This is a genomic window from Hyphococcus formosus, assembly GCF_046736345.1.
Taxonomy (GTDB): domain Bacteria; phylum Pseudomonadota; class Alphaproteobacteria; order Caulobacterales; family Parvularculaceae; genus Hyphococcus; species Hyphococcus formosus.
Genome location: NZ_CP157210.1, coordinates 1 through 115,343 on the forward strand (window position 1 = coordinate 1; position 115,343 = coordinate 115,343).

100 protein-coding genes and 2 tRNA genes (1 of these 102 running past the window's edge) are annotated in these 115,343 nt (G+C 52.0%); 60 read left to right on the forward strand and 42 right to left on the reverse strand.

Annotated elements, in window-relative coordinates; translation table 11 throughout:
* Positions 1-281: 281 nt before the first annotated feature.
* Positions 282-1,250: a complex I NDUFA9 subunit family protein gene (locus tag ABFZ83_RS00005; RefSeq protein ID WP_411817382.1), complete on the forward strand. Its 969-nt coding sequence runs from the start codon at positions 282-284 to the stop codon at positions 1,248-1,250.
* Here the strand turns inward: ABFZ83_RS00005 and galE are convergent.
* The 4 genes from galE to glmS all read right to left on the reverse strand — a co-directional run bounded on the left by galE (position 1,247) and on the right by glmS (position 6,410).
* Positions 1,247-2,281: a UDP-glucose 4-epimerase GalE gene (gene galE, locus ABFZ83_RS00010; protein WP_411817383.1), complete on the reverse strand. Its 1,035-nt coding sequence runs from the start codon at positions 2,279-2,281 to the stop codon at positions 1,247-1,249. The genes ABFZ83_RS00005 and galE overlap by 4 nt on opposite strands.
* 7 nt (positions 2,282-2,288) lie before the next feature.
* Positions 2,289-3,335 carry a mannose-1-phosphate guanylyltransferase/mannose-6-phosphate isomerase gene (locus ABFZ83_RS00015; RefSeq protein WP_411817384.1) on the reverse strand — a complete coding sequence of 349 codons (1,047 nt, stop codon included), beginning with the start codon at positions 3,333-3,335 and terminating at the stop codon, positions 2,289-2,291.
* On the reverse strand, positions 3,332-4,483 hold the full coding sequence (locus tag ABFZ83_RS00020) for an AGE family epimerase/isomerase (RefSeq protein WP_411817385.1): 1,152 nt from the start codon (positions 4,481-4,483) through the stop codon (positions 3,332-3,334). The genes ABFZ83_RS00015 and ABFZ83_RS00020 overlap by 4 nt, the downstream gene beginning before the upstream one ends.
* A gap of 100 nt (positions 4,484-4,583) precedes the next feature.
* Positions 4,584-6,410: a glutamine--fructose-6-phosphate transaminase (isomerizing) gene (glmS, locus tag ABFZ83_RS00025; RefSeq protein ID WP_411817386.1), complete on the reverse strand. Its 1,827-nt coding sequence runs from the start codon at positions 6,408-6,410 to the stop codon at positions 4,584-4,586.
* Between the two features lie 235 nt (positions 6,411-6,645).
* On the opposite strand from glmS, the gene ABFZ83_RS00030 reads away from it, so the two are divergent.
* The 3 genes from ABFZ83_RS00030 to ABFZ83_RS00040 are packed head-to-tail and all read left to right on the forward strand — an operon-like array spanning position 6,646 to position 9,666.
* Entirely contained in the window at positions 6,646-7,170 is a 525-nt protein-coding gene (locus ABFZ83_RS00030) for an ATP-dependent zinc protease (RefSeq protein WP_411817387.1), read from the forward strand.
* The gene (locus tag ABFZ83_RS00035; RefSeq protein ID WP_411817388.1) at positions 7,160-8,707 is read left to right on the forward strand and encodes a UUP1 family membrane protein; all 1,548 of its coding nucleotides are present in this window, start codon (positions 7,160-7,162) and stop codon (positions 8,705-8,707) included. The genes ABFZ83_RS00030 and ABFZ83_RS00035 overlap by 11 nt, the downstream gene beginning before the upstream one ends.
* Entirely contained in the window at positions 8,707-9,666 is a 960-nt protein-coding gene (locus ABFZ83_RS00040) for an alpha-L-glutamate ligase-like protein (RefSeq protein ID WP_411817389.1), read from the forward strand. Before ABFZ83_RS00035 ends, ABFZ83_RS00040 begins: the two co-directional genes overlap by 1 nt.
* Here the strand turns inward: ABFZ83_RS00040 and ABFZ83_RS00045 are convergent.
* Both ABFZ83_RS00045 and ABFZ83_RS00050 read right to left on the reverse strand, forming a co-directional pair.
* Entirely contained in the window at positions 9,663-11,273 is a 1,611-nt protein-coding gene (locus ABFZ83_RS00045) for a GMC family oxidoreductase (protein ID WP_411817390.1), read from the reverse strand. The genes ABFZ83_RS00040 and ABFZ83_RS00045 overlap by 4 nt on opposite strands.
* 15 nt (positions 11,274-11,288) lie before the next feature.
* Complete coding sequence (locus ABFZ83_RS00050; protein WP_411817391.1) at positions 11,289-12,737, reverse strand: coniferyl aldehyde dehydrogenase; 1,449 nt, start codon at positions 12,735-12,737, stop codon at positions 11,289-11,291.
* A gap of 261 nt (positions 12,738-12,998) precedes the next feature.
* Between ABFZ83_RS00050 and ABFZ83_RS00055 the strand changes: the two genes are divergently transcribed.
* Positions 12,999-14,273, forward strand: a complete 1,275-nt coding sequence (locus tag ABFZ83_RS00055) for an O-acetylhomoserine aminocarboxypropyltransferase/cysteine synthase family protein (protein ID WP_411817392.1) — start codon at positions 12,999-13,001, stop codon at positions 14,271-14,273.
* A 41-nt stretch (positions 14,274-14,314) separates the two neighbouring features.
* On the opposite strand, the gene ABFZ83_RS00060 is transcribed toward ABFZ83_RS00055, so the two are convergent.
* Positions 14,315-15,406 (reverse strand): phosphatidylglycerol lysyltransferase domain-containing protein, encoded by a 1,092-nt coding sequence (locus ABFZ83_RS00060; RefSeq protein WP_411817393.1) that lies wholly within the window; start codon positions 15,404-15,406, stop codon positions 14,315-14,317.
* A 188-nt stretch (positions 15,407-15,594) separates the two neighbouring features.
* Positions 15,595-15,670, reverse strand: a tRNA-Ala gene (locus ABFZ83_RS00065).
* A 91-nt stretch (positions 15,671-15,761) separates the two neighbouring features.
* On the opposite strand from ABFZ83_RS00065, the gene ABFZ83_RS00070 reads away from it, so the two are divergent.
* From ABFZ83_RS00070 to purH, 9 genes are all read left to right on the forward strand, one after another.
* Positions 15,762-16,157, forward strand: a complete 396-nt coding sequence (locus tag ABFZ83_RS00070; protein ID WP_411817394.1) for a hypothetical protein — start codon at positions 15,762-15,764, stop codon at positions 16,155-16,157.
* A 63-nt stretch (positions 16,158-16,220) separates the two neighbouring features.
* Complete coding sequence (locus ABFZ83_RS00075) at positions 16,221-16,517, forward strand: YggT family protein (protein WP_411817395.1); 297 nt, start codon at positions 16,221-16,223, stop codon at positions 16,515-16,517.
* Between the two features lie 57 nt (positions 16,518-16,574).
* A complete protein-coding gene (locus ABFZ83_RS00080) occupies positions 16,575-16,862 on the forward strand; it encodes a DUF167 domain-containing protein (RefSeq protein WP_411818848.1) in 288 nt (95 codons plus the stop codon).
* The gene (folD, locus tag ABFZ83_RS00085) at positions 16,843-17,724 is read left to right on the forward strand and encodes a bifunctional methylenetetrahydrofolate dehydrogenase/methenyltetrahydrofolate cyclohydrolase FolD (protein ID WP_411817396.1); all 882 of its coding nucleotides are present in this window, start codon (positions 16,843-16,845) and stop codon (positions 17,722-17,724) included. Before ABFZ83_RS00080 ends, folD begins: the two co-directional genes overlap by 20 nt.
* Before the next feature lie 83 nt (positions 17,725-17,807).
* Complete coding sequence (locus ABFZ83_RS00090) at positions 17,808-18,380, forward strand: hypothetical protein (RefSeq protein ID WP_411817397.1); 573 nt, start codon at positions 17,808-17,810, stop codon at positions 18,378-18,380.
* A gap of 270 nt (positions 18,381-18,650) precedes the next feature.
* Positions 18,651-19,313 (forward strand): ribulose-phosphate 3-epimerase, encoded by a 663-nt coding sequence (gene rpe, locus ABFZ83_RS00095; RefSeq protein ID WP_411817398.1) that lies wholly within the window; start codon positions 18,651-18,653, stop codon positions 19,311-19,313.
* A gap of 4 nt (positions 19,314-19,317) precedes the next feature.
* Positions 19,318-20,967: a heparinase II/III family protein gene (locus ABFZ83_RS00100; RefSeq protein ID WP_411817399.1), complete on the forward strand. Its 1,650-nt coding sequence runs from the start codon at positions 19,318-19,320 to the stop codon at positions 20,965-20,967.
* Between the two features lie 75 nt (positions 20,968-21,042).
* Positions 21,043-22,242 (forward strand): UDP-N-acetylglucosamine 4,6-dehydratase family protein, encoded by a 1,200-nt coding sequence (locus tag ABFZ83_RS00105; RefSeq protein ID WP_411817400.1) that lies wholly within the window; start codon positions 21,043-21,045, stop codon positions 22,240-22,242.
* A 73-nt stretch (positions 22,243-22,315) separates the two neighbouring features.
* Positions 22,316-23,902: a bifunctional phosphoribosylaminoimidazolecarboxamide formyltransferase/IMP cyclohydrolase gene (gene purH / locus ABFZ83_RS00110; protein ID WP_411817401.1), complete on the forward strand. Its 1,587-nt coding sequence runs from the start codon at positions 22,316-22,318 to the stop codon at positions 23,900-23,902.
* A gap of 38 nt (positions 23,903-23,940) precedes the next feature.
* On the opposite strand, the gene ABFZ83_RS00115 is transcribed toward purH, so the two are convergent.
* The 6 genes from ABFZ83_RS00115 to ahcY all read right to left on the reverse strand — a co-directional run bounded on the left by ABFZ83_RS00115 (position 23,941) and on the right by ahcY (position 35,713).
* Positions 23,941-28,836, reverse strand: coding sequence for an NAD-glutamate dehydrogenase (locus tag ABFZ83_RS00115; RefSeq protein ID WP_411817402.1), 4,896 nt, complete (start codon positions 28,834-28,836; stop codon positions 23,941-23,943).
* A 136-nt stretch (positions 28,837-28,972) separates the two neighbouring features.
* Positions 28,973-29,767, reverse strand: a complete 795-nt coding sequence (locus ABFZ83_RS00120; RefSeq protein WP_411817403.1) for a hypothetical protein — start codon at positions 29,765-29,767, stop codon at positions 28,973-28,975.
* 125 nt (positions 29,768-29,892) lie between these two features.
* Positions 29,893-30,537 (reverse strand): tetratricopeptide repeat protein, encoded by a 645-nt coding sequence (locus ABFZ83_RS00125; protein ID WP_411817404.1) that lies wholly within the window; start codon positions 30,535-30,537, stop codon positions 29,893-29,895.
* Positions 30,538-30,610: 73 nt separating this feature from the next.
* Positions 30,611-33,322, reverse strand: coding sequence for a PAS-domain containing protein (locus ABFZ83_RS00130; protein WP_411817405.1), 2,712 nt, complete (start codon positions 33,320-33,322; stop codon positions 30,611-30,613).
* 185 nt (positions 33,323-33,507) lie between these two features.
* Entirely contained in the window at positions 33,508-34,080 is a 573-nt protein-coding gene (locus ABFZ83_RS00135; RefSeq protein WP_411817406.1) for a TonB family protein, read from the reverse strand.
* 226 nt (positions 34,081-34,306) lie between these two features.
* Positions 34,307-35,713 (reverse strand): adenosylhomocysteinase, encoded by a 1,407-nt coding sequence (ahcY, locus tag ABFZ83_RS00140; protein ID WP_411817407.1) that lies wholly within the window; start codon positions 35,711-35,713, stop codon positions 34,307-34,309.
* Between the two features lie 200 nt (positions 35,714-35,913).
* Here ahcY and ABFZ83_RS00145 point away from each other — a divergent pair, with 200 nt between their 5' ends.
* A complete protein-coding gene (locus ABFZ83_RS00145) occupies positions 35,914-36,351 on the forward strand; it encodes a DUF6491 family protein (protein ID WP_411817408.1) in 438 nt (145 codons plus the stop codon).
* Here ABFZ83_RS00145 and ABFZ83_RS00150 read toward each other — a convergent pair.
* Positions 36,348-37,235: an SDR family oxidoreductase gene (locus ABFZ83_RS00150; RefSeq protein WP_411817409.1), complete on the reverse strand. Its 888-nt coding sequence runs from the start codon at positions 37,233-37,235 to the stop codon at positions 36,348-36,350. The genes ABFZ83_RS00145 and ABFZ83_RS00150 overlap by 4 nt on opposite strands.
* Before the next feature lie 59 nt (positions 37,236-37,294).
* Here ABFZ83_RS00150 and ABFZ83_RS00155 point away from each other — a divergent pair, with 59 nt between their 5' ends.
* Both ABFZ83_RS00155 and thpR read left to right on the forward strand, forming a co-directional pair.
* Positions 37,295-37,816 carry a redoxin domain-containing protein gene (locus ABFZ83_RS00155; protein WP_411817410.1) on the forward strand — a complete coding sequence of 174 codons (522 nt, stop codon included), beginning with the start codon at positions 37,295-37,297 and terminating at the stop codon, positions 37,814-37,816.
* Positions 37,817-37,847: 31 nt separating this feature from the next.
* Positions 37,848-38,390: an RNA 2',3'-cyclic phosphodiesterase gene (thpR, locus tag ABFZ83_RS00160; protein WP_411817411.1), complete on the forward strand. Its 543-nt coding sequence runs from the start codon at positions 37,848-37,850 to the stop codon at positions 38,388-38,390.
* Here the strand turns inward: thpR and ABFZ83_RS00165 are convergent.
* On the reverse strand, positions 38,366-38,833 hold the full coding sequence (locus ABFZ83_RS00165) for a low molecular weight protein-tyrosine-phosphatase (protein ID WP_411817412.1): 468 nt from the start codon (positions 38,831-38,833) through the stop codon (positions 38,366-38,368). The genes thpR and ABFZ83_RS00165 overlap by 25 nt on opposite strands.
* A gap of 120 nt (positions 38,834-38,953) precedes the next feature.
* On the opposite strand from ABFZ83_RS00165, the gene ABFZ83_RS00170 reads away from it, so the two are divergent.
* Positions 38,954-39,667 carry an NAD-dependent deacylase gene (locus ABFZ83_RS00170; protein ID WP_411818849.1) on the forward strand — a complete coding sequence of 238 codons (714 nt, stop codon included), beginning with the start codon at positions 38,954-38,956 and terminating at the stop codon, positions 39,665-39,667.
* A 101-nt stretch (positions 39,668-39,768) separates the two neighbouring features.
* Complete coding sequence (locus ABFZ83_RS00175; RefSeq protein WP_411817413.1) at positions 39,769-42,942, forward strand: amidohydrolase family protein; 3,174 nt, start codon at positions 39,769-39,771, stop codon at positions 42,940-42,942.
* A gap of 32 nt (positions 42,943-42,974) precedes the next feature.
* Here the strand turns inward: ABFZ83_RS00175 and secA are convergent, their stop codons facing one another.
* Positions 42,975-45,833 carry a preprotein translocase subunit SecA gene (gene secA / locus ABFZ83_RS00180; protein WP_411817414.1) on the reverse strand — a complete coding sequence of 953 codons (2,859 nt, stop codon included), beginning with the start codon at positions 45,831-45,833 and terminating at the stop codon, positions 42,975-42,977.
* A 169-nt stretch (positions 45,834-46,002) separates the two neighbouring features.
* Between secA and ABFZ83_RS00185 the strand changes: the two genes are divergently transcribed.
* From ABFZ83_RS00185 to ABFZ83_RS00195, 3 genes are all read left to right on the forward strand, one after another.
* Positions 46,003-47,259 carry a peptidylprolyl isomerase gene (locus tag ABFZ83_RS00185; RefSeq protein WP_411817415.1) on the forward strand — a complete coding sequence of 419 codons (1,257 nt, stop codon included), beginning with the start codon at positions 46,003-46,005 and terminating at the stop codon, positions 47,257-47,259.
* A gap of 94 nt (positions 47,260-47,353) precedes the next feature.
* Positions 47,354-47,755 (forward strand): (deoxy)nucleoside triphosphate pyrophosphohydrolase, encoded by a 402-nt coding sequence (locus ABFZ83_RS00190; RefSeq protein WP_411817416.1) that lies wholly within the window; start codon positions 47,354-47,356, stop codon positions 47,753-47,755.
* 11 nt (positions 47,756-47,766) lie between these two features.
* Positions 47,767-47,970: a Flp family type IVb pilin gene (locus ABFZ83_RS00195; RefSeq protein ID WP_411817417.1), complete on the forward strand. Its 204-nt coding sequence runs from the start codon at positions 47,767-47,769 to the stop codon at positions 47,968-47,970.
* Between the two features lie 12 nt (positions 47,971-47,982).
* On the opposite strand, the gene ABFZ83_RS00200 is transcribed toward ABFZ83_RS00195, so the two are convergent.
* Positions 47,983-48,831: a class I SAM-dependent methyltransferase gene (locus ABFZ83_RS00200; protein WP_411817418.1), complete on the reverse strand. Its 849-nt coding sequence runs from the start codon at positions 48,829-48,831 to the stop codon at positions 47,983-47,985.
* 94 nt (positions 48,832-48,925) lie between these two features.
* Between ABFZ83_RS00200 and ABFZ83_RS00205 the strand changes: the two genes are divergently transcribed.
* From ABFZ83_RS00205 to ABFZ83_RS00225, 5 genes are read left to right on the forward strand one after another with little or no spacing between them, the layout of a single operon-like run.
* Positions 48,926-49,654 carry a ComF family protein gene (locus ABFZ83_RS00205; protein ID WP_411817419.1) on the forward strand — a complete coding sequence of 243 codons (729 nt, stop codon included), beginning with the start codon at positions 48,926-48,928 and terminating at the stop codon, positions 49,652-49,654.
* A 32-nt stretch (positions 49,655-49,686) separates the two neighbouring features.
* Positions 49,687-49,944 (forward strand): glutaredoxin 3, encoded by a 258-nt coding sequence (gene grxC / locus ABFZ83_RS00210; RefSeq protein WP_411817420.1) that lies wholly within the window; start codon positions 49,687-49,689, stop codon positions 49,942-49,944.
* Position 49,945: 1 nt separating this feature from the next.
* Positions 49,946-50,782: a carbon-nitrogen hydrolase family protein gene (locus ABFZ83_RS00215; RefSeq protein ID WP_411817421.1), complete on the forward strand. Its 837-nt coding sequence runs from the start codon at positions 49,946-49,948 to the stop codon at positions 50,780-50,782.
* A complete protein-coding gene (locus ABFZ83_RS00220; RefSeq protein WP_411817422.1) occupies positions 50,779-51,264 on the forward strand; it encodes a DUF1178 family protein in 486 nt (161 codons plus the stop codon). The genes ABFZ83_RS00215 and ABFZ83_RS00220 overlap by 4 nt, the downstream gene beginning before the upstream one ends.
* A 53-nt stretch (positions 51,265-51,317) precedes the next feature.
* The gene (locus tag ABFZ83_RS00225) at positions 51,318-53,060 is read left to right on the forward strand and encodes a patatin-like phospholipase family protein (RefSeq protein WP_411817423.1); all 1,743 of its coding nucleotides are present in this window, start codon (positions 51,318-51,320) and stop codon (positions 53,058-53,060) included.
* On the opposite strand, the gene ubiG is transcribed toward ABFZ83_RS00225, so the two are convergent.
* Positions 53,061-53,843: a bifunctional 2-polyprenyl-6-hydroxyphenol methylase/3-demethylubiquinol 3-O-methyltransferase UbiG gene (gene ubiG / locus ABFZ83_RS00230; RefSeq protein ID WP_411817424.1), complete on the reverse strand. Its 783-nt coding sequence runs from the start codon at positions 53,841-53,843 to the stop codon at positions 53,061-53,063. It lies immediately after the preceding gene.
* Between the two features lie 111 nt (positions 53,844-53,954).
* Here ubiG and ABFZ83_RS00235 point away from each other — a divergent pair, with 111 nt between their 5' ends.
* The 8 genes from ABFZ83_RS00235 to ABFZ83_RS00270 all read left to right on the forward strand — a co-directional run bounded on the left by ABFZ83_RS00235 (position 53,955) and on the right by ABFZ83_RS00270 (position 63,543).
* A complete protein-coding gene (locus ABFZ83_RS00235) occupies positions 53,955-55,220 on the forward strand; it encodes an aspartate kinase (protein ID WP_411817425.1) in 1,266 nt (421 codons plus the stop codon).
* Between the two features lie 9 nt (positions 55,221-55,229).
* Positions 55,230-57,521, forward strand: coding sequence for a phosphoenolpyruvate--protein phosphotransferase (ptsP, locus tag ABFZ83_RS00240; RefSeq protein ID WP_411817426.1), 2,292 nt, complete (start codon positions 55,230-55,232; stop codon positions 57,519-57,521).
* 48 nt (positions 57,522-57,569) lie between these two features.
* Entirely contained in the window at positions 57,570-58,448 is an 879-nt protein-coding gene (locus tag ABFZ83_RS00245) for a TonB family protein (RefSeq protein ID WP_411817427.1), read from the forward strand.
* Between the two features lie 145 nt (positions 58,449-58,593).
* A complete protein-coding gene (ispG, locus tag ABFZ83_RS00250; protein WP_411817428.1) occupies positions 58,594-59,724 on the forward strand; it encodes a flavodoxin-dependent (E)-4-hydroxy-3-methylbut-2-enyl-diphosphate synthase in 1,131 nt (376 codons plus the stop codon).
* A gap of 88 nt (positions 59,725-59,812) precedes the next feature.
* On the forward strand, positions 59,813-60,886 hold the full coding sequence (prfA, locus tag ABFZ83_RS00255; protein ID WP_411817429.1) for a peptide chain release factor 1: 1,074 nt from the start codon (positions 59,813-59,815) through the stop codon (positions 60,884-60,886).
* Positions 60,879-61,775, forward strand: a complete 897-nt coding sequence (prmC, locus tag ABFZ83_RS00260) for a peptide chain release factor N(5)-glutamine methyltransferase (RefSeq protein ID WP_411817430.1) — start codon at positions 60,879-60,881, stop codon at positions 61,773-61,775. The genes prfA and prmC overlap by 8 nt, the downstream gene beginning before the upstream one ends.
* A 262-nt stretch (positions 61,776-62,037) precedes the next feature.
* Positions 62,038-62,655 (forward strand): DUF4167 domain-containing protein, encoded by a 618-nt coding sequence (locus tag ABFZ83_RS00265; RefSeq protein WP_411817431.1) that lies wholly within the window; start codon positions 62,038-62,040, stop codon positions 62,653-62,655.
* Positions 62,656-62,751: 96 nt separating this feature from the next.
* The gene (locus ABFZ83_RS00270; protein WP_411817432.1) at positions 62,752-63,543 is read left to right on the forward strand and encodes an SDR family oxidoreductase; all 792 of its coding nucleotides are present in this window, start codon (positions 62,752-62,754) and stop codon (positions 63,541-63,543) included.
* A gap of 3 nt (positions 63,544-63,546) precedes the next feature.
* Here ABFZ83_RS00270 and ABFZ83_RS00275 read toward each other — a convergent pair whose 3' ends face one another.
* The 3 genes from ABFZ83_RS00275 to ABFZ83_RS00285 form a co-directional block, all read right to left on the reverse strand.
* Complete coding sequence (locus ABFZ83_RS00275) at positions 63,547-65,364, reverse strand: aminopeptidase P family protein (RefSeq protein WP_411817433.1); 1,818 nt, start codon at positions 65,362-65,364, stop codon at positions 63,547-63,549.
* Positions 65,365-65,477: 113 nt separating this feature from the next.
* Positions 65,478-66,371, reverse strand: a complete 894-nt coding sequence (locus ABFZ83_RS00280; protein ID WP_411817434.1) for a 50S ribosomal protein L11 methyltransferase — start codon at positions 66,369-66,371, stop codon at positions 65,478-65,480.
* Positions 66,368-68,707, reverse strand: coding sequence for a DUF3553 domain-containing protein (locus ABFZ83_RS00285; RefSeq protein ID WP_411817435.1), 2,340 nt, complete (start codon positions 68,705-68,707; stop codon positions 66,368-66,370). Before ABFZ83_RS00285 ends, ABFZ83_RS00280 begins: the two co-directional genes overlap by 4 nt.
* Positions 68,708-68,838: 131 nt before the next feature.
* Here ABFZ83_RS00285 and ABFZ83_RS00290 point away from each other — a divergent pair, with 131 nt between their 5' ends.
* Together ABFZ83_RS00290 and ABFZ83_RS00295 are read left to right on the forward strand one after the other, a co-directional pair.
* Positions 68,839-69,174, forward strand: coding sequence for a YegP family protein (locus tag ABFZ83_RS00290; RefSeq protein ID WP_411817436.1), 336 nt, complete (start codon positions 68,839-68,841; stop codon positions 69,172-69,174).
* A 76-nt stretch (positions 69,175-69,250) separates the two neighbouring features.
* Positions 69,251-69,799 carry a GNAT family N-acetyltransferase gene (locus ABFZ83_RS00295; protein ID WP_411817437.1) on the forward strand — a complete coding sequence of 183 codons (549 nt, stop codon included), beginning with the start codon at positions 69,251-69,253 and terminating at the stop codon, positions 69,797-69,799.
* On the opposite strand, the gene ABFZ83_RS00300 is transcribed toward ABFZ83_RS00295, so the two are convergent.
* Positions 69,794-70,588, reverse strand: coding sequence for a hypothetical protein (locus ABFZ83_RS00300; protein ID WP_411817438.1), 795 nt, complete (start codon positions 70,586-70,588; stop codon positions 69,794-69,796). The genes ABFZ83_RS00295 and ABFZ83_RS00300 overlap by 6 nt on opposite strands.
* Positions 70,589-70,804: 216 nt before the next feature.
* On the opposite strand from ABFZ83_RS00300, the gene ABFZ83_RS00305 reads away from it, so the two are divergent.
* On the forward strand, positions 70,805-72,433 hold the full coding sequence (locus ABFZ83_RS00305) for a M28 family peptidase (RefSeq protein WP_411817439.1): 1,629 nt from the start codon (positions 70,805-70,807) through the stop codon (positions 72,431-72,433).
* 48 nt (positions 72,434-72,481) lie between these two features.
* Here ABFZ83_RS00305 and ABFZ83_RS00310 read toward each other — a convergent pair whose 3' ends face one another.
* Positions 72,482-73,195, reverse strand: coding sequence for an SIMPL domain-containing protein (locus ABFZ83_RS00310; protein WP_411817440.1), 714 nt, complete (start codon positions 73,193-73,195; stop codon positions 72,482-72,484).
* A 175-nt stretch (positions 73,196-73,370) separates the two neighbouring features.
* Here ABFZ83_RS00310 and ABFZ83_RS00315 point away from each other — a divergent pair.
* Positions 73,371-73,447: transfer RNA gene (locus tag ABFZ83_RS00315), tRNA-Ile, on the forward strand.
* Positions 73,448-73,930: 483 nt separating this feature from the next.
* Positions 73,931-76,828 (forward strand): TonB-dependent receptor, encoded by a 2,898-nt coding sequence (locus ABFZ83_RS00320; RefSeq protein ID WP_411818850.1) that lies wholly within the window; start codon positions 73,931-73,933, stop codon positions 76,826-76,828.
* 175 nt (positions 76,829-77,003) lie between these two features.
* Here ABFZ83_RS00320 and ABFZ83_RS00325 read toward each other — a convergent pair whose 3' ends face one another.
* From ABFZ83_RS00325 to ABFZ83_RS00340, 4 genes are all read right to left on the reverse strand, one after another.
* Positions 77,004-77,579 carry a pyridoxamine 5'-phosphate oxidase family protein gene (locus ABFZ83_RS00325; RefSeq protein ID WP_411817441.1) on the reverse strand — a complete coding sequence of 192 codons (576 nt, stop codon included), beginning with the start codon at positions 77,577-77,579 and terminating at the stop codon, positions 77,004-77,006.
* A gap of 77 nt (positions 77,580-77,656) precedes the next feature.
* Positions 77,657-78,067, reverse strand: a complete 411-nt coding sequence (locus ABFZ83_RS00330) for a nuclear transport factor 2 family protein (protein WP_411817442.1) — start codon at positions 78,065-78,067, stop codon at positions 77,657-77,659.
* Positions 78,068-78,136: 69 nt separating this feature from the next.
* Positions 78,137-78,931 carry a cysteine hydrolase gene (locus ABFZ83_RS00335; RefSeq protein ID WP_411817443.1) on the reverse strand — a complete coding sequence of 265 codons (795 nt, stop codon included), beginning with the start codon at positions 78,929-78,931 and terminating at the stop codon, positions 78,137-78,139.
* Positions 78,924-79,178 (reverse strand): hypothetical protein, encoded by a 255-nt coding sequence (locus tag ABFZ83_RS00340; protein WP_411817444.1) that lies wholly within the window; start codon positions 79,176-79,178, stop codon positions 78,924-78,926. Before ABFZ83_RS00340 ends, ABFZ83_RS00335 begins: the two co-directional genes overlap by 8 nt.
* A gap of 248 nt (positions 79,179-79,426) precedes the next feature.
* On the opposite strand from ABFZ83_RS00340, the gene ABFZ83_RS00345 reads away from it, so the two are divergent.
* Positions 79,427-79,990: a TetR/AcrR family transcriptional regulator gene (locus ABFZ83_RS00345; RefSeq protein ID WP_411817445.1), complete on the forward strand. Its 564-nt coding sequence runs from the start codon at positions 79,427-79,429 to the stop codon at positions 79,988-79,990.
* A 96-nt stretch (positions 79,991-80,086) separates the two neighbouring features.
* Here ABFZ83_RS00345 and nfsB read toward each other — a convergent pair whose 3' ends face one another.
* The 3 genes from nfsB to ABFZ83_RS00360 all read right to left on the reverse strand — a co-directional run bounded on the left by nfsB (position 80,087) and on the right by ABFZ83_RS00360 (position 81,983).
* Entirely contained in the window at positions 80,087-80,755 is a 669-nt protein-coding gene (gene nfsB, locus ABFZ83_RS00350; protein WP_411817446.1) for an oxygen-insensitive NAD(P)H nitroreductase, read from the reverse strand.
* Between the two features lie 311 nt (positions 80,756-81,066).
* On the reverse strand, positions 81,067-81,702 hold the full coding sequence (locus ABFZ83_RS00355) for a substrate binding domain-containing protein (RefSeq protein WP_411817447.1): 636 nt from the start codon (positions 81,700-81,702) through the stop codon (positions 81,067-81,069).
* Positions 81,693-81,983 (reverse strand): LysR family transcriptional regulator, encoded by a 291-nt coding sequence (locus ABFZ83_RS00360; RefSeq protein WP_411817448.1) that lies wholly within the window; start codon positions 81,981-81,983, stop codon positions 81,693-81,695. Before ABFZ83_RS00360 ends, ABFZ83_RS00355 begins: the two co-directional genes overlap by 10 nt.
* 244 nt (positions 81,984-82,227) lie before the next feature.
* Here ABFZ83_RS00360 and ABFZ83_RS00365 point away from each other — a divergent pair, with 244 nt between their 5' ends.
* The 12 genes from ABFZ83_RS00365 to ABFZ83_RS00420 all read left to right on the forward strand — a co-directional run bounded on the left by ABFZ83_RS00365 (position 82,228) and on the right by ABFZ83_RS00420 (position 98,929).
* Positions 82,228-82,980, forward strand: coding sequence for a FadR/GntR family transcriptional regulator (locus ABFZ83_RS00365; protein WP_411817449.1), 753 nt, complete (start codon positions 82,228-82,230; stop codon positions 82,978-82,980).
* 189 nt (positions 82,981-83,169) lie between these two features.
* A complete protein-coding gene (locus ABFZ83_RS00370; protein ID WP_411817450.1) occupies positions 83,170-85,413 on the forward strand; it encodes a chondroitinase-B domain-containing protein in 2,244 nt (747 codons plus the stop codon).
* The gene (locus tag ABFZ83_RS00375) at positions 85,413-87,602 is read left to right on the forward strand and encodes a heparinase II/III family protein (RefSeq protein ID WP_411817451.1); all 2,190 of its coding nucleotides are present in this window, start codon (positions 85,413-85,415) and stop codon (positions 87,600-87,602) included. The genes ABFZ83_RS00370 and ABFZ83_RS00375 overlap by 1 nt, the downstream gene beginning before the upstream one ends.
* Before the next feature lie 2 nt (positions 87,603-87,604).
* A complete protein-coding gene (locus tag ABFZ83_RS00380) occupies positions 87,605-87,994 on the forward strand; it encodes a cupin domain-containing protein (protein ID WP_411817452.1) in 390 nt (129 codons plus the stop codon).
* Positions 87,991-89,274: an MFS transporter gene (locus ABFZ83_RS00385; protein WP_411817453.1), complete on the forward strand. Its 1,284-nt coding sequence runs from the start codon at positions 87,991-87,993 to the stop codon at positions 89,272-89,274. Before ABFZ83_RS00380 ends, ABFZ83_RS00385 begins: the two co-directional genes overlap by 4 nt.
* 22 nt (positions 89,275-89,296) lie before the next feature.
* The gene (locus ABFZ83_RS00390) at positions 89,297-90,178 is read left to right on the forward strand and encodes an NAD(P)-dependent oxidoreductase (protein WP_411817454.1); all 882 of its coding nucleotides are present in this window, start codon (positions 89,297-89,299) and stop codon (positions 90,176-90,178) included.
* Positions 90,179-90,248: 70 nt separating this feature from the next.
* Positions 90,249-91,229 carry a sugar kinase gene (locus tag ABFZ83_RS00395; RefSeq protein WP_411817455.1) on the forward strand — a complete coding sequence of 327 codons (981 nt, stop codon included), beginning with the start codon at positions 90,249-90,251 and terminating at the stop codon, positions 91,227-91,229.
* Positions 91,219-91,842 (forward strand): bifunctional 4-hydroxy-2-oxoglutarate aldolase/2-dehydro-3-deoxy-phosphogluconate aldolase, encoded by a 624-nt coding sequence (gene eda / locus ABFZ83_RS00400; RefSeq protein ID WP_411817456.1) that lies wholly within the window; start codon positions 91,219-91,221, stop codon positions 91,840-91,842. Before ABFZ83_RS00395 ends, eda begins: the two co-directional genes overlap by 11 nt.
* 384 nt (positions 91,843-92,226) lie before the next feature.
* A complete protein-coding gene (locus tag ABFZ83_RS00405) occupies positions 92,227-94,746 on the forward strand; it encodes a TonB-dependent receptor (protein WP_411817457.1) in 2,520 nt (839 codons plus the stop codon).
* A 129-nt stretch (positions 94,747-94,875) separates the two neighbouring features.
* A complete protein-coding gene (locus tag ABFZ83_RS00410; protein WP_411817458.1) occupies positions 94,876-96,816 on the forward strand; it encodes a sulfotransferase in 1,941 nt (646 codons plus the stop codon).
* Between the two features lie 32 nt (positions 96,817-96,848).
* On the forward strand, positions 96,849-98,414 hold the full coding sequence (locus ABFZ83_RS00415; protein WP_411818851.1) for a BCCT family transporter: 1,566 nt from the start codon (positions 96,849-96,851) through the stop codon (positions 98,412-98,414).
* Positions 98,415-98,440: 26 nt separating this feature from the next.
* Positions 98,441-98,929: a MarR family winged helix-turn-helix transcriptional regulator gene (locus tag ABFZ83_RS00420; RefSeq protein ID WP_411817459.1), complete on the forward strand. Its 489-nt coding sequence runs from the start codon at positions 98,441-98,443 to the stop codon at positions 98,927-98,929.
* 8 nt (positions 98,930-98,937) lie between these two features.
* Here ABFZ83_RS00420 and ureG read toward each other — a convergent pair whose 3' ends face one another.
* From ureG to ABFZ83_RS00460, 8 genes are read right to left on the reverse strand one after another with little or no spacing between them, the layout of a single operon-like run.
* The gene (gene ureG / locus ABFZ83_RS00425; protein ID WP_411818852.1) at positions 98,938-99,558 is read right to left on the reverse strand and encodes an urease accessory protein UreG; all 621 of its coding nucleotides are present in this window, start codon (positions 99,556-99,558) and stop codon (positions 98,938-98,940) included.
* The gene (locus ABFZ83_RS00430) at positions 99,552-100,214 is read right to left on the reverse strand and encodes an urease accessory protein UreF (protein ID WP_411817460.1); all 663 of its coding nucleotides are present in this window, start codon (positions 100,212-100,214) and stop codon (positions 99,552-99,554) included. Before ABFZ83_RS00430 ends, ureG begins: the two co-directional genes overlap by 7 nt.
* Positions 100,211-100,651 (reverse strand): urease accessory protein UreE, encoded by a 441-nt coding sequence (locus tag ABFZ83_RS00435; protein WP_411817461.1) that lies wholly within the window; start codon positions 100,649-100,651, stop codon positions 100,211-100,213. Before ABFZ83_RS00435 ends, ABFZ83_RS00430 begins: the two co-directional genes overlap by 4 nt.
* Position 100,652: 1 nt before the next feature.
* A complete protein-coding gene (ureC, locus tag ABFZ83_RS00440; RefSeq protein ID WP_411817462.1) occupies positions 100,653-102,362 on the reverse strand; it encodes an urease subunit alpha in 1,710 nt (569 codons plus the stop codon).
* 1 nt (position 102,363) lies between these two features.
* Positions 102,364-102,669 carry an urease subunit beta gene (locus tag ABFZ83_RS00445; RefSeq protein WP_411817463.1) on the reverse strand — a complete coding sequence of 102 codons (306 nt, stop codon included), beginning with the start codon at positions 102,667-102,669 and terminating at the stop codon, positions 102,364-102,366.
* On the reverse strand, positions 102,666-102,836 hold the full coding sequence (locus ABFZ83_RS00450; protein ID WP_411817464.1) for a hypothetical protein: 171 nt from the start codon (positions 102,834-102,836) through the stop codon (positions 102,666-102,668). Before ABFZ83_RS00450 ends, ABFZ83_RS00445 begins: the two co-directional genes overlap by 4 nt.
* 17 nt (positions 102,837-102,853) lie before the next feature.
* Complete coding sequence (locus ABFZ83_RS00455) at positions 102,854-103,156, reverse strand: urease subunit gamma (protein WP_411817465.1); 303 nt, start codon at positions 103,154-103,156, stop codon at positions 102,854-102,856.
* A gap of 12 nt (positions 103,157-103,168) precedes the next feature.
* Positions 103,169-104,005 (reverse strand): urease accessory protein UreD, encoded by an 837-nt coding sequence (locus ABFZ83_RS00460; RefSeq protein ID WP_411817466.1) that lies wholly within the window; start codon positions 104,003-104,005, stop codon positions 103,169-103,171.
* Between the two features lie 441 nt (positions 104,006-104,446).
* On the opposite strand from ABFZ83_RS00460, the gene ABFZ83_RS00465 reads away from it, so the two are divergent.
* From ABFZ83_RS00465 to ABFZ83_RS00490, 6 genes are all read left to right on the forward strand, one after another.
* The gene (locus tag ABFZ83_RS00465) at positions 104,447-104,875 is read left to right on the forward strand and encodes a nuclear transport factor 2 family protein (protein WP_411817467.1); all 429 of its coding nucleotides are present in this window, start codon (positions 104,447-104,449) and stop codon (positions 104,873-104,875) included.
* An 11-nt stretch (positions 104,876-104,886) separates the two neighbouring features.
* Positions 104,887-106,698 carry an AMP-binding protein gene (locus tag ABFZ83_RS00470; RefSeq protein ID WP_411817468.1) on the forward strand — a complete coding sequence of 604 codons (1,812 nt, stop codon included), beginning with the start codon at positions 104,887-104,889 and terminating at the stop codon, positions 106,696-106,698.
* Between the two features lie 5 nt (positions 106,699-106,703).
* On the forward strand, positions 106,704-107,243 hold the full coding sequence (locus ABFZ83_RS00475; RefSeq protein ID WP_411817469.1) for a nuclear transport factor 2 family protein: 540 nt from the start codon (positions 106,704-106,706) through the stop codon (positions 107,241-107,243).
* Between the two features lie 4 nt (positions 107,244-107,247).
* A complete protein-coding gene (locus ABFZ83_RS00480; protein ID WP_411817470.1) occupies positions 107,248-108,006 on the forward strand; it encodes an SDR family oxidoreductase in 759 nt (252 codons plus the stop codon).
* A 9-nt stretch (positions 108,007-108,015) separates the two neighbouring features.
* Complete coding sequence (locus ABFZ83_RS00485) at positions 108,016-108,813, forward strand: DUF1295 domain-containing protein (protein ID WP_411817471.1); 798 nt, start codon at positions 108,016-108,018, stop codon at positions 108,811-108,813.
* Between the two features lie 72 nt (positions 108,814-108,885).
* The gene (locus ABFZ83_RS00490) at positions 108,886-110,592 is read left to right on the forward strand and encodes a class I adenylate-forming enzyme family protein (RefSeq protein ID WP_411817472.1); all 1,707 of its coding nucleotides are present in this window, start codon (positions 108,886-108,888) and stop codon (positions 110,590-110,592) included.
* A gap of 26 nt (positions 110,593-110,618) precedes the next feature.
* Here ABFZ83_RS00490 and ABFZ83_RS00495 read toward each other — a convergent pair whose 3' ends face one another.
* Entirely contained in the window at positions 110,619-112,091 is a 1,473-nt protein-coding gene (locus tag ABFZ83_RS00495; protein ID WP_411817473.1) for a carotenoid oxygenase family protein, read from the reverse strand.
* A gap of 219 nt (positions 112,092-112,310) precedes the next feature.
* A complete protein-coding gene (locus ABFZ83_RS00500; RefSeq protein ID WP_411817474.1) occupies positions 112,311-114,548 on the reverse strand; it encodes a TonB-dependent receptor in 2,238 nt (745 codons plus the stop codon).
* A 234-nt stretch (positions 114,549-114,782) separates the two neighbouring features.
* Between ABFZ83_RS00500 and ABFZ83_RS00505 the strand changes: the two genes are divergently transcribed.
* Positions 114,783-115,208: a nuclear transport factor 2 family protein gene (locus ABFZ83_RS00505; RefSeq protein WP_411817475.1), complete on the forward strand. Its 426-nt coding sequence runs from the start codon at positions 114,783-114,785 to the stop codon at positions 115,206-115,208.
* A gap of 16 nt (positions 115,209-115,224) precedes the next feature.
* On the opposite strand, the gene ABFZ83_RS00510 is transcribed toward ABFZ83_RS00505, so the two are convergent.
* A protein-coding gene (locus ABFZ83_RS00510; protein ID WP_411817476.1) for an acetyl-CoA C-acyltransferase crosses the window boundary here: on the reverse strand, positions 115,225-115,343 show its 3' portion. Its footprint extends 1,087 nt past the window's final position; only the last 119 of its 1,206 coding nucleotides appear in the window; its start codon lies beyond the right edge, outside the window; its stop codon occupies positions 115,225-115,227.

A 115,343-nucleotide genomic window follows, 5' to 3' on the forward strand; every position in this document is an offset into this window, starting at 1 on the left:
GAAGCTGGCGCGTCTACCAATTCCGCCACCTGGGCAGGTGAAGGACGGCTGATGTAGAATTGCGCGCTGGCGATGTCAATTGACGAAAATGGCTCAATCGCGTGGGTAAGCTGTGGAAAACACGCCAAAATATGGAATTGGCGCGGATTTCAGCAAAAATCCCTGAAATCCAGCAAATCGCGTCATTTGGGGTAATTGTCCCGGCCCGAAAATTCGGATAGGTCCAGTCGAAAATTTATGTCGTCCGTGCGAAATTAGGCGGACTTGACGGAGGCTTAGGCGTGACAGGCAAATTGGCGGTCGTTTTTGGTGGATCAGGCTTTCTTGGCCGGAATGTTGTGCGCGAGTTGGCGCGGCGTGGCTGGCGGGTGCGTGTCGCTGTTCGCCGCCCGCATCTGGCGCAATTCCTTCGCCCGATGGGTGCTGTCGGTCAAATTCAATTGAAGCAATGCAATGTCCGCCATAAGGGCTCTGTGGCTGAGGCCCTGCGGGGCGCGGATGCTGTCGTTAATCTCGTTGGTTTGTTGTACCAATCCGGTAAGCAGCGTTTCGATAGTGTTCAGGCTGCGGGGGCTGCGAATATTGCGCAACTCACTGCCGACGCCGGCATCGAGAATTTAGTGCAAGTCTCTGCCATTGGCGCGGATGCTCAGAGCGAGAGCTTGTTTGCCAAGAGCAAGGCGGATGCCGAGCAGGCGGTGCTGGCATCGGTTCCAACCGCGACAATAATCCGTCCATCAATCATTTTTGGTGTCGAGGATGAGTTCTTCAATCGATTTGCGACGATGGCGTCATACACGCCTGCGCTACCGCTAATTGGGGGCGGCAAAACCAAGTTCCAACCGGTTTATGTTGATGATGTCGCCGATGCGATTTGTGAAGCCTTGGTTCGCAAGGACGCTGCGGGACGCATCTATGAGGTTGGTGGACCGCGCACCTATACTTTCCGCGAACTGATGGAGCTCATGATCTCGGAGACGATGCAAAAGCGGTTTTTGGTGCCTGTGCCGTTTCCGATTGCGTCGCTTATGGGCTTGTTTGGCGAAATCGCCGGGGCATTGCCTTTTGTTGAACCGCCTTTAACCCGTGATCAGGTCGAGCTGTTGAAACAGGATAATGTTGTCAGTGCGGAAGCGGGCGTTGGCACGCTAGCAGACCTCGGGATTGAACCACAAACGGTCGAGTCCATCCTGCCGTCCTATATGGTGCGGTATCGTCGGTATGGGCAGTTTGCGGAAAAAGCAGCCTAAGATTTATAGCCGTTCGGGTTTTGGCTTTGCCAGCGCCAATGGTCGGCGCACATCTCGTCTATGGTTTTTTCGGCACGCCAGTCGAGCAGATTTTCAGCGCGAGAGGCGTCTGCGTAGATCTCTGCGATGTCGCCATCCCGACGGGGGGTTATTTCATATGGAATTTCCCGGTTAGACGCGCGTTTAAACGCAGCAACAGCTTCTAACACCGAATAGCCTCGGCCCGCACCGAGATTGATGTCAGTTGCACCAGTTGAACTTTCCTGCGCGAGGAAATCGAGCGCGGCCGCATGGCCTTTGGCAAGGTCGCAGACATGGATGTAATCGCGCACACCGGAACCATCGCGCGTTGGGTAATCATCTCCGAATACGGATAATTTCTCGCGTTTGCCGACAGCGACTTGCGCCATGAATGGAAAGAGATTGTTGGGAATGCCGTTTGGGTCTTCGCCAATTCGGCCGGAGGGGTGTGCGCCAACCGGATTGAAGTACCGCAAATTGACGACCCGCCATTCGGGGTCACCCTTCGTGAGGTCCTTCAACATCTCTTCAATAAAGTATTTAGTACGCCCATAGGGATTGGTCGGCGCGGCATTGCCCGCCTCATTGACTGGATTCGGGTTACCCTCGCCGTAAACGGTAGCGGACGATGAGAAGACGATCGTTTTTGCATTTGCGGCTTCGAGCGCTTCAATCATTGTCAGTGCAGAGCCGATATTCACGCGATAATAGCGCGCCGGTTCAGCAACGGACTCACCAACTGCCTTGAGCCCCGCGAGGTGAATCGCGCCGTCTGGTTTAAATGATGTAACAGCTTTTATGATGTCGTCTTTATGTGCAGGGTCGGCAAGATCCCGGTGCAGGAGGGTTAGGTCGTTGTCCGAAAGTTCGCGAATTCGTTCTACGGCTTCTGGATGTGCGTTTGAAAAATCATCAATAATAAGGACCTGGTCGCCTCTCGACATGAGTTCGACACAGACATGGCTTCCGATATATCCCGCGCCTCCGGCGACGACGACTCTTTGGCTCATATGAAACTCACAACAGGTCTTCGCGGCCGCGCCGCTTTAATTCGTCTACGATTTTTCGCACATCTTGGGCCGAGTCCTTTCGCGCAACCAAGACGGCATCACCCGTAGCAACGATAATCAAATCTTCGACGCCAACAGCGCTGATCATCGGGCCATCGGATCGAATGGTCAAATTTTGGCAATCGGCAACCACGTGGTCACCGTCTTCGCTATTTGCTTCGCTCCAGCTACCGATGTCGCTCCAACCAATATCGACAGGCGCGATGATGGCTGCTTTGTCGGTTTTCTCCATAATCGCATAATCGACGGAATCGCTAGGGCATTGCGAAAAGATAGTATTGTCTAGAATTTTCGCGGTGCCGATTGTTCCGCATTTTTCGAGCGATTGTTTAGCGGCCTTTGATATTTCACCGGCGTGATGATCAAGTTCCGTCAGCATCGCATCTGCATGGAACAAAAACAAACCCGCATTCCAGTAAAAGCCGCCCTTGGCGATATAGGTTTCTGCGGTTTTTCGGTCGGGTTTTTCTTTGAATGCCGCAACCTCAAACACATTCTTGCAATAATCATCCCCAGACTGAATATATCCATAACCCGTGTGAGGATGTGTCGGTTTGATCCCGAAGGTTACGATACGTCCGTTCGACGCGGCAATGGCCCCATCTTTTATTGCTGAATGGAAGGAGGCAGTGTCTTCAATGTGGTGATCAGCAGGTGCCAAGAGTGCAAGCGCATCGGGATTTTCCGACGCAGTCCACGCCGCGGCGACAGCAGCAACAGCCGCCGTGTTTCTGGGGCAGGGCTCTAGGATAATATCGGCCGCTTTGACGCCGATCTGGGCTAATTGCTTTTCGACCAATGCTGCGTGATCTTTGCCCGCAATGATGAGGGGTGAAGAAAAAAGATCAGCGTCACCAGACAGGCGAAGGACAGTATCCTGAAAAAGAGAATGATCTGAAACCAGATTCAAAAACTGTTTGGGATGGCTACGACGCGAAAGCGGCCAAAGCCGCGTTCCCGATCCACCGGACATAATCACAGGTTGAATCTTCACGGCGTCGTCCCCTTTGTTCGGTAGTCATCAACGGCTATAACAGCTTCGATTATATGGTATAAAATGCTCGCCGGTACATCTTTAGAAATTGGTTTTCCTGCAGCATCGAATTCGTCGTTCCACAGGCCGGTTTTATCAACATCAAAATAGGTATCGAAAAAGCCGTCGATGATTTTTGCAGCACGATCTTCTGCCTTCTCATCACCGTTTCCGCCCATAATCAGCGATGCACGCAGAAACTCGGTTTGCGGCCATAGGCGCTTGGCGCTGTGTTCGTCCGGCGCATCTATTTTTGATTTGTTATCGACGAATTGGAAAAAGTTTGAATCGCACCCAATTTCTATTGCCGCTTCATAAAGCGCGGTGCTTAATTCTGTGTTGTTTGTGCCGCGGCATTTATCATATGCAGACAATAAAGACACCCATTCCAGCATATGTCCCGGCTCGATAATTTCGGCGGCCTCGACTAGTCGCCACTCATTATCAAAGAATTCTCTGATGACATGGTGATCATTGTCATAAAACCGTGTACGGAACAGGTTGTAGACTTTATCCGCATATTCCAAATATCGTTCGTCATGCGTCGCGTTGAACAAAGCCGTGAAAGCTTCGAATAAATGCATGTGCGGATTTTGCCGCCGCGGAAGCTCAAATTGACAGCTTTCTAACCAACCGCCATCCGCACTACCTAATTCTGCGTCCATGAAGTTTATGGTGTTGTCCGCAAGTTCCTTTGCTTGAGCGTCCTTCGTGGCCTGGTATCGCGACGCACAGGCGAGCAGCAAAAATGCCTGATCATATAGATCGCGGTGGTCATCAATGATGGTGCCGTCATCAGCGATTAGGTGGAGGCATCCGCGCTTCGCCATATCGGGGCAGGCTTTATCGACAAAATAGGAAAAACCTTTGGCGGCGAGATCCTCAGCGCCATCACCCCAATTCCGTAGAGCGGCTTGGGTAAAGCTGTGTATTTGCCTTGCTTGTGTGCGGACCCGGCGTGGTCGGTTCGTGATCGGGCTTCCGTCGAAATTGAGTGCTTCGTAAAATCCGCCATCATGGTCATTATAGCCGTTTTGTATCCAAAGCGGCAGGACATCGGTGCAGAACCAAGTCAGGAGTCTTTGCGTTGATTGTTCAAGCGACTTCATTCTGGCCTGCATTTTTCTAACGGCAAACTTTATCGAAACGGTATGACAGGGTTCTAATCGCTTAGCATCATAAAGACAAAGTTACGGTTTCATTATTGTCTTATTCGACCGTCACCGATTTTGCGAGGTTTCGCGGCTGATCGACATCAGTTCCCTTTGTGGATGCGGTAAAATAGGCGAGCAACTGAATCGGAACCGCATAGACGATGGGCGATAGCAATGGGTGGCTTTTAGGCGTTTCGATAGTTGCCCATGTTTTCTCACCGGCCCGGGCAATCCCGTCCTTGCAGGAGATTAGAAGCGCCTTGCCGTCTCGGGCCATGACTTCCTGCATATTCGAGACGGTTTTCTCGAAATGCGCATCGACTGGCGCGATGACAGCGATAGGCAGGTTTTCATCGATCAACGCAATCGGCCCATGCTTCAATTCACCTGAGGCGTAGCCCTCCGCGTGGAGATAGGAGATCTCTTTTAATTTCAACGCACCTTCCAAAGCCATCGGATAGGAGACACCGCGACCAATGTAGAAAATGCCCGTAGCTTTTGCGATATCGCGCGCGATCGTTTCAATCTTGTCGCTTTGCTTGAGCGCCTCTGCGACGAGACGGGGAATCTCCAAAAGGCCGGAGACCAGTTCGGATTCTTCCTCGGCCGAGAGTGTTCCGCGCTGACGCCCAGCGGCGATGGCGATACAAGCAAGGGCAGCGAGCTGGCAGGTGAATGCCTTGGTTGAGGCGACGCCAATTTCCGGTCCTGCAGCCATCGGGAAAACGATGTCGGACTCTCTGGCGATAGAGGATTCGGGAACGTTGACGACGGACGCGATTTGTTGCCCGTTTTTGCGTGCCTCGCGTAAGGCAGAAAGGGTGTCGGCGGTTTCGCCAGATTGCGTAATGAATAAAGCCCCGCCATCCTTAGTCCACGGAACATCCCGATAACGAAGTTCAGAGGCGACATCGATTTCAATTGGCAGACGCGCCCAACGTTCAAACCAATATTTTGCCACTAATCCCGCATAATAGGCGGTACCGCATGCGGAAATCGTCAACCGGTCGAGTTTGGCGAAATCGAACGCGCCATTCGGCAAGTTGATGGTCTTTGATGTGCCGTCGATATAGCGCGAAATTGTATGGGCGATGACTTCCGGCTGCTCGTGAATTTCTTTGGCCATGAAATGACGGTGGCCATCTTTATCGACCAGACCTTGCGAGGCAGAAGAAACCGTTTCAGGTCTTGAAACCGGATTTCCCGCTTCGTCGAATATCTTTAATTTTTCGCGCTTGATAACGGCCCAGTCACCCTCTTCGAGATAGATGATGCGGTTCGTGAAAGGCGCAAGGGAGTAGGCGTCAGAGCCGAGATACATCTCGCCATCGCCGCGACCGATCGCAAGCGGGCTGCCTTTTCGGCCGCAGATCATTAGGTCATCTTCGCCGGAAAATATCGCCGCAAAGGCAAATGCGCCCCGCATTCGTTCGATTGCCTTGCGGAAGGCTTCGACCGGGGTGCAATTCTCCGTCTCCAAATAATGCGTGATTAGCTGTGGGCAGACCTCGGCGTCGGTGACGGATTCAAAAACGACGCCCTTGGCTTCCAGCTCTTGCCGCAACTCGGCATAGTTTTCGATGATGCCATTATGTACGACCGCCACACGGTGGGTCGCATGCGGGTGCGCATTCGTTTCATTGGGCGCACCGTGCGTGGCCCAACGGGTATGGCCAATGCCGCCGGTGCCTTTGAGCGGAGAATCGGACAATGCAGTTTCAAGATTGGTGAGCTTGCCCGGCGCGCGACGGCGATCAAGCGTGCCGTCGGATATGGTCGCTATTCCGGCCGAATCATAGCCGCGATATTCCAGCCGTTTTAGACCGGTTAGAATTTGCGGGGCTGCTTCGGAAGAGCCGAGAACACCAATAATACCGCACATAAATCCTTTTTCTCCTGTCCAATCGCCCTTGCAAACATCGTTAGCGGACCGGATGGTCCATTTTAAAGCAAAAATCTGGCCGAATTGCGCGATTATTTTCCGATATTTTCCCGTCTGTCCGTTTGTTAAGGCTGGTTTCGCCTATAGTACAGTCAGAGGTTGTTTACTTTACAACCCGCTTTGATATTGGATCGCCCGCTGAGCCGATGAATGCTAACCTGAGGAGTAGGTTTAAATGCTTAATAGCCGTTCAATTATCGGGACAATTGCTGCGATTTTGGCATGTTGCTCCCCGGCAATCGCCGAGGAAGAGGCCCGTGGTGAACCGGTAGTTCTGGGTTACATCGAAAATGTTGCTGTTGGTAATCTTGGCCTTGCCATGAAAGGCAAGCTGGATTCGGGCGCGGATACGAGCTCGGTTCACGCCTATAACGTCAAAGTCTATAAGCGCGGCGAGCGGGATAACTGGGTCCGGTTTCGTTTGGTGGGCAAGGATGGTCGCGCCATTCGCTACGACCAGAATGTAATTCGGTTCGCCAACATCAAGACGAAAACAGGTGGGGTCATCAGGCGGCCCGTAATTCACTTGCCGCTATGCGTTGGCGGGCGATGGGGCCGGGCCGAAATCAATCTCGCTGATCGCGGCGAATTCGAATATGAGATTCTTATCGGCAGGGAGTTTTTGGCCAATCGTGTTTTGATCGACTCCAGTCGGACATTCATGGCGGAGCAGGAGTGCGAAAGACCGAATGAAGACTAGTCTTCGCCATGCGTCCCTATTGGCCATCGCGCTTATCGCAATTGGCTTGGGGATCTTTTTTATAAAGGCGATTGCCCTTTCTTATCCGTTGGTACCCGGCGCACGCGCAACGCTTTGGGACTTCGAGATCTACATCGAATTTGAAGGACAAAACCAACCGGCCCGAATTGAGAGTTATATTCCGGCCTCGGACGTTGAACGAACGTTTCCGCAAGAAGAATTCTACAATGGTTCATTTGGCCTGAGCCTCACAGGTGAGGCGGCGACGCGAAACAGAAAAGCCGTCTGGACCTATCGCTATCCCGCCAATCGCAAGGTTTTGCGCTATGCGGCGCAGACCTTGGGGGAAACGCAATCAACACCATTGCCGGTCTGGTTTCGCGAGTCGCCAACAAGCGCGCTGCCCTATGAGGCCGATAGCGTTAAACGTCAGGCGTTCATTGTCTGGTCCGGAAATTTACGCCAGCGCTCCGCCGATGATCGGTCATTTGCAGATCTTGCGATCAAAGAAACATTCGATAATCGCGCCAATAGCGAACAATATGCGGATGAGATTGAAGCCCTATTGGATAACAATGGGGGAACGCTGGGCCGATTGCAACTTGCTCGGCAGCTATTGCAATCTCAGGGCATTCCGGCGCGCATAGCGGGCGGTGTCTATCTTGCCGAAGCGCGTCGCCGGGTCGAGACCCATCGGTGGCTGGAATATCATATCGATGGAGAAGATTTTCGATATTTCCCCGATGGAAATCCCGACCGCTTTTTCACAATTTGGTATGGCGATAATCCGCTTGTGGCGGCACGCGGCGTCGAGAATTTAGATGTTCAAATCGCCTTGCGGTCACGTGATGCAGAAGCGAGTTCCATCGCGAGAAATGCACCGGGCCGGTTAGGCGAAATGGGCCGGGCGATCGGTTTCAATAGCCTGCCTTTAACAACACAACTCGTGTACGAAGTATTGCTGACGATCCCCGTCGGGATCACAATTCTCGTATTTCTGCGGCAATTTATTGGCTTTAAAACGCTGGGCACCTTCATGCCGGTGTTGATCGGGATCGCCTTTCGCGAGACGGCCCTTTTAAACGGGATATTGCTATTCACGCTTTTAATTGTGTTGGGGCTTAGCTTGCGGTTTTATCTGGAGCGATTGCATTTACTCCTTGTGCCCAGATTGGCGGTGGTCCTGATCTTCATTGTCATGGCCATGGCCGGCATCACCCTTTTGATGACCGGTGCCAATCAGGCAATTGGCCTTTCGATTTCGCTATTCCCAATGGTCATTTTGACAATGACGATCGAACGTATGTCGATTGTTTGGGAAGAGAGTTCCGCAGGGGAGGCGATCAAACAGGGGATGGGAAGCTTGGCGGTGGCGTCGATCACCTATCTCGCCATGAGCAATGATCAGGTCGAATATCTAATGTATCAATTCCCGGAATTGCTGCTGGTTCTTATGGGGCTATGCGTGATGATGGGACGTTATACCGGCCTGCGTCTGTCTGAGCTTTGGCGTTTCCGCGCGCTTGTAGGTTCCTGATGTACAACACCTATCGCGCACTCAGGAAAAATGGGGTCATCGGAATAAATGAACGAAATGTCCGATATGTGAGTGCGCTCAACCCGCGGAAATATTTCTACAAGGTTGACGATAAGGAAGTGACAAAAACCCTCGCGGCGGCGGCAGGAATACCGACGCCCGAGCTTTACGGTGTGATTAAAGATGCCCGGGATATGAAACGCCTCCCGGAAATTATGGATCACCCCGATGGATTTGTGATCAAGCCTGCGCAAGGGTCGCAAGGCAAAGGTATTTTCGTTGTTGAGGGGCCGTTAAAGGGCGGATGGCGATTATCGTCGGGGCGCCGCGTTGATCTTGATGATATCAAATTCCAAATCAACAACATGTTGTCGGGGATGTATTCACTCGGCGGACAGCCAGACAAAGCGCTAATCGAATATCGTGTGAAGTTTGACGATATTTTCGGCAAGGTCTCCTATAAGGGCGTTCCTGATATAAGGCTTATTGTTCTTAAAGGAATTCCGATCTTTTCAATGGTTCGCTTGCCAACCGCCGAATCCGACGGCAAGGCAAATCTGCATAAAGGCGGCGTCGGTGTTGGCGTCAATATTGCGACGGGTCTTACGGCGCGGGCGATGCAGTTTGACAGGTTGATTGATATTCATCCGGATACGGCACACCCGCTTGAGGATATTCAGGCCCCCTATTGGGAGGATATTCTCTTGATGGCTGCCAAGTCTTATGATGTCACGGGGCTCGGCTATATCGGTGTCGATGTGGTTCTTGATCGCGAGAAAGGGCCGCTATTATTGGAGTTGAATGCACGGCCCGGCATCTCAATTCAGATCGCAAATCGCCGCGGTATGCGTGAAGTCCTTGAACGTGCGATGTCATTGTCAGCAACGAACCGAACGGCCAAGGAGCGCGTAAAGATCGCGAAAGAGCTCGCGATCGAACTAAACCCTATCGGCGCTTAATTGCCCTTTTTTATATGGTCAGCGGCTTTTTCCGCGATCATGATTGTCGGCGCATTTGTGTTTCCTGAAACAAGAAGCGGCATGACTGACGCATCGACGACCCGCAATCCATCGATCCCGCGCACCTTAAGGTCGGGATCTACGACCGACTCCGCGTCGCTACCCATGCGGCATGTGCCGACCGGATGATAAATTGTGTCGGCCCGCGCCCGGATGTCGGCTTCCAGCGCTGCATCATCGGCAGGTTCATCAAGATAAAGCCGTTTGCCGCGAATTTCTTTGAGCGACGGAGCGTCGAAAATACGCTCAACGATTCGAGCACCTTTTTTAAGACGAATGAGATCATCTTCGTCGCTCAAAAAATTCGGATCAATCGCGGGTGCGTCAACCGGGTCCGGTGAGTTTAGCCGAACGGTGCCGCGTGATTTGGGCCGTAAAACGCAAACATGGCCGGATATCCCGCCGCCAAAATGTTTTTTACGTCCGTGATTGTCGACCAATGCGGGAAGAAAATGAATCTGAACATCGGTTTCTGGTTCTGACGGATCGGTTTTTAGAAAACCGCCGCATTCCGCGAGGTTACTGGTAAACAACCCGCTTCTGCTATTTCTGTAGGCGGATAAAGCCGGCAATGCTTTCATGGCCATGCTGAGCGACATACCCACGGAATGGGGTGTTTTTGCCTTATAAAGGCCGGTCCAATCCAGATGGTCTTGAAGATTCTCTCCGACATTTTTTTGATCGAGAACAACATTGATACCGTTCTCCTTTAGATGGTCGCCGGGACCAATTCCGGAAAGCATCATAATCTGCGGCGATTGGAATGCGCCCGCAGCAAGGATGACTTCGCGATTAGCAAGAACCGACCGCTTTTTCTTACCTTGTGCAAAGGCAACGCCTTTTGCTTTTCTATTGTCGAGCAATATTTTTTCTGCATGAGCGTCAGTAATGACCGTTACATTTTTCCGGTCGCGCGCTGGGTGCAGATAAGCGACCGCCGCAGAGCAACGCTGTCCATCACGTTGGGTGACTTGGTAGTACCCCATGCCTTCTTGGGTCAGTCCGTTAAAATCATCATTGACCGGTAGTTGCAATTCGCGCGAGGCCTCAAGGAAAACATCTGATAGAGGGTTTTTAAACCGAAGATCCGATACCGACAGTGGACCTTGATTATTGTGATGGGGGCTCTTTCCGCGTTCATTATTTTCCGCCTTTAAAAAATAAGGCAGAACGTCATCCCAGGACCAACCCGTTGCGCCATTGTCGGCCCATCTATTGTAGTCTTCTTTTGATCCGCGAATGTAGATCATCGCATTGATCGAGCTTGAACCGCCCAGCGTGCGGCCACGAGGCTGTAGCCCGTTGCGCCCGTTCAAATGGCGCTGGGGCGTTGTTTCGAAATGCCAGTTTAACGGTGTTTTCTCACCGAAAAACGCAAACCCAATAGGCGTATGGATAAATGGGTGTTTGTCTGGTCCGCCCGCTTCGAGGATGCAAACACGAACGTTTGGATCTTCGCTTAGTCTTGCTGCAAGGGTACAACCGGCTGATCCGGCACCGATGATGACATAATCAAACGTGCCGATATTTTCTATTTCTTCGCTCAATTTTTTCACCCGTGCTTAGAGAATTTTCCGAACGAAAGAGAGAATTTTGTCAGTTTTCTCAGTGTAGGGCGGATGTAGAAGCGACGCATTGGCAAACTTGCTTTGATAGAAAACCGGCTTCATATGCGAGAAGGTTTCGAATCCTGCCGCACCATGATAGGCACCGATGCCGCTTTTCCCGACGCCGCCAAAAGGCAGATTCTCTTGCGCTACATGCCATAGCGTGTCGTTTACTGTAACTCCACCTGAGACCGTTTTTTGAAGCACGCGGTCGCGGGCCTCATTATCGTCGCCATACCAATAAAGCGCCAATGGCCTGTCTCTTTCATTGACGAAGTCGAGCGCTTCGTTTTCATCGGTGATCGAAATAATGGGGAGAACCGGACCGAAAATTTCTTCCTGCATCACAGCCGAATCTTTTGGCGGATCAATAACCATTGTCAGCGGTAATTTACGTTGCGGGTTCAGTGCATTCGAAGAACCGACCTCAACGACCTCCGCTCCATTCTTTTTCGCATCTTCAACCAATGAAATCAGGCGGTCAAAATGCCGGTCAGAAATGATCGATGTGTAATCCTGGGTGGTGTCAATTTCCGGGAACATCGTCCGCGCCGAATCCGAAATCGCTGAAACGATTTTGTCCCGCTGATCACGTGGCGTCAGCACATAATCCGGCGCGACGCAGGTTTGTCCTGCATTCATCATTTTGCCATGTGCGATTGATCTTGCCGCTTTTTCGATATCCGCGCTTTTGTCAATAATGGCCGGGGATTTTCCGCCGAGCTCCAATGTCACCGGCGTGAGATTTTTCGCGGCCGCTTGCGCGACGCGAATGCCGACGGGCGTCGATCCCGTAAACAGCAAATGATCAAAGGGTGTTTCTGTAAATGCCTGTCCGGTCTCAACGCCGCCAGTCACGACCGCGCACACCGTTTCGTCGAATTCAGACGAAACTGCGTTTTTTAAGGCTTCGCTTAAATGCGGCGTCAATTCGCTTGGTTTGATCAGCACACGGTTGCCCGCAGCAAGCGCCGCAGCCGTTGGTGCTAAGGCTAGCTGTAGCGGGTAGTTCCAAGGTGAGATTATGCCGACAACGCCAAGCGGTTGTGGCTCAATGCGGCTTCTTGCGGGAAGCATGTGCAGCGGCGTCGATACTTTGCGCGGTCGCATCCATTTTTTTAGATGACCTTTTGCGTGTTTGACACCAGAAACGGTTACAACGATTTCCGCGATGATCGTTTCGTGCCGCGCGCGATTACCAAAATCTTTGCTGATCGCATCAATGAAGTTTTCTTCGTTCGCTTCCGTTAGCCGAATAAGCCGGTCGAGATTTGCGATGCGTTCTTCATAGCTGGGATAGGGCGCAGTTTTATATGCATTCTTTTGCAGCGCGAAAAGGCGTTCCAACTCGCGTTCGCCGTCGGTCTGATTAGGATTTTCTACATGAGCGGTATCAGCTGGCATGGGTCGCTCCTCTCAACGGAAGTCCGAATGGTTATTGAGACTCTAGAACAAGCAGATCACCTGTCTACATTGTTCAACATATAGAGCGACCGGAGTTTAGCACATTTTCTGCGCTGCGTTCTGTTACGGGACACTAGAAACGGTTCCGTTTAGACGTTTCGGTCAAAGTCGCCGCGTAACGCAAAGCATGCGTTGATATTCCAAGGCCAAAACCCTAGACGCAGGAACGAAGTTCAAAGACGCCATGCAAAGGAGTGCCGAATGAAAGACGCAACACTGGGAATTCACGCGGGGTATGAAACCGATCCCACAACCAAATCTGTTGCGGTGCCGATTTACCAGACGGTAGCCTATGAGTTTGACAGCGCACAGCATGGTGCCGATTTGTTCGACCTCGCCGTGCCGGGCAATATCTATACGCGCATCATGAACCCCACAAATGATGTGCTGGAGCAACGGGTCGCAGCGCTAGAGGGCGGTATCGCCGGTTTGGCCCTGAGTGCCGGTAGCGCAGCAATTCATTATTCGATTTTGACCATCGCCGAAGCTGGCGCGAATATCGTTACCGTGCCGCTGCTCTATGGCGGAACATATACGATGTTCAAGCATATGCTCCCAAGTCTGGGGATCGATTGTCGCTTTGCCGAGAACGACAGCGCGAGCGCAATTGAAGCATTGATCGACGAGAATACCCGCGCGGTATTTTGCGAAAGCATCGGCAATCCCGCAGGGAATATCGTCGATATCGAGGCTTTGGCCGCGGTTGCGCATAAACACGGCGTTCCATTGATTGTCGATAATACGGTCGCAACACCTTGTCTGATCAAACCAATTGAACATGGTGCGGATATCGTTGTGCATTCGCTTACCAAATATATTGGCGGTCATGGTAATTCGCTGGGCGGTATGATTGTCGATAGCGGTAAGTTCGATTGGACCGCTGATAAAAAACGCTTTGCCATGTTGAATGAGCCAGAGCCGGCCTATCATGGTGTCGTTTACACCGAAGCAATGGGCCCCGCTGCCTTTATCGGTCGTGCACGGACGGTACCGCTTCGCAATGCCGGTTCCGCATTGTCGCCCATGAATGCCTTCCTGATTTTGCAAGGACTTGAGACTTTGGCATTGCGGATGGAACGCCATACGGAAAATGCGCAGGCTGTGGCAGAATATCTTGAAAACGATAGCCGCGTCGATTGGGTCAAATATGCGGGTCTTAAAAGCTCACCTTTTTACGATCTTGCCCAGAAATATACGGGTGGCAAACCGTCTGCGCTGTTGTCGTTTGGGGTGAAGGGCGGCTTTGACGCGGGCGTTAAATTCTACGACGCGCTCAAGATTTTTAAACGCCTCGTGAATATCGGTGATGCGAAATCACTTGCGGCGCATCCGGCCTCGACAACCCATCGTCAGCTCTCGGAAGAAGAGTTGAAAGGTGCGGGCGTGACACCGGAAATGATCCGTCTTTGCATCGGTATCGAACATATCGACGATATTATCGAAGACTTGGATCAGGCGCTCAGCGCGGCGGTGTAGTGACACAACGCTAAAGGGCGGCGTTCCGACCGAGCGCCGCCTTAAACGCGCAAGATTTTCCGAATACCGCCGCCAGTTAACGACGCAACGGCAATCGCCGAGGCGGCGATGCGCCAACGATTATAGGCACAGATAAACGCGGGTTCCCATATGGGGTCAAACTTGTTTTTAAACGCCCGTAACCCTTCAAACCCGTAAAACCGGCCCCCGCGGGCATAAATATAGGCTCCAAGCCGTGCGACAGTGGAGGGGTGTTCTTGCTCCTTCAATCCTGCGAGTGGGGCTAGTCCGAGGTCGAATTCACGAAACCCTTGTGCCTGTGCCCATAAAGCAATTTCGGTGAAGAGGTAATCCATGCCGCCGCCCGGGTCTTCATCGCGAAACCGCATAAGGTCTAAGGTGACAAGGTTGCGGTGGGTCCAGATATTTGCAAATGCGACCGGCAATTCGCCTCTATAGGCAATGGCCAAATGAAACCGGCGAAGATAAGCAGGATCAAATCGGCCAAGTGAAAATTGCTTCTCGATACCGCCACGCATTCCTAACCACGCATCTGAAACCGGTTTTAATTGATTAATGATACCCTCATTTGTTTCTCTGGGGATGACATTGAATGTGCAACCGGCTTTTACCGCTTGATTGCGCGCATTGCGCAAGTCTTTTTTTCCTTTTCCTGAAATGGAAAACTGGGTCAAATCGATAATAGCCCGTTCACCGACTTTCTCGCTAACAAAGCCATGTCGATTTAAGCGATCAGCACCCAATCTATCTACCGCATAGAAGGATGACCACGCACGCCCATGTCTCGACATCGAGATAAACTTTGCCTCTAACTCTTCAGCTTCGTCTATTCGCCCGACCGGGCTACCAAGTGCAATCCACGCGCGCCCCCTTACGCCAAACATCAGAAAGCTCTCGCCGCTATCGCTGAAAATAAAGCGTTTATCGCCCGTAAATGCTAAAAACGCGTCTTCATGAACGGTTTCTGCATTTTCTAATATTTCTTCAACCAGCGCCATTTGTCGCGCGTCGCTCGCTGGCGGAAGACTGGCTTCCCGGCGTCGCCGGAATTTCAGGCGCAAACCGGATTCTTTAAAAATTCTGCCTGAGGATGTTGGTGATTTTTTTCTCATTTTACCAAAGGTCACCTGCGCGATGTAGGCCTGTTGTAAGAAGGTAACGGGAAATATGCATGCGGACAATATAGGGGGCGCGGGAACCATCAGGTCAATCGGGCGTCATTATTGTGAGGCGATGTCACTAGATTTAAGGCTCGTAATCGAACGCAAGTGTGCGGATAAAATCGCCTGTGACATTAATATGGTGGAGCTGAGGGGAATCGAACCCCTGACCTCGTCATTGCGAACGACGCGCTCTCCCATCTGAGCTACAGCCCCGCACACCCAATTAGTTGGGTATTGGCCGGGCTGTGTTCAATCCTGTGGGATTGAGGTAATCTTGGTTCAGCAGATAAGGGGGACCCGATCTATGCTGACCATTCTCGCCGCAATTTTGCTATCTTCGTCCAAATCGGAAGTGCCGCCCGATCGTTGGTCATGCCAAAATGAAATCGAGGTCTGGTGTGCGGTGGATGGATGCGCCGCAAAATCACAAGACGAAACAACGCCAATGTCTATTTCAGCGGGGCGTGACGGGGCGTTTTCGGTATGCGCTTATACCGGATGCTGGGAAGGGCAAGCCAATGTCCATGACCTGAATGGCCGGTTGTTGTGGGCGGCGGACGGCGCAGAGTTTTCGACCAATCCGGGCGGTTTCAACGCTGATGTATCTTTGTTGATTATTGAAAAGGATGGGGTTGGATTTGTACGGGTCGGCGGGATTGCAAGCCCGCTCCTGTGTACACGGCGCAGCCCCGGTCAATAACTTGCAACAAGGGGCAACTGCCCTTAAGTGCTGAGGGCGTCCAGATAGGAGCCTCGCGCACTCATGATTCCATTGCCGTTTTTCTCGCTGATCGATGCCGTCTTGTCGCTCTATTCCGTGGTGGTTTTCATCATGGTTGTGATGTCGTGGCTCCTCAGCTTCAATGTGATTAATCGGCATAATCAGGTCGTGGATGCCATTTGGCGAACGGTTCTTGCGTTGACCGAACCGGTTATGCGCCCGATCCGAAATACACTGCCGTCATTTGGCGGTATCGATATTTCGCCGATCGTCCTTTTGTTGGGTATCTTCTTCCTTCGCGAGATGAACCAATGGATTGCGCAACGAATTGCCATCTAGCGGATTAGCGCGCTGTCCGGCTTTTATTCAAAACTTGATCAACGCGTTCGGCTGTTCATACGGGCAAGCCCCGGCGCAAAGGCAAACGCGGTCACCGGAATCTGGCGAGGGGCGGGGGGTGAGATGCGCCTGTCCGTTCGTGTCACGGCCCCGCCGGATAAAGGCAAGGCCAATGCGGCCATCGTAAAATTATTGGCCAAATCGCTCGGTATTCCTAAATCGGATCTAAGGGTTGCGGCAGGCGAGACTTCGCGTCAAAAGACCGTGGAAATTTCACGCAGTGATGACGCACTGATTACGGCGCTCGAAAAACTGGCCGGAGACCTTGATGACGACCATAATTGACGGAAAAGCAATCGCAGCCGACCTACGGGAAAAAGTCGCGCAGGCGGTTTCCGCCCTTAAATCAACGCATGATATTCAACCGGCATTGGCTGTTGTTTTAGTGGGGGAGGACCCTGCCAGTCAGGTCTATGTCCGAAACAAAGGGATTGCCACCGAAAAGGCCGGCATGAAATCGATTGAACATCGATTAGCGGCGGATGCCAGCGAAGATGACGTGGTTAACCTGGTGCGTAAGCTCAATGCGGAAGAGGGTGTTGATGGAATTTTGGTCCAGCTGCCGTTGCCCAGCCATATTTCTTCATCACGCGTGATAAATGAGATTGACCCGGACAAGGATGTGGACGGCCTTACGGAAGTGAATGCCGGCCGGTTGATATTGGGGAAAGATGGTCTTGTTCCGTGTACGCCCCAAGGATCGGTTATTATGGCAAAAACCGTTAGGCCTGATCTGACGGGCCTTAATGCGGTTGTCGTTGGTCGGTCGATTTTGGTGGGTAAGCCGCTGTCGATGTTATTGCTAGCGGAAAATTGCACCGTCACCATGGCCCATTCTCGTACGGCCGATCTCGCAGCCGTATGCCGCGAGGCTGATATTCTCTGCGCTGCGGTGGGTATTCCGCGCCTCATCAAAGGCGATTGGGTCAAAAAAGGCGCTATTGTTATCGATGTCGGTATCAACCGCGTCGAAGAAGGTGGCAAATCACGCCTTGTGGGCGATGTTGATTTTGATTCAGCGAAAGAAAATGCCTCTGCGATTACCCCGGTGCCGGGCGGTGTCGGGCCGATGACCATTGCATGCCTTTTGCGGAATACGGTCGTCGCTGCCGCACGACGCCGTGGTGTCGGCGAAATCGACCTCTAAGTCCAAAAGCGCAATTATTGCGCAAATATTGAATTTCGGCGCGAAAATCCCATCTTTGTTACTGGGTTTTAAGGAGCGCTGGAATGAAGCGTATTTTTGCAAGTAAGTCTGCATTGCTTGGTGCCGCATCGATGATTGCGGCCACGGCAGCGATTATGCCTGCGCATGCAGATGATTACGGGCCTATCCCGCCAAGTACGGTAATGATCGATGAGGCTCCAGTGAGTGCCGTATCGGCGACTGAGCCTGACACTGTCGCGGCGAAACCCGTGGGCGCAAAAAAATGGGCACTCATAGTGGCGGCTGCCGGTGCTCTCGCTGGTCTTGTGAAGCTCATGGGCGCGCGACGGGTAGCGGATGCCATTGCCGTTGGGACGGTAGCAACGGCGCGCGTTGCGGCAAAAGCGGCGACGAATACGGCGAGGGCGGTCGGTAAAACGGTATCATCCCCCCTGAGGTTTCTGGCGATATTGTTCGGTCTTGCGCTTTTCGCGCTGACAGGCATTGGCATTTTCGATGTGGAATGGATCGGCGGCCTATTGTCCGGTGCGGCGTTAACGGCGGCCGGGGTGTTCGGCGTCCTTAAAACACGCCGGATTTTTCAGCCTGTCCGGGTGAAAGCTAAAAATCGAACCAACCCCGAAACCAGAATTTAACCAATAAAACCAATAGGTTGTGTCAAGAATAAGGTTCGCGTGACATATTTTTGCCCTAATCATGGCCTAGGTTCTGATTATCGAATTAGATGGCGCTGAAGTTTAGAGATTTAACCTCCTGCACCACTACTCAATTCTTTGCACGCACCCCAGAACTTATGCCCCGCTACGCCAAGCGGGGCTTTTTCTGTCATGATTTTATATTAACGGGGAATGATTTACGCCTCTGCGTTATTGCGCGAATGGCCCGTATCAAGATACCTCATTGTTATGAGTAAAGTTCAGGTTGCACCGTCCATATTGTCCGCTGATTTTGCCCGATTGGGTGAAGAAGTATCTGCCATCGCTGATGCGGGCGCAGATTATATCCATGTTGATGTCATGGACGGTCACTTTGTGCCCAATCTCACCATTGGCCCGAATGTCGTAAAGGCTATTCGGTCTGTGACGGATCGACCTTTTGACGTGCACCTGATGATTTCGCCGATTGACAGCTATATCGACGCCTTCGTCGATGCGGGCGCTGATATCCTTACGGTTCACCCGGAGGCCGGTCCGCATCTCCATCGAACGGTGCAGCATATTAAAAGCGCTGGTATCAAGGCGGGCGTTGCCCTCAATCCCGCGACCCCCGCGAGCGCCGTCGAGTTCGTTCTCGATCAGGTCGATCTCGTTCTGGTGATGTCTGTCAATCCGGGGTTTGGTGGTCAGAAATTCATTCCTTCGCAGCTAAAGAAAATCGAAGCAGTGCGAAAAATGATTGATCTGTCGGGCCGTGATATCCGCCTCGAAGTCGATGGCGGGATTACGCCCGAAACGGCACCGCAGGCAATCGAAGCCGGAGCGGATATGCTGGTTGCCGGGTCGGCGGTATTTAAAGACGGCCCTCAGTCTTATGCGGCGAATATTGCTGCATTGCGCCCCGGGGGGTGAAGCCATGGCTGAGCATCCGAAAAAAGCGCAGCGCGCGAACGCCCGAAAAGGGTCTCGGGATATGTTGTCTCGCGTGCGTAAGGCGTGGGGCGAAAGCCCCTTTTATCAGGCGCAATTAAAAGGCCCGGCACCCGACCGGTTATTGTTTCAACCTGACGATCCCTACACGCCTGATAAGGCGGTTGCCCTTTCCTTAGCGAAAGGGCGATTGGCCATCGGCGATGAAGCCATTGATTGCGAAGGTGAGCTGGATAAGATCTGGGACCTTCCCTCAGTGGGCGGACCGTTAAACGCCTATCTGCACGAATTTTCCTGGCTTCGACATTTGTCGGCATTGGGCGAGGACGGAAAAGAGCCTGCCCGTGTCCTGATGACGTCATGGCTTGATCGATATGAGCGGTGGTCCTCAGAAAGCTGGGAGCCGTTTTTCGTCTCCGAACGCCTGATTCAACTCTGTGCGCATCATCCTTTATTGTTGTCTGGCCGCGATGCTTTATGGCGTAGCCGGGTTCTGGCCTGTATGGCGCGGCAAACTCGGCATCTTGCGCGGACAGCACACCGGTCCATGAACGGGTTTGACCGTCTCATGACCGCGCTGGGGCTTGGGATTGCTGGCTATAGTCTTCCCGGCTGCGAGGGGCCGGCAGAGCGCGGTTTGGCTATGGCGCGCCGGGAATTGCGCATTCAGCTAAGGCCGGATGGCGGACATGTCAGCCGTAACCCCTCTCGCCAATTGAAACTTGCCCTCCGTTTGCAGGCCTTGTTGAAGGCCATTGAAGCGCGCGGATTTCAACCGCCCGGTTTTCTCCGGCATATGGTTCAGCGCGCAAGCGCCATGGCGACTTTTTTCCGGTGCCCGGATGGTCGATTGGCCGTTTTTAATGGCGGGTATGAAGATGACTCTCGGGCATTAATATCGGTACAGACGAATGCGGAGACGGATTTAGGCCCGGTCGATTTTGCACGTCACTCCGGCTATCACAAATTATCCTCTGCGCGTGGATTGTTGATTGTTGATACCGCAGATGATGGCAATCTCGGTCACAAGAGCGCCGGGTCGATGCATTTCTCATCCGGGCGGGCGAGAATCATAACGAATTGCGGGAATGGGACACATCGCGGCGCGGTATGGCGGCGGGCGCTCGAACAGCGCGATGCGCATTCTGCGCTGGCCTTTACGGAAGACTTTCCGGCATTTCAGTTTAAAGAGATTTCTCATCGGCGCGGCGAAGATGTGGCCGGGCAGTTGCTCGAATTTGAACGCAAATTGCAATCACAACAGGGCACCGAGGCGGTTTATCTGCGGCGGCTCTTCCTTTCTGCCAATGGCGCAAACCTGCGTGGAGAGGATGTGATAGACGGGCTTTCCGCCGATGAGTATCAAGGCGTCTTGTGGCGTTTCCATCTCCATCCCGAAGTCCGTGCCTCTCTGGCGCGGGACAAAAAATCGGTGATATTGCTGCTCCCTACCAAAGAAGGCTGGCGGTTTAAGTCGAATTGCCCTGACCTCCTTCTCGACAAAAGTGTCTATTGCGGTTGTGGCGGCGCACCGACGGCTTCTGAACAAATTGTCATTCGTGCATCCGCCTATCCGAAGCCGGAATCGGCGGTTTTTCGGGCAAAATGGGCGCTCCAGCGGCTCGATACGATGTAATATTATTTGAATGGCTATCGCGCAGTGCGCTTGAATGTTTTATCGTTCGGCGACGCGAGTAGATGGATATTGGGGATGTTGAAAAAAATCAGGCGTTTAATGGGGGCTTCAAGCGCGCATGCATCCATAGGGTTTTCGGCACCTTCGATTGACCATTCTGCGCTGTTACCGCGACCGCCACGAAAGATCGATTTGCGCTCGGCGCGCAAGCTCGTAGCGGGAAAGAGCGTTCTGGTAACCGGGGCTGGCGGCACGATCGGGTCCGAGCTTTGCCGTCAAATCATCGGATTTGAGCCGGCGCATCTTACCATGGTCGATAATTCGGAATTGGCTCTTTATCAGATTGATATGGAGATGAAAGAAGCTGGGCACGGCAGAATTATCACTTCTCAGCTTACGGATGTTTGCCGGATAGAACATTTAAAACGTGTTTTCGATCGCGCGGAGCCGGATATTGTATTGCACGCAGCGGCGTTCAAACATGTACCGATTGTCGAAGAAAATCGTTGTGCCGGCGCGCTCACAAATGTTCTTGGTGCGAAGAATGTATTTGACACGGCGATCGAGCACGAAGCCGAGTCGGTTGTTTTCATTTCTACCGATAAGGCGGTCAACCCAACAAGCTTTATGGGCGCGACCAAGCGTATCGCTGAGCTTTATGCGCAGGCGCTGGACGTCGCGCAGAACGAAACGCATTTTGTGACGGTCCGCTTTGGTAATGTCCTTGGCTCGACCGGATCTGTGGTGCCATTGTTTTCCCGCCAGATCCGCCAGGGTGGGCCGGTTACGGTGACGCATCCTGAAATCATGCGATTTTTCATGACGACGCCGGAAGCGGTGCAACTGGTACTGCTCGCATCAAGTCTCGACGTCGCCGAAGAAACCATAGTCACCCATGACGGGCGTGTATTCGTTCTCGATATGGGGGAGCCGGTAAAGATTCTCGACTTCGCCAAACGGATGATCGAGGCCCACGGCCTCACGCCCGGCAAGGATATTGAGATCAAATTCACGGGCTTGCGCCCCGGCGAAAAACTGTTTGAGGAAATTTTCCTCGATACTGATGCCCTCGTCAAAACAGGCGCAGAGGGTGTATTGCTTGCGTCGCCAGCGATGATCGACTTGCCATTGTTGACGCCGCGCCTATCCGAGGTCGTGGATAACGCCCTGCGCGGCGATCAGCCTGCGCTAGATGAGGCTGTGCATCATTTGGTGCCCGAATTTTCTGCGCGAACAGAGGCCTCGAAACACGCGCGAAATCAGTCAAATCGCTGAAAAAGGCCCTTCGTCCCTTGCCCCAACTCGCCGATGGCGATAAGGCGGCGACTGTCGAAGAAGGGTAATTTTAATGACTGATCTAACTCCAGTGCGCCGGGCGCTCATTTCTGTCTCCGATAAAGAAGGCATTGTTGATTTTGCGAAGCGTCTCGCCGCATCCGGTGTCGACCTGATTTCAACGGGCGGCACAGCGAAAGCCTTGCGCGATGCTGGCCTCGCGGTCAGTGACGTATCTGATATTACTGAATTTCCGGAAATGATGGATGGCCGTATCAAAACGTTGCATCCGCGTGTGCATGGCGGCCTATTGGCGCTGCGCGACGATGTTGGCCACAAGAAATCCATGGAAGACCACAAAATCGACGGGATCGATCTCCTAGTCGTCAATCTTTACCCCTTCGAAGCAACAGTCGCGAAAGGCGCGGAATTCGCCGATTGCATTGAAAATATCGATATTGGCGGACCGGCCATGATCCGTGCGGCGGCAAAAAACCATCGCTTTGTGGGCGTGGTGACGGACCCCACCGATTATGAAACGGTGTTGACTGAAGTCGAAAAAGACGGTGGCCTGAAGGGCGAAACAAAACGCCATCTAGCAGCAAAAGCGTTCGCCAAAACGGCAGCGTATGACGCAGCGATTTCCGGTTGGTTCGCGACGCAAAATGGCGATGCCTTTCCGAAAAATTATACGCTGGCTGGCCGCCTCGATAATGTTTTGCGTTATGGCGAAAACCCGCATCAGCAAGCGGCGTTTTATCATTCAGGGGTGTCTGCCCGTCCAGGTGTTGCGACAGCACGACAAATTCAGGGTAAGGATCTTTCCTACAATAACCTGAATGACACCGATGCGGCTTATGAGCTGATCGGGGAGTTCGATCCGTCAAAACCGGCTGTCGCAATTATCAAACATGCAAATCCGTGTGGCGTAGCGACGGCGGATGATGCGATTTCAGCTTATGAAGCCGCGCTGCGGTGCGATCCGGTTTCTGCTTTCGGCGGTATCGTTGCGCTGAACCAAAAGCTCACGGGGCCACTTGCAGAAAAGATCGTCAAGGTCTTCACCGAAGTGGTTATTGCGCCCGACGCGGATGACGACGCTATCGCCGTTTTTGCAGCAAAGAAAAATCTTCGTCTTTTGCTTGCTGGGGGCATTCCGGTGCCGGATACAGCGGGGCAGATTATCAAACCGCTTGCTGGTGGATTTTTGGTTCAGTCGCGGGACAATAAGGTCATTAGCGCGAATGATCTGAAGGTCGTTACCAAACGCAAACCAACAGATCAGGAACTGGCTGACATGCTCTTCGCCTTTAAGGTCGCAAAGCATGTGAAATCAAACGCTATCGTTTATGCAAAAGATGGTGCAACTGTTGGTGTCGGTGCCGGGCAGATGAGCCGTTTGGATTCAAGCCGGATTGCGGCTCGTAAAGCGATTGACGCCGCTGAGGCCTGCGGCGCTGCGAAACCGTTGACTGACGCTTCCGTGGTTGCGTCTGATGCATTCTTTCCGTTTGCGGATGGTTTGCTTGCAGCGGCAGAAGCTGGCGCGACTGCGGTTATTCAGCCAGGCGGGTCAATTCGCGATGAAGACGTTATCGCCGCCGCCGATGAAGCGGGGCTTGCAATGGTCTTTACCGGCGTCCGCCATTTCCGGCACTAATCATTACCGATCGGCGGACGCGGTTTTGCATTAGCTGCTCAAGTATGTGCAGCTAATGCATCAAGTTGGCGAATGAAAAGGCTGTATTTGCCCACGCTCACCGGTCCGGTGAGATCGAGTTCGCTAGCGCTTTCCTCAAAAGTATCAATCGTTGCTTCGGCCGATTGATACCATTGCTCCATCACAGATGCATTCCACTTCGCCGGCGCACCTTTTGGCTCAGCGCCGATAGACTTGATGACGCGCGTTGCAATTTCGAATTGCCGTGCAGTCAGATCTTCGATGATCTGGCGGATAGCAATCTTATCGAAATGATCGACAGGTGGCTCGCTTCTGGCTTTCTCGCGCACAGCGTCGATATTGAACATTCTTCCCACCGAGAAGAAAATGCTGCCTGCGCCCGGATTTGACCAACCGGTCTCCGCAGCCAGATTGACGATATCAAATGCATATTCTAGTGCCGGAATTGCAGCTGCATCTTTCGCAATCGGTTCGGGGGCCGAGTTTTCAATCCAGAATTGGGTACGCTCATCAAGCGATGTAGCCGCATCTTCGGGCAGAATTTCCGGAAGTGCAGTTTTAAACTCTGCGACCGGTGTTTGATACTGCTCTATCAATGCTTTTACGCCGTGGCGCTCTAACGTTTCGCGCGCTTTGGCATTCCCCAAGAGATGGAATGTTTGCTCGCGGAGAAGCGCAGAGGCTTCAAGATAGAGATTGATCTGTAAGTCGGCTGGGGCGGTCGTGTCGAGCGCATCCACAGCCTCAGCAAAGTCATGCAGGTTATAAATCAATCGCACCGCTTCATAGGCGAGGGCAATGGTCGGGAAATCGGCACCACTTGTTTCTGCAGCGCGTTGAACGAACGCCACGCCGCAAGTGTCGACAATTTCATTCGATAGCCGCGTTGCGATAATCTCGCGCCGGAGCTGGTGGTCAACCACGGCCCGGCTATATTCGCGCAGCGCCTCTGGGAAATAAGCAAATAGTTCCCGTTCGAAAATCGGATCGTCTGGCGCTTCGGACGCCGCCAATTCGTCGAACAACCACATTTTCGCATATGCCAACAAGACCGCTAGATCTGGACGCGTAGGGCCTGAACCATGTTGGCGCATATAGGCGATCTGTTCCGGATCAGGGAGGTTTTCGATAACCCGGTCAAGTCGGCCTTCACGCTCCAATGTCGACATAAAGCGCGCATAGACATCGAGATCTTTTGCCGCTGACGTCGCCATTTGAGAAATGGCACGGGTTTGATCGTAATTGTGGCGTAAAACATGGTCCGCGACATCGTCGGTCATGGACGCCAAAAGGCTATTGCGTACTTCGGCCTTTATTTCACCATGTTCGATAGCGTTGGATACGAGGATTTTGATATTTACTTCGTGGTCAGATGAATCAACACCGGCCGAGTTGTCGATGGCATCGGTATTAATCCGCCCGCCATTTTGCGCAAATTCGATCCGGGCAAGCTGAGTAAGGCCAAGGTTTGCCCCTTCGCCAATAACTTTCGCCTGAATTTCATTCGCATTGATACGGACCGCGTCATTTGTGCGGTCACCAACGCGCCAATTCTCTTCGTCCTCGGCTTTGAAATAGGTGCCAATGCCGCCCATCCAGAACAATTCAATCGGCATTTTCAAGATTGAACGAATGAGTTCCGAAGGCGGTAATTCCTTAGCGTCGACATTCAGCATCGCGCGCATTTTATCGGTGAGCGGAATTGATTTGGCGCTGCGCGAGAATACGCCACCACCCTTTGAAATCAGCTCTTTATTATAATCCTGCCAAGACGAGCGGGGGAGCTTGAACAAACGTTTACGCTCCGCATAGGAAATTGCGGGATCTGGGTCCGGGTCAAAAAAGATGTCGCGGTGATCAAAAGCCGCGATGAGCTTGGTTTGCTCCGATAAAAGCATACCGTTTCCGAACACGTCACCAGACATATCGCCGACGCCAGCCGCGGTGAAGGGTTCTGACTGGATGTCTTTACCCATTTCGCGGAAATGACGCTTCACGGCTTCCCATGCGCCGCGGGCAGTGATGCCCATGGCTTTGTGGTCGTAGCCAGCGGAACCACCAGAGGCAAAAGCATCACCCAACCAGAAGTTATATTCTTCGGAGATTGCATTCGCCGTGTCAGAGAATTGTGCGGTTCCTTTGTCAGCCGCGACAACCAGATAGGGGTCCGGGTCATCCCAACGGACAAGGTTGGCAGGCGTTTTCATTTCGCCTTGAACGATATTGTCCGTGAGGTCCAATAGACCACGAATGAAGATTTTATACGCTTCGCGACCTTCTTCATATACGGCGGTGCGATCACCACTGGTCGGAAGCTGCTTCGGATAGAAGCAACCTTTCGAGCCAGACGGAACGATCACAGCATTCTTGACCCGCTGCGCTTTGACGAGGCCCAATACTTCTGTGCGGAAATCTTCGCGGCGATCTGACCAGCGTAATCCGCCACGGGCAATAGGGCCGAAACGAAGATGCACGCCATCGACCCGTGGGCCGGAGACAAAAATTTCGCGATAAGGCTTCGGTTCGGGAATTTCCGCGACTTTTTGGCTGTCGACTTTGAACGAAATGTAGGTTTTCGCCGAACCATCTTCCTGACGCTGATAATAATTCGTGCGAGTAATCGCAGCAAACAGGGCGAGGAAGCGCCGAATGATACGGTCTTCGTCGAGGCTCGCGACGTCGTTTAGCGCTTCGACAACTGCATTTTCAGCCATCGCAACGTCTTTGATACGCTCATCAGCATTTGATGGGCCAGTCGGATTAAAGCGAGCGTGGAAAACCGCGATCAGCAATCTGGCGATCGCTGGGTTATTTGAGAGGGCTTCTTCGATATAGGCCTGAGAATAGGCAAAGCCGGCCTGCATGTGGTGCTTCGCAGCGGCGCGCAGTAACCATGCCTCACGCCATGTGATGCCAGCGGTCAAAACGAGTTCGTTGAATCCGTCATCTTCGGTGCGCCCTTCAAGCACCGCAAGCATCGTATCTTCAAAGGCCTCTTTTACATCATTGAGGACCACTGGCTGGCCCGCGCTCTGCTCGGTTGCAAAGTCATGAACCCACATCACTTCTTCTGCAGTAGTTTCACCAGCGGGGCTGATCCGGTGCGATGTTTCCTGAAGCACACTTAGACCGAGATTTTCAATCGAAGGAATGAGCGCCGATAAAGTCATCGGTGTACCGCGTTTGTAAATTTTCAAACGAACGGTGTGATCGCCGTCATTCGAGCGGCGATGCGCGCGGACGACGATGGGGTTTTCGCTTAATTTTTCGAGTGCCGCGATATCGGCCAAAGACTCCGAAGCGAGGGTACGTTCGCGATATCCGGCATCAAATGCTTTTTCATATTTTGAATAGAGACGAGCAGGGGTCGCGCCGTTATGCGCAACACGCATTGCGTCAAGAAGTTCGTCGTCCCATGTCCGGCATATTTCGCGAACCCGGCGAGTCATTTCGGCGAGGCCCGGTCCCTCAGGTGCACCCTGCTGGATGCCGATAATAAAGTGAACGCGAACCAGTGAGGCATCGCCAAAGGACGGCGCAAAAGACAGCACGCGGCCTTCGAATGTATCCGCAATATATTGCCCGACACGCTCACGCAGGTCCGAATTAAAGCGATCACGCGGCACAAATAAAAGCGCGGATACAAAGCGGTCGAAACGGTCCCGACGGAGGAACAGTTTCACCCGCGGGCGTTTGTAAAGCCGCAGGATGCCGAGGCAGGTTTCGGTGAGACTATCGACGCCAACTTGGAAAAGCTCATCCCGAGGATAGCTTTCAAGAATATTGATCAGCGCTTTTTCGTTATGGCCGCCCGGCGTAAAGGCCGCGAGTTCGAGAACCGCATCGACTTTAGCGCGAATTAAGGGGATATCGCGAACTGGCCGATTATAGGCCTCGGCTGTGAAAAGACCGACGAATAGTTCTTCGCCAATTGCCGAACCATCCGACGCAAAACTTTTTACGGCGACATAATCCATATAGGCGCGGCGATGGGTCAGAGACTTCGAACTCGACTTTGCGACGATGATCGGCTCGTTTGATGCGAAAAATGCAGCCACAGCGGGTGACAGTTTGCCGTCAGGCTGGAATGTCGATTTCAGAACTTCGCGACCGGGACTGCTGAGGATGCCCAGATCTTTTTCTCTATCGAGTTCAAGTTGGAGTTCGTCGCCATCGCCAACGAAATTAAATCTCCGCGCACCAAGAAACGCAAATCGGTTGTCCCATAGCCACTTCAGGAATTGCACGGACTCGCGCTGATCCTCGGCTTTAACGCCGGCCAGCCGCGAACGTTCAAGCTGCGCAATACATGCACCAAGGCGTGCCCGCATCGCTTCCCAATCCTGAACCGCGATTGATACGTCCGCGAGGACCGTATCAAGCTCATCCTTGAGCGCTTCGACTTCGTTATCGAGGACCGGCGGATCCATTTCCACGTGGATCATGGATTCGCGAACGCCGCGCCTCGTGCCGCCCGGTTGCCGCTTGCCTTTGTCGGAACGAACGACATCGACCACCGCGTTCGAGAAAAATGTGACGGGTTTACCAGTATCCGAAAGGGCAGCCGAGATTGAATCCACCAGGAAGGGTTTATCGTCTGTGACGATGTCCAAGACCATTCGGCGTTCAGACCAGCCCTTGCCTTCTGCGATCCGCAGGGAGACTTTGCTTTCACCGGCCTTGCGCGTCTCGGCATGTTTCCAGGCGTGGGCCGCGCGATTTAAAAGCGATTGTGGCTCATCCCAGATATTGTCCTCGCCAGTGGCGTAAAGGACGAGTTGCTCAAGATAGCTTCTAAACGAAGAGGTCAGCGCACCTTTGTCATCCTGATCCCCCACATTCTTTTTTTGCGCTAGCGAAACAACACGTTCTAGAATTTGTCCGTCGACGTCGGTTGAAAAGCCCTCTGGCATCTCGTTCCCTCTGAGATTAGTTGATTTTGCCCCTCATAACTTGAAGGGTTTGATAATGTCTAACGAATACCGCCCAAACGATCAGCTTTGTGATCGTAGGTTAGATGAAATTCCCGAAAGATTGAATTGTAGCGAATTAGGCCTGTAGTGCCTCGGTGCCGGAATCGCGATCTTCGCCGTAATTTTCCTCGCGACGATCAATTTCGCGACGCAGGAACGTCGTGCGCGGAAAGCGTTTGGCGGCATTCTGTTCAAGCATGCGATTGGCGAGGTAAAGTCCCGCTATTCCTAGTACAGACGTCGCAACGGCTGCGGCCAATAAGCCTGCATCATTACCGCGAAGCCCCGTAAGGATCGCAAATATAGCACCCGGAATAACAACCGCCGCCGCGCTGGGAAGGTGGGCGATAAGCGCCAACCCCGTGGCGAAACTGATGATTATGGTCAACGCAAAAATTTGAATACCGTGCGCGGCGAATGCCGTTGCGGGTACGAGCAGAATTGGTGCGCTTGCGAGAATAACGCCGAGTACGCTCACAGCAGCCGTAAAAGATGAGCGCCAGCGAAAAGGACGAGAAGCGTGGTTGCTTCCTGCGCGGAAATTGTCGCGCAGTCGTCGGCAGACCCAAAGCGCGCTGAACATCATGAGCGCCCAAGCGGTGGCGCGGCCCGGATGGGTACGACCCGCAAGAACAGCGAGATAAATCGATGCGCCAGCGACGAGCGCCAGACCAGGACCACTCCACCGTGAGAGGATATCAATGAGGTGAAGGCGCGCCGCACGGGATATAACGGGACGCTTGGCTTTCGCGCGTGTGACAGGAGCATTCTGCGCAAGCTCTTGTAGCTCTCTTACAGTTTTAGCCTGAAGCGGTGCGTCTGCCATGTCCCCTGAAATCCCTAAGCTGTTCCCATTGGCGTTATTCGCCATGGGATGCCCCAATGCTTAATCATTGGTTAATTCTAAGGAAGTGGAGTGATTTTCTTTTTCCGTCGAGAGTCGAGCGGGAAAAATCGACATATTCAATGCCATTAAGGCCACAGCCAGGTAGGTTTCTATCTGGCTGGAGGCTCGAAATAAACGTCGATATTGATACCGACTTGCGCGAGATCACCCCTAAGGACCAGCGCGTCGAGATTTGTGGGTTCGAGGCTGAGTGCCGCGACAACGTCATCAGCGGCTCTTTCGTAGGCACCGAAGATATAGCGCGCTCTTCCGCGTAGGACGAATGTTTCAGCGCTTACAAACTCTGCATCTTCAGCTGCTTTCACGGCTTCGATGACGTCTTGCCATTTTTCTTGCGCGCCATAGATTTTTGCGGCCGTCAATTGCAGCTCACCACTATCCGGGACAAGGGCGAAGGCTTTATCTAGGGCCTCCTTGGCGTATTTCGGTTGATCGGCTAGCAGCCATGCTTGCGCCGCCTGATCTAATACGCGGGCACGCATATAGTCGTCACCGGCGTCGTCCCGTTCGGCTATTTCCTGTAAACGCACCGCCGCAAGTTTGGGAAAGCCGGCCTTCAGATCCGCATCCGCAAGGCAATGACGCGCTTCGGCACCGCCACCCTCGCTAACCCATTGCTGAGCAGCAATTCGGCCAATTTCGAGATCGGCCTCCACCAAGGTGACGCAATCCGCATAGCGCGGACTGGCAGATAAGGTGACCGAGGCCACAGCAATAAGTGAATAAAGTAACATAACGGCCTTTAAAGCATGAACGCGGAAATTGGGAAACTGATTTTCCGGTTAGGCTTTAAACGGCGCAAATTCGTTATTCCGCCGCTTGTCGACGGCTATTGACTGATTTTTTGGCCGTTTTTTTCCGGCCAGCCGCAGTTCGCCGCGCCGGACTTTTCTTTTTAGCCGGCTCTTCTGCTTTGGTAGGCTCCGGTTTCGCGTCTTTTTCCGCGGCTTTATCGGACGGCCGCAGTTCGATGGCATTGCTTTGATCAGGCAAGAAACAGGTCACAGAAACGCCCTTACCCTCGGTTGAATCCATTCGGACCCATCCTTTGTGCAGTTTTACAAACCGTTCAACGAGCGCGAGGCCCAATCCAGCACCCGCACTCGGGCCGCGGCTTTCGAAAGCGTCAAATGCTTTGGCCTGATCCGTCGGAGAAAGGCCACGTCCCGTGTCCGCAACCCAGATTTTGATTGCACCATCAACGCGGCGCGCGCCCAGCGTGACCGAGCCGCCGGGGCCAGTATAGGCAAAGGCGTTGGAAAGCAGATTGAACAGGACCTGCTTTATCCGCTTGTCGTCGATTTCGCTTTCGCCAATGTCTTTCGGGCAGTCTACTTTAAGCGCGACTTGGGTGTCTTCGGCCTTGAGCGCAGCAAAAGTGGCCGCGTTTTCGAGCAATGTCCGGATGTCTGTTTTCTTGAGGTTCAGATCAAGTTTACCCGCATCAATCGCCGCAAGGTCAATGATGTCATTGATAAGGTCCCTGAGATGATAGGACGCCGACATGATGCTGGCGACATAATCTTTTTGTCTGTCATTCAGCACACCGAACATTTGACCGTCGAGCATTTCGGAAAATCCGATAATGGTCGAGAGAGGTGTGCGCAATTGATAGGATACGTGATCGACGAATTTCGATTTCAGGCGGTCTGCATTCTCAAGAATTGCATTGCGCTCTTTAAGTTCTTTTTCGCGCTCTTTTGAATCCGTAATATCCAGGAAATGCGCAAGCGTAGCGCCATCAGGTAATGGTTCGGTGCCAATAGCGAGGACACGGCCATCGGCCAGTCTTATTTCCTGCGCGTTGAGCGGTTGTCTGTCTTCGTGTGATTTCGAAGCGACGCATCGGCGTAATGCGTCAAATGACGTGTCGGCATCGCGGGCCAGTTTTTTCAGACTATCGACGATCGCATCGATATGGGGCTTGTTGTCGAGCAACCGCGTATCAAGACGCCAAAGCTTCTGGAAGGCTTTGTTGTAAAGACGCAAGGTTCCGTTGCCCGAGAAAACCGCAACCCCCTCTGCGAGGTTGTTGAGCGTCGCTTTTTGAACTTTGATCTGTGTATTGAATTTTGCTTCGAGCGTGACTTTTTCGGTGATGTCCTCAAAAGCAACCATGACGCCGCCAAGAGGGTGGCGTAATTTGGCGACACGCAGTGTTCTGCCATCGGGGAGGTTCCAAATCTCATCCGGCGCATCGCCTAGACGTTCGGACCCCGGCTCTGACAAACCTTCCGTGTAAAGCGCAAGTTGGCTTTCTTTCCATGTCTCATAATCAGCAGGCTCGGGCAAATGGCCGGAAAGGCGTAGATTATCTAGTATCTCGCCGTGATTGACGCGCCCCGATAACGCGGCTTCGTCAAAGCCCCATAGATTTTGAAATGCCCGGTTGTGATAAATCAGGTTTTGGCTCGCGCCAAAAATGGCGACGGCAGTGTGGATTTGGTCTAGCGTGCGCTGATTGGCTTCGATCTGCTGGCGCAGTTCAGTTTTTGATTTGTCGAGTTCGGTAACGTCGATCGCGACACCGCCCAATGATGCGTCGCCAGACCCGTGCAATGGTGTTTCGACAATGCGGTACACCCGCCGCTCACCGCGTGAATTGATAACGGCGCGGCCTTCATTTGCCTTGCGTTCCGACGCTGCGGCCGCGGCAAGTTTCTTGATGGTGTTATCGAGTTCCGTTTGTTGTTTGATGACATCGCCAACGCTCGGCGCTTCGACGACTTCGGCATAGGCGCGGTTGACCCACACCAGTTCGAGCTTTGCGTTTCTGCGCCATGCGGGAACAGGGGAGCGCTCAAGCAATGCGTGCGCGCCATGAAGGTCTGTCGCGCGTTCGCGGAACGCGCCGATCACTGCGCCGTCTTCGGCCATGCGCACGGCAGGGTCTGTGATCCATAGCGCGACCTGTCCGCCGGCAACGCGGCCATCGACCTCGATAGAGCGGCCGTCGGGCGTAACAATGTTGCCGGAAAACGCGACACCATGGGCGCGGAGGTTTTTGATTTTTTCGCGCAGTGTTTCCGGCTTCTCTGCCTCGTCATCTTGCAACGGTAATGCGCCGAGCGCGTTCAGCAATCGGTCGACCGGCTGCGCTTTCTCCTGTTGGTCGTCTTTGGAGAAGGACAATAGGGAGGCCAGTGCCGCAGGGCCGCCAAGAATTTTTGGTTTGCCCCATTTATCTTCGCTGACGCTTTCGCTGTCATCTTCCCAGACCAGTACGAGACCGGGATGCGCCGATAAAACAGAGTCGGACTTTTCAAGTCTGGCTTCCATCTCCGCCAGCTTTTCCGACCAATGAAGGGATTGATGGCGCGTTGCGTCTGAAACTCTGAATGCCCACAAAACTGCAGCCACAGCCAAAGCAATAGCGCCGCCCGCCCCAACCAGAATTGGGTCAATACCACCTCGTGTCGTGGCCTCGTCGGCAATCGACTGCGCGGCCGCGCCAAGCGGGAGAACACTCACGCTGCCAAGCAACAGGCTGGTCCAGAAAGATTTTGCGCCTATTTTCATGCCGTTGCACCCTAAAACCCGCCGAATGGCAAAATACCGGACCCTTGCATGACTCGCGATATTTTGCGTCGCAGATACTGAATTACACAATATGTACTGTGTTCGGCGCGTGGGACTAGGCCCTTTGGTGCGAAATGAGAATCTCGGTTAATGAACTTTTCAACAGGTGCGGTGCTATGTGCATGTTAATCCACGAGTTGGAAATTGAATTGCTCGACAATCCCATAGCGCATTCCGCCACCTGATCGCGGTGGGTATTTCCAGCCTGAGACAGCGCGCAACACGGGTCTGACGAAGCACCGATCTGGCGTTTCGATGACGCGGGCGTTGGCCACATTTCCATCCGGCGTGACATCGAATTCAACGATCACAATGCCGCTGGCACCACGTGATCGGCAACCTTCGGGGTAGAGGGGTGTCGTGCGTATGGTCGCTGATTGAAAACTGCCGGTTTCAATCGGAATTTTTGTTTTCTTTGATTGCGGTCTAGGTGTTGCTCGCGTGCCGTCTGGTCGGCTGGGTTTGTTTGCGAGATCCAAGATTATGGGTGGCTCGGTGTCGGGAAGCGGCCTCGGCTCACGGATTGGATCTTTTCCCTCAGGTCCAGGTTCCTTGGCGAAAATATTGATTTCGAGGTTTGGTTTCGCATCCGGCAAGGGCTCGCCGCGATCTTTTATTAATTGCGCCATCATGAAGAAAAGCGCGGTTGTTACGAAAGCTGCAACGGGAAGGCCAAATATCCATCGAAACAATAGCATAGAGCATTTCCCTTATATTTTGGTTTGGTTCGGTCGTTCGGCTTACTCCACTATTCGTGACACGACTTATGTCCTTGCTGCGGGCAACAAGTGTCTATTGTTACAAATGTAGCAATAGCATAATGCGACAACTGTCGCAAGGTGGTTTAGGGTTGCATTGATTAGCTAAAGAAAAACCCCGGCGCATGGCCGGGGTTTCCGAAGTGAACTCAGGTGTCGGGTGCGCTTAGTAGCGATAGTGCTCAGATTTGAACGGCCCTTCGACTGGCACACCGATATAGTCAGCCTGTTCGTTCGACAGCTCTGTCAGCTTCGCGCCGACCTTGTCGAGGTGAAGTTTTGCAACTTTCTCATCGAGATGCTTCGGCAAGACATAGACTTCGTTTTTGTATTCGTCGCCTTTTGTCCAAAGTTCAATTTGGGCCAATGTCTGATTGGTGAATGATGCCGACATCACGAAGCTAGGGTGACCTGTTGCATTACCGAGATTGAGGAGGCGACCCTGGCTGAGCAGGAGCATCCGCTTTCCATCAGGGAAGGTGATCATGTCGACTTGGTCTTTGACATTCGCCCATTTGAAATTCTTGAGGCCTTCGACCTGAATTTCATTATCGAAATGGCCAATGTTCCCGACGATCGCCATGTCTTTTAGCAGGCGCATATGATCGACCGTAAGAACGTCTTTGTTGCCTGTTGACGTAATGACGATATCAGCGCGCGGGGCACCTTCTTCCATAGTGACGACTTCAAAACCGTCCATTGCCGCTTGAAGCGCGCAAATTGGATCAATCTCGGTGACCATAACGCGGGCACCGGCACCTTGGAGCGAGGCGGCAGAGCCTTTGCCAACATCGCCATAACCAGCAACCAGCGCGACTTTACCAGCCATCATCACGTCGGTGCCGCGGCGAATGCCGTCGACGAGCGATTCTTTACAGCCATATTTGTTGTCGAATTTCGACTTGGTGACCGAGTCATTGACGTTGATTGCGGGGAAGGGAAGTGTGCCGTTTTTCTGGCGCTGATAAAGGCGTAGCACACCAGTCGTTGTTTCCTCGGTGACGCCTTTGATGTTGGCTTTGACCGTTGAATACCAGTTCGGCTGCTTTTCGAGACGACGCTTGATCGTCGCGAACAGCGCTTCTTCCTCTTCGTTTGCCGGGTTGTTGAGGATTGATGGGTCTTTTTCTGCGTCCGCACCGAGCAGGATCAACAATGTAGCGTCACCGCCATCATCCAGAATCATATTCGCGGTTTCGCCATTCGGCCATTCGAAGATCTTGTCAGCGAGATCCCAATATTCCTGAAGCGTTTCGCCTTTGAAAGCGAAGACTGGCGTACCCGTCGCTGCAATTGCTGCGGCGGCATGGTCTTGCGTTGAATAAATATTGCACGAAGCCCAGCGCACATCTGCACCAAGGGATTTAAGTGTTTCAATCAAAACCGCGGTTTGGATCGTCATATGCAGCGAGCCTGCAATCCGTGCGCCTTTTAGCGGCTGGGCACTGCCATATTCCTCGCGGGTGGCCATCAGGCCAGGCATTTCAGTTTCTGCGATTTCAATCTCGCGGCGACCGTAATCGGCAAGGTTGATGTCTTTTACGCAATAATCGTTGTTTTCGGTCGCTGTCATGGCGGCGTTCCTTATCAAAGTGAGAAGCGTTAGGCGGCATATAACAGCGGTAGAGCCCGGTGCCAAGGTACATATAAAGATTTCTTTATGTCGATTTCGTGCGGCGGGAACGGCACATTCGGAAAGGTGTTTGACTACTAGTGTTTAGAGGCCGGACTGCGTTAGGCTAGTTGTGGCTGGGTGAAAGAAGGGAACGACAAATGAAACCTATTCCATTTTTTCTCTCAATGTTGGGTGTTGGCCTCATCGCCTCTGTGGCGCATGCCGACCCTAGCGAAAGTGCTGATGGTTCGGCTGATCCACGCATCGGTCCTGAAGTTGACCGCATCTGCTTCCAGCGAAACATCAATGGCTGGCGGACATTGAAAAAGCAGGACGATGTGATTTTGCTCGAGCGCGGCGTCAATAATTGGTACCGGGTCGAACTCGCTGGCGCTTGCCGATACCACGTTCTGAATTCCGCAATTAATATCGGGATTGATAGTCGGCCGGGCGGATCATGTGTTCGCCGCGGTGATGTAATTATCGTCGAGGATTCGCCGGGGTTTGATCGTCGATGCTCGATCACCCAAATCAACGAATGGGACGACGATGCTGTAAAAGCAGAAAACGAGGATAAAGAAAGCGAAGACGATTAAACGGTTCCTTCTTCGCTCTCTAATATGGCACGAAGCCCTTCGCGATAGGTCGGGTATTTCAGTTTAACACCGAGCGCGTCTTTCATTCGTTTGTTGGAGACGCGCTTATTATCAGCATAAAAACTTTTCGCCATTGGGCTTAGATCTGCTTCCTCAAAAGGGATGAGTGGCGGCAGGTCTTTGCCTAGTAATGTGCACGCATATTCTACGACTTCATGTGGCGGAGATGGTTCATCATCGGCGAGATTAAAAAGGTCATAGGTGAAGGGTTGTTCGATATCCGCTTTTAAAGCACACGCGATGTCATCAACATGCATTCGCGAAAAAACTTGGCCGGGTTTAACGATGCGTTTCGCCGTGCTCTGGCGGACGTTATCAAGGGCCGATCGGCCGGGGCCATAAATTCCGGGTAGGCGGAATATTTTTATGGGCAATGAATATGCGGCACCAAATTCCGCCCATATTGCTTCCGCTTTAATTCGTCTTCGGGCCCGCGATTGTGTCGGTTTTAGTGCGCTTTCCTCATTGACCCAGCGCCCGCTATGATTTCCGTAGACGCCATTGGTCGAGAGGTAACCGATCCAATCAATCGTTGTCCGATGTTTGAGGATGGCCTCGCATGTCGCCTCAAACGCCGGGCAGGACTGTTCATTCGGCGGCACGGAAATCAATATCGCGGTGGCATTTTCAATCCAGTCCGGGTTGAACTTCCCATCGGGCCAGATGATCGCCTCAATGCCGTTTTCACGCATCGTAGCGGCTTTGTCCTCGCGGGATGTTGTGCCGGCAATCGACCAGTTTTCACCGATCAGAATGCGCGCGAGGGCGGCGGCAGTATAACCGTAGCCGATGCAAAATAATCGTTTCTGCGCAACATTCACCATACGGGGAACAATCTCTATCTGCGGCCTGTTGGTAGGATCTAATCCTCAAGGAGGTCCGAATGAAAAATAGCAAACCCGTACCGGGGGCGGAAGCCCCGGCATTGACAATAGAAACCAATGAGGGCGAATGGTCCCTGACTGAGCAAAAGCCGAAAAACTTTACAGCTATATTCTTCTATCGTGGTCTCCACTGTCCGCTTTGTAAAAAGCAATTAGAAGAATTGAACGAAAAACGTGACCGCTTTGAAGAGGCCGGTGCAAGTTTAATCGCGGTGTCGATGGATAGCGCAGCCCGTTGCCGAAAGTCTCGGTCGGATTGGGATGTTGATGATCTTACGATCGGTCATTCAATGACCGAAGAAACCGCTAGGGATTGGGGCTTATATATCTCTGAAGCCATAAAGGATGGCGAGCCAGACATATTTTCCGAACCCGGTATATTTTTAGTAAAGCCAAATGGGCAGTTATATTTTTCGGCTATCCAATCTGCGCCATTTGCGCGACCCGAAGTTGATGCGATCCTGAGTATGATCGACTTTGTAATGAAAAAAGATTATCCAGCGCGAGGACAAAAGAATTAATCGCGCTTTGCGTTTTATGTGGGAGCGAGAAATGTATCGCCTATTTGTTGGTCTTGATCTCCCCGAAGAGGTAAAGAACCAGCTCAGCCGGATACAAAGCGGTATCGAGGGTGCGCGCTGGCGACCGATTGAAAATTTTCATTTGACGCTTGCGTTTATGGGGGCGGCGGACCGCCATCAATATTCTGACGCAATCGAAGCCCTTTCCACGATAGAAATGCAAAGTTTTGATCTGGCATTGTCCGGTATTGGCATGTTTGGCGATCGAAAGCCGCGAGCGATCTGGGCTGGGGTAAAACCTAACAGCGAACTCAATCACCTTCGGGAAAGGGTGGAAAGTGTGATAAGAGGGTCCGGCTTTGATCTTGAGCGCCGAAAGTTTACACCCCATGTTACGCTTGCCTATCTAAAAGGCGTCAGCCAATCGCGCGCGATGACCTATTGTGCTGACAACGGATTATTTTCATCGAAGCCTTTTATGGTCGATGCATTTCATCTCTTTTCGTCTACCCTTGGTGCAGAAACGAGCGTCTATTCGATTGAAGCGAGTTACGCGCTCTCATCTTCTAAGTGATTCAAAAAACCGTCGGCTCCGCGTTCCAACAGATCGAGAACGTGTTCAAAGCCATGCGCGCCGCCATAATAGGGGTCGGGGGTTTCTCGAACATCCCCATCAGCAAAATCCAGAAATAATCTGATGTCACAGGTTCGATTATGCGGTGCCAGGTCCAGTAAATCGGAATGGTTTGATAGGTCCATGGCGAGCAAATAATCGAATTGGTAAAAGTCAGAGAGATCGACCTGTCTTGCGCGTTGATACGAAATATCAATTCCACGCGCGGCAGCAGATTTTATCATTCGGCTATCTGGCGGATTGCCCACATGCCAGCCGCCGGTACCAGCGGAATCGATAAAAACCTCGAAATCCCGGTCTTTCGCCTTTGCGCGTAATATTCCTTCAGCGGCGGGGGAGCGGCAGATATTCCCAAGGCATACAAATAAGATTTTGGTCGTCATTCTTCCGGCACCTTTCATTGCCGAACAAGATAGGAGAATATCTAAATTTGTGAAATGGGTTTGTCTCTATCTTGGGAGGAATTCCATCTCGAAAAATTAAATTGGGAAGACGAGAAGGTTTTGAAGAATATCGTGATATTGACCGGTTCCGGTATCTCGGCAGAATCCGGTATTGCTACATTCCGGGACAAAGATGGTGTCTGGGCGAAATATGATTACCGCGATGTCGCAACGCCAGAGGGCTTTGCGGCTAATCCGGCACTTGTTCACTCGTTTTATAATGCGCGCCGGACTGCTTTGCCGGACGTTCAACCAAACGCCGCGCATTTCGCATTGGCAAAGCTGGAAACAGCGCTTCAAAATATCGGCGGTCAGTTTACGCTCATTACACAGAATGTTGATGACCTGCATGAGCGGGCCGGGGTTAGCCATATTCTACACATGCATGGGGAGCTGTTAAAATCTTACTGCAACGCTTGTGATGCTGTCCGGCCTTGCGGTGAAGAATTATCGTTGGAATCGGTCTGCAATGTTTGTTCTAAGACAGGAACGCTAAGGCCCTATGTCGTTTGGTTTGGAGAAATGCCGCGATATATGGATGAGGCAATGGATGCGATCTTGTCGGCAGACCTGTTCGTTTCTATCGGAACGTCCGGGTCGGTCTATCCCGCGGCGGGCTTCGTGTCGGAGGCGCGCAGCTTGGGCGTCGAAGCGGTCGAATTGAACCTTGAGCCGTCGGAAAATGCACACCTATTCAGCGATAGCCGCTATGGCCCCGCCACAGAAGTCGTCCCCAAATGGGTTGATGACATCACCGAAAAAATAAAGTTCTGACTATTTCGCGCGGAAATGCCTGCTAGGCTTGTCGCAAGTTATCGCTAGGCAGTACGCTAAAGACAACGACAATATTTATAAATGCCTCCAGGGGACAATTCATGAAATTCACGACTACACTCGCCCTGTGCTTAGTTGCGACAAGTGCTGTTTGCGCTGCCGAAACTGAATGGGATGTAACAGCGCCGCCATTACCAACACGGGACATCGAGATTGATGTCGATGAAGGCACATGGATGAGCCTCGATGTCAGTCCTGACGGCAAAATGATCGCGTTTGATTTGCTGGGTGATATTTATGTCCTGCCGATCACCGGTGGCGACGCAAAGCCGATTGCAAGTGGCATCGCCTGGGAGATGCAGCCCCGATTCTCGCCAGACGGTAAGAAGATTGCTTTTACCTCAGACCGGGCGGGCGGCGACAATATCTGGATCATGAATATTGATGGTTCAGACAAGCAGCAAGTCACGAAAGAAAAGTTCCATTTGCTCAACAATGCGACGTGGTCGCCCGATGGCCAATATCTCGCTGCGCGTAAGCATTACACGACCCAGCGATCGTTAGGCGTAGGTGAAATTTGGCTTTATCACATATCGGGTGGCGATGGTGTCCAGCTTGTCGAGCGACCAAGCAAAAACCACCAGAAAGAATTGGGGGAGCCAATATTCTCCGCTGACGGAGCGTATATCTACTATTCTCAAAATATAACGCCGGGCTCGACGTTTATTTATGCGCAAGATTCGAATGGTGACCTGTTCAATATCAAGCGATACGAAATGGCGACAGGAGAGATCGAAACTGCCGTATCAGGCTTTGGCGGCTCAGTACGTCCGGCACCATCGCCTGATGGTCGTTACATGGCATTCGTTCGCCGCGAGCGCGCGAAATCAAAGCTTTATCTCAAAGATTTACGCAGCGGCGAAGAGCGCAAGCTATATGACGACCTCGATCAGGATATGCAGGAGGTGTGGGCCGTTCACGGGACATATCCGAATATGGACTGGACCAAAGATTCAAAGTCAGTCGTGTTTTGGGCCGGTGGGAAAATTAAGCGGATCGATATTGAATCTGGTGCGGTTTCGGAAATTCCGTTTCGCGTGAAGGACGAGCGCGCGGTCGTCGAGCCGCCGCGACCGGATGTGGCTGTTGCGCCCGACCAATTTGAAACGACAATGCCGCGTTTTGCCTCTGTCTCTCCTGATGGGCGACGTGTGGTATTTGAGAGTTTGGGTCGGCTTTATGTGAAGTCGCTTTCAGGCGGCGCACCGCGTTTATTGACCCGTGGCGGCAACGGATTTGAACTGTTTCCGGCTTGGTCGTCTGATGGCAAGCGCATTGTTTATGTGACTTGGACGGATGAAAGCCTCGGGACAATCCGCGTCGTAAATGCCGGTGGCGGAAATGGCCGTGCCATCACGAAAGAGCCGGGGCACTATCGACGTCCAAAATTTTCGCCCGACGGGCGTAACATCGTCTTTGAAAAAGGCGAGGGCGGCTATTTGGCTGATCGCGAGTGGTCGGAGGAGCCCGGGGTCTATCGCGTGCCATCTAATGGCGGTACACCGATTAAAATTACTGATAGCGGCACCAGCCCACATTTTGGCGCTGAATCCGATAGAGTTTTTCTGACTCGTTTTGAGGGAACCAAAGCTTCGCTCGTTAGTGTGGACCTCGATGGTGACCGTGAACGGCTGCATGCCTCCGGTGAGATGATTACCGGATTTCAGGTTGCGCCCGATTCGAGTGCTTTTTCCTTTACTGAGAACTACAATGCATTCGTGATGCCAATGACCGCCGGGGCACAAAATGTGGGTACCGGGCGCGGCGCATCTAGTCTGCCGGTTACGCGGGCAAGCGATATTGGTGCGACTTATCCCAATTGGTCGCGCAATGGGCTGCATTGGAGTTTGGGCGCAGAGCTATATTCGGCTTCGATTGATGCGCTATTGCCAGATAGCCCTTCAGAAAAAGACGAATATACCCCGCCTGAAAATGGTGTTGACCTTTCGATCACGGCCAATGCTGACAAACCGAGCGGGGTAACGGCGCTAACAAATGCGCGGATCGTGACCATGGCGGGCGAAGACGGTGGCGTCATTGAGCGGGGGACTATTCTTGTTGATGCCAACCGGATTGTTGCTGTTGGTTCGGTCGACGAGATTTCAGTTCCGGCGGGCGCAAGACAGGTCGATATGGCTGGGAAGACGATTCTACCGGGCCTTATCGATGCACATGCGCACGGCCCGCAAGGGAATGACGATATAATTCCCCAGCAAAACTGGTCGGCGATGGCGCATCTCGCACTTGGGGTCACGACCATTCATAACCCATCCAGTCAGGCGAGCCTGATCTTTCCGGCTGCGGAATATCAGCGCGCCGGTAAAATTCTCGCGCCCCGTATCTATTCGTCCGGCGAGATTGTTTATGGCGCTAAGGCACCCAGCGTTTATGCGGTGATTGATAGCCTCGAAGATGCGCAGGATCATGTCACCCGCCTGAAGCGACAGGGGGCACATTCAATCAAGAACTATAATCAGCCGCGCCGGGAACAGCGCCAGCAGGTTATAGCTGCGGCGGTGAAAGAGGATATCGCCGTCGTCGCGGAGGGCGGTTCGCTATTCCACATGGATATGGCAATGGTCGCCGATGGAAACACCTCGATCGAGCATAATCTGCCGCAATGGGCGCTCTATGAAGATGTGTTGTCGTTCTATGGCGCAACCAATGTTGCCTATACGCCGACGCTGGTTGTGACCTTCGGCGGCATCGGCGGCGATCCCTATTGGCGGCAGGCAACTGATGTTTGGCGTCATCCGCTATTGTCCAAACATGCGCCGCCGCGTTTGCTTCAGGCACAATCGGTTCGCCGTGAAACAGCGCCCGAAGAAGATTACGCCGATCAAGTGAGTGCGGCGACCGCAAAGCAACTTGCCGACCGTGGTGTCATGGTCTCCATCGGTGCCCATGGGCAGCAGGAGGGATTGGCAGCGCATTGGGAAATGTGGTCATTTGTCCGTGGTGGGATGAGCCCGCTAGAAGCATTACGTGCAGCGACGATCGTGCCTGCGACACATCTCGGCTTTGCGAATGACATCGGTTCTTTAGAGGTCGGGAAATTAGCCGACTTGATAATCCTCGATGCGAATCCGATCGATGATATTCGGAATACGGATAAAATAAGTCACGTCATGTTGAACGGGCGGCTCTATAACGCTGAGACGCTCAATGAAGAAGTGACCGGCAATCGAAAACGAAAAGCCTATTGGTGGGAATAAAAAAACGGCGGCATTAAATGCCGCCGTTTTTATTATATCGATCCGTGGCAGTGTTTAAACTTTTTGCCCGAGCCGCAAGGGCAGGGCGCATTGCGTGGAACGCGCCCCCATGTTTCAGGATTGTTGGGATCGACACCGGAAGCACTTGCCATGCCTTTGATAGTGCCGATGCCAGCTGAAAGGCGCGAGCGAGGTGCCTGGCGCGCCATTTCGTTTTCACCGGTTGACGGATTCATATGGGTTTCCGTCATCGGAATTTCTTTGCGCTCAGGGACGGCCTCCTCAGGGGCGCGAACCTGAATGTTCATCAACATGCGCGTGACGTCGCGGCGCAACCCGTCAAGAAGTCCAGCGAAAAGCGCAAACGATTCCGTTTTGAACTCGTTGACCGGATCGCGCTGGCCATGGCCGCGCATCCAGATCACTGACCGCAGATGGTCAAGGGTCTGAAGATGCTCTCGCCAATTCGTATCCAAGACATTGAGGAGGATCGCTTTTTCGATCCTGCGCATGGTCTCGGAACCGATTTCTGCCGCACGTGCGCCGGCGAGTTTGTCGGCTTCTTCGTTAATGCGCTCGGCAAGTTCGGTGTCGGCGACGCCTTCTTCGCTCGCCCATTCCTTGACCGGGAACTCTTTGCCAAAGACGTCTTTGAGTTCGTCATTCAGACCGTCAACGTCCCATTGTTCAGCGTATGATTTAGCGGGAACGTGGGCGGCGACTAAATCATCGACCAACTGGCCACGCATATCGCTGATGATGTCATCAACAGTGTCTGATGACATGAATTCAATGCGCTGTTCAAAAATGGCTTTACGCTGATCATTGATGACGTCATCGAATTTGAGAACGTTCTTACGCATGTCGTAATTGCGTTGCTCAACTTTCTTTTGTGCGGTTTCAACGGCCTTGGTAAACCATGGGTGCTCGATTGACTCGTCGGGTTTAATACCGAACCGCTTGAGCATCTTCTCCATACTGTCGCCGAAAATGCGCATGAGGTCATCTTCGATGGAAAGGAAGAATTTGGTCGTGCCCGGATCACCCTGACGGCCCGATCGGCCTCGGAGCTGGTTATCGATACGGCGGCTTTCATGACGTTCCGTTGCGAGAACAAAAAGTCCGCCTGCATCCAGTGCCTGCTGTTTGACAGTCTCGATCTTCTTTTCGATTTCTGCGCGCTTACGGGTGATGGTTTCTTCGTCGTCATCCTCTTCGAGGACGTCCATCAACTGCAGATCAACCGAACCACCCAGTTGGATGTCGGTCCCGCGACCGGCCATGTTGGTTGCGATCGTGACAGCGCCCGGCACACCGGCACCAGCGACGATTTCAGCCTCTTGCTCATGATAGCGCGCATTCAATACGTTGTGCGGTATCGGAACTTTTTTATCGGCGAGCGATGCAAGATAGGCGGCTTGCTCTTCTAGATCGTCTTTCAGTTCTTTTTCTTTGTCTTTCAAGTCAGCGGCGCGTTCGCGCAAAGTCGCTGCCAAGTTTTTGAAAAACTTTTTATCGCTCAATAGCTCCGAGAGATATTCAGATTTCTCAATTGAAACTGTGCCCACGAGAACCGGCTGACCCGATTTGTGGCATTGCGCGATCTGTTGAACGATCGCTTTATATTTCTCTTCCGCCGTCATGTAGAGTTCGTCATCGAAATCTTCACGAGCGATTGGTTTGTTTGTTGGAATTTCGAAAACTTTGAGTTTGTAAATGTCTTCGAATTCCGCTTCCTCGGTCATCGCCGTACCGGTCATGCCGGCCAGTTTTTCGTAAAGGCGGAAGTAATTCTGGAAGGTGATAGACGCGAGGGTTTGGTTTTCCGGCTGGATCGTCGCGCCTTCTTTCGCCTCGACCGCCTGATGCAAGCCATCGGACCAGCGGCGTCCATCCATCATGCGGCCCGTAAACTCGTCGATAATCACGACTTTGTCGTTGCGGACGATATAATCTTTGTCGCGCTGGAAAATGCGATGCGCTTTAAGGGCCTGATTGACGTGGTGAACGACAGAAATATTCACCGAATCATAAAGGCTGTCGCCCTGCAGCAGTCCAGCCTCGCGTAGAAGCTCTTCGATTTTTTCATTGCCGTCTTCGGTGAGGGTGATCGAGCGCTGCTTTTCGTCGATTTCATAATCTTCTTCGACCAATTGCGGAATGATGTCATTGATCTTGAGATAAAGCTCAGATTTGTCATCGGTCGGGCCGGAAATGATGAGCGGCGTACGCGCTTCGTCGATCAGGATCGAATCAACCTCGTCAACAATCGCGTAGTGATGTCCGCGCTGGACCATCTGGTCGAGCGACGATTTCATATTGTCGCGGAGATAATCAAAGCCAAATTCGTTATTCGTGCCGTAGGTGATATCAGCCTTATAGGCCTCGCGGCGTTCCTCATCGGAGAGGCCATGAACGATACAACCCGTGGTCAGACCGAGTTGCGAATAGACCCGCGCCATCCATTCGGCGTCGCGTTTCGCAAGGTAATCGTTAACCGTGATGACATGGACACCGCGGCCGGTCAGGGCGTTTAGGTAAACCGGCAGCGTTGCCACCAGGGTTTTACCTTCACCGGTCTTCATCTCGGCGATATTACCGGCGTGGAGCACCATCCCGCCCACGAGCTGGACGTCGTAATGACGCTGCCCAAGCGCACGCTTTGCGCCTTCTCGTACAGTTGCGAACGCTTCTACCAGAAGATCGTCGAGCGATTCGCCATCCTTGTAGCGCTGTTTTAACTTTTCTGTCTGAGCAATAAGCCCGTCGTCGGTGAGCTTAGATATCTCGTCTTCAAGAGCATTGATCGCCTCAACACGTCGGAATAAAGGCTTGAGGCGGCGATCATTAGATGAACCGAAGATTTTTTTTGCGATTCCGAGTAACGCCATAAGGAGCGGGCCTTCGTGCTGCGATGAAAATACCGGTCGCGCCCTCGTCTAATCAGCGCTGGGCGCGCCTTCCATCGGCCGGGTTGGATTAATAACTACCCCGAAGGGGGCGTCGGAGAGATAGTAAGCGCCTAGGGCGCTGTCAACGAAAGCAAATATCGGGCAAGTCATGATCGAGACGCCAGACGGCAAACAATTCAAACCGGAGCAGCGAATTAAGCCCGCTTTAGCGCTTCTGCGCCTCGTTTCGCAGGGATTTTGGATCGCGCTCCGCGCATTGGGAAAATTTTGCATAACGACGTGGCGAGTCGCCGCAGCGCTTGATTCGGCTCTTTGGCGGTTAACGAAATTGATGGCCAACCGCCTGATGGTCTGGCTCGGATATGTGGGCCAGTTGGCCTTGATCGCTTTTCGCGGGCTGATTGCATGGCTCCCGACCCGCACAGGCCGCGCCTACAGCGCGATGATGGGCGCACTTTTGTTGGTTTTGGGCCTGTGGATGATTGATGTGTTACGCGCGGTTCCGTCGCTTGATAATGCGGGGTCATCGGCCTTGCGGCCCCCCGTCGATGACGCAGACCCGATTCTCGCCCGAATCGAGGGGCGATATGTCCATCTATCCGAGATTGAGGCGGCGGCTCGGGCGGGTGGCTTTTTACGGCCCGGGGAAAAATTGACACCGCAAACGGCCTTTGATCGCAATCTTGTCGAATCCTATGTTGAGCAGCGTCTCTTGGCGCGGGCGGCCCTGAACGAAGGCATGCAACGCAGACCCAGCGTCGCCCGGCGGGTCAATGCCGCGCGAGACCGGGTTCTCGCGGCGGCTTACATGGATGCGCAGGTGAAAAAAGCGGTCACTCCTGAGGCGGTGGAACGGCTTTATAACTCTCAGGCCGATGTCACGCGCGTCGGAGATGAAGTGAAAGCGCGTCATATCGTTGTTCAGACCCAAGAAGAAGCGAACGAGGTTGTTGCTTTACTGAAGGGCGGGGCGGAATTTGCGACACTCGCCCGGGAGCGGTCGATAGATCGGGCAACCGCGCCGCTTGGGGGCGAAGTCGGCTGGTTTAATCGTTCGATGATGACGCCTATATTTGCGAATGCGGCGTTTTCAGTCGCGCCCGGTGAATTGACTGCGCCATTTGAAACGGAGTTTGGTTGGCATATCGTTGAGGTTCTTGATCGCCGATCGACAAGTGCTGTGCCGTTCTCTCAGGTTAGAAGCTCTATCGAGAACTTTCTCCGTATGAGGACAATAGATTCTTCATTGCGAGCGCTCGAAGAAGAGAGCCAGGTTGTCTATTTTCGCCCTCAATCAGATGAGGCAATATCCGATGACCCGCCGGACCTAAAGGATAATGGTTTCGATTTAGAGGAAAACGCCGACCGCGCGCCGGATGATCAAGGTGAAAATGGCGGCAACTAATTTTTGGTTATCAATTGATTAATCGGATGCGTAGAATTCGCGTTCACCAGACTAAATTCTGTTAATCCCTGCCAGATTAGAATGAGGCAAGAATATGGCGAAGCTACTTCTCGTTGCAGCGTGTGCGCTGGTCGATCGTGATGGTCGAGTTTTAATGGCGCGGCGGCCAGCAGGGAAGGAAATGGCTGGTCTTTGGGAGTTTCCCGGGGGCAAGCTTGGGGAGAATGAAACGCCCGAAGAGGCGTTGGTGAGAGAATTAAAGGAAGAATTAGCAATTGATACCGAGGCCTCTTGCCTCGCACCAATTGGTTTTGCTTCCGAGGCTTTAAAAGAATTTCATCTTTTAATGCCTTTATTTGTATGCAGAAAGTGGAGTGGCATGCCCGTGCCCGTCGAAGGACAAGAGCTGAAATGGGTGAAGCCATCTGCTTTAACATCGATGGAAATGCCTCCGGCGGACCGGCCGTTGGCTGCGCAGTTAAGGGATTTGTTGTGATGGAAACGAAGATGGAAAAGAGAGATTGGTGCGATAGCGTCAGCGATCTTATTCGGTCGTTTCGTCGGGACGAAACCGGCGCAACGGCGATCGAATACGGGCTGATCTTGGCAATGTTGTTTTTAGCCATTGTTGGCGCAATTCGTAGTTTTGCTACCTCAAACAGCGAAATGTATAATCGTATCGACGAGACGCTTCAGGAAAGTACGAATTAAAGCAACTCTCGATTATTTAGCGCCTTTGATTGCATCTTCCAGCGAGACTTTTCCGCTTCCCGGTTTAAGTGGTTTTTGTTGTGATGGGTCTGGTGCCCAACCGGTCAAATAAACAATTTCAAATTTCTCCATGCCGCCATTCTCGGCAAAGATCTGTATGGCGCGCATCAATACATCGCGGCGTAGTGGACCTGCGCGGTTTTTCAGTGCGCTGGTTTCGCCCATCCCGCGAAGGTCGCGAAATAATTTGATAGGTTCGTCATACGTCACGCTGACTTTATCTATGTCGACAACAGGTAACGTAAAGCCCGCGCGGGAAAGTGCTTGGCCATAATCCTGAATGCTCGCAAAGGGATTAATTCGTGGGCTGACACCGCCCGTGATTTCGGTCTCTGCGGTGTAAAGCGCTTTACGAAGATTGCTGAGTGTTTCTTCCGCAAAGACGGCTGCGATAAACAATCCGTCCTGAACAAGCGACCGCCGGATTTGAACCAGCGCGCCGATCAAATCATTCACTGAATGGAGGGTCAAAAGGCTTACAAATAAATTTTGCGACTCTGGCGCGATAGGCAACAATTCTTCGTCCGCAACGACCCGCAAGCCATTTGCCGGTAATCGGGCCGGGGCGGGGTCTAGGTGGACAATCTCGCCAATCTTGCAATCGGGCGTCAGTTTATTTGCCAAATTGCCGACTCCAGAGAAAACTGATTTCGGGAAGTCCCGCATCACCGTTTCCAGCCGGTCGACAATATCGTCCATGGCGCGCTGATGCAGAAAGTCGTACTCACCAAAAGTTCGGGCCGCCCAGCTGCGTCGCTTGGCAATCAGGCTTCGGTCAAATATCTCTGGTGGCGTATTCATATCATTCGGTCGGTTCGGTTTATTTCTAGGCGGTAGACTAACGCGCGTGAAACATCAATTCATCCACCACTGTCGTGACATGGGCGTGTCCTTTATGCGGGGCATCCTCGATATTGTTATGCCGCCGAGCTGTCCGGTAACAAATCAAGAAGTCGCGTCATTTGGGGCATTGGCACCGGATGCGTGGAGTGCGGTCCATTTCATCACGGACCCATTCTGTCCTCGCTGCGGGGTACCCTTTGCTGCGGACTATGGGCCTGAGGTTGAGTGTCCCTCGTGCATTGCGTCGCCGCCAGACTTTACGCGGGCGCGCGCCGCCGTCGTATACGATGATGCTACGCACAAGCTGATCGTTGGTTTTAAGCATGGAGACCGTACCGAGTTGGCGCCGATGTTTGCAAAGTGGATGGCCAATGCCGGCCAGTCACTCATTTCGGAAAGTTCAATAATAATGCCGGTACCACTGCATAGTTCGCGGCAATTTGCCCGTCGGTATAATCAATCGGCCTTGCTCGCGCAGGGCGTCGCCAATCGAACCGGTGGGATATTGGCATTGGATGATTTGATCAGGCGACGCGCCACCCCGCCACAGAAAGACCTTTCCGCGGAGGCGCGAAAGAGAAATGTTTCCGGGGCCTTTGGTTTTCGTAATAGCAACAGGCAACAGCGTTATCGCGGGGCCCATGTGGTGTTGGTGGATGATGTCCTGACAACCGGTGCAACCCTTTCCGCTGCGGCGCGTTCACTAAAGCGTGTAGGGGCTTCACAGGTTGATGCGCTAGTCCTTGCGCGGGTTGTAAAAGGCGGCATTGGTGCCATATAGCGCCTTCAGTTGATTAGGAGCACGTTTGTCAGATGAACCCCGTAGTTGTTTATACGAAACCCCTTTGCCCTTATTGCACGCGGGCATTATCGCTACTTGAGAAAAAAGGCGCAAAGGTAACCGATATTTCTGCGGCCTATGACAAAGACAAGCGTGCGGAAATGCTATCTAAGTCGAACGGCAAAACGACTTATCCGCAGATTTTTATCGGCGAAACCCATGTTGGCGGGTATGATGAGTTGAGCGCACTTGATCGCGCTGGAAAACTGGACCCAATGTTGAATGCCTAATTTGACGAAATTTCGTGCTGCCTGCGTACAGATGCGCTCTGGGATAGACCGGGCGCAAAATACGAAGGATGCCTTGTCACTTATCGCTGAGGCGGCCAAGGACGGTGCGAAGTTTGTGGCGACCCCGGAAATGACCAATGTCGTTGACCGGAACCCGCGGCGGATGTTTGAAAACATTGCTGCCGAAGATGACATGCCAGAGATCGCGGCTTTTTCTGCGGCGGCTGAAGCGAATAAGATCTGGCTGTTGGCCGGGTCCTTTGCGGTGAAGGTTGCTGACAAGAGAGCGGCCAATCGCGCGTTTCTGTTTGGTCCGGATGGCCGGATCGTCGCGAAATACGACAAGCTGCATATGTTCGACGTTGATCTTCCTAACGGCGAAAGCTGGAAGGAGTCTGCGGTATATCAGCCAGGACCACACCCGGTGCTGGTCGATGCAGACGAGGCAAAAATTGGCCTGTCCATTTGCTATGATGTGCGCTTTCCCCGGCTTTACCGGACTTTGGCGCAGTCGGGCGCGACAATTCTTTGTGTGCCCGCAGCATTCACAAAGCAGACCGGAGAGGCGCATTGGAAAACGCTTTTAACAGCTCGAGCCATTGAAAATGGTGCGTTTGTTATTGCACCTGCACAAGGCGGAAAGCATGAGGATGGCCGGGAAACCTATGGGCATTCGCTAATTATCGATCCATGGGGTAAGGTGTTAGCGGAAGCACCGGGGGACGAGCCATGCGTTATTTCAGCGGACATCGATCTGGACCGTGCGTTTGAAGCGAGGCAGCGGATACCCAATCTTTCATTAGAACAAACTTTTGACGTCAACATAGTAAAGCCATGATCAAGTACAGTTTAATTTGCGACGATGACCACGAATTCGAGGGATGGTTCCGCGACAGTGCGGACTATGATGCTCAGGCGTCTGAAGATTTGATTGAATGTCCCGTCTGCGGATCAGAAGAGGTCAGAAAAGCGGTTATGGCACCGTCAATCGCTCGTGGTTCAGCAGCATCTCGTAGCGAACGCCTTGCCGCTGTTCAGCGCGATATGGAAAGTGCCGTCGCTCGTGCGCGCGAATATGTCGAGAAAAATTTCGACTATGTGGGCGACAAATTCCCGGAAGAGGCGCGCAAGATTCATTACGGCGAATCCAAAGAGCGCGGGATATACGGCGAGGCGTCTGGCAAAGACGTCAAGGCGCTCATAGAGGAAGGGGTGCAGGTCGCACCATTGCCGAAAACTAAAAGCGCCGATAACGCCAAAAAACCGGATAGTGCCGGTACCCCCAAGATCACGCATTCAGGCACCAAAAAGCTGAACTAAACGGTTATCGATTCTGGTGTCGGTTGCTAAATCGCGCTACCGATGGCGCTATTATGGATGCTATTCGCGACCGCCTGAGAGATTTACCGTTCTTTGCTGGATTGGAAGCCAAAACGCTGACAGCCATCGCAGCGGTGAGCGTCTGGCAATCAGTTCCGGGCGGGTGGGAATTATTTTCTCAGGACACGCGATCTGATGCGTTGCACATCAATATTTCCGGTCGGTTGATCGTAGTTCGAACCAACCAAGAAGGCGAAGACCATGTCGTTGGTTATGTGCGCGCCGGCGAGCCAGCGGGGGAAATGTCAGTCCTTTCCGGCGAGACGCATTCGGCCAGTGTTTTTGCCCTTCGGGACACGGAAATATTGTCCATAAAGCTTGAAGAGGTTAATCGCCTCATTCTGGAGCATGGCGACTTTGCCGCGGCACTCGCGCGAATTGTTTTAGATCGGGCGCGCCATCCCAAAGCCAGTTTCCAGCAATCCGCACCAAGAATATTTGCTTTTATCGCATCGTCACCGTCGATTGATGTCGATGCGCATGTTCGCGAACTTGCGAACCGAGTGTCGAGATATCAGGTCAATGCAACGTATTTTCCGGCTACGGAGGACGCGCTTGATAGCCGAGCGTTCGACCGCGTTGAAAATGCGCATGACGTCGTATTGCTCGCGGCAAAAGTCGATCATAGTCCGTGGTATCGGTTCGTGCTCCGTCACGCTGATCGGTTTTTAGTGCTTGCGCGCCGCGATGGTCGCCCGTCGGAGCCATTCCCGTTGACGGCGGAGCATGGCATTCGAGCGCGTAAATTCAGGCTTGTTGATCTCGTTATGTTGGCGGAGGGCGTCAAGACAACAAGTGCGGCGCAATGGATGGATGCCATTGGTGCATCGCGAATTATCAACCTCAAAGATAATTCCTGTGTTGACCGGCTTGCACGGATTATTGCCGGGAAGTCGGTTGGTCTCGTTCTTTCCGGCGGTGGTGCGCGTGCTTATGCGCATATCGGGGCTGTTCGGGCGATGCGCGAATCCGGTGTGCCTATCGATTTCATTTGTGGTGCGTCAATGGGGGCGGTGGTGGCCGCTTGCGTTTCCATGGATTGGTCCCAGGCCGAAATGGAGCAGCGGATAACCGAGGCATTTGTTTCGTCTAATCCGCTCGGGGATCATGTTTTGCCTGTCGTCGCATTGACCCGTGGTGGCCGCGTTGATCACCGGCTGCTGCATCATTTTGGGGACGCGAAAATCGAAGATTTAACGACGCCGTTTTTCTGCGTTTCATCAAATATCGTGAACGGTACGGCGCGCATCCATAACCGAGGCTCATTACGAAAGGCCTTGCGGGCGTCTATTGCACTGCCCGGAATTTTGCCGCCGGTAATCGAAGATGATGCCTTGCTGGTCGATGGGGCGGTGGTAAATAATTTCCCCACGGATATCATGGCGGCATTGCACCGCGGCGTGACGATCGGGGTCGATGTCGCGCGCGAGGGGGTGATCGACATAAACGCGTTTCGCGATCCGCCCGGATTTTTCTCCTGGGTTTTTCAGCATGGCTTCTCTGCCGCGCCGCCAATCGTATCGTTGTTGATGCGAACAGCGACTGCGCGCCGCGAAGACATTTCCACTGAGCGCCCGGCGGATATTATGATTGCCCCAAACGTCAGCGGTGTTGAGCTTCGCGATTGGAAAAAATTTGATATCGCCGTCGCGGAAGGCTATCGGACAGCGAAAGCATCTATTGAAGAAAATTGGGCAACGCTAGCGCCGATCATACGCGCTGCAAACAAAAAGTAGCTACGGCTTGATGGCCGTTAGCATGTAATTGACATCCGTATCCTCACCAATGCGCCAGATATCCAATAGTGGATTATAGGTCACGCCAGCTTCGCCCGTGACCGTGAGGCCCGCGCGGGAGAGTGCTGATCGTGCTTCGCCGGGGCGGACAAATTTTCTTGGATCGTGGGTACCAGCGGGAAGCCAACGCAGAATATATTCTGCTCCGATCTTCGCGAGCATCAGGGCTTTCAGTGTACGGTTTATGGTCGCCATAACCATTATGCCGCCGGGTTTTAAGAGACTTGCAGACGTTTCCAGAAACAAATCCACATCCGCAACATGTTCGACGACCTCCAGATTGAGGACGATATCAAACGTTCCGGCTTCAGTTTCGGCAAGGGCCTCTACGGTGGTGGCTCTGTAGTCGATATCAAGCTTTTGCGGCATCGCATGAGCCATGGCCGTTTTGATATTTTGTTCAGCTGCATCGATCGCAGTGACCGATGCGCCAAGCCGACACATTGGCTCTGCGACAAGGCCGCCGCCGCAGCCAATGTCGATAAGCTTAAGTCCTTCAAGAGGGTTTTTTGCTCTTCGGTCGCGAGAAAAGTGCGCGCAAACGCAATCTCTTATATAGGCGAGACGAACGGGGTTAAATTTGTGGAGTGGCTTGAATTTTCCAAAGGGGTCCCACCATTCATCCGCAATTGCGGTAAATTTGGCGATTTCGTCTGGATCTATGGTCGTTTTACCGACTTTTGAGCCACCGTCTCCGGGTTCAGTTAAGTCTTCCTGCGACATAAAAAATATTTCCTCGCTTGCTTCGGCGGGCGCCGCTTTCTAGACATAGCTGACATTTGCGCTTCCGATGGGCGGGAGCAATAGGGCAAGACTTCGCAGGCATATAATTCCATGGCCCGGATAGTAATGAAATTTGGCGGTACATCCGTCGCAAATATGGATCGCATTCGTGCAGTATCCGCGATCGTTAAGCGTGAGGTGGATGCCGGGCATTCCGTCGCCGTTGTCGTTTCGGCAATGGCCGGTGAGACCAATCGACTGGTTGGCCTATGCCGGGAGGCGGGTGAACCCGCGCCATCATTGGATGCGCGAGACGTAGAATATGACGCAGTGGTTGCATCAGGCGAGCAGGTCACATCAGGCCTTCTGGCAATTGTGATGCAGAATCTTGGATATCGGGCCCGGTCGTGGCACGGATGGCAGATCGCCCTGCGGACCGATAATGCGCATGGTAAAGCGCGCATCGAAGCGGTTGACGAGGAGGCGCTGGGCTCCGCCATCGATGGGGGCGAGGTCGCCGTCGTGGCTGGTTTTCAAGGAATTGCGCCAGATGGCCGGATCGCGACCCTTGGGCGGGGCGGCTCGGATACTTCGGCGGTTGCATTGGCGGCGGCGATTGGCGCTGATCGATGCGACATCTATACTGACGTTGATGGCGTCTATACGACAGATCCGCGCCTTACCAAGCATGCGCGCCGGATTGATAAAATTTCTTTCGAGGAAATGCTGGAAATGGCGTCTCTGGGTGCCAAAGTTCTGCAGACCCGTTCTGTAGAACTGGCAATGGCCTATAAGGTCCCGGTTCGGGTATTATCGAGCTTTGATCCGCCAGATGCGCCTGGCCCCGGAACCCTCATTTGTGACGAGGATGATATTGTGGAAAAGAATATAGTCACCACTGTTACGCCTGACTTCGACGAGGCGACGGTTACAATTCTGGCTGTGCCAGATGAGCCTGGCCGCGCTGCCGGTATTTTTGACGCGCTGGCCGCGGCGAATATCAACATCGATATGATTGTACAAAGCTCGTCCCGTGAGGCGGGTTTTGCAAACATCTCGTTCACCACTAAGGAAATCGATCTTGAGCGCGCGGTTGATGTATTGGCCGAGCAGCAACCAACGATTGGGTTTAAAGCACTGCAATCCGACCGTAATGTTGCTAAAGTGTCTGTCATTGGTGTCGGCATGAAAAGCCATGCTGGTGTCGCCGCGACAATGTTCCGTACGCTTGCGGAAAAAGGGATCAATATTCAGAATATCTCAACATCGGAAATTAAAATCAGCGTGCTGATTAATGCCGATGCGGCAGAATATGCGGTTCGCGTGTTGCATGAAGCCTATGGGCTGGATGAGCCCGGCAATCCTGCGCGGACCTGATAGGGCGCGATGAGCATAGAAAAAACACGTCCACCACATGGTGGTCATGGGGGTCAAGGGATAACCGTACTTCTCAAGCGCATGCGGGATGCCGTTGCGCAGGAAGTGAGTGCGCAGGACCGCCTTGACCTTCTGACCAAAGTGATCGCCAGCCATGTGGTGGCTGATGTTTGCTCGATTTATTTGCGTCGCCCCGATGATGTCCTTGAGCTTTATTCAACGCAGGGCCTGAAGCGAGAAGCGGTTCACAACACCCAATTGCAATGGGGTGAAGGTCTCGTCGGTCTTGTGGCGAAACGACACTCGCCAATGGTCACGTCTGAAGCGCCAAAACATCCGGCATTCGCTTATCGGCCAGAAACCGGTGAGGACCCGCTACACTCGTTTTTAGGTGTGCCGCTCATCCGTTCTGGCAAAACGCTCGGTGTTCTGGTTATTCAAAACCGTGCGGCGCGCGAATATCTGCCGGAAGAAATCGAAGCCGTACAAGCCGTCGCGACGCTCCTTGCGGAAATCGCCGCATCCGGTGAATTGCTTAGCGTCGAGGAAACCGAAGCCGTTGGGGCGATGTTGCATCGTCCGGAAAAGCTGAAAGGTTTCGGTATTGTTTCCGGCGTTGCATTGGGCCGCGCGGTGTTTCTCCAGCCCCCTGCGCCGAAGCATAAAGTCTTTGCGAAAAATCCAGCGGAGGAAGCTGAGCGGCTAGAAGATGGCCTGAATGATTTGCGCCGTTCAGTTGATCACATGATCACCAATAACGCTTCATTGAGTGGCGTGTCGCGCGAAGTTCTCGAAACCTATCGGCTATTTGCCTATGACCGCGGCTGGAAAGATCGTCTGCGTGCGGCCGTATTTTCTGGTCTGACTGCGGAGTCTGCGGTTGATCAGGTAAAGGCGGAAAATCGCGCCCGGCTTTCGCAATCGCGTGACCCCTATTTGCGCGAACGGCTGCATGATCTTGATGATCTCTCGAACCGCCTGTTGCGCCATTTAAGCGGCGAGAAAAATGGCGGTGAACGGGATTTGTTTGAAGAAACGATCCTGTTTGCGCGCACGATGGGCCCGGCAGAGCTTCTTGAATATGACAGAAAGCGACTAAAGGGGCTTGTGCTTGGCGAAGTCTCCGCGACCTCGCATGTGGCGATCGTCGCGCGAGCGTTGAAACTTCCGATGGTGACGGGTGCGCTCGACGCCCTTGAACTAACGGAGGAGGGCGACCAAGCCGTTATCGACGGTGATGCAGGCGAGATTCATATTCGTCCGCAGTCTGATGTACTCGAATCTTATCGTGCCAAGCAAACCCGGTATCACGAACTCGAAGCGATTTATGCGAGCGAGAAAACGCTGCCATCCGTCACCAAGGACGGCGTGAATATCACAATACAAATGAACGCTGGTCTGGCGCTTGATTTGCCGTTCCTCGATGGCACTGGCGCGTCTGGCGTCGGGTTGTTCCGAACAGAACTGCAATTCCTGATCGGGTCACAGCTCCCATCAGTGGCGATGCAAGAGGCGCTCTATCGTGAAGCGCTTGATCTCGCCAACGGAAAGCCCGTTATATTCCGTACTGCCGATATTGGCGGCGATAAAACTGCGCCCTATATGGATCACGGCAATGAGGTCAATCCGGCCATGGGGTGGCGCGGCGTGCGTATGGCTGTTGACCGCCCCGGCATGATCCGACCGCAATTGCGCGCTTTATTGTCGGCGGCGACGGATCAGACCTTGTGGGTCATGTTCCCGTTTATCACGCTCGCGGCAGAAGTTGACGAAATCAAAGCGCTGCTGGATCTCGAAATTGATCGCGCTCGGCGTCATGGCAAGGGTTTGCCAAAGGACATCAAAATCGGTGTGATGATCGAAACCCCCGCAGCCGCTTGGCGCGCGGAATTGATTGCGCAGAAGGTCGACTTTCTCTCGGTGGGCGGTAATGATCTGGCGCAGTTCTATTTTGCGGCGGATCGCGATTCCGAGCGGGTACAGCGCCGCTACGATCCGATGAATGGCGGATTTTTGAGTTTTCTCAAAAATACTGTGGAAAAAGTGTCCCAGACTGGCACGCCGCTTTCTTATTGCGGTGAGCAGACCGCCGATGCGGTTACTGCCGCTGCATTGATTGCTGTGGGCGTGCGTCAATTCTCACTCCCGGCGGCCTTTGTCGGGCCATTCCGACGTCTCGTCCGGTCAATTGATGTAGGCGAAGCAAGCGCTTGGATGGCGGAACATTCGATTGCGCCTGAAGCTACGCTTCGTCCTAGTTTTAAACAGTATTTACGGGATGCGGGCGTCGTCTTTGAATAAAGCGCCGGTTAACAGATTTCTGTTCTAACTATCAGCTAGATTTCAAAAATGGTTACGTCCCGGGCGAATTTCGCTATGCTGGCACTGCCCGGATTCAATCTGAACGAGGCGAATTTGTCGATGGCGAACGGGTCTGCAAAAATAGTCGATATGGCGGATGCACGGGCGCGGCTCGGCGGCGGGGAGGTTGCGAATGTCGGTGTACGGCTCGCGATGGCCCGCGAAAGTCGCGGAATTAGCCTGAATGAAGTTGCAACGCGTATTCACATCCGCGAAGCGCATCTTCAGGCGATCGAAAATGTCGACAAGTCTGCATTGCCGGCGCGGCCTTATGCACTCGGATTTGTTAGGACCTATGCTGAGTTCCTTGAGCTTGATGCGCGCGCGACCGTAGAACAATTCAAACAGGACGCTGGCTATGATGCGCCGGCCCCGATTGAAACAGAAAAATTCAGCCCTGCCGAACAGACGACCGATGCCGAACCTAACCAGATGAGCTTGCCAGCGGTCATGGCAATTCTGGTCTTTGTGCTTTGGTGCTTGTGGCAACTAAGCCTGCCGCGTGAAGTCACTGAACTCGGCAGTAGTGATACGCCGCAGATTGCGAAAAAACTTGAGGTTGAAGCCCCCACGCCGACACAGGTTATCGGTGAGCTGGTCGAGGCGACGATTGTGGAAGACATTGCGCCGGTTTATCCGCGTAGCTGTACCGCTTCAGCGCAGCCGATTGAGACTGTTGATGTCGCCTTCACAGTAACTGCTAACGGCCGGATTGCGGGCGAGAGAATCGCCAATTCGACGAATGATTGTTTCAATGATGCAGCGCTGAATGCTATCCGCCGGTGGCAGTTTAATCCGCGCACCGTCGACGGTGTGGCCAAACCGGCCTATGACCAAAGTTATAGCTTCCAATTTGCGCGCCCATAACTATCTGATAAATTTAGGTAAAAACTGATCGCCAATATTGGACGGCGATTGTTTTGCCATTGCGTCTTTTCGGGACTTGACTTCAGCGCGGAGCGCGCAATCTTGGCGTCAAAGTAACCCGTTTTTGAGGTGAAGAGGACAGACCATGTCAGTACGTCCCTGGCGCGATATTGAGCGCCGTAAATCACGCCAGATTATGGTTGGCAATGTACCGGTTGGCGGTGATGCGCCGATTGCGGTTCAATCCATGACGAACACCCTGACGTCAGATGCGCAGGCGACGATTCGGCAGATTAATGAAATCGCCGAAGCCGGTGCGGATATTGTTCGGGTGTCTTGCCCTGATCAGGACTCAACCCGTGCGCTGAAAGAGATCGCAAAGGCTTCGCCAGTACCGATCGTTGCAGATATCCATTTCCACTATAAGCGCGGTATTGAAGCGGCAGATGCCGGGGCCGCATGTTTGCGGATCAATCCCGGTAATATCGGCTCATCTGAGCGGGTTCGCGAAGTTATCAAGGCTGCGAAAGACAATGGCTGTTCAATGCGCATTGGCGTGAATGGCGGTTCGCTTGAAAAAGATCTGCTCGACAAATATGGCGAGCCATGCCCTGAGGCGATGGTCGAAAGTGCCCTCGATCATGCGAAAATTCTTCAGGACAATGATTTCCACGAATTCAAGATTTCCGTGAAGGCCTCTGATGTGTTTCTCACGGTGGCGGCCTATCACGCTCTGGCCGAAGCGATTGATTGCCCATTGCACCTCGGAGTGACCGAGGCCGGGGGCTTGCGTATCGGGTCGGTCAAATCAGCAATCGGCCTTGGTTCACTGCTATGGGCTGGTATCGGTGATACGATCCGCGTATCGCTTTCGGCGGACCCGGTGGAAGAGATCAAAGCCGGATTTGATATTCTCAAATCTCTCGGCTTGCGCCATCGCGGTGTCAATGTAATTTCCTGCCCGTCATGCGCGCGTCAGGGCTTCAATGTGATCCAGACCGTTGAGACGCTTGAAAAGCGTCTGGCGCATATCACCACGCCCTTATCGCTCTCGGTAATTGGTTGTGTCGTTAATGGCCCCGGCGAAGCACGCGAAACCGATATCGGCTTTACCGGCGGCGGCGCTGGTAAAGAACACGGCATGATCTATCTCAATGGCGATGTCGATCACCGGATCGATAATTCAGAATTGGTCGACCATCTTGTCGAGCTGGTTGAAAAACGTGCCGCTGAAATTCAGGCGGAAGAAGCGAAGCAGACTGTCGCTGCTGAGTAGCGAAGCTCATCGAATATTGGCGCGCGGGTTTATGACTCCGCGCGCTTTTTTTATTTAGAACACTGAAGATTAGAGTTGGAATGATCCTTTGATCCCTAAAGAGAAAATTGATGCACTGATCGCGCGATTTGAAAAAATCGAAGCTGAGATGATGTCTACGACCGGTGCGGATGAAATTGTGCGTCTTTCCCGCGAACATGGCGAATTGAAAGAGGTTGTAGAACATGCGCGGACATTGATGTCGGCGCGCGAGCAGCTAGACGAATTGAAGGAACTTTCCGAGGGCGATGATGCCGAAATGGCTGCGCTCGCGAACGACGAACTCGCCGAGCTAAAAGAGCAAATACCGAACCTGGAGCATGAGCTACAAATTATGCTCCTGCCGAAAGACAAGGCAGATGACTCTTCGGTCATTCTCGAGGTGCGTGCCGGAACCGGCGGCGACGAAGCTGCGATTTTTGCTGGCGATTTATTCCGTATGTATCAGCGATATTCCCAGCTACAGGGCTGGAAGGTCGACATACTTTCTGCCTCTGAAGCGGAAATGGGCGGCTATAAAGAAATACAGGCGAGCATTAATGGCGATGGCGTATTCGCCAAATTGAAATTCGAATCGGGTGTGCATCGCGTTCAGCGCGTACCGGAAACAGAGACGCAGGGACGCGTGCATACATCCGCGGCGACCGTTGCAGTGTTACCCGAGCCCGAAGAAGTCGATATCGAAATCAAAGAGTCGGACCTTCGTATCGACGTATTCCGGGCTTCCGGTCCGGGCGGCCAGTCGGTGAATACAACGGACTCGGCTGTGCGCATTACTCACATTCCGACGGGCGTTGTCGTCAGCCAACAGGATGAAAAATCGCAGCACAAGAACCGCGCAAAAGCGATGAAGGTTCTTCGCGCACGTCTTTATGAAGCCGAGCGGCAGCGCGTCGACGCGGAACGCGCGGCAGAGCGAAAAGGCATGGTCGGGAGCGGCGACCGGTCGGAGCGCATTCGCACGTACAATTACCCCCAAAGCCGGGTCAGCGATCATCGGATAAATTTGACCCTCTACAAACTCTCGGAGATTGTGGCCGGTGATGGTTTGGGTGAAGTGATTGATGCGTTGATTACGCAGGACCGCGCAGACCGATTGGCGGAAATGCAGGAAAATGCCTGACGACTTCGATCTCGGTATTGCCTCGGACCAATTGTTGGTGGGCGATGCGATTTCAAAAGGGGCTAAAGCGTTACCGGATAGTAACTCGCCACGGCTAGATGCCCGGGTTCTCTTGAAATTCGCTCTTCAGACGGATGATGCAGGCTTGATCGGTCGAAGTCGCGAGCGGCTATCAGAGCAAGAGATTGAGCGTTTTGCGCATTTAATTCGGCGGCGGCAAAAAGGGGAGCCCGTGGCTTATATTACGGGCGTCAAGGAATTTTGGTCCCTCGAATTTGCGGTCGATCAATCGGTGCTGATACCGCGCGAGGATTCGGAATGTTTGATCGAAACCGTTCTTGCCCGCCGGCAGCGGACCGAAAACCTCCGAATCGCGGATTTAGGAACCGGTTCCGGCTGTTTGATCTGCGCGCTGATATCCGAGTTTCCGCAGGCTCAGGGTGTGGCCGTAGACCTTTCGCCTGGGGCCGTTAAAATGGCCCGCACGAATGCAGCGAAAAATGCGCTCGCCGATCGTATCGAAATCCTCGAAGGGTCATGGACAGAACCGCTTCGTGGTCAATTTGACGTGATCATCGCCAACCCGCCCTACATCTCAGATGAAGAGGCGAAAGAGCTTTCAGCTGACGTGATTGACTATGAGCCATCAAGCGCCTTGCTCGGCGGGCACGATGGCCTTGACCCCTATCGGGTAGTTTTACGCGAAATCAACGACAAACTCACATCGGATGGGTTGTTGGTGTTTGAATGCGGCTATCGTCAAACCGATGCCTTGGCGCAACTGGTACGCGATTTCGATGGCAATTATCCCGTATTTACCATAAACGACCTATCCGGCCGGCCACGGGGTGTGGGTCTGGACAGACGAAAAGGCCAAAAAAAAGATTGAAATACTAGAGATCGCAGCTATCATGCGCGGCAAGACAGGGACAAAATCGCCATTTGGTTCTTGGAATTATTGGCGGCCCGGTTTTAAATCCGACCATCGTCCGGTTTTGGCGTGATCCGTTAAGGGGATCGTTAGTCTCGGAAACAGTCGGCTCTGGCTCGGCAGCGCTGCTGCGACAAATACAAGATACAAACATGAATATACAGGCGATCTGACTGTGGTCGCCGTAAGCTGACAAATCACTTACATCGCGAAGGGCCGAGTGAATCTGCGGCTTTCCGCTTGGGGAATTGTTAAAGGTAAGAATATGAAGCGTGGCCGTAATCAACGCCGGCGTCCGGGTAATAATCCTAATCGTGCGCTAGACTCTAACGGACCAGACGTCAGAATCCGTGGTACTGCGAACCAGATTTACGACAAATATCAGGCGCTCGCCCGTGACGCGCATTCCGCAGGGGACCGTGTTAAGGCTGAAAGCTACCTTCAGCACGCAGAACACTATTTCCGTTTAATCCGTTCGATGCAGCCGGCCCAGCCGCCAGCGAATCAGCAGCAGGCGCAGGATAACGATTCGGATCAGCCCGATGTCGAGAGCGGAGCGGAACAGCGGGACAATGAGCAGCGCGAACGCTCATCCTCTAACCGCCGTGGCCGAAATAATAATGCTCGCGCTGATAATGATGCGGACAAGGCAGAAAAATCCGACAGCGCGGACGCATCAGAAAGCGGTTCGACCAAAAGCGCTGACGAAGCTGCGCCGGAAGAAGAAAAAAAGCCGCGCCGTAAACGCGCACCGCGCCGAACCACGAAGAGCGCGAGCGCTGGCGATGCAGACAGCAAAGCTGAAAAAGCAAAAGCCGCACCTGCAGCCGCAGAATAGAATTCCCGTGCTATCGCAGTTTTCAACTGCATAGACTGATAGGAACGAGGCAATCGTTCGCTTATGATTTCCCCTGTTTAAGACAGGAGTTATTTCATGAGCGGCGAACGCACATTATTTGATCTCACTAATAAAGTAGCCATTGTTACAGGTGCATCTCGGGGTATCGGCGAGGCGATTGCGCGGCGTTTGGCGCAACATGGTGCACGCGTCATTGTTTCCAGCCGAAAATTAGATGCCTGCGAGGCGGTAGCCTCGTCGATCAACGAAGCTGAAGGTCGCGAGGCGGCTTATGCTGTCGCGTGTAATATTTCGCACAAGGAAGACCTGCAGAAGCTTGTGGATGAAACGAAAGCGAAATGGGGCCCCGCGGACATTTTGATTTCGAATGCTGCCGTTAATCCGTATTACGGCCCAATGTCGGGTTTGAGCGACGAACATTTCGACAAGATCCTGACCTGCAATGTCAAAGCCTCACACTGGTTGTCGCAAATGTTGATCCCGGATATGCGCGAGAAGAAAGATGGCGCGATCGTCATCATTTCATCGATTGGCGGAATGGTCGGGTCGAACACGATTGGCGGCTATAATATTTCCAAAGCGGCGGACCTGCAGCTCGCGCGAAACCTCGCTGTTGAGTGTGGCCCTGACAATATCCGTGTAAATTGCATTTGCCCGGGCGTGGTTAAGACCCATTTTGCCGAAGCTTTATGGAAAGATCCAAAGATCGAAAAGCTAATGACCCAAAAATTGCCATTGCGCCGGTTTGGGGAGCCAGACGACATCGCAGGGGCCGCAGTCTTTTTGGCGTCGCCGGCCGGACAATGGATGACCGGCCAGTCGATAATTATAGATGGCGGCACCTTAAATGGGACCGCCGAAATTTAAGCGCTAAATCGAACGTGTGGCCTTTTCAAACCAGTCTTTAATCTCTGTGCTGATTAAAGGTGCCAACGTTTCCCGGACGCGTTTATGATATTGATTTAGCCAAGTGCGTTCTTCTTCGGTCAAAAGGTCCACCTTGACCAAGTCGAGATTAATGGGGGCGAGTGTGATGGTTTCAAATTCCATCATCTCGCGCTCGCCGCCATCAACCGGCTTGGGGTTCGTGACAACAATCAGGTTTTCGATCCGAATTCCAAACTCACCGGCTTTATAAAAGCCTGGTTCGTTCGAGAGTATCATGCCCGGCTTCAGCGCTTGCGAATTGGGGGCTTTGGCAATTCGTTGCGGCCCTTCATGAACACCCAAAAATGAGCCAACGCCATGTCCGGTTCCATGATCATAATCAAGGCCGACATCCCATAGCGGCTTGCGGGCAATGGCATCAAGCTGATGGCCGGTTGTGCCGGCAGGGAACTTCATCCGGGCAAGGGCGATATGCCCTTTTAGAACGCGTGTGAAGCGATCTCGCATTTCGTCGGTTGCCTCGCCAATGGGTACGGTCCGCGTGATGTCCGTTGTTCCGTCATAATATTGGCCACCGGAATCGACGAGATAAAGCGAATTTTTGGCGAGCTTGATGTTTGATTCCGTTGAGACCCGGTAATGGCAAATCGCGCCATTTGAGCCTGCGCCAGAGATCGTATCAAAGCTTAGATCGCGTAGGTCATCTGACTGCGAACGAATTTCTTCAAGCTTTCGAGCGGCAGTGATTTCGTCAATCTCGCCACTTTGCGCTTCTGTATCCAGCCAATAAAGAAACTGCGTAATCGCAGCACCATCGCGTATATGCGCTGAGCGCGCGCCAGCGATTTCCGTTTCGTTTTTGGTGGCGCGGGGAAGGGCGCAAGGGTCCGTGAGTTCAACGATCGAAGCGCCAGCGTCTTTCAGATCATCAATATATTTTGATGGTGCCAGTGCTGGGTCCACGGCGACGCGTGCCTTGGTTTGGCCGAGTTTTTTGAGCGCCGCATCCAGATCGCTTTCGGCCCGAATATCGACATCATCACCTAGAATGCCGGGCAGTTCATTGCCGACCTTTTCGGGGGCTACAAATAATGTCGCCTTGCCGGTTTTGTCTAAAAGCGCGCGCCCTAATGGTAGCGGCGAGCGGGCAACGTCGTGTCCACGCACGTTAAATAACCAAGCCAATGAGGGCGGTGCGGTAATTAAAACCGAATCTGCGCCCGCTTTTTGTATCGACTGGGCAATCTCCTTGCGTTTTTCATCCGAAGATTTCCCGGCATATTTCAGATCATGCGCCTGAATTGGTGTGAGTGGTGCATCCGGTTGGTCCTGCCATGCGAGATCGACAGGGTTTTCTGAAACGGCAACCAATTCGAACCCAACCTTTTCCGCTGCTATGCGCAGGCGCTTGACGCTGGCCAATGTATGTAACATCGGGTCATAGCCTATCCGCGTAGATTTCTGGGCGTGCTCTAATAGCCAGACATCCGGCGGTGTTTCTGTGATGTCCTCATAGCTAAAGAATGCAGCATCAGTTTGTTCCCGAACTTGCAATGTATATCGCCCATCGGTCAGCATCACCGCACTGTCTTGCATGATGACCGCAGCCCCGGCAGATCCAGAAAAACCCGTGGCCCACATCAGTCGTTCCGCATAGGCGGGAATATACTCATTTTGGTATTCATCATCATGCGGAATAATGAAACCATCAAGGTTTTGTTTTTTCATTTCCGCGCGAAGCAAGGGAAGGTGCTTTGCGGCAAAGGATTTATCGGAGACGGGTTCGAAAGTCTGGAACATTGGCGCTTCCTGTAAAACGATTGGTCCCGCCGCGCCCCTGATTGCATGGGCACAGCAGGTGTTGCCTGCAATATCGGGCCTCTATCGCTGACGCTCAAGGGCCAGCGCGAAATTTAGGCTTTGACAAATAATAGGATCGGCCAGGTCGGTTGGTCCAGCCGGTTGATGAGGCGGAACCCCTCGCGCTCATAAGCTTCAACCACATTGGATTCCTGCTCGCTCATCAGTCCGGCGAGCATCACTCTGCCATTTTTGCCAATATGTTTGGCCATATCCGGCGCTAATTCCGCAAGCGGTCCCGCGAGAATATTGGCGAAGACAAAATCAAATGGCGCGGCCGCGGCGATGTCAGGGTGGTCAAACCCGGCGGCAGTGATGGTGGTGAGCTTATCGCCGACATCATTCAACGCCGCGTTCTCCGCCGCGATGCTCACCGAGTCTTCGTCGATGTCGCTGGCGATAATATCCCGGTCCCACATTTTTGCGGCGGCGATGGCCAGAACAGCGGAGCCGCAACCGAGATCAAAAATCGATTTTGGGGCCCAACCGGCAAAACGATCGAGCAGCGTCAAACATCCCGCTGTGGTAGGGTGGTGCCCAGTCCCAAAAGCCAGGTTGGCGTCAATGCGGATTGGAATATCGCCGTCTTCATTCGGCAATTTATCTGCGTCATGGATGCCGTATAGAACGAAGCGGCCACACCGAACGACACCTAGCCCTTCAAGCGAATGAGCGACCCAATCGACGTCAGGTAACTCTTCGATACTACCCGGGCCAAGTTTTGCGCTGTTTGCGACGGTGGCGTTCACTTCGCTCATGTCGGGTTCGTCTTCGAAATAGGCATCAAGACGCCACGCAGTGTCGCCGTCTTCGACGGTTGCATCGTCCTTGGTCAGGCTAACCGCGCCAGCCGGCGGCCATAATAATTCGCTCAACGCGTCGCCCGCTTTTTCCAACGCGTCGCGTTCGCCTGTCCAAGTGATCTTGTAGCTTTTTTTCTTGTTCACGCTGCCTCTACAAATGTATCAATAACTTTTTTAATGCCGGAGTGTTCAAAGTTAACGGTGAGTTTCTGTCCCTCAACGGAGGATATTTTTCCGTATCCAAATTTTTGGTGAAAGACTCGGTTTCCGACTTTGAATTTAGATTTCCCTGACGCGCCAACGCCAATGGTTTTGCCGCGTCCCTCAATTGTTTTTGGTTTGAAGCTACTGCGTGATGACGCATTTCGCGCGCGCTTCCAGCCGGGGTTTTCGTAATAGGCGTCTTCCTTTACGCCGATATTATCGAAACTCGATTGTGACGCATAGGCGGTTGCAGTGTTGCCGTATAGCCCCTGTTCGGAGAATACTTCGACATGTTCCTCGGGAAGCTCGTCAATGAAGCGGGACGGTAATGCTGACTGCCAGCGGCCATAAATTTGCCGGTTCGCCGCAAAGGAAATGCGACAGCTTTCTTCCGCGCGGGTGACGCCGACATAGGCCAGCCGCCGTTCCTCTTCGAGGGCGGCATTGCCGTTTTCATCGAGTGAGCGTTTCGATGGGAAGATTTCCTCCTCCCAGCCCGGGAGAAATACGACCGGGAATTCAAGGCCTTTCGCTGCATGTAGCGTCATCAGCCAGATCTGGCCATCGCCCGTGTTCTCGTTGAGCTCTGATACCAGCGCGACGTGATCGAGATAGCCCTCTAACGTATCAAATTCTGATACCGCTTGAATAAGCTCTTTCAGGTTGTCGAGTTTGCCTGGTGCCTGTGGTGATTTCGAATTCTTCCACATTTCGATATAGCCAGATTCTTCGAGCACGAGTTCGGCTAGGTCAGCGGGCACCATGTCTTTCGCATCGCGCGACCAGCGATCAATGCTATCGACAAAATTCAATAGGGACCGGCGCGCTGCTGCCGTCAATTCTCCGCTTTCCAAGGCAATGCGGCTCGCAACCATAAGCGGCACTTCGTTGGCCCGGGCGACTTTATGTAGAATTTGCAGCGCCTTGTCGCCCAAGCCCCGCTTTGGTTTGTTGACGATCCGGTCGAAAGCGAGGTCATCATCCGATGATCGAATGAGCCGCAGATAGGATAACGCGTCGCGGCTTTCCTCGCGCTCATAAAAGCGTGGACCGCCCACAACCCGATAGGCGAGGCCAAGCGTGTTAAACCGTTCTTCAAAGGCACGCATTTGAAACGAAGCGCGGACCAATACGGCCATATCGCTCAGTGAACGTCCCTTTGCTTGTTCGGATTCAATATCGTCGCCGATAAGCCGCGCTTCTTCTTCGCCATCCCATACGCCGCGCACTCTGACCTTTTCGCCTTCGTCACTCGATGTCCAAAGTGTTTTGCCCAATCGTTCCTTGTTGGACGCGATCAAACCGGATGCTGCACCAAGAATTGCCGGGGTCGAGCGGTAATTGCGTTCGAGGCGTATAACCGCGGCGCCGGGGAAGTCTTTTTCAAAGCGAAGAATATTTTCAACTTCCGCGCCGCGCCATCCATAAATGGATTGGTCATCATCGCCGACGCAGCAAATGTTTTTATGTTTCTGCGCTAGAAGTCTCAGCCATAAATATTGCGCGACATTCGTATCCTGATATTCATCGACGAGCATATAGCGAAAGCGCCGTTGATATTCGCCAAGAATATCCGGGTTGTTTTGAAAAATCGTCAAATTGTGGATCAAGAGATCGCCAAAATCAGCGGCGTTTAATGTCGTCAAGCGCGATTGATAGGCTTTGTAGAGTGCGATGCCGCGCCCATCAGCAAAGTGATAGGCTTCATCGGCAGGCACCTTTTCCGGAACGAGGCCTCTATTTTTCCAGCCATCAATCACCGCCGCCAAGCCGCGGCCCGTCCACCGTTTTTCGTCTATATTGGCGGCTTCGATAACTTGTTTCGCAAGGCGCACTTGATCATCGGCGTCGAGGATGGTGAAATTTGATTTGAGGCCGACTAGCTCCGCGTGCCGTCTGAGGATTTGCGCGCCGATCGAATGGAACGTGCCGAGCCATTTCATGCCCTCAACATTGTCGCCGACCAGCGCGGCAATCCGCTCTTTCATTTCCCGGGCGGCCTTATTGGTGAAGGTCACCGCCAAAATCTGATAGGGTGCAGCCAATTGCATGTTCAGAAGGTGGGCAAGGCGGGTGGTCAGGGCGCGCGTTTTGCCCGTGCCGGCACCGGCGAGCATAAGAACCGGTCCCTCCGTAGTTAATACGGCGGCTCGCTGCTCGTCGTTCAATCCCTCAAGATAGGGTGCGGATTCAGGGTCTGCGGGCGGGTTTCCGGGCGGACGGGCGGCCATAGCCCGTTGAGAAATAGAGAGTTTTTGATCTTGTTGAGATGACATTCGTTGAGTTTACCGAAATGAGAACGATTCTGGAACATTAAGAGATATCGCTGCTGGCGGGAATTGCAATCCGGTGCGGAATCGCGACAATTGAAGGAGCGCTGGGAATTGTTTTTGCAAGGAGATTTTGAATGGCAGGGAAATTCGAGCTTTATAAGGACAAGGCGGGCGAATTTCGTTTTCGCCTGAAAGCTGGAAATGGGGAAAATATCCTCGCGAGCGAAGGTTATAAAGACAAAAGCGGTGCCGAAAACGGGATTGCTTCGGTCAAAAAGAACGCTTCGGATGAAGCGCGGTTCGAGATTAAGGATTCGAGTAGCGGTAAGTCTTATTTCGTTCTTAAAGCGGCAAATCATCAGGTGATAGGGCAGTCTCAAATGTATGATTCTGCGTCAGGCGCTAAAAGCGGAATTCAGTCGGTCATGAATAATGCACCGGATGCGAGCGTCGATGATCAAGCTGGCTAAGGGTACGGCCCTTTGGTTTAAAAGCCGCCTCTATTGAGGCGGCTTTTTTAATGGCATAATTGCGCAGAGGAAAATTATGGACATGCGCTTCACCCACCGTATTGCGACAGCAGCCGACGAGCCTGCGATCATAGAGCTTATGAAGGCGGCCATCGCGGAGAATATGAAAGCATTCCTGTCGGCGGAGGAAATTCTGGCTGCGCAAGAATCCATGGGGCTGGACCGAACCTTGATCGAGGACGGGACATATTTTCTGATTGAAGCGCAAACACCGGACGGCACGCAACTTGTCGGTTGCGGCGGGTGGGGTAAGCGCAAGACGCTATATGGTGGCGATCACACCAAGGGACGAGATGACAGCTTTTCAGATCCGTCTACGGACGCTGCGCGCATCCGCGCGATGTATACCCATCCAGACTGGACGCGCCGCGGTATCGGCACAATGCTGCTTGAATTAGGCGAGGGGGCTGCGCGCGATGCAGGCTTTAAGACGATTGAGCTGGGATCGACGGTGCCCGGTGAACCGCTCTATCGCGCACGCGGATATAAAGAATTTGATCGCGTGGACGAAGTAACAGCGAATGGTGAAATCAACACGATCATTCACATGCGGAAACCCTTATGAGCCTTCCATTTCGCTTTCGGTATCATCTGAAGGCGTGAGGGCAACCTCGGCTGGGTCTGGCTCCGCCAAATCGCGAATGACCTCTTCGCAGCCATCTTGTACGAATGCGAGATCGTCAATTAAAAAGCGCAATGCATCGCCTCCGGGCCGACGTTTGTCGCTGATCATGCTTACATAGATTTTGCTCGCGCGCCCGCCCAGATAATAGGCCCCGGCCATATGCCGCCAACGAACGGTATTTTTTGTCCATTCAAATGATGTCGTTGCTGGTGCCAGCGGCAAGCCAGTTTCATCTTCGCCTTCAATCGTAACGGTGAAATTTTCGCCTTCCGCGCCGCCGGTCGGATAGATCGCCATGGTGACAACGCACACCGGCCTGTCGAATTCGATCAATAGCGGCGCATTTAAATAATTTACATAGCCAACAGAAAACTGGCCGCTTGGTGCCGCTTCATAGGTGCAGATTGAGTCATAATAGAATCGTCTTTGTCCGTCACAAATTTGCCGCGTTAGCCCGCGACCAAATCGTACGCCAAATTTTTCCGAATATTCATTCCGGATCACCTCGCCATGCTTACCTGGCGGTGGTTCGAAATTGATGACCTTATAGGGTGCATCGGCGTCCGGGGTTACCGGGTCATTTACGCGATTTATAACGCCGGTGATAGTCGCCGGATTGGTATCATTATCCGGGTCAGGACCAATGCCGTTCTCGTGAACCTGTGCTGAGGCGGCGCTTATAAGCAACGCTGCTGTGATTAATGCCGTTCCAGATTTTCGTGCAATCATGACATCAAACTCCCCGGGGTGATAATACAGCCCAAGCCTACATAGTTCCAAGCCAAATCGACGTTTTCAAAAGCGATCAGGAAAACAGCAGTTTAGGCATGTATTGTATTAGATTTGAGGACCCGAAAATATTTAGCGTCTGCAAAAAATGCGTGATTTGATATCTATCTGCGGGCAGTTTAATTGGTCTAAAAATCTTCAAATCTCAGGGTTGTAATGCGTCTCGTTCCTTTTTCCGCGTTCTTTGTATTTTTCATTATTTTTGTAGCTGCCTGTGCTGTGTCAGTTCCGACCGTTGACGTTGTCTCGGACACGGCAGCGATTTCGCGTCTTAAATCTGATGTCGCGTGGCTTGCTGATGATCAGCGCATGGGCAGAAAACCCGGAGATAAGGGGTATGACGATGCCGCTGACTATGTGGCCGAACGATACGAATCTCTGGGGCTCGAACCTGCGGATGGTGACCATTGGAAACAGGAAATAAAGTTTCGCCGGATCACCACGCAACCAAATTCTGCGCATGCAACCCTAACCGATAAAGCGGGCGCTAAGATTCCCCTTACGCCGGGAAAGCAGTTCAATTTGTTTCCAGGGTCTATGGAACAGAGCGTCACGATAGACGATGCACCTTTGGTTTTTGTCGGTTACGGAATTCATGCGCCGCAATTTGGTTACGATAATTATTCGGATGCTGATATTCTCGGGAAAGTTGCCATTATTACTAATGGTGCCCCGACGGAGTTTAATCGCGATCAGAAAAACTATTTCGGATCTACGTCCCATAAATTCGAGGCGGCGCGGGAAAAGGGGGCTGCGGCGATATTGTTCGTAAATACCAAGAGCAAACCCGATGCAGAAAGAGCGCCGCGGGTTCGACGCGCTTTTACCCAATGGGTGGCGCAGGACGGGGCAACGAGCAAAGAGCTTTTGCCTTATCTCACACTTCGCAACGACATCTTGGCGATGATGTTCGATGGATCTGGCTATTCCGTCGATGAAATTATGTCAGACGTGAAGAATGGAAAATGGGACGAAAAGAATATTCAATTATCAACGCGATTGAGTTTGCAAGGGCGTTCAAACCAGGAATTTTTTACTAGTCATAATGTTGTTGGTTTGATCGAGGGTGAGGACCCTGTTTTGCGAAACGAAGTCGTCGTTCTTACCGCGCATCTTGATCATTTAGGTGTCAACGATAAGCAATTGGCGCAGGGGAAAGACGGCACCTATAATGGCGCGATGGATAACGCAACGGGTGTTGCCATCATGCTAGAGGTCGCGCGGATGATCCAATATGGACAGCGGCCAACCCGGAGCGTAGCGATTGTTGCATTGACCGGCGAAGAGTCGGGTCTTCTGGGGTCTGACTATTTCGCGCATTATCCGCCACTCGGCGACAAAGAAATCATCGCGAATATCAATCTCGATATGCCGATTTTGCTCCACCACTTCACCGATATTGTCGGGTTCGGTGCTGCGCGTTCTTCGTTAGGGGAGACGATGGAAAATGCATTGCGTCTTTCTGACGTAGAACCGGCTCCTGATCCAGTGCCGGAGCTAGGGGTCTTTGCGCGCTCTGATCATTATAGTTTTGTCAAACAAGGGGTGCCGTCGCTTTTTCTTTGGACCGGGTTTTCGAATGGTGGCGAGGAGGCATTCCGAGATTTTTATAAAAATCACTACCATCGGCCGAGCGATGACCTAACCCAGCCAATTTTATATTCACAGATGGCGCGCTTCACAGCGTTGAATACGATGATCGCGCTAGAAGTCGCCAATCAAAAGGCCCGGCCGAGTTGGAACCAAGGCGATTTCTATGGGGAGTTGTTTGGACGCGCCCCATAAAAAAACCCCGCACGATGGCGGGGTTTTCAGGGTTGTCATTTTTCTACATTATTCGATTTCGTAAACCATCGAAATCGATGCCGTGATGCTCGACTCGCCCGCTTCCATGGGGACCGCGCTATCGGCAGCCATCTCCAAGCGCGCGCCATACATTTTTGGCGACGGTGATTGGACATAGCCATCCTGTATCGTGATCAGGCGACCCAAGCGCACACCTGCTGCATCGGTCAACAATTCGGCTTTTGCTTTGGCGTCTGCAACGGCGTTTTTGCGCGCCTCATTGTAAAGCGGTTTCGGCTCGTCAAACGCGAAGGAAATACCGTTGAGCGAGTTCGCGCCTGATTGAACCGCTTGATCGATGACGGTTCCGGCTTTGCTGAGATCGCGCAAGCGAACGGTTACAGTGTTGGACGCCGTGAAGCCGATCACTTCGGGTTTGGATCGGTTCTTTTCATAGTTGTAGCGCGGATTTAGAGACAGGCCCGAGGTCTGAATATCGCGGTCGGCGATGCCAAGGTCTTTCAACTTTTTGATTGTTGCTGACATGTTTGACGAATTCGCGCGCAAAGCGTCCGCCGCTGTCGGAGCGTCGCTTTGAACGCCGATATTCAAGACCGCCATATCCGGAACGGCACTCGCCGTGCCTTCGCCGTTAACAGTGATCGTTCTTGCCTGTTGTTGGGCGTCGGCGGCTAATGCCTCCGGCGCGGAACAGCCCGCCATTAAAGAGGCAAGTGCGATTGGCGCAATGAATAAGCGCATGTAATTTCTCCCTTTCAAAAGTTGCCGCATGTGAGCGTGAGCCCTTGGCGAAATCAAGGCGAAAGATGGGGCGCTATTGTGACGAATTGGCAAGCTGTAATCACAAATCCGGGCTTTCATGCACCCGCGATAGCTGATAATAGAGCGCCTCCCGATATCGCGACTTGGTCGCTTCGGGCCTGTAGCTCAATTGGTTAGAGCTGGCGGCTCATAACCGCTAGGTTGGGGGTTCGAGTCCCTCCGGGCCCACCAACTCGAAAAGAATAACTCCACGCAATTCGGATTGAATTTGATCGCGCCCATCCTCCCGGGTGATCGTAATGTTTCCGCTGGGGCGTCAGGTGTGATTGTTAAAACCTCCCTGATCAAAATTTTCAATTTGTTCGAGCGGGGCAAGAAATGGTCTGCTTCAGCCAAACCAATTTTACGATTGTTGCATATCGGTACCAGATGAGCTTGTGGATGCGGAAATATTTGAAATCAGGCAAGAATTCAGATGCGCTGCGCTGCAACATGATACCAATAATGCCAAATAATTATACCAATTTTTGTTCAGAGGCATAAATTAGTTGTTGACAGGTTTGTCGTGATTGGTCGATGTTCCCGGCAATAACAAAAACGACGTCATGGGAGGAAGAAATGAATCTGTCTGGAAACAGGTGCGTTAACGCGACTACTCGGAAGAAGCGGTCTCGGGTGGGGGCATTGTTGGTCTCATCAGCGATTGTGCCGGCAATGTTGATTTCAACCGCAGCCGCGCAAGCGCAGGACGAAGAGGCGAGCGATGTTATCATCGTTCAAGGCATTCGCGGCGCGTTAGGGAACGCGCTAAATGAAAAACGCGAAGCGCCAAATCTTGTCGAGGTTATCCAAGCCGAGGATATCGGGAAATTGCCCGACCAAAACCTCGCGGAAGTTCTTGAAAACATAACGGGTGTTCAAATCACGCGTACCGCCGGTGTGGGTACCGGCGTTCAAATTCGCGGCACCAATTCAAACCGTACAGAGATCAATGGCGTTTCAACAGTGGGTTCTGGCGCTGGACGTTCGGGGATCAGCTTCGAAGATGTTTCAGCGTCTATAATTTCGGCTGTTGAAGTCACCAAGGCATCTCAGGCAAAGACCATTGAAGGGTCTGTTGGCGGTACGGTTAATCTCAGAACTATTCGTCCGCTCGATCTGGACGGTGTTTTGGCCAATATCCGGGTTCAGGGCGAGACAAGCAGCCTCTCGACAGATGGTATCAAGCCAAGGTTATCAGCTGCGCTGGGTAATAATTGGTCGACCGGCGCTGGTGAATTCGGTGCGGTTGTGAGTGCGAGTTGGGCGCGGCAAGATGTTAGCGCGTTTCGTCCGCGGGCGGATCGTGACAACCTTATTAGTTCGTCAAGCGGTGTGCCAAGCGCACAATCTTTCGATTTTCTGCCTATTCAATTCTTGAATCAGGATTACGACAATTTCGAATATGAGACTCTCAATATTTCCGGCACGCTCGAATGGGCACCGACGGAAAGCTTGCGGTTTTATTTTGACACAATCATCAACGACCAGGAGCGCCGCGAGGAGAGTTCTCGTGTGCAGGCATCCGGTGTAAGTAGCCTTCGGAATGTTGCTGTTCCAGACTCCTTTGAAACAGTGGATTTTGGTGTCCTGCCAGGAGAAAACGGTCCGCAGACGCTCGGTTCGATCGAGGCGGCATTGACAGGCATTATTCCTGTTGACCTCGCGACCGATGACGATGACCCTAATCTTCGTTTCTCTGGTGATACCAATTCACGAATTACTGACAGCCGGATTTTCAGTCTTGGTACAGATTTCAACCACGGTAATTTCTCGGCACGAATTGAAGGCTCGATTTCATCCTCTGACTCGACAACGCCGAGCATCAATACGACGCTAAACTTTATCAACCCGAATGTGCCATTAGATCCAGGTGGTGCTAATGATAATGCGGTGCCATTTATTTATGATTTGAGCGGCGGCGCGTTGACATTCGCGGTTGCGCAGAATGCGCCATTTGGGCCAAGCACGGAGCAACTGCTTGATCCTGCGAATGTTGTCTTGCGCGACGTGAATATCAGTCGGGACATTGCCGAAAATGAGGAACTCGCTTTCCGAGGGGATTTTAGCTACGATCTGATTGATAGTGCAGTCGGAACCTTCCTCACCTCAGTTGATGCTGGCTATCGTTTCAACAAATCTACCGCGTTGAGGGATCAGGTTCGGTCGAATGTCGGATTGCGAAACCTATCCGATAGTCCTTCCGGCGACCTATTTGAAGATATCCTCGTTCCGGGACCCGATAATTTCGGCGATGCTGACGGCCGGGCACTTTTTGTTGGTGATTTCCTGCTTATCGATCCGGAGCTTGTCGCCAATGATCCTGATGCAGTCTTTGCCTCGCTGAATGCGGCTATTGCAGCACACGGGGGATCTATTTCGATCGATGATCCGACATCCGACCAAAGTGCATTCTTCGACATCGAAGAGAAGACCCACGCGCTATACGGTCAGGTGAACTTTGAGAAGAGTATCTTCCGCGGAAATGCCGGTGTTCGCTATGTGAAGACGAATGTAGCTTCAGTCGGTAATACGATCACGAATGGCGTAGCAACACCGACGACCACGGAGGGCAGCTACGACTTCATCTTGCCGCGCTTCAATCTCGTTGCGAGCCCACTTGAAAATGTTCAACTGCGATTTTCCTGGGGTAAAGATATAAGACGACCAGATTTTGATGATCTGTCTACGTCATTTACCTTTAGCACGAGCCCGAACCCACCAGTTGTGCTGGGCAATCCGGACCTCGTGCCAGAACAAGTGAACTCGCTTGATGTTTCGGCCGAATGGTACTTTGCGCCAAGGGCTGTGATTAGTGTCGGCTATTTCAACAAGAAGCGTACGAACCTGCATGTGCAGCAGCAGGAGGATCCATTCGAAGATCCAGTGACCGGTTACCGCGATCTGACCGATCCTTGTGAGGGCGGCGGTATCTTTAACCCGATTGCTGACCCCAATGTTTTCGCACCAAGCGGCACACCGGTTGGTGTCTGCGTGCCAGTTTCGACAACGATCAACGATCCGGGCGAGACCACGCAAAAAGGCTTCGAGGTCGCAATGCAATATGACCTTGCAGCATGGGAAGATACAATTGGATTCGCTTCCGGTTTCGGTATCCTGGCGAACTATACCCATCAGGAATTCTCTGGCGGGGATACGGTGAACAATGCGTCAAGTCGCGCAAGCGATGTGTTCGCCACATTTGGTGCAACGGATGTCACCTTCAAGCAGCCACTGATCGACCTATCAGAGGATGCGTACAATGTGACATTGTACTACGAGAAATATGGCCTTTCGGCACGTGCCCGTTACACATGGCGTAGTGCCTTCCGTTCAACGGACTTCGGTAGTACGTCGAGTTTCCCTTGGGGCTTCCCGGTAGTTCAGGATGCTCGCGGACAGCTCAACGCTAGTATCAATTACAACGTGACAGAGCATCTCACGATTGGGATTGAAGGCGTTAATCTGACGAAATCCGACATCAGGCAGTACTGCGTGAATGATGGAGCATTATTGTGCTTCCAAGGTCTGACAGATCGCCGCCTTACATTCGGAGGTAGCTACACCTTCTAGAATTTAGTGTACGGATTAGTGCCACCTCTATGGTGGCGCTGGTCTCTATCTCGGCCCGCCTGTCGTCCCTCCCGAGGGCAGGTGGGCCGTTTTAATTTTTGGGTGCGGGGCTCGCAAATAGAATAGGCCAATTCTTACATGTGAAGTGGTTGTGTTTGCGCGAAAGGTTCCGCGCTTATTGGCTTTCCGTTCGAATAACGCCCAGCGCTTCCAGTTCTTGAATCGTAAACCGCTGCGGTATGTGTGCCGGACAGTTCCAGTCGAATGCTTCGACGGATATGATCACTGATCTTTCCGGTTTTGCGGGGTAAGCGGCATCATGGAGAGTTTCAACCATCGCAGGATCATCGCTAATATCAATCAGCTCTGTGCGGCCCCAGATTTTTAGCCGACGACGGTTGGGGTAATCCATCAGGATAAGCGCAATTTTGTTTTGCGTCGTTAGGTTGCCAACGCTGACATATTGCCGGTTTCCGCGAAAATCCGCGTAGGCAATCGTTTTTGAATCAATGACTTTGAGAAAACCAATAGGGCCCCCGCGAAACTGCACATAGGGCCAACCTGTTTCAGAGATCGTCGCTTGGTAAAATCCATCTCGTTGTTCGATGAACTCAGCTTCTCTGGCGGATATCTTATCGCCTCCCTGAACCTCCGGCGATAAAAATTTAGCGTAAGCATCAGCGGAGCCCTGTTCTTTCTGAATTTTACGAACAGTCGGCGTGAAGGCGATATCGGCAAAAGCGCGGGCCATTGGTTCACTCCTAAAAGCTTTAAAATTAAGTCGTGCCGGTTTCGATGACCTGATAACCGGCACGACAAAACTATGCGTTATTTTATGCGCCGTTCGTTTTCACTAATCTTCACATCATTGATACTAGCGAAGCGGCGCTTCATTAGGCCTTCGGAATCAAATTCCCAATTTTCATTGCCGTAGCTGCGAAACCATTGGCCAGAATGATCGCGCCATTCATATTCAAACCGGACGGCGATACGATTGTCGGTATACGCCCATAGTTCTTTTTTAAGTTTGTAATCGAGTTCTTTTTCCCATTTCCCGCTTAGAAATTGTACGATTTCTGAACGGCCATTGAGGAATGTGTCTCGGTTTCTCCATTCGGAATCGACCGTATAGGCGCGGCTAATCTTTTCCGGATCGCGGGTATTCCAGGCGTCTTCGGCGGCCTGAACTTTTGCACGGGCAGTTTCTTCGGAGAATGGGGGCACAAGTTTGATACTCATAATACTATCCAGTCTTGGTCAGGGGGGAGGGGCTGCCGGTGCCATTGAGTTATGGCACCGGTTTTTTGTTTATTCCGCGTGCTTGATGTGGCGGACGGTTTGTTTCGTCGTCCAAAGGCTATTCGCGACATAACGGAAGTTGATCAGAGCGGCGAGATATCCGTCACCTTCAGGTACTTTTGCGGCGGCGGTGGCATCACGAACAACGGTAACCTCAAAGCCTTGCTCCAATAGTTCGTAAAGATGCGCCTGTGTGCAGAGATTCGCCGACATGCCCGCAAGAATGACCTTGTTGATGCCGCGTTTGCGCAATTGCAGAACGAGATCATTTTGCTCCGGGCCATAAATTTTGTGTGGGCTTGTTATGACGGTGCCGTCGGCGTGAATATGTTCAAGATATTCAGGCATAAAGTCTGATCCAGAGCCGCCGAAGCCTTCGAGGGAATATGGCCCCTTGCGGTCAAACATGCCGATCGCATGCATCAGTTTTTCGAGTGGGCCTTCGAATTTCCAACCATGGTCTGTCGGGTAATAGTGATGGGGTGAAATAAAGAGCGGGATGTCGTTCTCTTTTGCTGATTTCATCAGTGAGCCAATATTTTCAACGGTGTTGTGTTCAGTAACGCTTTCACCGACGACGCCCCATGTCACGCCTTCCGGGGAAAGAAAATCGATTTGAGGGTCGGTGATGACAACCGCTGTGTCGCCTTTGGTGACGATCATGTCGGTGCGGGGCAGGCTAGGCTCTGCCGGGTCGTCATAAGGGGAACCAGCATTTGCCGGAACAATCACGAGTGTCGAGACCACTAGGCCAAGAGCAATAATTGCAAGATAGATAATGCAGTCGCTGAGACTTTTACGCATTTGAATCTCCGTGTTGAGTTGTTTGCATGTGGGATGGTTGGCTGGGTGCTCGGCCGTTTCCGTAAAGCTCAGCCTGGTTAGGATTTTCGACGCCGGTAGGCAGTCGATAGGCGGCTTCTGCGTCCGCTTCGATCAGGGCAAGGGGCCCAATAACAGCCAAGAAGAACAGCAGATTGGCGATAATGCTGAAGCAGAGCGCAGCGAGGTCGACGCGCCGTAAGTAGAAATTCATCGGGACTTCGATCATGTGGCTCTCCTTCCAGATCGTTGGTCGTTCTTGGCCCAATCAGATGGGTTAACTGATCGGTAAAGGTCATATACGGAACCAAAACCGATCGGTCAAGGTGGTGACGGGCCGATAGGTTGTCACTTCCGACGTGTTGGGAGGTTGTTTTCGGAAAAAGTGTCGAAATGTCGCGATTTCTGGCGGATACGCCTTGAAGCGCGGAGCGCAAAATGCCATTTACCGATCAGTTTATATAATGAGTGGAGTTTATGAGCGCATCAAAACGAGACGAGCTGGTCCAAAATGCATTGAAGGCATTTTATACTGGCGGATTTCACGCCATCGGTATGGACCGGCTGGCAAAGGAAACCGGTGTTTCAAAAACCGCGATCTATAGCCATTTTCGCACGAAGGATGACTTGATCCTCGCGACATTAAGGCTGCGCGACGAACAATTTCGGAACTGGCTGGTGCGCCGGGTCGAGGCATTGGCGAAAGATCCAAAAGATCAGTTGTTGGCAGTATTTGATGCGTTGGCTGAATGGTTTGCGGAGCCAAATTTCAAAAGCTGTATGTTCATTAAAGCATCGTCTGAATATCAGGACCGGTCCCACCCTGTTCATGCAATTTCGGCTGAACACAAGAAATTGTTGCGAGACTATTTTACGGATCTTGCAAAAAAGGCGAAGCTTAAAAAACCTGAAGATCTAGCGCGTCAGATACTGATATTGAAAGAGGGAGCAATTGTTCTTGCGCATTTGCATGACCGTGAAACCGTTGCGAGTGACGCAAAACAGGCAGCCCAAATTCTAATAAAGACGGCCACAGAATAAAACGCCCACGCAATAGCTGCGTGGGCGTTTTATGCGAATTCGCCGCTTTATACATCTCGGCCGGTGTATAAATAGAGGGGGCTGGCGAATAAGCGTTTAGACTTGCGTTAGGATTTCGTCGTAAGGGAGGCGCGATTTCGGAAGTGCTGCATTAAAATCAGTCTCCGGATCGTGATAACCTAAGGGTACAACGACAAGGCTTGAAAACCCTTTTTCACGTAGGCCAAATTCTTCATCCAGAGTTTTGATGTCGATGCCTTCCATTGGGGTTGCGTCAATTCCAAGCGCAGCGACACCCAGCAAGAACTGTCCGATATTCAAATAGACCTGCTTGTCCATCCAGTGCTGAACGTCTTTGAATTCCTGTTTGTGCAAATTGACGAAAAAGCTGCGTCCCGCATGCATTTGCGGTTTGAAGGTATCTTTATCACCATCGAAACGGCCATCTTGGTCTTCTTGCTCCAGCACCTTTTGAAGAAACTCCTCTTCGATGGCGAGGCGGCTCGCAAAGACGACGACATGGGATGCTTTCAAGATTGAGTCGCGGTTAAACGGATAGAGTTCTTCTGTCGCTTTGGCGATGCGCGCTTTGCCTTCGTCCGTAGAGGCGAGGATAAAATGCCATGGTTGGGCATTGGTGCTCGATGGGCTAAAGCGCAAAAGTTCCTTGATTTTTTCAACTTTGTCGTCAGGAATTTTTCTTGACGGGTCGTAGGCTTTTACGGTGTGGCGATGTTTAGCGTAATAAACGATATCTTTGTCCATGATGGGGCTCCAATTTTGGGAAAGGTCTTCAGCTAATGTGCTGAGCCGCTATTTTTGTTGAAATTTTTGCGAGCCGCAGACACACTTCCGTGAGCGGATCGATCGCATAAATGAGGCTGAAACTTATATTGTTTTGATTGGTCATTATTTTGCTGTGCATCGGATTCTGCGCGTGCAATCAGCTTGGTCCAAATCAATTGTCGGTTTGTCATCATACGGTGCCTCCTTGCGACGGCCCGTATTTAGCTATTCAGCAGGCTTGGACTACCTGCGAATAATGAAAAACATTATCCCGTATTCCAAAACAATCCCTAGATATCGAGATCTCCATATCGGGATTTATTCGTTTCTACGATGCGTGCTTGCATGAAATCGAGAAAGGCTTTCACGCGCGCTGGCATGGACCGGCCGGGTGGCCTTACGGCCCAGATTTTTGTCTCTGGTGCGAGGCGATAATTCGGTAGAACACGAACAAGACGACCCGATGCCAGGTCAGGTCCGGAATGCCAGAGCGCGGTAAAGCCAATCCCCATGCCGGAAAGGACCAGCGCTCCAACGGCATCGCCTAGATTGACCTTTAATGGTCCATCAACACGGGTTTCATGTTCTACGCCATTCTCGTCTACCAAGCGCCATAGTCGTGTTTCCCCCAGCGGAAGGCATGTATGGTGTAACAGATCTTGTGGCGTTTCAGGCATCCCGTTTTTGGCAATATATTCCGGCGTCGCGACCAGTGCTTGGGGATTGTCATCAATGCGTTGCGCTAACAACGACGAAGGAACGAGTTCAACGATCCGGAAGGCAACATCATATCCTTGTTCAACGATATCAACAATCGTATCTGTCAAGTTGAGGTCAAGGGTTACATCAGGATACTGATTAAAAAACGCCGGAATGAACGGGATTATATGCGACCTTGCAAAGGAGGCCGAGGTTGTTACCCGCAAATGCCCGAAACGGTTTTTGTTGTTTTTGAAAGGGCATTTTGAGCGTCCTCAATTTCGCTGATAATGCGTTTCGCATGTTCCAGAAAAATTTCGCCATCGGAAGTCAGGGAAATGGCTCTGGTGGTGCGGTTAAATAGTTTGACTCCAAGATCGGCTTCCAGCGCTTTAATCCGTTGCGTGGCGTTCGTTGAGGATAGATTGAATTCTGCACCGGCGCGGCCAATCGCGCCCAAGGTTGCGGCGCGGATAAACAGTTTCAGGTTTTTGACATCAAACGACACTTTGCGATTCCGTTGGGTGATTTCGGTCCGTCATTCTACCTTCTTAATTGGCCGGAGCCATAACGCGCTATACGCTGAATTCGGAGTGCGCCGTCATTTTAAGGCAGAACCGACCACCATTGGCGGATTAAGCGTTTGATTATGGTCGCCAAAATTGGTATATGGGATTGATATAGAACAACGCAACGCTGAACCGCGCCGCCTGAAATTCGGTGAGTTCGGCGGCATAATCGGGAGAAAATCCGTGAGCGAGAAACGCCTGTACCATACTGTGGCGGAGAAAATCCGAACGATGATCGAGGATGGTGCATTCCCGCCCGGAAGCCGGCTCCCGGGTGAGCGCGATCTTGCCGAGCAGTTAGGCGTAAGCCGGGTGACGATCCGCGAGGCCGAGATCGCCCTCGAAGCCGTGGGGCTGCTGGATATTCGAATTGGCTCTGGCGTTTATGTGCTGTCCGCGAAGGCGGGGCAGGGGCGAAGCTTGCCCGACGTTACGGCGTTCGAATTAACGGAGGCGCGCTCTGCGATTGAATCAGAAGCGGCGGCGCTTGCGGCGGTTACCATAACCGAAGAAGAGCTTGATAAGCTTGATGAAATTGTGACGGAGATGGAAGCGGAAAGTAAAGGGCAGGGTCCACTTTCTTCTGATGCCGACGAGCAGTTTCACCTTACAATTGCGCGAGCAACCAAGAATGAAGCAATGCTCGAAACGGTCGAGCGCTTGTGGCGTATCCGCTCGGAAAAAGAAGATATCAAGCAGGCCTATGATTCAATTTGCGGTATCACGCCGGAAATGCGCCTGGATGAGCATCGCCAGATTGCAGTCGCGCTCCGTGAGCGAAATCCCGAGAAATCACGCAAAGCCATGCGCAATCATTTCAAATGCATCATCGAAGCGATGCTGGATGCGGCCGAGGCCAAGGCGATTGACGATGCTCGCCGTCGTACCATGGAGAGCCGTGAGCGCTTCCTCTCAGGTACGCCTGCGCTGTCGTGAAGGTAGGCGCAGGGCCATGGCATTGGCTAATAGCGCCGATTTCTCCTGCATTTCTGATGTGCATACCAAAATAAAATACCATTTTTTAAAAATTGGACCATAGTAGCTATTGTCCAATTGCTCTTTCCGGCTTATGGTTTGTTCTAAGGCGTCCAAAGATGGCGCCAGAGCAATTCATTGGGAGGAGTTATGGGGCGATCTCACGTCGCATTCGGTGCCATAGCATTTGGTATTCTGGTCGGTGGTTTGCCGGCCCATGCAGAAGACTTTCTCGTGCAAAATCAGACCGCATATTTCGATGCGGTCAAGCAATTGAAACCGGGTGACCGTGTTGTACTCGCCAATGGTGTTTGGCGTGATTTTGAAATCGTTTTCAGCGGTACCGGCACGGAAGAAGAACCCATCTCCCTAACGGCGCAGACGCCAGGAAAAGTATTCATCAGTGGACAGTCTAATTTAAGGATTGGCGGAGAATATCTTGAGGTCTCAGGCCTTGTTTTTAAAGATGGCTATACTCCGACACGCGACGTTATTTCATTTCGCATTGATGCCGATCGGCTAGCCAATAACTCACGCGTTACGCAGGTCGTTATTGACAATTACAATCAGCCAGAAAGACATGAAGTCGATTTCTGGGTCATGATGTATGGCAAAAACAATCGCTTTGATCACAACCATATCGTTGGTAAGCGCAACAAAGGCGTTACCATGGCGGTTCGTTTAGATACTGAGCAAAGCCGGGAAAATTATCATCGTATTGATCACAATTATTTTGGCCCGCGCCAGATTTTGGGGTCCAATGGCGGCGAAACGCTTCGGATAGGAACGAGCCATAATTCACTTTCGAATTCCTACACGACGGTCGAAAACAACTACTTTGATCGTTGCGATGGCGAGCTCGAAATTATTTCCAATAAGTCTGGAAATAACGCCTTCAAGAATAACACTTTTTACAAGTCTCGTGGCACGCTGACGATGCGACATGGGAATGATAACCTCATCGAAGGGAATGTGTTTTTCGGTGAAGGTGCCGATCATACCGGCGGGATTCGCGTCATTAATGCCGGCCAGACAGTGCGCAATAATTATATGGAAGGCCTGAAAGGGTCTCGCTTCGGCGGGGCGCTTGTGGTGATGAACGGCGTGCCGAATTCGCCGATTAATCGGTATCATCAAGTTAAAGACGCGACGATCAACAACAATAGTTTGATCAATAGCGATAATATTCAGCTTGCGGCTGGAAGCGATGCCGAACGAAGCGCGGTGCCGATTGATAGTGAGTTCACGCAAAACCTTATTTATCATGCGCGCGGTAGGGATGTTTTCACCGTATATGACGATGTGTCAGGAATTTCGTTCGCCAAGAACGTCCTTGCGCCGATGACGCCGCCTGCATTCTCTGATGGATTCCGCAAAGAAGAAATCGCATTGGAACGTGCAGAAAATGGTCTTCTATACCCCGCGGATGGTCGCGATGTCGGTGTGTCGCGTGACCTTAAAGTGACGAGGAAAGATGAGACCGGCGTTTCCTGGTATCCGAAAACGGAACCGATTGTGGAATTTGGCTCCGGCAAGACGCACAAAGTATCGTCAAAACCGGGGGCGCTGATTGCCGCTGTTAACGAAGCTGCGCCGGGCGATGTTCTTGAATTGAAATCGGGCGAATACGTTATCAGTAAATTTGTAAAGCTCGATAAAACCCTCACGATAAAGGGGAAGGGCAAAGTCAATATATCGTATGAGCGGTCGGCGCTTTTCGAAATTCTTGATGGCGGAAGTCTGCGCCTTTCGGGGGTGAGTATTTCCGGAAAAGATGCGCCAGATAATGCCGGCAATGCGGTAATTCGAACCAGCCCCTATTCGATGCTTCAAAACTACCGGTTAGAGATTGTAGATACGAAGTTTAGCGATCTGGATGTCAATCATTCGTTCAACGTCATATCAGTCGCAAAAAATACGTTTGCTGATAATATTTTGATTGAGAAATCTCAGTTTAAGGATGTTACCGGCGCAATTCTAAAGCTCGATAAGGAAATCGATGATTACGGCATTTACAATGCCGAATACCTAACGATTTCAGATTCGAAATTTGAGAATGTACAAGGGGCGTTGGTTGATTTTTATCGCGGCGGAACTGACGAAAGTACTTTTGGGCCTCATTTTTCGCTTACAGATTCTCGCCTTAAGAATGTGGGTGGCGGAAAAAGAAATAAATCAAAATCGTCAGTCCACCTTCACGGTGTTCAAGTTGCGAATATAACCGGGAATACTTTCGAAGACAGCGCACCGTTTTTGATAAACCACACTGTGGGTGAGCCGAAAACCCGCATCATCGACAACGAATTTATCAATACGCCGCTACCGAATGTCTTTGAACTTAATAGCGGGCTTGCACCTACTGCCATCATAGAAAAAAATCGGACTAAAGAATAATGAAGCAGGTTTCATATATTTCTCTATCCGTGCTGGCAGTAGCTATCGTCGCTTGTGAGCGCTCGAGTGAAGCTGACGCTCAGCTAAATACGCATGTTGTCGCTGCGAGTGATAGCGCGATATCGTTTTCTGATACTGTTCGGAAGTTGGCAGAAAAGATCGATGCGCAATTGGGTGACCAGATTGTTGTGCCAATGCCGAAAGATGCGGGTGGCGGCTATACCCATGAGCAACATAAACGAAACGCGAAAACGATTTATGAGGCCGGAAAATTATACGAATTTACCGGCGATGATCGTTATGCAAAACACGTAGAAAAGCTGCTACTCGCCTATGCAGATATGTATCCGAGCCTCGATTTGCATCCGGCGAAGAAGGAGCAGTCACCCGGCCGCCTGTTTTGGCAAAATCTCAACGAGAGCTGGTGGCTCGTATATACTATCCAGGGATATGATAGCGTGAAAGAAACGCTGAGTGCGGACGCGCGCGAGAAAATCGAAAACGATCTCTTGCGCGAGGTCTCGAAATTCCTGTCGCAAGGTTCGCCGGAAACCTTCAATAAAATTCACAATCACGGAACATGGGCGACCGCCGCCGTTGGCATGACCGGCTATGTGATTGGCGATAACGATCTTGTCGAGCAGGCTTTGCTAGGTCTCGATAAATCGGGCGATTATGGGTTCTTGAAGCAACTGGACGAGTTGTTTTCGCCCGATGGCTATTACAATGAGGGGCCGTATTATCAGCGTTATGCTTTGATGCCGTTTGTTCTGTTCGGACAGGCGATTGAGCAGAACGAACCTGAACGCGAGATATTCAACTATCGCGATGGCATTCTGATAAAGGCGATCTATGCGACTATCCAACAGAACTATGGGGGATTGTTCTTTCCGATCAATGACGCCATCAAAGATAAAGACATCGCCACTGTGGAGCTTCAATATGGCGTGGCGATTGCGTATGACTTGACCGGCGACCCCGGTCTTTTGGCGGTCGCAAAAGCACAAGGTCAGGTCGTGCCGACCAAGGGCGGTAAAAAGCTCGCCGATGCGATATCGCGCGGTAAGGCAGAGCCATTTGCATACACGCCGATGCGGCTACGCGATGGCGCATTAGGCGATCAGGGCGCGCTTGATATTTTGCGCGCATCAACTGATCCGAATGATCTGACCGTGGTAGCAAAGAACACTTCGCAGGGTCTCGGGCATGGTCATTTCGATAAGTTAGGGCTTCTTGTTTATGATGCGGGGCATGAGATCATTCGCGATTATGGTGCCGCCAGATTTGTGAATGTCGAAGCTAAATTCGGTGGGCATTACCTTCCGGAGAATAACAGCTTTGCCAAGCAGACAATTGCTCATAATGCGCTCGTTGTGGATGAGACCAGCCATTTCAATGGTAGCACCAATGAGGGCAATCAATATGCACCGGAATTAGGCGCGTTTTTCACCTCAGACAGCCTACAAGCCACGACCGCGGCGATTACGACGGTCTATGATGATGTGGAGCTGCGCCGGACCGTCGCCATGATTAAAGATGCGGCTTTCGCCAAACCGGTGATCGTTGATGTGGTCGAGGGGCTTTCAGATAGTCAGCATCAATATGATTTGCCTTTTTACTATAATGGTCAGCTAGTCGAGACGAATTTCGACATAGAGGCTGATCCCACATCACGCCGTCCCCTTGGCGGGGAAAACGGATATCAACATCTATGGCATGTTGGCGAAAGTGGCGTTGTCAATGACATGGCGCAAATCACTTGGCTGTTAGATAGAAAGTTTTATTCGGTAACGAGTTCTGTGCCCGAAAATACGAAGGTAATCGTCGCGGAAATCGGGGCCAATGATCCCAATTTCAATTTACGCCGTGAACCGGCTTTTATATTCCGTACGCAATCGGATGAAGGCGTTTCATTTGCTTCCGTAATCGAGCCGCATGGTGAGTACAATCCCACCGTTGAATATACGGTCAATAGTCATTCAACCGTGAAATCGGTGGACCACTACAAGTCGGATAGCGCTTCCGTCGTAATGATAGAATCTAAAGCTGGCCAAAAAGTGGGTCTCGGTATTGGCCGCGGCAGTGACGACACAATTGAACATTCCGTAATGGTCGATGGCGAGGCATTCGTCTGGACTGGCCCTTATAAAATTTTTCACTCACAAAACCATTTCGATGGAGGGAAATAGCAGTGCAAAGCCAAAAGAAAGAAACTGAATCAAAACTCCTTCACGAAAGTGCTGCATTTGTTTTGAAGTCGGAAGCACCGGTTGAAACGGTCGCGTCGGGTCTTAAGCGCCAGCTCTTAGGCTACAATGATGAGATCATGGCCGTGCGCGCTTTTTTCGAAGAGGGTGCGATCGGAGAGATGCATAAACATCCGCATAGCCAAGTTGCTTATGTGGAATCGGGAGAGTTTGAGGTCACCGTCGGCGACGAGACCAAAACCCTGATCGCGGGTGATAGCTTCTATGTGCGCCCGGAAACAATGCATGGTGCTGTTTGTAAAAAGGCGGGTGTGCTGATCGATATGTTTTCGCCAGTTCGCGCAGACTTTCTGGGTGAGGGTGATCAATCATGATGAAAGGCCGTTTACGCTGGTTTATCGTTAGCCTTGTCGCGCTTGCGACGATCATCAATTACATTGATCGTGGTGCGCTTGGTTTTTTATGGCCAGAAATTTCTAAAGATATCGGGCTGACGAAAACAGATTATGCGATCATCTTGAATGTCTTTACCTTTGCGTATGCGTTTGGGCAGACGCTTTTCGGGAAGATCTTTGACTGGGTCGGCACGCGCCTTGGCTTTATCCTTTCGATATCTGTTTGGTCAGCGGCGACGATGTTACATGCTGTTGCGTCCGGGCTTGGTAGTTTCGCAGTATTTCGCGGGATTCTTGGTGTGTCTGAGGCGGGGAACTGGCCGGGCGCTACGAAAGCCAATGCAGAGTGGTTTCCGATCCGTGAGCGGGCGCTCGCGCAGGGAATTTTCAATTCAGGGGCAGCGATTGGCGGTATAATTTCTGCACCAATCATTGCCTATCTCTTCGTGTTTCTTGATAGCTGGCGCGCGACTTTTATCGCGGTCGGTGCGCTTGGTTTTCTTTGGCTCATTCCGTGGTTGATACTTTATAAATCAGGCCCTGAGAGTCATCCGTGGCTTTCGGCCGAAGAACGCGACTATATTCTCACGGGTCAGCGAAACAAAGATACGGATGAAGTCGCTGAGTACGCGCCTACATCAGGTGAAATTCTATCGAGGAAAGAGAGCTGGGGCGTTATCCTTGCCTCGTTTTTCATTGATCCGATCTGGTGGTTGTTTGTTGGCTGGTTGCCGCTTTACCTATCCGAGACATATGGCTTTGGCGTAAAGGAAATCGGCCTTTATGCGTGGGTGCCATATGTCGGTGCCATGTTCGGCGCATGGTTCGGTGGATTGCTCGCGCAGAACCGAATTAAAGCCGGGTGGTCCGTCAATAAATCTCGGAAATTTGTCATTGGGCTTGGCGGCTTGATCATGCTCGTTTCCCTTTTGATGACAATGAAAGCGGCTTCGCCCCTATTCGCGGTGCTGTTAATGGCGGCTATTTTGTTTGGTTTCCAGACCTCCATTGGCAACATCCAAACACTACCGAGCGATTTCTACAGCGGAAAGTCAGTGGGTTCTCTCGCCGGGTTCGCGGGCACCGCGGCGAAACTCGCGGTTGTCGGGCTTAACTTCCTGATTCCGGTGATAACGATCAACAGCTACGCGCCAGCATTCGCCGTAGGGGCCGCGCTCGCGATCCTCAGTGTTCTATCCGTATGGATACTATGCGGAAATATCCATCCGCTGAAACCTCGAACCGCAAAAGTTGCGTAGTAATTAAGATAAGGATGATATTATGACGAAACCTGTGATTGGCTTTATTGGCCTTGGCCTGATGGGCGGTAACATGGTCGAGTGCCTACAGAAAAATGGCTATCAGCTGAATGTGATGGACCTCAATAAGGATGCTGTCGAAGCCGTCCTTGCGAGAGGCAATGCGAGCGAGGTCAAGTCCGGGCGTGAATTGGCCGAGGCAAGCGATGTTGTAATGCTATGTCTGACGACCTCAGAGGTCGTGGAAAAAATCGTTTACGGCGACGACGGCATTTTGGCGGGTATAAAAGAAGGTTCGGTATTGATCGACTTCGGAACGTCGATCCCGGCGTCAACGCGGAAGATCGGTGCGGACCTTGCCAAGAAAGGCGCGGGTATGATCGATGCGCCGCTGGGCCGAACGCCAGCGCATGCAAAAGATGGCCTGCTCAACATTATGGCCGCTGGCGATAAGGAAACCTTCGAGAAGGCAAAACCATTATTGGATGTGCTGGGCGAGAATGTTTTTTATCTCGGCGCATTGGGAGCCGGTCACACGACCAAGCTGATCAACAACTTTATGGGTATGACGACCGTGTGCGCCATGTCTCAGGCATTTGCAGTGGCGGATCGCGCAGGCGTCGATCGTCAACAACTTTTTGACATTATGTCGACGGGCCCATCCAGTTCGCCATTCATGCAGTTTTGTAAAAACTACGCAGTCGATGGCGTAAGTGACCTCGGGTTTTCTATCGCTAACGCGAACAAGGATTTGGGTTACTTCGTGAAGATGGTTGAAGATTTGGGTACGCGTGCGCTGATTGCTGAAGGGACGTCAACAAATCTTCAGGCCGCAGTCGATGCCGGTATGGGCGCGGGTAATGTGCCCGAGATTTTCGACTATTTCCGTAAATTGGATAAGTAGCGTTACATCACGCCCAGATAAATATAAGGGGCGGCATTGTTTTTTATAATGTCGTCTGAAATATCAGTATATGGATCAACACAAGCAGAATAACACGATTTACGCGATTGGTGAGTGCATGGTCGAATTTTCATGCACGCGCGATGACGAATATCGTCGTTCTTTCGCTGGTGATGTATTTAATACAGCTGTCTATTTAAGACGGCTGGCTCCCGCCAACTGCAATGTCGAGTTTGTGACTGCGGTTGGCGATGACGCTATTTCTTCTGCAATGATGTCCGCTTGGCGTGACGAAAAAATTGCAACGAACCATGTCGCCGTAATGCCCGGAAAATCGCCTGGGCTTTACGTCATTGAAACGGATGATGCGGGCGAGCGGCGATTTTCATATTGGCGCAGCCAATCAGCGGCACGGCAATTGACAGCCGCGCTTAAAAAAATTGACGATGACGCGCTATGTGACGGCGATTACATTTATTATTCCGGGATATCCCTTGCGATCCTTAGTGAGGATCGAAGGGCTTCGCTTTTTGAGTTTGTGAAACGGGCAAAATCAAAAGGCGTATTGATTGCATTTGATCCGAATTTCCGACCCGCGCTCTGGGAGTCTCATGCCGCAGCGGCTGAGACGACGATGAAAGCATATGGGTTGGCGGATATCGTTCTTACGGGCGCAGATGAGGAAGCGAGTTTGTTCGGCTGGGGGTCAGAGGCCTCAGAGCTGGGTGAATTGGAACGCATTGGCGTTCGAGAGGCAATCTTGAAAGCCGGTGATCGCGGTGTGTTTGGATCCAGCGGAGGCGAGCGATTTCATGTCCCGTTCAGCCCCGCAAAAGAAGTGGTAGATACAACCGCGGCAGGGGACTCTTTCGCCGGTGCATATCTTGCATTTCGGATACGTGGCCGCTCGCCAGAGGAAGCCGTTGCGCTTGCCGCGCGCGTCGCACGCATTGTTGTTTCTTCACGCGGTGCGATCATCGATCGTCAGACACTTCGTTCAACGATGAATGAAGATCCAATACTATCAAGTGAGATTGACTATGCAGATTAGCGAAATATTCCGTGCCGCGACCGTCATCCCGGTTATTGAGATTACGAAACTGGAACGCGCTGAAAAATTGGCCGAGATATTGTCGCAGGCAAAATTGCGGGTTGTTGAACTGACCTTGCGGACGCCCTGTGCGCTGGATGCGCTGGCGGTCATGAAGAAAACCGCGCCCGACCTTATCATTGGCATGGGCACCGTACGTACCGAGCATGATATTGAACGTTCCTTGGAGGGAGGGGCGTCCTTTCTCGTGAGCCCGGGTGCGACGCCAGCGTTGTTAGAAGCGCTAGGGCGGTCTGGTGCACCAGTTTTGCCGGGTGTAGCGACCGCAAGTGAGGCTATGGCAGCGGCGGATGCCGGGTTCAGGTCCCTTAAATTTTTCCCGGCGGAGCCGGCTGGTGGCCTCGCCTATCTGAAATCGCTCGTAGGGCCTTTGCCGGATATCGTATTTTGTCCCACCGGCGGTATCAGCGCTGAGCGGGTTTCGGATTATTTGTCATTGCCGAATGTCGGTTGTGTTGGCGGGTCGTGGGTCGCAACAAAACAAATGTTGATTGATGGCGACTGGGAGAAAATTTCCGGCAACGCCAAACGTGCTGCCGTAATGACGGGTTGATCCGTCGGCAACCTATGAAATTTCCCATCAAATCAGGCGAGGGTGGCTCTTCGGGGGCAGGTTGCGCGGGTAGATGAATAGGCCCGCGCAGCGTGAGGCCGTCACGGAACTGGCGTTAATTTTATTGAAAACCGAACAAATATGGTTTGTTACAGCGTAACAACATATTTCGGGTCGGCTAAAAAGTCAGTAATAACAATAGATTACCGCCTTCATTGAAATTTTCTGCGGCTAGATGTTTCGTTTTTCGAACTATCCTTTATAAGACGGCGGTCACCATCCATCCGTCGGATTGATCAGCTTTGATGCGTGCGAACGCCTCGCTGCGCTCCGACGCAAATAGGCCCGATTGACTTCCGGGCCATAGAAATTGGGGAATACTCTGTGAGACACTTATTAGGCGGCGCGTCTTTGATCGCCGTTTCTACAATCCTTTCGACTGCCGCTGTTGCGCAAGTTGATCAAATCGTTGTCACCGCGACCAAGCGGAGTGAGAACGCACAAGACATTCCGATTGCGGTTCAGGCGCTAGGCGAAAAATCACTCGACCAACTCGATGTCGATGTTTTTTCTGACTACCTGCAACAGCTACCGGGCGTAACTGCGGGGGGCAGTGGGCCAGGTCAGGGCACAATTTATATTCGCGGTGTTGCATCATCGACGCCGACTTTGACTGTTGCTGGTGTCTCTGGTTTGGCACCGAATGTTGCGCTCTATCTTGATGAGCAGCCGGTAACGCAGGTTGGCCGGAATCTTGATGTTTATGCGGTCGATCTGGAGCGGGTCGAAGTTCTTTCCGGCCCACAAGGCACGTTGTTCGGTTCTAGCTCTCAGGCTGGAACGATCCGCCTTATTACAAACAAGCCAAATCTTGACGGATTCGAAGCGACGCTTAGCGGCGGCGTGTCATTCACCGAAGGCGGTGAAATGTCGAACAAGGTTGAGGCAGTTGTTAATATTCCGGCTACTGATCGCTTGGCGTTCCGTGGTGTGATCTATTCAGATCAGCGTGGCGGATATATTGATAACGTTCCGGGAACACGGGATGCATCAGAGTCTGGACGTTTCCGTCCTGCTGGTACGGTACGCCGAAATGGCGTGGTGGTCGATTCCTCGCAGAATGGTTTCCAAGCGGGAGCCGATCTATCAGGCGTGAATTTCATCGAAGCGAATAACCTTGATCTTGTCGAAGAAAACTTCAATGACACAGATTATCTCGGTTTCCGCGTCGGTGCGCTTTATGAGGTCAACGATGACTGGCGCGTTTACGCAAATCACTCGCGTCAGCGTATCGAGTCCGATGGCGTATTTTTCTACGATCCGGAACTTCCTGATCCTGATCAGCTTTCCATTCAGCGTTTTTCCGATGACGAGCTTGATGATCGTTACGGCTCTACATCTTGGACGGTGGAAGGGCGCTTAGGCGCGCTTGAGGCGATTTATGCCGGTGCCTACCTTGACCGTAAAACACAACAAACGGTGGACTATTCTGACTATCTGTTCGTTGGTCAGTATCTGCCTTATTATATTTGCGATGGGTCGGTTAGCTACCCCGGTGCGTCTGCACCAAGTGGTAATTGCCAATCACCAGAGCTATTTGTGGCTTCGTTGACGAATACTTCGGTATTTACCCAAGAGCTTCGTTTTAATACGCCAAAAGATAAGCGTGTTTATGCAACCGTTGGTGCATATTATAGCGATCAAAAAATCGAAGAGCGGAATGACTTTACCTATCCAGGGTCAATCTTCGCTGAAAGCTTTACGCCGGGCGTATTTGGCTTCGCGCCAAACTACCCGTTACCGGGCGCGCTATCGACGGACCCGGGCCCATTCCCCGACGGCGTAATTTTCCGAAATGATATTACCCGTACGGATGAACAGATTGCCCTCTTTGGTGAGGCGACGTTTGAAGTCGTGCCAAACTACATATCGCTTACAGGTGGTATGCGCTGGTATGATATTCGCGTTGATCTGGAAGGGTCAGCGAATTCATCATTCGGCAATTTCGGCCAAACCGAAGATCAGCAGCAATTTGGCGCAAATCTTTCGACATTATTTGACGGCACAAATTCAGCCGTGATTAATGGTGAAACTGTTGCGTTGCCAGACAAAGCCAAAGCGGACGGGTTCATTTTCAAGGGTAATCTAACCTTCACCCCGACCGATGATCTATTGTTCTACTTCACCTATTCTGAAGGCTTCCGTCCGCCCCTTCTTAATCGTCCGGTTGGTGCTGGCGGTATTGTGCCGGGTGTCGTGGATACGGATGAACTGACCAATTATGAAATTGGTTGGAAGATGAGCCTGTTTGAAAACAGCCTTCAAATCAATGGTAATGCCTTCATCATGGATATTGATCGTTTGCAGACGACGATCTTTGATCCGAATATCGTGAACCTGTTCTTCTCAGATAATGCGGCAAACGCGCAGGTTAAGGGTATTGAAGGCGACGTCATCTGGGCCCCATACCAGGTTGAAGGCCTGACAATCGCCGGTGCTTTCTCTGTACTGGACACAGAGATCAAGGAAATCATTACTGCGACAACTGCAATTGCGCCGGCCGGGAGTGAACTGGCCCATGCGCCGGGTTTCCAAGGCAATATTCGGGCGCGTTACGAGTGGCCAGTCGGTGATGATATGATCGCCCATGTCATGCCTCAGGTGACCTATTCAGGTTCATCATGGAGCGATATCGTTCTTATCAACCGCGCAAAACAAGACGCTTATATGCTTGTGAATGTCTCTGCTGGTATCGAGAAGGATAACTGGAGCATTGATCTGTTTGCGGATAATCTCACGGATAAGCGTGCTGATCTAAATAACTTCTTTGGTTATGATCGTGAACGGATAACGATCAATCGACCACGGACATACGGAATGAGGGTGACTGTTAATTTCGATTAGCAGCCAAATTCTAAATCACGATCAAGAATAGGCACTCCGCGCGAGTGCCTATTCGTCATTCAGGTGTTATAAAGGCCCATGGTGGATAACGACCAGAATAGCTCTGATGTAATAATTACAGCCCAGAAAATGATCTCGCAGGGTCATTTTGATAAAGCTGATCAACTATTACGCACCTTTTTATCAGAGGCACCAAATCATGCGGATGCACTTTACATGAGTGCAGTTTGCGCCCGTTACATGCGGCGCTTTGATGATGCCGTCCAATTTCTTGATAAGCTCCAAAAGATATTGCCGGATTTCGGCCGTGGCTTGCAGGAGAGGGGCCACCTGTTTCGTGAGCAGGGTGAGTCCGAAAAAGCTTTGAACGCCTATGTTCGGGCGACGCAGGCTAATCCCGCATTGGAAGCAAGTTGGCGCGCGCAAAGCGAAATATTCGCGAAATTGGGTCGTCATGGCGAGGCGCAGAATGCGTCGCGGCAAGTTGAGCATTTACAGGGCCTACCGCGCGAATTAATTGGCGTCACGAATTTCGTCCATGAGGGTAAGCTTCTAAAGGCGGAAAATCTGTGTCGGTTTTTCTTGCAGCGAAACCCGCGTCACGTGGAAGGAATGCGGTTATTAGCGGATATAGGCATCCGCCTTGGCGTTCTTGATGAGGCTGATTTTCTTCTCGAAAGCGCGATTGAATTTGAACCGGAAAATATTCAACTCCGGCTTGATTATATACAGCTTTTACGGAAGCGGCAGAAATTTGAAGCCGCCCTTGCGCAAGCCAGATCGCTCTATGATCGCGATAAAAATAATCCGGTATTTATCTCGCAATATGCGATCGAGAACCTTCAGACTGGAAATATTGAAGAGGCGATAGATCTTTTTGACCGGGTGCTTGAAGTGTTGCCGAACGATCCGGCGACGCTGACATCCCGTGGCCATGCGCTCAAAACATGGGGTCAACAAGAAAAAGCAATTTCGTCCTACCGATTGGCGTATCGCGCAAAACCGGATCACGGAGACGCGTTTTATGGTCTTGCAAATCTGAAAACATATTCGTTTACGGATGAAGAGATCGCGCTCATGCAGGATGCAGAGGCATCGGACCAAACTGCGTTTCGCGACCGGATTCACCTATATTTTGCACTCGGAAAAGCGTTTGAAGACCGGAAGGAATATGAAGCATCTTTCTCATATTACGCCCGCGGGAATGAGCTAAAACGAATCAATAGCACCTATAGCGCTGACACGATGGCCGAGGAGCTGGAGAACCAGAAAAAGGTCTGCACCACAGCGCTATTTTCAAAATTCGAGGATGCGGGTCACAGTGCGCCTGATCCAATATTTATCGTTGGGCTACCCCGCGCTGGATCTACACTGTTGGAACAGATATTAGCGTCACACTCCCAAGTGGATGGTACATTGGAACTGCCCAATATTCTCTCTCTTTCGCAAAGTCTGCGGGGCAGAAATCATAATAGCGGCACTTATCCGGAAATTCTTGGCGAGCTTACGCCTGAGCGCCTCAAAGAGATGGGCGAAGAATATATCGAAGGCACACGGATCCACCGTCAGAATGCGCCCTATTTTGTCGATAAGATGCCGAATAATTTCCGCCATATCGGGTTGATCCATTTAATTTTGCCGAATGCCAAAATAATTGATGCGCGGCGCGAACCTATGGCCTGTTGCTTTAGCGGTTTTAAACAGCTGTTCGCGGAAGGGCAGGAATTTACATACGGTCTTGAACAGATTGGCCAATATTATCGAGGGTATGTGGAGTTGATGCGTCATTGGGACAGTGTTCTGCCCGGGAAAATATTACGTGTTCACCACGAAGATGTCGTTGATGATCTCGAAGGGCAGGTCAGGCGCATACTCGATTACTGTGATCTGCCATTTGAGCAAAACTGTCTTGAATATTACGCCACGGAACGTTCTGTCCGCACCGCGAGTTCGGAACAGGTACGCAGGCCGATTCAGCGATCTGGCCTGGCCCAGTGGAAGAATTTTGAACCTTATCTCGGCCCCTTGAAAGAAGCTTTGGGGCCAGTATTGACGGAGTATCGCGCGTGACGACGGAAACCGAAGAACTATTACCGGAGGAAATGGCACCGGCCGAGTCTGTTTACGACACAGACTATGAAACGGGTCAGGATAATATCGAAGTCCTCGGGCTCGATGTGCACAATCCTGTTTTCATCATCAGTGCGGTGTTGATTCTGGTATTTTCGGGGTCCGTTCTTATTTTCCCGGAAAGTGCGGGCGTAATTTTGAATGGCGCACGAGATTGGACGCTCGATACATTCGACTGGTTTTTCGTTCTCACGACAAACATCGTATTTCTATTCTGCCTTTATGTCTGGCTCTCACCATTCGGAAAAATCCGGATTGGCGGTGATGATGCGAAACCGGATTTTGGAATCCTCTCTTGGCTTTCCATGTTGTTCTCAGCGGGTGTTGGTATTGGACTGTTGTTTTATGGCGCGGCCGAACCGACGGCATATTATACCGAATGGTTTGGTAGCCCGTTGAATGTGCCGCCCCGCACGCCGGAAGCAGAACGCCTTGCCATGAGCGCGACTATATTCCATTGGGGCGTTACGCCTTGGGCGATTTATGCGGTGGTCGGAATGTCGCTCGCATTCTTCACGTTCAACAAAGGGCTTCCGTTGACTATTCGCTCGGCGTTTTATCCGCTTTTTGGCGAACGTGTTTGGGGCTGGCCCGGGCATATTGTTGATCTGTTGGCCGTGGTTGCAACGCTGTTCGGATTGGCAACGTCATTAGGATTAGGCGCAAAGCAAGCGGCGAGTGGTCTCGAATTTTTGTTCGGTATCGATAGCGGTTTAGGAACACAGATCGTGTTGATTTCCGGCATTACCGGAATGGCTATTATTTCGGTGGTGCGGGGGCTCGATGGCGGTGTAAGGCTGTTGAGTAATATCAATATCATTCTGGCGATATTGTTACTTCTATTCGTCCTGACCGTAGGCCCAACGCTCGCCATCATCAAAAGCTACGGCACAAATGCGTTTCACTACGTAATCGACAGCTTCCCGCTCAGCAATTGGGTCGGGCGTGAAGACAAAGAATGGTTCCATGGCTGGACGATTTTCTATTGGGCATGGTGGGTTTCCTGGTCGCCATTTGTCGGTAGTTTTATCGCGCGTATTTCGCGCGGACGGACCATTCGTGAATTCCTCACTGCTGTGATGATCATGCCAGTCATTGTTGCTGTTATTTGGTTCAGCACCTTTGGCGTCACCGCAATTGAGCAAGTCAAAAACGGCGTAGGGGAATTACCAGCGGGGATTTCCGAGGTATCGCTGGTCCTGTTCCAGATGCTTGAAAATCTGCCAATGCACGAAATTTCGTCTTTCGTCGCGATCGTTTTGTTGATGGTATTTTTCGTGACCTCATCGGATTCCGGTTCGCTGGTTATCGATAGCATCACCGCAGGCGGTAAATTGCATGCACCAATTCCGCAACGGGTGTTTTGGGCCACCATGGAAGGGCTCGTTGCGATTGTTCTGCTTGTGGGCGGTGGTTCAGCAGCGTTGACGTCATTGCAATCCGGTGCAATTGCAACCGGGTTGCTGTTTTCACTTGTTTTACTGGCCTGTTGCGTCAGCCTATATCTGGGGTTACGGGAGGAGAAGAATAGCACCTAGTTATTTTTCTTTCCTTGGGCAGCGTTATGGAAACGAACAATAGATTAGATCACGCTTTAATTGCGTTACGCCAGATTTTGCGCGCGACGGAAATAAGCTCACGTGCCTTGGCGAAGCAATGTAGCCTGACGCCATCGCAATTAATCCTGATGGAGGTCATTGCGAAGGGAGGGCCAGCGACGCCGACGGCGCTCGCACGTTCCGTTTCACTGAGCCAAGCGACAGTCTCGGCGTTACTTGATAAATTACAACAGCGTGGCTTGGTCATCCGTCGGCCCGATGCCTGTGATCGTCGACGGATTAGTGTTGCGTTGACCGACGAAGGCAACGCGATTTTAGAAAGCGCGCCAAGCATCCTTCAGCAGCGCTTTGAAAGTGGCTTTAATAAAATGGACGATTGGGAAAAGTCTTTCCTCGTCGCGGCGCTTGAACGGACGGCGATGTTGCTCGACGCGGATGAGCTAGACGCCGCACCGGTTCTTGATGTTGGCGCAATCGGTCAGCCGTCAAAATAATTGGCAACCTAGTGCGGGCGTAATGCACCGTGGTTTTCGATGAAATCCGTAATAGTTTTCACGCCTTCGCTTCTTAAGAGGTCGGTGAAAACAAATGGATTTTCGCCGCGTGAATTGCGGGCATCATTTTCCATCTCTGTGAGGTCAACACCCACATGCGGGGCCAGATCGGCTTTATTGATGATTAAAAGGTCGGATCTGGTAATTGCTGGGCCGCCCTTGCGCGGAATATCGCCGCCCTGACAAACGGAAATCACATATAAGGTCAGATCAACGAGCTGTGGCGAGAAAGTAGCGGCTAGATTGTCGCCGCCTGACTCGATGAAAATCACATCAAGGTCATTGTGGCGAGCATTTAACTCGTCAATCGCGCGCAAATTAATCGATGCGTCTTCACGAATTGCCGTATGCGGACAGCCGCCAGTTTCCACACCGTAAATTCGATCGGCGGAGAGTGCCTGCAAGCGCACAAGCGCCTCTGCATCCTCACGGGTGTAGATGTCGTTTGTAATCACACCGATTGAATATTGATCGCGTAAAGCCCGGCACAAAACGGAGGTCAATGTTGTTTTTCCGGTGCCGACCGGTCCGCCAATTCCAATGCGAAAGGGGCCGTTATTACTCATGATCGAAAAATCCTCGGTTCAGTCGTTTCATGTTTAAGGGTCAATAGATCAGCAAATAAAGTTGCTGTGCCTAGGTCATCTAGAGTGGCTGTTACTGCTTTATTCGCGGTCGAAATTTGTGTCTCTTCAAGAGAGGCCAAAATCTCGACGCCTTGGTGCTGGCCCAGATTGCCCATACGCATCGCCGCTTGCACAAGGTTACTTGTTTGGGCCTGCGCAAAGACCGGCATCAGCATATCAACCGGAATTTCCGATGCACGCGCCGTCATGCCGACCGCAATAGGCAACGGACAAGTTTCTTGTGGCTCTATTTTGTTTACCCACGGTGCGGCAGCTTTGATGAAGGCCGAGCCTTGTTCAATCGTCTCTGAAAAGCGTTCTTTGCTCGGCGCTAATGCGCATCCCAATTCGCATAGATCCGCAATTGTCTCATTTTGCCGATGGGCGGCAGCACATAGAATTAAATCATTCCAGATCGATCCCGCCGTAAGAGACCAACTAATCCAGGCTTGAAGATCGGATTGGGTTTTGATGACGCCGTCCGCATAGGCGGTTTCCAGCCCGCTGGAATAGCTAAACGCGCCAGTCGGAAAAGCGGGCGACAACCAGGTTGCCAACCGCACCAGAGCCGTAGAATTTGTGCATCGTTCAATTGTCATGAATGGGAATGGCTATGATGGTGGTCATAGGCACCGGTTTGCGGATCGAAAGGCGCTTCGACCTCAGTGACTTTTGCGCCGAGACCAATAACCATCTCTTTGATGACGTGGTCGCGGCGAATTAGAATTCGGTCTTCGAAAATTTGTGCTTGGAGGTGTCGGTTGCCCAACTGCCATGCCAGTGCGGCAAAGGATTGGCGGTCTGCGGTTGTCAATTCGTAAAGTGGCTCTGGTTTAGCGCGCACTTCAATAACCCGTCCGTCCTCAAGCTCGAGCCCTTGACCATGCCGGATTAACCGACTGGTGGGAAGGTCTAGCGTGAATGACATTCCGCTATCGGTATTGAATTGGAAACGCCGGCGCATACGCCCTTGTTCATCAAGCGTAATTGTATCGATCGCTTTAAAGGGTGGGGAGATGATTTTGATTGCGCGCATATCAGTACAGAAAATATCGTTGGGCCATGGGCACGATGTCCGCGGGCTCGCAGGTGATTAAGGTGCCGTCGCAACGGACTTCATAAGTTTCAGGATCGACTTCTATATCGGGCAGCGCGTCGTTCAGGACGAGATTCTTTTTGCCGATATTGCGTGTGTTTGAAACGGCGACGAATGATTTGGCAACATCCAGTTTGCTAGCTAGATCGTCATCAATTGCCGCTATCGAGACGAAAGTAACTGATGAATTCGTCAATGACTTTCCATACGCGCCAAACATCGGTCGCATATGAACAGGTTGCGGTGTTGGAATTGACGCATTCGGATCGCCCATTGGCGCGGCGGCGATGGTGCCGCCGATAATGATCATTTCGGGTTTTGTGCCAAAAAACGCCGGTGACCACATGACAAGATCAGCGCGCTTTCCAACCTCAATACTGCCAACATGGTCCGCAATACCATGCGCGATTGCCGGATTGATTGTGTATTTTGCAATGTAACGACGTGCACGAAGGTTATCATTATCACCTTTTTCGTCGGCGAGTGCGCCTCGCTGTCGTTTCATTTTATCCGCAGTCTGCCATGTTCGAATGATCATCTCTCCGACGCGGCCCATAGCTTGACTATCGGAGGCAATAATCGAGAACGCACCGAGGTCATGCAGAATATCCTCGGCCGCAATAGTTTCCTTTCGGATGCGGCTTTCCGCGAATGCAATATCTTCCGGAATTGATGGGTCGAGATGATGACATACCATCAACATATCCAGATGTTCATCAATCGTATTGATCGTATAGGGCCGTGTGGGGTTTGTTGAAGACGGTAGAATGTTTTCAAGGCCACAGACTTTTATAATGTCCGGGGCATGACCGCCGCCTGCGCCTTCGGTGTGAAATGCATGTATCGTTCGGCCCGCAATGGCGTCGATAGTGGATTCGACAAAACCAGACTCGTTTAGCGTGTCGGTATGGATCATTGTCTGAACGTCATATTGATCGGCGACGGACAAGCAGCAATCAATCGCCGCCGGGGTGGTTCCCCAATCCTCGTGAAGCTTAAGCGCAACAGCACCGGCCCGGATCATCTCTTCGAGCGCGGCAGGTTCCGACGCGTTTCCTTTCCCCGCGAAACCTAGATTCATGGGAAATGCATCGGCCGCTTCGATCATGCGGTGAATATGCCAAGGGCCGGGCGTGCAGGTTGTCGCAAGGGTTCCATGAGCGGGGCCTGTGCCGCCGCCGAGCATGGTCGTGATCCCGCTCATCAAGGCTTCTTCAATTTGTTGCGGACAAATAAAATGAATATGCGCGTCAATGCCGCCTGCGGTTATGATGCGCGTTTCGCCCGCTATGATTTCTGTACCGGGCCCTATGATAATATCGACGCCGGGCTGGGTATCCGGATTGCCTGCCTTGCCAATGGCAAAAATCAGTCCATCTTTTATACCAATATCAGCCTTATATATGCCTGTATGGTCGAGGATAAGCGCATTCGTAATGACCGTATCGACAGCGCCTTCATCGCGCGCAATCTGGCTTTGGCCCATGCCGTCACGAATAACTTTACCGCCACCAAATTTGACCTCCTCACCATACTGAGTGAAATCTTTTTCAACTTCTATGAATAGTTCGGTGTCTGCCAGCCGTACCTTGTCGCCGGTAGTTGGGCCAAACATATGCGCATAGGAACGGCGATCTATTTTCAGTGACATGTTACAGCGCTCCCATTACGCCTTTTCTAAATCCAATAACACGGCGCGAGCCTGCGAATGGAATGAGCGAAACATCGCGGCTTTGGCCCGGTTCGAACCGAACAGCGGTTCCTGCAGGTATATTCAGGCGCATACCGCGCGCTTTCTCGCGATCAAACGCCAGCGCCGGATTGGTTTCATTGAAATGATAATGGGATCCAACCTGAATGGGGCGGTCCCCGGTGTTCGAAACCTTTAGCGTGATTGGTTCTCTATCTGCATTCAACGTGATGTCGCCTTCGGCCGGTATGATTTCACCTGGAATCATTTTTTACGGCGTCCATGGGCGCGATGCGCGAATACTGCTGCACCGATCGCGAGAGCGGTGAGGCCAAGTAGGGCGACACCCGGATGCATATGGGGTATGGGTTCAGCGTGCGCAAATGCCGGTGTCGTCGATGCTGCTACCATCATTACCATAAGTGTACGCATCATTTTCTTTTTTCTCCTGATTATCTGATGGGATTATGTACGGTGACGAGTTTTACCCCGTCGGGGAATGTTGCCTCGACTTGAACTTCGGGAATCATTTCTGCGATCCCTTCCATGACCTGGTCGCGACGAATGACCTCGCCACCTTCTTTCATTAGAACGGCAACGGTTTTGCCGTCGCGCGCGCCCTCGATCACGAAATCTGTAATAAGGGCAATTGCTTCTGGGTGGTTAAGTTTTACACCGCGCTCTAATCTGCGCCGCGCAACCATCGCAGCGACGGAAATTAGCAGCTTGTCTTTCTCGCGGGGTAGTAAGTGCATTCGTGCAAACTCCTAGGTAAGCCATAAAGCGGGAGGGCGATCTTCGCCCGATAGTAAGGTCACAAGTGGCGTGAGAATTTTCCGTAATTGATAGCCGTCGCTTGCGGCGATCCGCGCACAAAACTTATCGCAATTGCCGATCGTCCACGCAGAACAGTGGGCAGAGAAAGTTCTTTCAGCGTTTATTTTCGATTGTAGCTGCGCAAAATGGTCGTGCAGATTCTCCCCAACAAATAGGAGTGTCGCAAAGGCCGTATGACTATTGGCGGTTGCTGCATTCTCAAACCAATTATTATGCGCTGTGTTTATTTTTATTTGTTCTGCGTGGATTAAATCGCCGCCAGAATAAATTCGCCACTTATCATCAAGCCGCGCGATGGGGCGCGTTTCGCCAAAGGCTTGTCGGCCTAAAATAAAGGCTTCTGTGATCAGTGCCCGAGCGCCGCTATGAACGTCAAGCGTCAGCGTCCGTTTAAGGTGGCTGTGATCGTAGAGAATTGTTTCCTGCGGCAGCCAATAGAGCTGCGCGTTTTTTTCGGCTGTCAGATGGATAGAAATTTCCGCAGCACCACCATTGCCGCGATAGATTTTTTCACAAGCTTGCGTGGATAGGGTTAACGACGAATCTTCTTGTGCGCGTGCCGTCCAGTTCAATTTGTCGCCGCTGGTCATGCCGCCGGCCGTATTAATCAAGATGCTCGATAGCGGTTCTTGCGCGAACTGCTGGGGGAAGCGAATTTTGGCAGCGCCATCCTGAGAAAGCTTGGCTATGGATGTTTTTACGCCCGTGTACTGAGCAAATAACTCACCGCTTCCATAAGTTCGCTCAAGTTTCGTATCGCACTGCATAATAAATCATAGGCGCGATTAATCGGGATCGGCAATTTTTTGATGCGGTATGACAAGAAATTGTGCGTTGAGAATAAAGGTTCCGGGGCCGCCTGGGATCACTGTAATACGCACTTGAAGTTTACCACCCCGGCTCAGGCGTGATCTACCTCAGGGTTGGAATAATCCGCTCAGGAGCTCGGAATTGCAGGTTTCTGCCTTGCGTTGGTCGGTAGATTGATGGGGCGATGGTGATGCCACGCGGTGCTAGTTCGTATGCGTCTGATCGCCTGTCCGGATTACGCACTGCGTGCCGTTTACCAAGTTCAATTTCGCATCTGCTGTACAATCCCATTGCCCTGACCGATAGAAGCTTGTATAACCGAACCAACTAAGGGAGTCGTGGCCGCGCGGGTAAAAAATGCCCGCGTGAGCTTTGGCCGCAACAAGGTGAGGGAATAAATGTCCAAACATATCAACACTCTACGTGCGATCATTGACGCCTGGGCGCGTCAGGACGTTGAAGGCCTAGTCAAGCATTTGCACGAGGATGTCACCTGGAACAATTCTGGCGGTTTTCGCAAGCCGCTAAAGGGCCGAGAAGCGATGCGCCGTGCGCTGGAGCGCATGAAAGACCAGATCGAAGAATCAAAATGGTGTCTTTATGGCTGGGCCGAGGTTGGTGATACGGTCTGGATGGAAGGGGCCGATGAGTTTATCCGCAAGGATGGCATCCGCATCGCCGTCCCTTACGCCGGTGTTCTCGAATTTGAAGGCGATGTGGTTAAGCATTGGCGCGAATATTTTGATGGGCGCCTGCAAGAGCAGCAGCTGGCAGGCGAGCCCGTATCCGAATATGTTGAGGCAATGTTAGACCGGCCAAAAGCCTAAAAGGTCCTGACATGAAAAATCTGAAAACCGATCCGAGCGTTGATTACCGGTCAGCGCCAGTCCGTGACGCAAAGCTTCTGCCCGTCGATCTTGAGGTTGAACGTAAGGACGACGGCTGTGTGTATGTTCAATCTCGTATCCCGCTAAGGGATTATGAAGCCAATATTCCGGCCGATTTCGCTAAGAAGGCTGAGGAAATGGGCGATGCTGCTGCGCTCGTAAAGCGTACCGCCATCGGGACCGGCGAATGGCAGGCTACCAGCTATCGGGAGTTAAAAAGTAACGTCGATGCGGCAGCGCAATGGCTGCTGGACAATGCGCCCAAGGGCCGTCCGTTGTTGTTGATGTCAGACAATACTCCTTCCTTTTCGGTCATAACCTTTGCGGCATGGTCGGCGGGAATTCCCGTCTGCCCCGTCAGTCTGGTCTATGGCGCATTGGGCGGTGATTTCGGGCGATTGAAACATGTCATAAGCAAAATCAAACCGGGCATAATATTTACCGAGAATACAAAAGCGACGGCTTCCGCGCTTGATGCCCTTGATCTTGGTGACGCTGTTATCGTTACCGGCGAACCAGATGGATTAGAAAAGCCGGCGGTTGCGTATCGTGATATATTAAAAACGGAACCGACCGATGCAGTGGCGCAATCAATTAATGCGCTGAAAGCGACGGACACCGCCGCTTATATGTTGACGTCAGGGTCGACCGGTTTGCCCAAGCTTGTTGTGATTACCTTCGACAATCTTGCGGCAAACAGCGCGCAATGCATGCAAACTGTCGGCGAGGCAGCCGGCTGGGATGATGTCATGCTCGACTGGTTGCCGTGGCATCACGCTGCTGGCGCGTTTGTCATGCGTGCGGTGCTCTTGGAGGGCGGTACGCTCTATATTGATGACGGCAAGCCAACGCCGGCACTTTTCAAAGAGTCGCTTCGGAACCTGCGCGAAATCCCGGTTTCCTACTATAATAACGTGCCTTTGGGATACGGAATGCTCGCCGACGCGATTGAGGCGGACCCAGAGCTTTCAAAAACGTTCTATTCGCGTATGCGCCTTATGCTTTATGGGGGCGCAGGTCTGTCGCAGCCGGTTTATGACCGTATTCAACAGGCTGCAGTTCGTGAGACCGGACACCGCATCATGTTTACGAGTGGTTACGGTGCAACCGAAACGGTTTCCGCATTCATGCTCATTCATTTTGAGACGGATGATGTTGGGATTGGCCTTCCGACGCCCGGCTCAAAAATAAAACTTGTTCCGCAAGGGGACCGTTATGAGCTACGTGTCAAAGGTCCGAATGTTACCGCTGGATATCTGGACGAGCCAGAGAAAACAGCAAGCGCCTTTGATGAAGAGGGCTATTATATTACCGGCGATCTCGCGGTATTTCATGATGAAGATAGACCCGAAAAGGGACTAGCCTTTGCGGGTCGCGCAGTTGAAGAATTCAAACTCTCTAGCGGGGGTTGGGTCTATGGCGGCGCGCTTCGTGACAAACTCCTGAAGGCGCTTGCGCCGGATGTTATGGACGTTGTTCTGTGTGACGAAAACCGCCCCTATCTGGCGATGTTATTATGGACTAACCGTGAGGTGTCGCCAGAAAGCCTGCGTGACCGTTTACGCGCGTTCAACGAGACCCAGCGCGGCGGCGCATCGCGCATCATGCGGGCGCTTGTATTGACTGACCCGCCTGATCCGAATGCGCATGAAATGTCTGATAAAGGGACGGTCAATCGCCGCGCTGTCATCGATCGCCGAACCGCCGATGTAGACAGGCTTTTCGCAGAGAAGCCAGACGAAGAAATCATTATTGTCGAGTGAGGAATATGACCCAAACAACAGACCGAGACCCTGCGATTCAGGCCTTGCTTGATAAGCAAGAAATTACAGATGTGCTAAATCTTTATTTGCGTGGTGCTGACCGTGCAGACACTGATCTGATTGCAGCTGCATATCATCCCGATGCCATCGAAGAGCATGGGGGCCTCTATATGGGGCCGGCGGAAGCCTATGTTGAGTTGATGGACAAGCAATTGCCACACGCCAAAATCATGAATCATCTTTGCACAAATGTTATTATCGAGTTGGATGGCGATAAGGCGCATGTCGAATCTTACATTCTCGCCTATTCGCGAATGAAGAAAGACGATGAAAAGTTCGATAGTTTAACGTTGGCTCGTGCGATCGATGCGTTTGAGCGCCGTGATGGCGTGTGGAAGATTGCCAAGCGTCAACTGGTTTGGGAATGGAACAATGACATGCCATTTGCCGAAACCTGGGGGCGTGGATTAATTACGGATGATCCTTCGAAATTAATCCGTGGCAAGAAAAAGCCAGAAGATCTGGTTTACTCATCGAAGGGGTAAGATAATGGATGTAATAGATTCAGTCGCCATTGTAACGGGCGGCAATCGCGGAATCGGTGAGGCATTTGTTCAGGCATTTTTGGCGGCAGGGGCTAAGCGTGTCTATGTCGGAACGCGGACGCTTTCCAATGCTGATCATCTTGTCAAAGAAGACCCCGAGCGGGTCGTCGCGGTTGAACTTGATGTTTCAAAACCAGAGCAAATTGAAGCGGCGGCGGATAAATGCAAAGACGTTTCTGTTGTCGTGAACAATGCAGGCGTATTTCATAATAAGCGCTTGATTGGCGCGGAAGATATTTCCGCCGCGACCGATGAAATGAATGTAAATTATTTTGGCCTTCTCAATATGTGCCGGGCCTTCGCGCCGATCCTAAAAGAGAATGGCGGCGGCGCAATCGTAAATGTGTTGTCTGGTGGTGGTTTGGCTGCGGTTCCCGCAATGGGCGGATATAGCCCATCAAAATTTGCCGCCAGAGCCGCGTCCACTTGCATTCGTGCTGAACTCGCAAAGCAGAATACGCATGTGAGTTCGCTAATTGTCGGTTCTGTCGATACGCGTATGGCGGCCCATGTGGCCGGCCTGAAGGAGCAGCCCTCTGACATTGCGAAAGTGGGTTTGCGGGCGATTAAACACAGCATCGATGAGGTCGATACGGACCGTATGGCTGTGGAGCTTCGCGCAAATCTTGCGCGTGATCCAAAAGCGGTCGAGCGTGCCATGGCACGAATGCTGGACGCTGATCAAATTTCAACGGGGCGATAGGGGCGTAAAATGGAAATCATTCAGGTTCTCGCGGTTAATATCGCGGTTGTTGTTGCGGTATTTCTGACGCTATGGGCAATCTGTCTTAAGCTAAAAGACGTGACTATCGTCGATTCATACTGGGCGTTCGGCATGGGGATTTTGGCGATCTCCACCTTCTTTCAGTTCCCTGAACATACCCCAAGACGTTGGCTATTAATGGGTCTCTGCGTTGCGTGGGCGCTTCGCTTGGGCGGATATCTCTTCTGGCGCTGGCGCGATCATGGTCCTGACCGACGCTATGTTCGAATGATGGAAAAAGCGAAAGAACAACGCGGCTGGGGATACGCAAAAGCCTCTCTCTTATTGGTTTTTGTGACACAGGCTCCCTTGCAGTTCGCCGTTGCCTTGCCAGTACAGCTCGGCCAAATTGCCACCGAACCTGTTGCGCTGGGTTGGCTGGCCTATGCAGGCGCAGCGCTCGCAATTTTTGGTATTCTGTTTGAATCAATTGCCGATTATCAGCTTACGGCATTTCGCAAAAATCCGGATAATGCCGGAAAAGTCCTGAGTACCGGATTGTGGGCATGGTCCCGGCATCCAAATTATTTTGGTGAAGCCTGCGTTTGGTGGGGCATATACCTTGTTGCCGCTGAAACAATGATTGGCGCGGTGTCAATTTTCGGTCCAATTTTGCTGACCTATATATTGATGAAATGGAGCGGAACGCCAACGCTTGAGTATCGGATGAGAAAAACCAAGCCCGGATATATTGAGTATATCGAGCGAACCTCAGAGTTTTTCCCACTCCCGCCTAAAAAGGCTTGAATGTGATAAACTGGGCCCGGCAAAATCGCTGTGGCCCATTTTTCTAGATACCGTTTTCAAGAGGATTGACCGATGTTTCTAACTCCCAAAGAGCGTGTAAAAGAATATACCGAAAAGGGTTGGTGGGGTGATTTAACCGTTGATGATCTGCTGCAACGGAACCGTCAATCCAAACCGGATCAAATGGCGCTGATTGATCCATCAAACCGCGAGACTATGGATGGGTGCAAGCCGCGGCGTCTGACATGGGCGGAACTCGGTGACGAAGTAGACCGTATGGCCGCGACGTTCCTTGCGAATGGTTTGGTCAAAGACGATATAATTACCTATCAATTACCGAACACGATTGAGACAGTGATTGTGGCGCTGGCGGCGGCGCGCATTGGCCTCATCATAAGCCCCGTGGTCATGCCCTATCGAAAGCATGAATTAGATTACATTCTGGGCATCGTCGAGCCGAAAGCGATTATAACGGTCGCCAAGTTTGCCAAGCATGAACATGCAAAAATGGCGCTTGATCTGGATTGGCAGGGACGCGAGTCAAAAGTTTTTGTCTTGGGCGGAAACGCGCCGGAAGGTGCAATCGATACCGACAAAGAGGTAAAAGAAGCCGATCCTGAAAAAGCCATCGCTTACAGAGCGAATAATCCAATTGATCCGGCTGAAGTGTTTACGATCTTTTGGACATCGGGAACCGAAGCACGGCCAAAAGGAGTGCCACGGGATCACAATCTTTGGATCGTGAATGCCCGTATGGTCACCGAACTTGCGGATTTGCGGGAGGGAGAGACCCTTCTTAATCCGTTTCCGCTAGTGAATATTGCGTCTTTCGGGATGGTGATGCCGTGGCTTTGGCGCTGCGGGACGATGGTTCTTCATCATCCATTCGATTTGGCTGTATTTTTGAACCAGATTGCTGAAGAGCGCGTCAATTATACGATTGCAGCACCGGCAATTTTGACGGCAATTTTGAAATCCGACGAGTTGCTGAAAACCGTAGACCTTTCATCAGTGCGTGCCATTGGTTCGGGGTCAGCGCCATTGTCCCCTTGGACCATCGAAGGCTTTTCGAAAAAGTTTGGCATCGAAATTTGTAACCTCTACGGTTCAAACGAAGGGGCAACGCTGTTCAGTAACCAGCGTGCTGTGCCTGATCATGAAGAACGTGCGCGCTATTTCCCGCGTTTTGGTGTCGATGGTCTGGATTGGCAGGGGGAAGTGGCCTCGATGGTCAGAACCCGGCTGGTAGATCCGGATACGAATGAAGAGGTAACCGAAACCGGTATTCCGGGCGAACTACGTTTCCAGGGCGCGCATATATTTACCGGTTATTACAAACTGCCGGAAATAACCAAAAATGCTTTCGATGATGAAGGCTATTATTGCACGGGCGATCTCTTCGAAATCGCGGGGGAGGGTGAAAACCCTCGCTTTTATCGCTTTGTTGGGCGGTGCAAAGACATCATCGTTCGTGGCGGTATGAATATTTCGCCGGCGGAAATCGATGACTTGCTCGCTGGTCACCCCTCCTTTGTTGAGGCGGCCGTTGTTGGGCTTCCTGATGATGCGTTGGGTGAGCGGATGTGTGCGGCAGTCGTGCCAAAAGGGGATGATGTTCCTGACATCAAAGAACTGGCGCAATGGTTGAAAGATCGCGGCGTCGCCGTGTTCAAACTGCCTGAGAGTATCGAGGTCATTGATGCGTTGCCGCGCAATCCAATGAATAAAGTTCTGCGCAAAGAGCTATTGTCAAAAGTGCTCGAACAAAGAGGAGCGTGAATTTAATTCACGCTCCATTTTTTATCTTAGGCTTTAACGCCATTTTTAATGAAATCTCTATCGGCCCAGCAAGAATGTGTGCCGCTAGAGATTTTATGGGGTAGGGCAATGCGCACGACAGGCCCTGCCGAGATATTCTTTGCGTCTAGCAATACGCATTCGGATTTACCGCGATTTTCATCAATGAGGAAACTGACGAGATAGCCATCGTCCTCGTCGACGCCACCGATTTTCGGCGCAAAGGGCGACTCACTCGCATAAACGCCTTCAGGGAGTTCGAATGTTTGTGACTCGCCTGTTTTAAGATCGTGTTTGATATAGCCGTTAAACAAAAACCAGCCGGGTTTTGTTGTCGTGCTGTATACATAACGATAGGGCTTGGCGGCATAGTTCTGGTTGATCATGCCGAATTCGACGACACGATCATCAAGCGTTTCCTCGATGGTTTCACCTGTCTTCATATTGAAACGCCAGCGATGAAGTTCCGGACGGAAACTATGCTCATCGATATAGGCCATCATTTGCTCATATCCGCGTGGGCCATCCTTTAGCGGTTCAGGGGTTGGCTCGCGCTGGAAGTAGCCGTCCATGATAACTTCGTCGCCTTCTTCATAGGCGTTCATGAAATGAAGAACATAACAAGGTTTCGCTTCGAACCAGCGGATATCTTTTTCCGATCCGTAACGCGGTATAACGGCAAACCGCGAAGGAAGATCATGCGCGCGCACAGCGTGAATATCGCGCTTGAGAAGATCTTCGTCCCAGAAAACCGGCAGGTCATTCAGGATCGCGTAGTTCTTTGAGAATGCCATGTCGTGCGGCAGGCGCGGCCCCGGTAGGGGGACGGGCGTATAATGAATGAGCATCCCATGGCGATCGACCACACCGTAATGCATATAGGGTGCATATTTCGAGTAATTGAAAAACAGCAGTTCGCCATTGCTTTCGTCAACTTTGCAATGGGCGGAAACGCCGTCCAATGGTCCCCAAGGCGCGACGCCTTCTTGTTCCATTGTTTCGGCATCAAGCACATAGGCTTCGCCGCACTGATAGAAGGTTGAGATTATCTTGCCATTATGAACGACGACATCGGTGCTGGAGGAATCCTTCAACGCACCTTGCGCGCCGAAGCCGGGGCGCTTTGCGAGAGAGGTTGGGTCCGCGAGGCCACCCCATAGTGAAGAATTTGCCTCTTGCTCTGCGTGAAAGCACCGTGTCCGAACGAAACGATTTTTGTATGATGCCTTGCCGCCGCTAAAGCTCATATAATGGAGCATACCATCAGCATCAAAGGGGTGATGCCGTCCGAGCGGCTGATGGATTTGGTTTTCCGTATTACGAACGTAAATGCCATCAATATCGGTCGGAATGCTGCCTTCGATAATTTCGAGGTCCTCTGCATCCACCTCTTCATGAAGGGGTGTCCAGGCACCGTTCAAATAAGGGTGATTATTCGGCTGCAAAGAGCTTTTGACGGGTGGGAGTTTGTTGACTTTCATTCAAGCGCTCCTGCGTTTTTACTAGTCGTTACTTGGATAATAATATTGTTGTGATGCGGATTAAAGGAGTAATCGCAGTTCGAATTGTCGCTCGTTCGGATAAAAAATACGGCAAATCGGGTTGGGATCCGATTTGCCGTAAACGCGCTTTCGTTACTTTCAAATTCATTGGGAGAAGGAATATTTGAAAGCAACGAAAGGCTTGCCTGTATATTGTGGTTAGAAGCTAGTCGCGAATTTAACGCCATATGTTCTTGGTGCGCCAAATGCAGAGAACTCGTCGCCCGCAAACGGAATAATGCTGACGCGATAGAGCTTGTCGGTCATGTTACGTCCATAGAACTGCAACGACCAAGAACCGTCAGGTGCCGCGATTCCAGCACGAAGATCGAGAAGGCCGTAACCTGGCTCGAGATTTGTGTTGTCTGGGCCGTAGAACATTTTCGCCTGATAGCCGTAATCAGCATTCGCAACAAAATTGACGTTGTTTGAAATCGGCATTTCAAAATTACCGCCGACATTAAACTGATATTCTGGCGTACGCTGAATTTGATTGCCGCTATAATCGATGCCGCGCAGCGGATCGATATAGTTTTTGTATTCGGCATCAAGATAAGAGCCAGAAGCGAAGATCGTTATATAGTCGTGGGGCTTGCCTTGGAATTCGGCTTCGACACCCTTGATCGTCGCGTCTGCAGCGTTGGCAACAACAAGGACGAGATTGACGTCGTCCAATAGCTCAACCTGAAGGTCTTTGAAGTCCGTGTAGAATGCAGCAAGGTTGAAACGAACCCGGTTGTCGAACAGGTCGGTTTTCAAACCCGCTTCATAGGTCCACGCGGTTTCCGGTGAGTAAGGGGTCTCTGCCGCTGTTGCGTTTGCTGCGCCGCCTTGCCAGCCGCCACCCTTAAAGCCTTTCGCAGCGGAGAGGTAAGCAATTTTTCCGTCAGCGAAGCGCCAATCCAATGTGACCTTTGGCGTAAACTCGGACCATTTGTCATCGGTAGAGACTTGGTATTCACCCTGAACCGGAGCGGTAGAGAAAATGTTGTCCATGCCATCCGGGCCGAGGCTGTATTCTACAACTTCGATATCCCAAGTCTTTTTGTCGATCGTGTAGCGGCCACCTGCGGTAATGGTCAGGTCATCAGTGATGTCGTAGGCGACTTCACCGAACGCCGCATAGTTCTTCGATACGCCGACTTGGAAGAATTCGTTGTCGCCGTCGAGAATATCGCGGGTACTACCTGCACCGCCGGGGAGGAACGAGATCGCAGTATTTCGCGATTGGCGCCGCGTATTATCGTCGAGATAGTAAAGGCCAGCCAACCAACGGAAGCGCTGATCTTGCGCAGAGGCAAAGCGAATTTCCTGCGTAATGCCAGTGTGACGCTCAAGCTGGGTGAGGGTGGAGTCCGTCAGCGAGGGAGGAGCACCAGCGCCAGCCTGTGTCCAGCGCGCATCGCCGTCACCCTTGCGGAATGCGCCGAGATAAGTCGCGGTCACCGGACCCATATCCCACTCAAAACGAGCGGTAATACCAGCGGTTTCCTTGCGCGCATACTGTTCGTAAGGAGATTCGTTCGTACGTGGATCCTGCGAAATGAGGTTCGGTGATACTGGACCAAAGCCGGGCACGAATGGATTGTCGACCGAATGGCGTGACGGGCCGCCGCCTTCTTCGGTGCTGGCGTCAGCACTAAGATTGAGCGTCATATTGTCATTGAGGTTCCACAAGAGCGAAATCCGGCCTGCATATGATTCGAGATCTTCGAGCTCTTCATTGCGGACAATATTTTCTGCGTATCCATCATGACGGTTTTGATAGAGAGCCAAACGCAGAGCAACATTCTCGGTAATAGGACCGGTTACGTGTCCGCTTGCGTGAATGGTGTTGTAGTTTCCATAAGAAACATAACCGCCGCCGCCAAATTCGAATTGCGGTTTCGCCGTCACAAGGCTGAGGGCACCGCCAACAACGTTTTTACCGAATAGCGTTCCTTGTGGACCGCGAAGAACCTCAAGGCGTTCAAGGTCAAAAATCGGTGGCGTCGCCGAGCCGCGACGGCCAATGTAAATCTCGTCAATGAATGTACCAACCGATGCGTCAGCGGTTGCGCCATTCAGACGAACAGAGCCAACCCCGCGAATGAAGATCTCTGACTCCATGCTGTTTTGGGATTGATAGGTGAAGCTGGGCACGCGACCGGCAATTTGTGAGAGGTCGGTGATTTGGCTTTCTTTGAGCTGTTCACCACCCAGCGCGGTAACCGCGATAGGAACATCTTGAAGGTTTTCTTCAACCTTACGCGCCGTAATAACAATTGTATCGAGCCCGGCTCGCGTATTGGTTTCCGCTGCTTGAGATTCGCTCTGCGCGTGAGCTGCACCGGAGAGCAGTGTTGCCAACGCGGTGGCTTGCAAAAGCGCCATTTTAGCGTGTGGTTTGCCGATCATAATTCCTACCCTGTATATTATTTTTTGACCCTAGTGGGTCCGATTACGCAAGTTAATGATAAGAGCGGCGGTTTTGTCAATGTTAGTTCTTGACCCAAGCTGCATTGAGTGTTGAAGCTTGACATATAAGCAACAGGTAGATCCAAAAATGCTTGCGTAACAGTACGCATAATTAGCGGCTACGACAAGAAATTTGTGTTTAAAATCAAACGATTATGAGAGGAAATGCTAAAAATGGCAGGAATTGGCCTATCTAACGAGGAAAAGCTGCGTGCGGCGCGGACGATGGCGGATGCGTGGCGCGACAAGGATTGGCGCAAAGTGGGTGATCTGTTTGCGGAAGATGGTGTGCTGCATTCAATGATGGTTGCGCCAGTAAAGGGCCGCGAGGAAATATATAATCGAATCGCAGCGATGGGGGCGGGGATCGATCAAATCCTGTTGGATATCGAGCATATCGGCGTGATTGACGGTCGTGTTTATATCGAACGGGTGGACCGATTTGTTTTTAACGGGCACGAAGGAAATTTGCCGGTCGTCGGTGTTATTTCGTACAATGATGATGGCCTCATCAGCGAATGGCGCGAATATTACGACCGCTCAGAACTCCTGAAAGAAATGGGCGTTTCCGGCGATTTCGATCACGACACACGTCAATAATTAACGGCGTTGCAATCTATAGGCGTTGAACAATGGCGGCGGCACCAACACCGACGCCGCCAGTCGTGACAACCAGACCGATTTCACCGTCAAGATGGTCAAGCGAATCGAGAAGTGCACCAAATAAAATTGCGC

Coding starts and splice junctions, on each gene's coding strand:
- ABFZ83_RS00195 (WP_411817417.1), top strand. CDS start 47,767: ATGGAAAAGAGAGATTGGTGCGATAGCGTCAGCGATCTTATTCGGTCG.
- ABFZ83_RS00500 (WP_411817474.1), bottom strand. CDS start 114,548: ATGATCGGCAAACCACACGCTAAAATGGCGCTTTTGCAAGCCACCGCG.
- ABFZ83_RS00200 (WP_411817418.1), bottom strand. CDS start 48,831: ATGAATACGCCACCAGAGATATTTGACCGAAGCCTGATTGCCAAGCGA.
- secA (WP_411817414.1), bottom strand. CDS start 45,833: ATGGCGTTACTCGGAATCGCAAAAAAAATCTTCGGTTCATCTAATGAT.
- ABFZ83_RS00465 (WP_411817467.1), top strand. CDS start 104,447: ATGTCCAAACATATCAACACTCTACGTGCGATCATTGACGCCTGGGCG.
- ABFZ83_RS00320 (WP_411818850.1), top strand. CDS start 73,931: ATGTTGATTTCAACCGCAGCCGCGCAAGCGCAGGACGAAGAGGCGAGC.
- ABFZ83_RS00420 (WP_411817459.1), top strand. CDS start 98,441: ATGGAAACGAACAATAGATTAGATCACGCTTTAATTGCGTTACGCCAG.
- ABFZ83_RS00335 (WP_411817443.1), bottom strand. CDS start 78,931: ATGCGTAAAAGTCTCAGCGACTGCATTATCTATCTTGCAATTATTGCT.
- ABFZ83_RS00055 (WP_411817392.1), top strand. CDS start 12,999: ATGAAAGACGCAACACTGGGAATTCACGCGGGGTATGAAACCGATCCC.
- glmS (WP_411817386.1), bottom strand. CDS start 6,410: ATGTGCGGTATTATTGGTGTTCTCGGCTCTTCCGAAGCAGCCCCGCAA.
- grxC (WP_411817420.1), top strand. CDS start 49,687: ATGAACCCCGTAGTTGTTTATACGAAACCCCTTTGCCCTTATTGCACG.
- ABFZ83_RS00480 (WP_411817470.1), top strand. CDS start 107,248: ATGGATGTAATAGATTCAGTCGCCATTGTAACGGGCGGCAATCGCGGA.
- ABFZ83_RS00070 (WP_411817394.1), top strand. CDS start 15,762: ATGCTGACCATTCTCGCCGCAATTTTGCTATCTTCGTCCAAATCGGAA.
- ABFZ83_RS00020 (WP_411817385.1), bottom strand. CDS start 4,483: ATGAAGTCGCTTGAACAATCAACGCAAAGACTCCTGACTTGGTTCTGC.
- ABFZ83_RS00445 (WP_411817463.1), bottom strand. CDS start 102,669: ATGATTCCAGGTGAAATCATACCGGCCGAAGGCGACATCACGTTGAAT.
- ABFZ83_RS00290 (WP_411817436.1), top strand. CDS start 68,839: ATGGCAGGGAAATTCGAGCTTTATAAGGACAAGGCGGGCGAATTTCGT.
- ABFZ83_RS00390 (WP_411817454.1), top strand. CDS start 89,297: ATGACGAAACCTGTGATTGGCTTTATTGGCCTTGGCCTGATGGGCGGT.
- ABFZ83_RS00475 (WP_411817469.1), top strand. CDS start 106,704: ATGACCCAAACAACAGACCGAGACCCTGCGATTCAGGCCTTGCTTGAT.
- ABFZ83_RS00470 (WP_411817468.1), top strand. CDS start 104,887: ATGAAAAATCTGAAAACCGATCCGAGCGTTGATTACCGGTCAGCGCCA.
- ABFZ83_RS00205 (WP_411817419.1), top strand. CDS start 48,926: ATGCGGGGCATCCTCGATATTGTTATGCCGCCGAGCTGTCCGGTAACA.
- ABFZ83_RS00135 (WP_411817406.1), bottom strand. CDS start 34,080: ATGCTATTGTTTCGATGGATATTTGGCCTTCCCGTTGCAGCTTTCGTA.
- ABFZ83_RS00330 (WP_411817442.1), bottom strand. CDS start 78,067: ATGAGTATCAAACTTGTGCCCCCATTCTCCGAAGAAACTGCCCGTGCA.
- ABFZ83_RS00125 (WP_411817404.1), bottom strand. CDS start 30,537: ATGTTACTTTATTCACTTATTGCTGTGGCCTCGGTCACCTTATCTGCC.
- ABFZ83_RS00150 (WP_411817409.1), bottom strand. CDS start 37,235: ATGGTGAATGTTGCGCAGAAACGATTATTTTGCATCGGCTACGGTTAT.
- ABFZ83_RS00175 (WP_411817413.1), top strand. CDS start 39,769: ATGAAATTCACGACTACACTCGCCCTGTGCTTAGTTGCGACAAGTGCT.
- ABFZ83_RS00395 (WP_411817455.1), top strand. CDS start 90,249: ATGGATCAACACAAGCAGAATAACACGATTTACGCGATTGGTGAGTGC.
- ABFZ83_RS00325 (WP_411817441.1), bottom strand. CDS start 77,579: ATGGCCCGCGCTTTTGCCGATATCGCCTTCACGCCGACTGTTCGTAAA.
- ABFZ83_RS00105 (WP_411817400.1), top strand. CDS start 21,043: ATGTTGAAAAAAATCAGGCGTTTAATGGGGGCTTCAAGCGCGCATGCA.
- galE (WP_411817383.1), bottom strand. CDS start 2,281: ATGAGCCAAAGAGTCGTCGTCGCCGGAGGCGCGGGATATATCGGAAGC.
- ABFZ83_RS00220 (WP_411817422.1), top strand. CDS start 50,779: ATGATCAAGTACAGTTTAATTTGCGACGATGACCACGAATTCGAGGGA.
- ABFZ83_RS00435 (WP_411817461.1), bottom strand. CDS start 100,651: ATGCGCGCAATCAAAATCATCTCCCCACCCTTTAAAGCGATCGATACA.
- ptsP (WP_411817426.1), top strand. CDS start 55,230: ATGAGCATAGAAAAAACACGTCCACCACATGGTGGTCATGGGGGTCAA.
- ubiG (WP_411817424.1), bottom strand. CDS start 53,843: ATGTCGCAGGAAGACTTAACTGAACCCGGAGACGGTGGCTCAAAAGTC.
- ABFZ83_RS00285 (WP_411817435.1), bottom strand. CDS start 68,707: ATGTCATCTCAACAAGATCAAAAACTCTCTATTTCTCAACGGGCTATG.
- ABFZ83_RS00455 (WP_411817465.1), bottom strand. CDS start 103,156: ATGCACTTACTACCCCGCGAGAAAGACAAGCTGCTAATTTCCGTCGCT.
- ABFZ83_RS00310 (WP_411817440.1), bottom strand. CDS start 73,195: ATGCGCTTATTCATTGCGCCAATCGCACTTGCCTCTTTAATGGCGGGC.
- ABFZ83_RS00075 (WP_411817395.1), top strand. CDS start 16,221: ATGATTCCATTGCCGTTTTTCTCGCTGATCGATGCCGTCTTGTCGCTC.
- ABFZ83_RS00430 (WP_411817460.1), bottom strand. CDS start 100,214: ATGACAATTGAACGATGCACAAATTCTACGGCTCTGGTGCGGTTGGCA.
- purH (WP_411817401.1), top strand. CDS start 22,316: ATGACTGATCTAACTCCAGTGCGCCGGGCGCTCATTTCTGTCTCCGAT.
- ABFZ83_RS00115 (WP_411817402.1), bottom strand. CDS start 28,836: ATGCCAGAGGGCTTTTCAACCGACGTCGACGGACAAATTCTAGAACGT.
- ABFZ83_RS00495 (WP_411817473.1), bottom strand. CDS start 112,091: ATGAAAGTCAACAAACTCCCACCCGTCAAAAGCTCTTTGCAGCCGAAT.
- ABFZ83_RS00385 (WP_411817453.1), top strand. CDS start 87,991: ATGATGAAAGGCCGTTTACGCTGGTTTATCGTTAGCCTTGTCGCGCTT.
- ABFZ83_RS00460 (WP_411817466.1), bottom strand. CDS start 104,005: ATGCAGTGCGATACGAAACTTGAGCGAACTTATGGAAGCGGTGAGTTA.
- eda (WP_411817456.1), top strand. CDS start 91,219: ATGCAGATTAGCGAAATATTCCGTGCCGCGACCGTCATCCCGGTTATT.
- prmC (WP_411817430.1), top strand. CDS start 60,879: ATGCCTGACGACTTCGATCTCGGTATTGCCTCGGACCAATTGTTGGTG.
- ABFZ83_RS00485 (WP_411817471.1), top strand. CDS start 108,016: ATGGAAATCATTCAGGTTCTCGCGGTTAATATCGCGGTTGTTGTTGCG.
- ABFZ83_RS00165 (WP_411817412.1), bottom strand. CDS start 38,833: ATGACGACCAAAATCTTATTTGTATGCCTTGGGAATATCTGCCGCTCC.
- ahcY (WP_411817407.1), bottom strand. CDS start 35,713: ATGACAGCGACCGAAAACAACGATTATTGCGTAAAAGACATCAACCTT.
- ABFZ83_RS00505 (WP_411817475.1), top strand. CDS start 114,783: ATGGCAGGAATTGGCCTATCTAACGAGGAAAAGCTGCGTGCGGCGCGG.
- ABFZ83_RS00155 (WP_411817410.1), top strand. CDS start 37,295: ATGAAAAATAGCAAACCCGTACCGGGGGCGGAAGCCCCGGCATTGACA.
- ABFZ83_RS00415 (WP_411818851.1), top strand. CDS start 96,849: ATGGCACCGGCCGAGTCTGTTTACGACACAGACTATGAAACGGGTCAG.
- ABFZ83_RS00030 (WP_411817387.1), top strand. CDS start 6,646: ATGCTTAATAGCCGTTCAATTATCGGGACAATTGCTGCGATTTTGGCA.
- ABFZ83_RS00090 (WP_411817397.1), top strand. CDS start 17,808: ATGAAGCGTATTTTTGCAAGTAAGTCTGCATTGCTTGGTGCCGCATCG.
- nfsB (WP_411817446.1), bottom strand. CDS start 80,755: ATGGACAAAGATATCGTTTATTACGCTAAACATCGCCACACCGTAAAA.
- thpR (WP_411817411.1), top strand. CDS start 37,848: ATGTATCGCCTATTTGTTGGTCTTGATCTCCCCGAAGAGGTAAAGAAC.
- ABFZ83_RS00345 (WP_411817445.1), top strand. CDS start 79,427: ATGAGCGCATCAAAACGAGACGAGCTGGTCCAAAATGCATTGAAGGCA.
- ABFZ83_RS00185 (WP_411817415.1), top strand. CDS start 46,003: ATGATCGAGACGCCAGACGGCAAACAATTCAAACCGGAGCAGCGAATT.
- ABFZ83_RS00100 (WP_411817399.1), top strand. CDS start 19,318: ATGGCTGAGCATCCGAAAAAAGCGCAGCGCGCGAACGCCCGAAAAGGG.
- ABFZ83_RS00370 (WP_411817450.1), top strand. CDS start 83,170: ATGGGGCGATCTCACGTCGCATTCGGTGCCATAGCATTTGGTATTCTG.
- ABFZ83_RS00235 (WP_411817425.1), top strand. CDS start 53,955: ATGGCCCGGATAGTAATGAAATTTGGCGGTACATCCGTCGCAAATATG.
- ABFZ83_RS00340 (WP_411817444.1), bottom strand. CDS start 79,178: ATGATCGAAGTCCCGATGAATTTCTACTTACGGCGCGTCGACCTCGCT.
- ABFZ83_RS00040 (WP_411817389.1), top strand. CDS start 8,707: ATGTACAACACCTATCGCGCACTCAGGAAAAATGGGGTCATCGGAATA.
- ABFZ83_RS00145 (WP_411817408.1), top strand. CDS start 35,914: ATGAAACCTATTCCATTTTTTCTCTCAATGTTGGGTGTTGGCCTCATC.
- ABFZ83_RS00060 (WP_411817393.1), bottom strand. CDS start 15,406: ATGAGAAAAAAATCACCAACATCCTCAGGCAGAATTTTTAAAGAATCC.
- ispG (WP_411817428.1), top strand. CDS start 58,594: ATGTCAGTACGTCCCTGGCGCGATATTGAGCGCCGTAAATCACGCCAG.
- ABFZ83_RS00295 (WP_411817437.1), top strand. CDS start 69,251: ATGGACATGCGCTTCACCCACCGTATTGCGACAGCAGCCGACGAGCCT.
- ABFZ83_RS00050 (WP_411817391.1), bottom strand. CDS start 12,737: ATGCCAGCTGATACCGCTCATGTAGAAAATCCTAATCAGACCGACGGC.
- ABFZ83_RS00130 (WP_411817405.1), bottom strand. CDS start 33,322: ATGAAAATAGGCGCAAAATCTTTCTGGACCAGCCTGTTGCTTGGCAGC.
- ABFZ83_RS00035 (WP_411817388.1), top strand. CDS start 7,160: ATGAAGACTAGTCTTCGCCATGCGTCCCTATTGGCCATCGCGCTTATC.
- ABFZ83_RS00120 (WP_411817403.1), bottom strand. CDS start 29,767: ATGGCGAATAACGCCAATGGGAACAGCTTAGGGATTTCAGGGGACATG.
- ABFZ83_RS00490 (WP_411817472.1), top strand. CDS start 108,886: ATGTTTCTAACTCCCAAAGAGCGTGTAAAAGAATATACCGAAAAGGGT.
- ABFZ83_RS00190 (WP_411817416.1), top strand. CDS start 47,354: ATGGCGAAGCTACTTCTCGTTGCAGCGTGTGCGCTGGTCGATCGTGAT.
- rpe (WP_411817398.1), top strand. CDS start 18,651: ATGAGTAAAGTTCAGGTTGCACCGTCCATATTGTCCGCTGATTTTGCC.
- ABFZ83_RS00450 (WP_411817464.1), bottom strand. CDS start 102,836: ATGATGCGTACACTTATGGTAATGATGGTAGCAGCATCGACGACACCG.
- ABFZ83_RS00410 (WP_411817458.1), top strand. CDS start 94,876: ATGATCTCGCAGGGTCATTTTGATAAAGCTGATCAACTATTACGCACC.
- ABFZ83_RS00275 (WP_411817433.1), bottom strand. CDS start 65,364: ATGTTCCAGACTTTCGAACCCGTCTCCGATAAATCCTTTGCCGCAAAG.
- ABFZ83_RS00300 (WP_411817438.1), bottom strand. CDS start 70,588: ATGATTGCACGAAAATCTGGAACGGCATTAATCACAGCAGCGTTGCTT.
- ABFZ83_RS00375 (WP_411817451.1), top strand. CDS start 85,413: ATGAAGCAGGTTTCATATATTTCTCTATCCGTGCTGGCAGTAGCTATC.
- ABFZ83_RS00245 (WP_411817427.1), top strand. CDS start 57,570: ATGGTTACGTCCCGGGCGAATTTCGCTATGCTGGCACTGCCCGGATTC.
- ABFZ83_RS00305 (WP_411817439.1), top strand. CDS start 70,805: ATGCGTCTCGTTCCTTTTTCCGCGTTCTTTGTATTTTTCATTATTTTT.
- ABFZ83_RS00225 (WP_411817423.1), top strand. CDS start 51,318: ATGGATGCTATTCGCGACCGCCTGAGAGATTTACCGTTCTTTGCTGGA.
- ABFZ83_RS00270 (WP_411817432.1), top strand. CDS start 62,752: ATGAGCGGCGAACGCACATTATTTGATCTCACTAATAAAGTAGCCATT.
- ureC (WP_411817462.1), bottom strand. CDS start 102,362: ATGTCACTGAAAATAGATCGCCGTTCCTATGCGCATATGTTTGGCCCA.